General features: G+C 65.4%; 101 protein-coding genes and 2 pseudogenes (1 of these 103 cut by a window edge). 49 read left to right on the top strand and 54 right to left on the bottom strand.

The window, feature by feature from the left end:
• From VK92_RS36895 to VK92_RS36880, 4 genes are all read right to left on the bottom strand, one after another.
• On the bottom strand, nt 1-429 hold the 5' portion of the coding sequence (locus VK92_RS36895; protein WP_048028457.1) for an SMI1/KNR4 family protein. The gene continues 165 nt to the left of window position 1, outside the view; the window shows 429 of its 594 coding nt (coding positions 1-429); it begins with the start codon at nt 427-429; the stop codon falls past the left edge of the window.
• Nucleotides 430-500: 71 nt separating this feature from the next.
• Complete coding sequence (locus tag VK92_RS36890) at nt 501-1,421, bottom strand: bestrophin family protein (protein WP_048028456.1); 921 nt, start codon at nt 1,419-1,421, stop codon at nt 501-503.
• Nucleotides 1,422-1,584: 163 nt separating this feature from the next.
• Nucleotides 1,585-2,592 (bottom strand): cytochrome d ubiquinol oxidase subunit II, encoded by a 1,008-nt coding sequence (cydB, locus tag VK92_RS36885; protein WP_048028454.1) that lies wholly within the window; start codon nt 2,590-2,592, stop codon nt 1,585-1,587.
• A gap of 3 nt (nt 2,593-2,595) precedes the next feature.
• Nucleotides 2,596-3,996 carry a cytochrome ubiquinol oxidase subunit I gene (locus VK92_RS36880; RefSeq protein WP_021157919.1) on the bottom strand — a complete coding sequence of 467 codons (1,401 nt, stop codon included), beginning with the start codon at nt 3,994-3,996 and terminating at the stop codon, nt 2,596-2,598.
• A gap of 426 nt (nt 3,997-4,422) precedes the next feature.
• Here VK92_RS36880 and fdhD point away from each other — a divergent pair, with 426 nt between their 5' ends.
• The 5 genes from fdhD (at nt 4,423) to moaD (ending at nt 8,765) form a co-directional block, all read left to right on the top strand.
• Complete coding sequence (gene fdhD / locus VK92_RS36875) at nt 4,423-5,292, top strand: formate dehydrogenase accessory sulfurtransferase FdhD (RefSeq protein ID WP_027792470.1); 870 nt, start codon at nt 4,423-4,425, stop codon at nt 5,290-5,292.
• Nucleotides 5,292-6,506 carry a molybdopterin molybdotransferase MoeA gene (locus VK92_RS36870; RefSeq protein WP_048028452.1) on the top strand — a complete coding sequence of 405 codons (1,215 nt, stop codon included), beginning with the start codon at nt 5,292-5,294 and terminating at the stop codon, nt 6,504-6,506. Before fdhD ends, VK92_RS36870 begins: the two co-directional genes overlap by 1 nt.
• A 205-nt stretch (nt 6,507-6,711) precedes the next feature.
• Nucleotides 6,712-7,836: a GTP 3',8-cyclase MoaA gene (gene moaA / locus VK92_RS36865; RefSeq protein WP_048028484.1), complete on the top strand. Its 1,125-nt coding sequence runs from the start codon at nt 6,712-6,714 to the stop codon at nt 7,834-7,836.
• 46 nt (nt 7,837-7,882) lie between these two features.
• A complete protein-coding gene (locus VK92_RS36860; protein ID WP_048028451.1) occupies nt 7,883-8,455 on the top strand; it encodes a molybdenum cofactor biosynthesis protein MoaE in 573 nt (190 codons plus the stop codon).
• A gap of 52 nt (nt 8,456-8,507) precedes the next feature.
• Nucleotides 8,508-8,765: a molybdopterin converting factor subunit 1 gene (gene moaD / locus VK92_RS36855; protein ID WP_021157913.1), complete on the top strand. Its 258-nt coding sequence runs from the start codon at nt 8,508-8,510 to the stop codon at nt 8,763-8,765.
• A 1,077-nt stretch (nt 8,766-9,842) separates the two neighbouring features.
• On the opposite strand, the gene VK92_RS36845 is transcribed toward moaD, so the two are convergent.
• From VK92_RS36845 to VK92_RS36830, 4 genes are all read right to left on the bottom strand, one after another.
• Nucleotides 9,843-10,193: an H-NS histone family protein gene (locus VK92_RS36845; protein ID WP_048028450.1), complete on the bottom strand. Its 351-nt coding sequence runs from the start codon at nt 10,191-10,193 to the stop codon at nt 9,843-9,845.
• 370 nt (nt 10,194-10,563) lie between these two features.
• Nucleotides 10,564-11,595 (bottom strand): extracellular solute-binding protein, encoded by a 1,032-nt coding sequence (locus VK92_RS36840; protein ID WP_021157909.1) that lies wholly within the window; start codon nt 11,593-11,595, stop codon nt 10,564-10,566.
• Nucleotides 11,592-12,443: an ABC transporter permease gene (locus tag VK92_RS36835; protein ID WP_048028448.1), complete on the bottom strand. Its 852-nt coding sequence runs from the start codon at nt 12,441-12,443 to the stop codon at nt 11,592-11,594. Before VK92_RS36835 ends, VK92_RS36840 begins: the two co-directional genes overlap by 4 nt.
• Nucleotides 12,430-13,275 carry an ABC transporter permease gene (locus VK92_RS36830; protein ID WP_113046059.1) on the bottom strand — a complete coding sequence of 282 codons (846 nt, stop codon included), beginning with the start codon at nt 13,273-13,275 and terminating at the stop codon, nt 12,430-12,432. The genes VK92_RS36835 and VK92_RS36830 overlap by 14 nt, the downstream gene beginning before the upstream one ends.
• A gap of 662 nt (nt 13,276-13,937) precedes the next feature.
• Here VK92_RS36830 and VK92_RS36825 point away from each other — a divergent pair.
• Together VK92_RS36825 and VK92_RS36820 are read left to right on the top strand one after the other, a co-directional pair.
• Nucleotides 13,938-14,390: a GNAT family N-acetyltransferase gene (locus VK92_RS36825; protein ID WP_048028446.1), complete on the top strand. Its 453-nt coding sequence runs from the start codon at nt 13,938-13,940 to the stop codon at nt 14,388-14,390.
• 15 nt (nt 14,391-14,405) lie between these two features.
• Entirely contained in the window at nt 14,406-15,425 is a 1,020-nt protein-coding gene (locus VK92_RS36820) for an AraC family transcriptional regulator (RefSeq protein ID WP_021157905.1), read from the top strand.
• A 156-nt stretch (nt 15,426-15,581) separates the two neighbouring features.
• Here the strand turns inward: VK92_RS36820 and VK92_RS36815 are convergent, their stop codons facing one another.
• On the bottom strand, nt 15,582-15,983 hold the full coding sequence (locus VK92_RS36815) for a hypothetical protein (protein WP_021157904.1): 402 nt from the start codon (nt 15,981-15,983) through the stop codon (nt 15,582-15,584).
• Nucleotides 15,984-16,392: 409 nt separating this feature from the next.
• On the opposite strand from VK92_RS36815, the gene VK92_RS36810 reads away from it, so the two are divergent.
• A complete protein-coding gene (locus tag VK92_RS36810) occupies nt 16,393-17,316 on the top strand; it encodes a recombination-associated protein RdgC (protein WP_042973774.1) in 924 nt (307 codons plus the stop codon).
• 288 nt (nt 17,317-17,604) lie between these two features.
• Nucleotides 17,605-17,950: pseudogene (locus VK92_RS43220) on the top strand (IS6 family transposase); the annotation flags it as partial.
• A 151-nt stretch (nt 17,951-18,101) separates the two neighbouring features.
• Here the strand turns inward: VK92_RS43220 and VK92_RS36805 are convergent.
• Entirely contained in the window at nt 18,102-19,526 is a 1,425-nt protein-coding gene (locus VK92_RS36805; RefSeq protein WP_027792441.1) for an aminotransferase-like domain-containing protein, read from the bottom strand.
• 553 nt (nt 19,527-20,079) lie between these two features.
• On the opposite strand from VK92_RS36805, the gene VK92_RS36800 reads away from it, so the two are divergent.
• Nucleotides 20,080-22,257 (top strand): DUF4132 domain-containing protein, encoded by a 2,178-nt coding sequence (locus VK92_RS36800; protein WP_048028444.1) that lies wholly within the window; start codon nt 20,080-20,082, stop codon nt 22,255-22,257.
• Nucleotides 22,258-22,267: 10 nt separating this feature from the next.
• Here VK92_RS36800 and VK92_RS36795 read toward each other — a convergent pair whose 3' ends face one another.
• Nucleotides 22,268-23,680, bottom strand: a complete 1,413-nt coding sequence (locus tag VK92_RS36795; RefSeq protein ID WP_048028443.1) for an aminotransferase-like domain-containing protein — start codon at nt 23,678-23,680, stop codon at nt 22,268-22,270.
• Nucleotides 23,681-23,911: 231 nt separating this feature from the next.
• Here VK92_RS36795 and VK92_RS36790 point away from each other — a divergent pair, with 231 nt between their 5' ends.
• The gene (locus VK92_RS36790; protein WP_021157898.1) at nt 23,912-25,141 is read left to right on the top strand and encodes an NAD(P)/FAD-dependent oxidoreductase; all 1,230 of its coding nucleotides are present in this window, start codon (nt 23,912-23,914) and stop codon (nt 25,139-25,141) included.
• Between the two features lie 40 nt (nt 25,142-25,181).
• Nucleotides 25,182-26,333: a branched-chain amino acid ABC transporter substrate-binding protein gene (locus VK92_RS36785; protein ID WP_021157897.1), complete on the top strand. Its 1,152-nt coding sequence runs from the start codon at nt 25,182-25,184 to the stop codon at nt 26,331-26,333.
• 30 nt (nt 26,334-26,363) lie between these two features.
• On the opposite strand, the gene VK92_RS36780 is transcribed toward VK92_RS36785, so the two are convergent.
• From VK92_RS36780 to VK92_RS36770, 3 genes are all read right to left on the bottom strand, one after another.
• Nucleotides 26,364-27,272 carry a hypothetical protein gene (locus VK92_RS36780; RefSeq protein ID WP_048028442.1) on the bottom strand — a complete coding sequence of 303 codons (909 nt, stop codon included), beginning with the start codon at nt 27,270-27,272 and terminating at the stop codon, nt 26,364-26,366.
• Nucleotides 27,273-27,361: 89 nt separating this feature from the next.
• Nucleotides 27,362-27,685 carry a TfoX/Sxy family protein gene (locus VK92_RS36775; RefSeq protein ID WP_048028441.1) on the bottom strand — a complete coding sequence of 108 codons (324 nt, stop codon included), beginning with the start codon at nt 27,683-27,685 and terminating at the stop codon, nt 27,362-27,364.
• Nucleotides 27,686-27,939: 254 nt separating this feature from the next.
• Nucleotides 27,940-28,872 (bottom strand): GlxA family transcriptional regulator, encoded by a 933-nt coding sequence (locus VK92_RS36770; protein WP_048028439.1) that lies wholly within the window; start codon nt 28,870-28,872, stop codon nt 27,940-27,942.
• An 83-nt stretch (nt 28,873-28,955) separates the two neighbouring features.
• Here VK92_RS36770 and VK92_RS36765 point away from each other — a divergent pair, with 83 nt between their 5' ends.
• Nucleotides 28,956-29,672: a DJ-1/PfpI family protein gene (locus VK92_RS36765; RefSeq protein WP_048028438.1), complete on the top strand. Its 717-nt coding sequence runs from the start codon at nt 28,956-28,958 to the stop codon at nt 29,670-29,672.
• A 36-nt stretch (nt 29,673-29,708) separates the two neighbouring features.
• Here VK92_RS36765 and VK92_RS36760 read toward each other — a convergent pair whose 3' ends face one another.
• Nucleotides 29,709-31,445: a site-specific integrase gene (locus tag VK92_RS36760; RefSeq protein ID WP_021157892.1), complete on the bottom strand. Its 1,737-nt coding sequence runs from the start codon at nt 31,443-31,445 to the stop codon at nt 29,709-29,711.
• Between the two features lie 473 nt (nt 31,446-31,918).
• Between VK92_RS36760 and VK92_RS36755 the strand changes: the two genes are divergently transcribed.
• Nucleotides 31,919-33,121: a tetratricopeptide repeat protein gene (locus tag VK92_RS36755; protein WP_048028480.1), complete on the top strand. Its 1,203-nt coding sequence runs from the start codon at nt 31,919-31,921 to the stop codon at nt 33,119-33,121.
• A 56-nt stretch (nt 33,122-33,177) separates the two neighbouring features.
• Here VK92_RS36755 and VK92_RS36750 read toward each other — a convergent pair whose 3' ends face one another.
• Together VK92_RS36750 and VK92_RS36745 are read right to left on the bottom strand one after the other, a co-directional pair.
• Nucleotides 33,178-33,369, bottom strand: a complete 192-nt coding sequence (locus VK92_RS36750; RefSeq protein ID WP_021157890.1) for a DUF2964 family protein — start codon at nt 33,367-33,369, stop codon at nt 33,178-33,180.
• 15 nt (nt 33,370-33,384) lie between these two features.
• Complete coding sequence (locus tag VK92_RS36745; protein WP_021157889.1) at nt 33,385-33,858, bottom strand: universal stress protein; 474 nt, start codon at nt 33,856-33,858, stop codon at nt 33,385-33,387.
• 365 nt (nt 33,859-34,223) lie between these two features.
• Between VK92_RS36745 and VK92_RS36740 the strand changes: the two genes are divergently transcribed.
• Both VK92_RS36740 and VK92_RS36735 read left to right on the top strand, forming a co-directional pair.
• Nucleotides 34,224-34,985 (top strand): 2-keto-4-pentenoate hydratase, encoded by a 762-nt coding sequence (locus VK92_RS36740; protein ID WP_048028437.1) that lies wholly within the window; start codon nt 34,224-34,226, stop codon nt 34,983-34,985.
• A 382-nt stretch (nt 34,986-35,367) separates the two neighbouring features.
• A complete protein-coding gene (locus VK92_RS36735) occupies nt 35,368-36,780 on the top strand; it encodes a hypothetical protein (protein WP_048028478.1) in 1,413 nt (470 codons plus the stop codon).
• A 45-nt stretch (nt 36,781-36,825) separates the two neighbouring features.
• Here the strand turns inward: VK92_RS36735 and VK92_RS36730 are convergent, their stop codons facing one another.
• The 3 genes from VK92_RS36730 to VK92_RS36720 form a co-directional block, all read right to left on the bottom strand.
• The gene (locus VK92_RS36730; protein ID WP_048028436.1) at nt 36,826-37,878 is read right to left on the bottom strand and encodes an AraC family transcriptional regulator; all 1,053 of its coding nucleotides are present in this window, start codon (nt 37,876-37,878) and stop codon (nt 36,826-36,828) included.
• A 148-nt stretch (nt 37,879-38,026) separates the two neighbouring features.
• Nucleotides 38,027-38,359 (bottom strand): hypothetical protein, encoded by a 333-nt coding sequence (locus VK92_RS36725; RefSeq protein ID WP_034196211.1) that lies wholly within the window; start codon nt 38,357-38,359, stop codon nt 38,027-38,029.
• 32 nt (nt 38,360-38,391) lie between these two features.
• A complete protein-coding gene (locus tag VK92_RS36720; RefSeq protein WP_048028477.1) occupies nt 38,392-39,909 on the bottom strand; it encodes a hypothetical protein in 1,518 nt (505 codons plus the stop codon).
• Nucleotides 39,910-40,340: 431 nt separating this feature from the next.
• On the opposite strand from VK92_RS36720, the gene VK92_RS36715 reads away from it, so the two are divergent.
• The gene (locus VK92_RS36715; RefSeq protein WP_048028435.1) at nt 40,341-42,521 is read left to right on the top strand and encodes a hypothetical protein; all 2,181 of its coding nucleotides are present in this window, start codon (nt 40,341-40,343) and stop codon (nt 42,519-42,521) included.
• Between the two features lie 52 nt (nt 42,522-42,573).
• Nucleotides 42,574-43,263, top strand: a complete 690-nt coding sequence (locus VK92_RS36710) for a DUF3142 domain-containing protein (RefSeq protein ID WP_048028434.1) — start codon at nt 42,574-42,576, stop codon at nt 43,261-43,263.
• Between the two features lie 42 nt (nt 43,264-43,305).
• Here VK92_RS36710 and VK92_RS36705 read toward each other — a convergent pair whose 3' ends face one another.
• Entirely contained in the window at nt 43,306-43,680 is a 375-nt protein-coding gene (locus VK92_RS36705) for a gamma-glutamylcyclotransferase family protein (protein ID WP_021157883.1), read from the bottom strand.
• A 56-nt stretch (nt 43,681-43,736) separates the two neighbouring features.
• The gene (locus VK92_RS36700) at nt 43,737-44,387 is read right to left on the bottom strand and encodes a LysE family translocator (RefSeq protein ID WP_048028431.1); all 651 of its coding nucleotides are present in this window, start codon (nt 44,385-44,387) and stop codon (nt 43,737-43,739) included.
• Between the two features lie 165 nt (nt 44,388-44,552).
• On the opposite strand from VK92_RS36700, the gene VK92_RS36695 reads away from it, so the two are divergent.
• Nucleotides 44,553-45,473, top strand: coding sequence for a LysR substrate-binding domain-containing protein (locus VK92_RS36695; protein ID WP_048028430.1), 921 nt, complete (start codon nt 44,553-44,555; stop codon nt 45,471-45,473).
• Nucleotides 45,474-45,600: 127 nt separating this feature from the next.
• On the opposite strand, the gene VK92_RS36690 is transcribed toward VK92_RS36695, so the two are convergent.
• The 3 genes from VK92_RS36690 to VK92_RS36680 all read right to left on the bottom strand — a co-directional run bounded on the left by VK92_RS36690 (nt 45,601) and on the right by VK92_RS36680 (nt 48,344).
• Nucleotides 45,601-46,437, bottom strand: coding sequence for an alpha/beta fold hydrolase (locus VK92_RS36690; RefSeq protein WP_021157880.1), 837 nt, complete (start codon nt 46,435-46,437; stop codon nt 45,601-45,603).
• Between the two features lie 351 nt (nt 46,438-46,788).
• On the bottom strand, nt 46,789-47,496 hold the full coding sequence (locus VK92_RS36685) for a pirin family protein (RefSeq protein ID WP_048028429.1): 708 nt from the start codon (nt 47,494-47,496) through the stop codon (nt 46,789-46,791).
• Nucleotides 47,497-47,579: 83 nt separating this feature from the next.
• Nucleotides 47,580-48,344: an SDR family NAD(P)-dependent oxidoreductase gene (locus VK92_RS36680; RefSeq protein ID WP_021157878.1), complete on the bottom strand. Its 765-nt coding sequence runs from the start codon at nt 48,342-48,344 to the stop codon at nt 47,580-47,582.
• Between the two features lie 141 nt (nt 48,345-48,485).
• On the opposite strand from VK92_RS36680, the gene VK92_RS36675 reads away from it, so the two are divergent.
• The 3 genes from VK92_RS36675 (at nt 48,486) to VK92_RS36665 (ending at nt 50,500) form a co-directional block, all read left to right on the top strand.
• Complete coding sequence (locus tag VK92_RS36675) at nt 48,486-49,403, top strand: LysR family transcriptional regulator (RefSeq protein WP_021157877.1); 918 nt, start codon at nt 48,486-48,488, stop codon at nt 49,401-49,403.
• A 161-nt stretch (nt 49,404-49,564) separates the two neighbouring features.
• Nucleotides 49,565-50,062, top strand: a complete 498-nt coding sequence (locus VK92_RS36670) for an alpha/beta hydrolase fold domain-containing protein (protein WP_269434870.1) — start codon at nt 49,565-49,567, stop codon at nt 50,060-50,062.
• Nucleotides 50,063-50,095: 33 nt separating this feature from the next.
• The gene (locus tag VK92_RS36665) at nt 50,096-50,500 is read left to right on the top strand and encodes a nuclear transport factor 2 family protein (protein WP_048028428.1); all 405 of its coding nucleotides are present in this window, start codon (nt 50,096-50,098) and stop codon (nt 50,498-50,500) included.
• A 351-nt stretch (nt 50,501-50,851) separates the two neighbouring features.
• Here VK92_RS36665 and VK92_RS42255 read toward each other — a convergent pair whose 3' ends face one another.
• Both VK92_RS42255 and VK92_RS36650 read right to left on the bottom strand, forming a co-directional pair.
• Nucleotides 50,852-51,823 carry a hypothetical protein gene (locus VK92_RS42255; protein WP_131723299.1) on the bottom strand — a complete coding sequence of 324 codons (972 nt, stop codon included), beginning with the start codon at nt 51,821-51,823 and terminating at the stop codon, nt 50,852-50,854.
• A gap of 571 nt (nt 51,824-52,394) precedes the next feature.
• On the bottom strand, nt 52,395-53,171 hold the full coding sequence (locus VK92_RS36650; protein WP_048028423.1) for an FRG domain-containing protein: 777 nt from the start codon (nt 53,169-53,171) through the stop codon (nt 52,395-52,397).
• A 715-nt stretch (nt 53,172-53,886) separates the two neighbouring features.
• Here VK92_RS36650 and VK92_RS36645 point away from each other — a divergent pair.
• Nucleotides 53,887-55,986: an AAA family ATPase gene (locus VK92_RS36645; protein WP_048028422.1), complete on the top strand. Its 2,100-nt coding sequence runs from the start codon at nt 53,887-53,889 to the stop codon at nt 55,984-55,986.
• Between the two features lie 191 nt (nt 55,987-56,177).
• Here the strand turns inward: VK92_RS36645 and VK92_RS42250 are convergent, their stop codons facing one another.
• The 4 genes from VK92_RS42250 to VK92_RS36625 all read right to left on the bottom strand — a co-directional run bounded on the left by VK92_RS42250 (nt 56,178) and on the right by VK92_RS36625 (nt 60,022).
• A complete protein-coding gene (locus VK92_RS42250) occupies nt 56,178-57,170 on the bottom strand; it encodes a hypothetical protein (protein ID WP_131723298.1) in 993 nt (330 codons plus the stop codon).
• 354 nt (nt 57,171-57,524) lie between these two features.
• A complete protein-coding gene (locus VK92_RS42245) occupies nt 57,525-58,304 on the bottom strand; it encodes an AbiU2 domain-containing protein (protein ID WP_131723297.1) in 780 nt (259 codons plus the stop codon).
• A gap of 134 nt (nt 58,305-58,438) precedes the next feature.
• Nucleotides 58,439-59,014 (bottom strand): chloramphenicol phosphotransferase CPT family protein, encoded by a 576-nt coding sequence (locus VK92_RS36630; RefSeq protein WP_048028415.1) that lies wholly within the window; start codon nt 59,012-59,014, stop codon nt 58,439-58,441.
• Nucleotides 59,015-59,191: 177 nt separating this feature from the next.
• Complete coding sequence (locus VK92_RS36625) at nt 59,192-60,022, bottom strand: oxidoreductase (RefSeq protein WP_048028414.1); 831 nt, start codon at nt 60,020-60,022, stop codon at nt 59,192-59,194.
• Nucleotides 60,023-60,116: 94 nt separating this feature from the next.
• Between VK92_RS36625 and VK92_RS36620 the strand changes: the two genes are divergently transcribed.
• A complete protein-coding gene (locus tag VK92_RS36620; RefSeq protein ID WP_048028413.1) occupies nt 60,117-61,088 on the top strand; it encodes an AraC family transcriptional regulator in 972 nt (323 codons plus the stop codon).
• Here VK92_RS36620 and VK92_RS36615 read toward each other — a convergent pair.
• The 4 genes from VK92_RS36615 to VK92_RS36600 all read right to left on the bottom strand — a co-directional run bounded on the left by VK92_RS36615 (nt 61,057) and on the right by VK92_RS36600 (nt 63,874).
• A complete protein-coding gene (locus VK92_RS36615; RefSeq protein ID WP_048028411.1) occupies nt 61,057-61,299 on the bottom strand; it encodes a hypothetical protein in 243 nt (80 codons plus the stop codon). The genes VK92_RS36620 and VK92_RS36615 overlap by 32 nt on opposite strands.
• Before the next feature lie 36 nt (nt 61,300-61,335).
• Nucleotides 61,336-62,025, bottom strand: coding sequence for an NUDIX hydrolase (locus tag VK92_RS36610; RefSeq protein WP_048028409.1), 690 nt, complete (start codon nt 62,023-62,025; stop codon nt 61,336-61,338).
• Between the two features lie 281 nt (nt 62,026-62,306).
• A complete protein-coding gene (locus VK92_RS36605; RefSeq protein WP_048028408.1) occupies nt 62,307-63,512 on the bottom strand; it encodes an MFS transporter in 1,206 nt (401 codons plus the stop codon).
• Entirely contained in the window at nt 63,509-63,874 is a 366-nt protein-coding gene (locus tag VK92_RS36600) for a RidA family protein (RefSeq protein WP_048028406.1), read from the bottom strand. The genes VK92_RS36605 and VK92_RS36600 overlap by 4 nt, the downstream gene beginning before the upstream one ends.
• 139 nt (nt 63,875-64,013) lie before the next feature.
• Here VK92_RS36600 and VK92_RS36595 point away from each other — a divergent pair, with 139 nt between their 5' ends.
• The 6 genes from VK92_RS36595 to VK92_RS36570 all read left to right on the top strand — a co-directional run bounded on the left by VK92_RS36595 (nt 64,014) and on the right by VK92_RS36570 (nt 70,459).
• Complete coding sequence (locus tag VK92_RS36595; protein WP_048028403.1) at nt 64,014-64,832, top strand: TrmB family transcriptional regulator; 819 nt, start codon at nt 64,014-64,016, stop codon at nt 64,830-64,832.
• Between the two features lie 94 nt (nt 64,833-64,926).
• Nucleotides 64,927-65,784 (top strand): PhzF family phenazine biosynthesis protein, encoded by an 858-nt coding sequence (locus VK92_RS36590; RefSeq protein ID WP_048028401.1) that lies wholly within the window; start codon nt 64,927-64,929, stop codon nt 65,782-65,784.
• A 252-nt stretch (nt 65,785-66,036) separates the two neighbouring features.
• On the top strand, nt 66,037-66,714 hold the full coding sequence (locus tag VK92_RS36585) for a hypothetical protein (protein ID WP_048028400.1): 678 nt from the start codon (nt 66,037-66,039) through the stop codon (nt 66,712-66,714).
• A gap of 348 nt (nt 66,715-67,062) precedes the next feature.
• On the top strand, nt 67,063-67,989 hold the full coding sequence (rbsK, locus tag VK92_RS36580; protein ID WP_048028474.1) for a ribokinase: 927 nt from the start codon (nt 67,063-67,065) through the stop codon (nt 67,987-67,989).
• Between the two features lie 41 nt (nt 67,990-68,030).
• The gene (gene fucP / locus VK92_RS36575; RefSeq protein WP_048028399.1) at nt 68,031-69,404 is read left to right on the top strand and encodes an L-fucose:H+ symporter permease; all 1,374 of its coding nucleotides are present in this window, start codon (nt 68,031-68,033) and stop codon (nt 69,402-69,404) included.
• Between the two features lie 2 nt (nt 69,405-69,406).
• Entirely contained in the window at nt 69,407-70,459 is a 1,053-nt protein-coding gene (locus VK92_RS36570) for an aldose 1-epimerase family protein (RefSeq protein WP_048028472.1), read from the top strand.
• A 34-nt stretch (nt 70,460-70,493) separates the two neighbouring features.
• On the opposite strand, the gene deoR is transcribed toward VK92_RS36570, so the two are convergent.
• Nucleotides 70,494-71,264, bottom strand: coding sequence for a DNA-binding transcriptional repressor DeoR (deoR, locus tag VK92_RS36565; protein WP_021157862.1), 771 nt, complete (start codon nt 71,262-71,264; stop codon nt 70,494-70,496).
• 146 nt (nt 71,265-71,410) lie between these two features.
• Here deoR and deoC point away from each other — a divergent pair, with 146 nt between their 5' ends.
• A complete protein-coding gene (gene deoC, locus VK92_RS36560) occupies nt 71,411-72,091 on the top strand; it encodes a deoxyribose-phosphate aldolase (RefSeq protein WP_048028398.1) in 681 nt (226 codons plus the stop codon).
• 113 nt (nt 72,092-72,204) lie between these two features.
• Here deoC and VK92_RS36555 read toward each other — a convergent pair whose 3' ends face one another.
• A complete protein-coding gene (locus tag VK92_RS36555) occupies nt 72,205-73,203 on the bottom strand; it encodes an AraC family transcriptional regulator (RefSeq protein WP_048028396.1) in 999 nt (332 codons plus the stop codon).
• A 63-nt stretch (nt 73,204-73,266) separates the two neighbouring features.
• Between VK92_RS36555 and VK92_RS36550 the strand changes: the two genes are divergently transcribed.
• Nucleotides 73,267-74,502 (top strand): MFS transporter, encoded by a 1,236-nt coding sequence (locus VK92_RS36550; RefSeq protein ID WP_048028395.1) that lies wholly within the window; start codon nt 73,267-73,269, stop codon nt 74,500-74,502.
• A 44-nt stretch (nt 74,503-74,546) separates the two neighbouring features.
• On the opposite strand, the gene VK92_RS36545 is transcribed toward VK92_RS36550, so the two are convergent.
• Together VK92_RS36545 and VK92_RS36540 are read right to left on the bottom strand one after the other, a co-directional pair.
• Complete coding sequence (locus VK92_RS36545; RefSeq protein WP_048028393.1) at nt 74,547-75,161, bottom strand: NIPSNAP family protein; 615 nt, start codon at nt 75,159-75,161, stop codon at nt 74,547-74,549.
• Between the two features lie 367 nt (nt 75,162-75,528).
• The gene (locus tag VK92_RS36540; protein WP_048028392.1) at nt 75,529-75,915 is read right to left on the bottom strand and encodes a MerR family transcriptional regulator; all 387 of its coding nucleotides are present in this window, start codon (nt 75,913-75,915) and stop codon (nt 75,529-75,531) included.
• Between the two features lie 138 nt (nt 75,916-76,053).
• Here VK92_RS36540 and VK92_RS36535 point away from each other — a divergent pair, with 138 nt between their 5' ends.
• Nucleotides 76,054-76,911 carry an alpha/beta fold hydrolase gene (locus tag VK92_RS36535; RefSeq protein WP_048028391.1) on the top strand — a complete coding sequence of 286 codons (858 nt, stop codon included), beginning with the start codon at nt 76,054-76,056 and terminating at the stop codon, nt 76,909-76,911.
• Between the two features lie 25 nt (nt 76,912-76,936).
• Complete coding sequence (locus VK92_RS36530; RefSeq protein ID WP_048028471.1) at nt 76,937-77,848, top strand: alpha/beta fold hydrolase; 912 nt, start codon at nt 76,937-76,939, stop codon at nt 77,846-77,848.
• A gap of 203 nt (nt 77,849-78,051) precedes the next feature.
• Here VK92_RS36530 and VK92_RS36525 read toward each other — a convergent pair whose 3' ends face one another.
• From VK92_RS36525 to VK92_RS36505, 5 genes are all read right to left on the bottom strand, one after another.
• Complete coding sequence (locus VK92_RS36525; protein ID WP_048028389.1) at nt 78,052-80,349, bottom strand: xanthine dehydrogenase family protein molybdopterin-binding subunit; 2,298 nt, start codon at nt 80,347-80,349, stop codon at nt 78,052-78,054.
• Nucleotides 80,346-80,813, bottom strand: a complete 468-nt coding sequence (locus VK92_RS36520) for a (2Fe-2S)-binding protein (protein ID WP_048028387.1) — start codon at nt 80,811-80,813, stop codon at nt 80,346-80,348. The genes VK92_RS36525 and VK92_RS36520 overlap by 4 nt, the downstream gene beginning before the upstream one ends.
• A 213-nt stretch (nt 80,814-81,026) precedes the next feature.
• Complete coding sequence (locus tag VK92_RS36515; RefSeq protein ID WP_048028385.1) at nt 81,027-81,500, bottom strand: MerR family transcriptional regulator; 474 nt, start codon at nt 81,498-81,500, stop codon at nt 81,027-81,029.
• A complete protein-coding gene (locus VK92_RS36510; RefSeq protein ID WP_196491025.1) occupies nt 81,497-82,405 on the bottom strand; it encodes an acetoacetate decarboxylase family protein in 909 nt (302 codons plus the stop codon). Before VK92_RS36510 ends, VK92_RS36515 begins: the two co-directional genes overlap by 4 nt.
• A 315-nt stretch (nt 82,406-82,720) precedes the next feature.
• Nucleotides 82,721-83,170: a MerR family transcriptional regulator gene (locus tag VK92_RS36505; RefSeq protein ID WP_048028381.1), complete on the bottom strand. Its 450-nt coding sequence runs from the start codon at nt 83,168-83,170 to the stop codon at nt 82,721-82,723.
• 344 nt (nt 83,171-83,514) lie between these two features.
• Between VK92_RS36505 and VK92_RS36500 the strand changes: the two genes are divergently transcribed.
• Together VK92_RS36500 and katG are read left to right on the top strand one after the other, a co-directional pair.
• Nucleotides 83,515-84,345, top strand: a complete 831-nt coding sequence (locus tag VK92_RS36500; RefSeq protein ID WP_048028379.1) for an alpha/beta fold hydrolase — start codon at nt 83,515-83,517, stop codon at nt 84,343-84,345.
• Between the two features lie 194 nt (nt 84,346-84,539).
• Complete coding sequence (katG, locus tag VK92_RS36495; RefSeq protein WP_048028377.1) at nt 84,540-86,750, top strand: catalase/peroxidase HPI; 2,211 nt, start codon at nt 84,540-84,542, stop codon at nt 86,748-86,750.
• Between the two features lie 193 nt (nt 86,751-86,943).
• On the opposite strand, the gene VK92_RS36490 is transcribed toward katG, so the two are convergent.
• Entirely contained in the window at nt 86,944-87,942 is a 999-nt protein-coding gene (locus VK92_RS36490; protein ID WP_048028375.1) for an alpha/beta fold hydrolase, read from the bottom strand.
• A gap of 150 nt (nt 87,943-88,092) precedes the next feature.
• On the bottom strand, nt 88,093-88,899 hold the full coding sequence (locus tag VK92_RS36485) for a type 1 glutamine amidotransferase domain-containing protein (protein ID WP_048028373.1): 807 nt from the start codon (nt 88,897-88,899) through the stop codon (nt 88,093-88,095).
• Nucleotides 88,900-89,343: 444 nt separating this feature from the next.
• Here VK92_RS36485 and VK92_RS36480 point away from each other — a divergent pair, with 444 nt between their 5' ends.
• The 4 genes from VK92_RS36480 to VK92_RS36465 all read left to right on the top strand — a co-directional run bounded on the left by VK92_RS36480 (nt 89,344) and on the right by VK92_RS36465 (nt 93,801).
• Nucleotides 89,344-90,879, top strand: a complete 1,536-nt coding sequence (locus tag VK92_RS36480; RefSeq protein ID WP_048028372.1) for a catalase — start codon at nt 89,344-89,346, stop codon at nt 90,877-90,879.
• A gap of 89 nt (nt 90,880-90,968) precedes the next feature.
• On the top strand, nt 90,969-91,610 hold the full coding sequence (locus tag VK92_RS36475) for an ankyrin repeat domain-containing protein (protein ID WP_048028370.1): 642 nt from the start codon (nt 90,969-90,971) through the stop codon (nt 91,608-91,610).
• A gap of 78 nt (nt 91,611-91,688) precedes the next feature.
• Nucleotides 91,689-92,618, top strand: a complete 930-nt coding sequence (locus tag VK92_RS36470) for an SDR family oxidoreductase (RefSeq protein WP_048028368.1) — start codon at nt 91,689-91,691, stop codon at nt 92,616-92,618.
• Between the two features lie 316 nt (nt 92,619-92,934).
• Nucleotides 92,935-93,801 carry a DUF2071 domain-containing protein gene (locus VK92_RS36465; RefSeq protein WP_048028366.1) on the top strand — a complete coding sequence of 289 codons (867 nt, stop codon included), beginning with the start codon at nt 92,935-92,937 and terminating at the stop codon, nt 93,799-93,801.
• An 8-nt stretch (nt 93,802-93,809) separates the two neighbouring features.
• Here VK92_RS36465 and VK92_RS36460 read toward each other — a convergent pair whose 3' ends face one another.
• Together VK92_RS36460 and VK92_RS36455 are read right to left on the bottom strand one after the other, a co-directional pair.
• Nucleotides 93,810-94,757 (bottom strand): ATP-binding protein, encoded by a 948-nt coding sequence (locus VK92_RS36460; RefSeq protein ID WP_048028469.1) that lies wholly within the window; start codon nt 94,755-94,757, stop codon nt 93,810-93,812.
• Nucleotides 94,758-94,783: 26 nt separating this feature from the next.
• Entirely contained in the window at nt 94,784-95,692 is a 909-nt protein-coding gene (locus VK92_RS36455) for a DMT family transporter (RefSeq protein ID WP_048028365.1), read from the bottom strand.
• Nucleotides 95,693-95,782: 90 nt separating this feature from the next.
• Here VK92_RS36455 and VK92_RS36450 point away from each other — a divergent pair, with 90 nt between their 5' ends.
• Nucleotides 95,783-96,583, top strand: a complete 801-nt coding sequence (locus VK92_RS36450) for an AraC family transcriptional regulator (RefSeq protein ID WP_048028363.1) — start codon at nt 95,783-95,785, stop codon at nt 96,581-96,583.
• Between the two features lie 25 nt (nt 96,584-96,608).
• On the opposite strand, the gene VK92_RS36445 is transcribed toward VK92_RS36450, so the two are convergent.
• On the bottom strand, nt 96,609-97,094 hold the full coding sequence (locus tag VK92_RS36445; RefSeq protein WP_048028467.1) for an anthrone oxygenase family protein: 486 nt from the start codon (nt 97,092-97,094) through the stop codon (nt 96,609-96,611).
• Complete coding sequence (locus tag VK92_RS36440) at nt 97,091-97,921, bottom strand: NmrA family transcriptional regulator (protein ID WP_048028361.1); 831 nt, start codon at nt 97,919-97,921, stop codon at nt 97,091-97,093. Before VK92_RS36440 ends, VK92_RS36445 begins: the two co-directional genes overlap by 4 nt.
• 94 nt (nt 97,922-98,015) lie before the next feature.
• On the opposite strand from VK92_RS36440, the gene VK92_RS36435 reads away from it, so the two are divergent.
• The 8 genes from VK92_RS36435 to VK92_RS36400 all read left to right on the top strand — a co-directional run bounded on the left by VK92_RS36435 (nt 98,016) and on the right by VK92_RS36400 (nt 111,041).
• On the top strand, nt 98,016-98,681 hold the full coding sequence (locus tag VK92_RS36435) for a TetR/AcrR family transcriptional regulator (RefSeq protein ID WP_021157114.1): 666 nt from the start codon (nt 98,016-98,018) through the stop codon (nt 98,679-98,681).
• 726 nt (nt 98,682-99,407) lie between these two features.
• Nucleotides 99,408-101,072 carry an AMP-binding protein gene (locus VK92_RS36430; RefSeq protein WP_048028359.1) on the top strand — a complete coding sequence of 555 codons (1,665 nt, stop codon included), beginning with the start codon at nt 99,408-99,410 and terminating at the stop codon, nt 101,070-101,072.
• A complete protein-coding gene (locus VK92_RS36425) occupies nt 101,069-101,956 on the top strand; it encodes a hypothetical protein (protein ID WP_048028357.1) in 888 nt (295 codons plus the stop codon). Before VK92_RS36430 ends, VK92_RS36425 begins: the two co-directional genes overlap by 4 nt.
• On the top strand, nt 101,935-103,065 hold the full coding sequence (locus VK92_RS36420) for a 3-oxoacyl-ACP synthase III family protein (protein WP_165589134.1): 1,131 nt from the start codon (nt 101,935-101,937) through the stop codon (nt 103,063-103,065). Before VK92_RS36425 ends, VK92_RS36420 begins: the two co-directional genes overlap by 22 nt.
• Nucleotides 103,062-104,060: a ketoacyl-ACP synthase III gene (locus tag VK92_RS36415; RefSeq protein WP_048028353.1), complete on the top strand. Its 999-nt coding sequence runs from the start codon at nt 103,062-103,064 to the stop codon at nt 104,058-104,060. The genes VK92_RS36420 and VK92_RS36415 overlap by 4 nt, the downstream gene beginning before the upstream one ends.
• A gap of 5 nt (nt 104,061-104,065) precedes the next feature.
• Nucleotides 104,066-104,962 carry an MBL fold metallo-hydrolase gene (locus VK92_RS36410; protein ID WP_042973145.1) on the top strand — a complete coding sequence of 299 codons (897 nt, stop codon included), beginning with the start codon at nt 104,066-104,068 and terminating at the stop codon, nt 104,960-104,962.
• A gap of 89 nt (nt 104,963-105,051) precedes the next feature.
• On the top strand, nt 105,052-108,888 hold the full coding sequence (locus VK92_RS36405) for an AMP-binding protein (RefSeq protein WP_048028351.1): 3,837 nt from the start codon (nt 105,052-105,054) through the stop codon (nt 108,886-108,888).
• 11 nt (nt 108,889-108,899) lie between these two features.
• Nucleotides 108,900-111,041, top strand: coding sequence for an AprA-related methyltransferase (locus VK92_RS36400; protein ID WP_048028349.1), 2,142 nt, complete (start codon nt 108,900-108,902; stop codon nt 111,039-111,041).
• A gap of 180 nt (nt 111,042-111,221) precedes the next feature.
• Here the strand turns inward: VK92_RS36400 and VK92_RS41190 are convergent.
• The 4 genes and pseudogenes from VK92_RS41190 to bktB form a co-directional block, all read right to left on the bottom strand.
• Nucleotides 111,222-111,323: pseudogene (locus VK92_RS41190) on the bottom strand (3-hydroxyacyl-CoA dehydrogenase family protein); the annotation flags it as partial.
• A gap of 90 nt (nt 111,324-111,413) precedes the next feature.
• Entirely contained in the window at nt 111,414-112,229 is an 816-nt protein-coding gene (locus VK92_RS36395; protein ID WP_124546704.1) for a hypothetical protein, read from the bottom strand.
• A 505-nt stretch (nt 112,230-112,734) separates the two neighbouring features.
• Nucleotides 112,735-113,589: a 3-hydroxybutyryl-CoA dehydrogenase gene (locus tag VK92_RS36390; protein WP_048028345.1), complete on the bottom strand. Its 855-nt coding sequence runs from the start codon at nt 113,587-113,589 to the stop codon at nt 112,735-112,737.
• Between the two features lie 37 nt (nt 113,590-113,626).
• Entirely contained in the window at nt 113,627-114,820 is a 1,194-nt protein-coding gene (gene bktB / locus VK92_RS36385) for a beta-ketothiolase BktB (RefSeq protein WP_048028343.1), read from the bottom strand.
• Nucleotides 114,821-114,892 lie beyond the last annotated feature (72 nt).

Genomic DNA, 114,892 nt, shown 5'->3' with positions numbered 1-114,892 from the left:
CTGCGACGTGCCGCCGTTGTTCATGCAATGCGAGAAGCACAGCCGCCGGCCCATCGGCAGCGCGATGTCGATGCGCGGGTCGACGAGTTCGCCATCGTCGTTCGCGTCGTCGCCGTAGATCTCGGCGATGCTGTCGCGGTACTTCGCCCCTTCCTCGAGCATCTGCGCGGCCGACAGCAGGTAATACGGGTATTCGTGGACGTCGGAGCCCAGCACCAGCACGTTGACCGTCGTGCCGCCGTAGTCGCGCCAGTAGGTGCCGTCGAGCTTGCCGAGCAGTTCGAGCAGGCCGGCCGGGCACTGCGGATACGCGGCACGCAGCGCGTCGAGCTGCGCGGGCGTCGCGCCCGTGGCGGCGGCGAGCGCCGCGTTGTCGGTGTCGGGCAGCACGGCACGCAGGCCGGCGAGATAGGTGTCGACGAGGGTCATTGCGTCAGGTCCAAAGAACAGGCCAGCGCCATTCTAGCGCCCGACACGGCCCGCCCCTTCCGCGCACTCACCTACGTGATCTGATATGTCGACGCCGGCACGAATTCCTCCGGCAGCGGGCGATCGCCCAATTCGAGCACCGACCGTTCGATCGTGCGTGCCATCGCATCGAGCGCCAGCGCGTTCGGCGCGAGGCCGAACGGCTCGGCCACCTCGTTCGCGATCGCCTCGAGTGCGATCAGCGTGTACGCGATGAACACGCAGATCAGCGGCGTGAAGAATTCCGTCGAATCGACGAGGCCGAACGGCAGCAGCACGCAATACGCATACACGGTGCGATGCAGCAGCACGCTGTACGAGAACGGGATCGGCGTCGACAGGATGCGCTCGCAACCGCCGACCGATTTGCCGAGCTCGTCGAGTTGCGCCTCGAACATCCAGCAGGTCGCGTCGCTGCCGGGCGCGCGGCCCAGCGCGCGGACGATGCTGCCGCGCAACTCGTCGAGGATCGCCACGGGCTTGAAACACTTGCTCGCGAGCGCGGCGGTGCGTTCCGCGCCGAGGATCCGCTGCAGGTCCTGTGTCGGATCGGTATGACGCAGCTGATGCTTCAGCGCATAGGTGAACGCGATCAGCAGGTCGGCAAGCCGGTCGCGCTCGGCGTCGCCGACGCTGTCGGGCAGGTAGCGATTCAGTTGCGACGTCAGCGCGCGCGCCGCGATCAGCAGGTTGCCCCACAGATGCCGCGCCTCCTTGAACCGCTCGAAGCTCGCGTTGTTGCGAAACGCGAGGAAGATCGCGAGCGCCAGCCCGAACAGCGTGAACGGCGCGGTATTGAGGGGAATCTTCTCGCCGAAGATGCGCCCGTTCGTGAAGACCGCCAGCGTGCTGACGATCGCCATGAACACGAGCTGCGGAATGATCGATTGCAGCACGGAGCCGTTCCAGACGAACAGCATCCTGAGCCAGTTTTGTCGTGGTCGGACGATCATGGTGTTTTCTCGACTGCCAGGGAAATACGCGATACGGCACGCCGGCGCCCGATGCGCAGCGGCCCGCGCGTGGCGGGCCGCTGTCGGGTGGATGCCGGGCCGGGCGCCGTGCTGCGCGAGATGATACGCCCGCGCGCGCCGCGCCCGTCACATCATGCGGCGCTCAGTGATAACCGACGTCGCCCTCGCGCACCTTGCCGCGGAACACGCGGTACTGCATCGCGTTGTACACGAGGATGATCGGCAGCACGATCACGGTGCCGATCAGCGCGAACTTCTGGCTCGAATGGCTCGACGATGCATCCCAGATCGACAGCGACGGGGGCACGATGTTCGGCCAGATGCTGATCACGAGCCCCGTGTAACCGAGGAACACGAGCGCGAGCGTCAGCAGGAACGGCGTGGCCTCGTGCGTGCGCTTCACCGAGTGGAAGATGCCCCACACGCACGCGACGACGAGGATCGGCACCGGCAGGAACCAGCCCAGGTTGCCGCTGCCGAACCAGCGGTGCGCGACGGCCGGCAGCCCGATCACGGTCCACAGGCTCACCACGCCCATCACGGCGAGCAGCACACCCGTGAGCGGCTTCATCAGCAGCCGCATCTTGCGCTGCAGCTCGCCGTCGACCTTCAGGATCAGCCAGCCGCAGCCGAGCGTCGCATACGTGACGAGCACGCCGATCCCGCACATCAGGCTGAACGGCGACAGCCAGTCGAACGGCCCGCCCGCGAACTGGTTGTTCACGATCTTGATCCCCTGCAGCAGCGAACCGAGCACGATCCCCTGGCAGAACGCCGCGAGCGCGGAGCCGCCGATGAACGCGAGATCCCACATGTGTTGCGTGCGGGTGGCCTTCGCGCGCAGCTCGAACGCCGCGCCGCGAAAGATCAGCCCGACCAGCATCAGGACCAGCGGCAGGTAGTTCGCGGGCAGCAGCGTCGAATAGACGACCGGGAACGCGCCATAGAGCCCAGCGCCGCCGAGCACCAGGAACGTCTCGTTGCCGTCCCACACCGGCGCGACGGTGTCGAGCATCACCTGGCGCTCGGCCTTCGCATCGAAGAACGGAAACAGCAGGCCGATGCCGAGATCGAAGCCGTCCAGCATCACGTAGATGAATACACCGAGGCCGATGATCGCGGCCCACACGACAGGAAGATCGATTTGCATGGCTTACTCCGCTTCGGTCACGTTCAGCGGCGTGGACAGTGCGCTCTTGCGCAGCCCCGGATGCCGGTGCAGCTCGATATACCCGGCCTGGGCAGCCGGCCCGCGCTTCATCAGTTTCATCATGTAGTAGATACCTGTTCCGAATACCAGGAAATACACGACCACGAAGACCAGCAGCGACACGCCGACCTGCTGAGCGTTGAGCGGAGAGACGGAATCGACGGTGCGCAGCACGCCGTACACGGTCCACGGCTGCCGCCCGACCTCGGTCGTGATCCAGCCGGCCAGCAGCGCGACGATGCCGGAAGGCCCCATGCAGACCACGAACCACTGGAACCAGCGCGTTTCATAGAGGCGCCCGCCCTTTCTCAGCAGCAACCCGAGCAGCGCGGTGAGCAGCATCAGCATCCCGAGGCCGGCCATGATCCGGAACGTCCAGAAGATGATCGGCGAGTACGGGCGGTCCTGCGGCGGGAATTCCTTCAGCCCGCGAATCTCGCCGTCCCAGCTGTGCGTGAGGATCAGGCTGCCGAGGTGCGGCACCTGGATCGCATAGCGCGTGGTTTCGGCCTGCATGTCGGGCAGCCCGACGAGGTTCAGCGCCGTGCCGCCCTTCTCGGTTTCCCACAGCCCTTCGATCGCCGCGATCTTCGCCGGCTGGTATTCGCGCGTGTTCAGCCCGTGCGCGTCGCCGACGACGATCTGGATCGGCGCAAGCACCAGCAGCATCCACAGCGCCATCGAGAAGCTGCGCTTCACCGGCTCGTCGCGGCGCCCCTTCAGCAGGTGCCACGCGCCGCACGCGGCGACGATGAAGCCCGCGACGATGAACGCCGCAATCGTCATGTGCACGAGACGGTAAGGGAACGACGGGTTGAACACGACCTTGAACCAGTCGACCGGCACGACGAGGCCGTTCTCGATCTTGTAGCCCTGCGGCGTCTGCATGAAGCTGTTCGACGCGAGGATCCAGAACGTCGAGATCAGCGTGCCGACCGCGACCATCAGCGTCGCGAAGAAGTGGGCGCGCGGGCTCACGCGCTGCCAGCCGAACAGCATCACGCCGAGGAAGCCGGCTTCGAGGAAGAACGCCGTCAGCACTTCATAGGTGAGCAGCGGGCCCGTGATGTTGCCCGCGACGCGCGAGAAGCCGGCCCAGTTCGTGCCGAATTCGTACGCCATCACGACGCCGGAGACCACGCCCATCCCGAAGCCGATCGCGAAGATCTTCGACCAGAACTGGAACATGGATTTGTAGGCGGCGTCGCCGGTGACGAGATAGCGCCATTCCAGCACCGCCAGGAAGCTCGCCATACCGATGCTGATCGCGGGAAACACGATGTGGAACGACACCGTGAATGCGAATTGCAATCGTGCGAGATGGAACGCATCGAAGATTTCCATGACCGTAATTTGCTCGTGTTTGTGAGGACGTCCGCCCGAAGCAGGAAATCGCGCGACGGCTTGCCGAAGACACATGCGAATACAAGACGGTCACTCGCATGGCATCGGAGCGTGAATGACGATATCGCGTTTGCAACGATACTCGCAATCGTTCGAACGTGCGCTGAAACTGTGCTGCTTCCGTTGCCGAAGATGTGTGTACGGAAAACACATTTCGCGCCGGCGGGACGTTCAGCTGTACTGCTTTCCGCACTGCGGCGCTGTACATCGGGCGCACTGTTCATCCCCGTTAACATCCGATGCAACACCTGCCCGCGGCCACGGCGCGCCTCTCGGCCGCGCCCCGCCCGGCAGCCCCGATTCCCCTGGTCCGGCGCACGCGCCCGACCCGGCCGGCCCGCCGGCCGATCCGCCTGGAGAAACCGCATGGAGTCCTGCATCCGCCGCGACGAGCCGACCGGCAGCACCGCGTGTCATGTGACACGTCACCGTGCCGGCGAAGTGCGCGACACCGTCGATCGCGTCGTCGACGAAACGCCGGTTGCACTCGTGGTCAACGGTATTGCACACACGGTCATGATGGCGACCCCGATCGACCTCGACGCGTTCGGCCTCGGCTTCGTGCTCAGCGAAGGCATCGTCGAGCGTGCGTCGGACGTGTTCGACATCGAGAGCGAATGCCGGCCCGGCAGCGCCGAAGTGCGCCTGACCGTGTCGCAGCAGGCGTTCATGGCGCTGAAGGCGCACCGACGCGCGCTGGCCGGCCGCACGGGCTGCGGTGTCTGCGGGATCGAAAGCATCGCGCAGCTCGACCTGCACCCGCCGCGCATCGCCGCCGCCGGCGCGGCCGCCGGCATCGGCGCCGACGCGATCGCACGCGCCGCGCGCACGCTGCCGGCCCACCAGACGCTGATGCGCGAGACCGGCGGCATCCACGCGGCCGCGTGGTGCGACCGGGACGGCGCCGTGCTCGACGTGTTCGAGGACGTCGGCCGCCACAACGCGCTCGACAAGCTGATCGGCCGGCTCGCGCGGCGCCGCGCCGACCTGCACGACGGCTTCGTGTTCCTGTCGAGCCGCGCGAGCTACGAACTGGTGCGCAAGGCCGCGCGGGTCGGCATCCCGATGATCGCGACGATCTCGGCGCCGACGTCGCTCGCGATCGACGTCGCCCGCGAAGCCGGCGTGCGGCTGCTCGGCTTCTGCCGCAACGACGGCTTCGTCGAGTACGTGTCGCCCGACGCCGTTCACCCCGACCAACCGGCGCTTGCGCAAGCACACCCGGACTTCTCCTGATGAAACCACTGACCGATTTCGATACCGCGCAGCAGCATTTCGCGAGCGCGTTCGCGCCGCTCGGGGCCACCCTGTCCGTCCCGATCGCCGAAGCGGCAGGCCACGTGCTGGCCGCGCCGCTCGCCGCCGTGCTCGACCAGCCGCCGGCCGACCAGAGCGCGATGGACGGCTACGCCGTGCGTCACGCGGATCTCGCACTCGGTGAGCCGCTGCACGTCGCGCAGCGCTGTTTTGCGGGCGACATGCCGGCGCCGCTGGCCCCGCGCACGGCCGCGCGCCTCTTCACCGGCAGCCTGATTCCGCCCGGCGCGGACACCGTCGTGATGCAGGAGCATGCGCACGAGCAGGACGGCCGGGTCGCGTTCGACGCGCCGCAGCGCAGCGGCTCGCACATCCGCCGCCGGGGCGAGGAAGTGCGCGCCGGCGACCTGCTCGTGCCGGCCGGTGTGCGCATGGGCGCGATGCATGTCGGCGTGGCCGCCGCGCAAGGGTTCGCGCGTATCGACGTGCGTCCGGCGCTGCGCGTCGGCATCCTGACGACCGGCGACGAACTCGTCGCGTGCGGCCAGCCGCGCGCGCCGCAACAGATTTACAACAGCAATGCGCCGATGCTCGGCGCGCTGGTCTCGGGCACCGGCGCCGAGGTCGCGATGAGCCTGCATGCGGCCGACACCGCATCCGCCGTCGATCGCGCGCTACGCGATCTGCACGCGGGCTGCGACCTGGTGATCTGCGTCGGCGGCGCGTCGGTCGGCGACAAGGATCTGCTGCGCCCCACGCTGGACGCGCTCGGCGCATCGTTCATCGTCGCCGGCGTGCGCATGAAGCCGGGCAAGCCGGTTGCACTCGCGCGGCTCGACACGCGGCCGGTGGTGCTGCTGCCCGGCAACCCCGGCGCGGCGATGACCGCGTTCGCGCTGTTCGTCGCGCCGCTGATCCGCCGCCTGCAGGGGCGCGCCGCACGCCTGCCGATCGTGCCGTCGCTGCCGATCGACGGCGACTTCGAACCGGACGCGCAGCGCGAGCGCTTCGTGCGCGTGCACTGCACGGTCGGCCTCGACGGCATGCCCGTCCTCGATACGCTCCGCCAGCAAGGCGCCGGCACGCTGCAGTCGCTCGTGCAGGCGAGCGGGCTCGCCCGGCTGCCGGCCGGGCGACGCATCGCGAACGGCGACGCGGTACCGTATTACGAATTCGCGCCGTGGCTCGCATGAGCGCGATGCCCGACACGCGCCCGCTGCCGCTGCCGCGCATGCGCCGCGCGTCCCGCACCGCGAACTGTATTCCTGCAATTCGGGCGCGATTGTGTCCCTGCCGGAAAAACCCGGCGGACTATCCTCACGATGAGGCTCGTCACGCGCCGTGCGCCGCCATTTCGGCATGCGCACGGCCGACCGGCGCCGCCCCTTCGCTTACTTCATGCAGGCCGACGAACCGATCGTGAATGCCATCGTTTCCGCCGCGCCGGCCGCCGCCGCAGCTTCCGGCGGCGCATCGCCCGGCGCCTTCCCCCGCCCGCCCGACACGCTCGGCCGCCCGCTGCGCGACCTGCGCCTGTCCGTCATCGACCAGTGCAATTTCCGCTGCGGCTACTGCATGCCGCGCGAAAGCTTCGGCGCCGACTATGCGTTCATGCCGTCGTCCGAACGCCTGTCGTTCGCGCAACTGGAAAAGATCGCCCGCGCGTTCACGTCGCTCGGCGTCGAAAAAATCCGCATCACGGGCGGCGAGCCGCTGCTGCGCCGCAACCTCGAAGCGCTGATCGAACGCCTCGCCGCGCTGACGACCGTCGACGGCAAGCCCGTCGAAATCGCGCTGACGACCAATGGCTCGCTGCTGGCCGCGAAGGCGCGTTCGCTGCGCGACGCGGGCCTGTCGCGCGTGACCGTCAGCCTCGATGCGCTCGACGACGCGATGTTCCGCCGGATGAGCGACGCCGACGTGCCCGTGTCGCGCGTGCTGGCCGGCATCGAGGCCGCGCAGGCGGCCGGGCTCGCGCCGGTCAAGGTCAACGCGGTGATCGAGCGCGGTGTGAACGACGACCAGATCCTGCCGCTCGTGCGGCACTTCCGGCATACCGGCGTGGCCGTGCGTTTCATCGAATACATGGATGTCGGCGGCGCGAGCTTCTGGTCGGGCGACAAGGTCGTGCCGGCCGCGCAGATGCGCGCGCTGATCGATGCGCACTATCCGCTCGTGCTCGTCGGCGAACCGGCGCACGATGCGACCGCGATCCGTTGCGCGCACATCGACGGTGCAGGCGAGGTCGGCTTCATCGCGAGCGTGTCGCATCCGTTCTGCGGCACCTGTTCGCGCGCCCGCGTGTCGGCCGACGGCACACTCTATACGTGCCTGTTCGCCACGCAAGGCACCGACCTGCGGCCGTGGCTCGACGAAGCAGCGTCGAGCGCCGATCTGGCCGCCGCCGTGCGCGATCGCTGGACGCACCGCGACGACCGCTATTCCGAGCGCCGGGCCGCGCGGCCGGCCCGCGTGCCGGGCAAGACCTATCCGACCGTGCGCATGTCGCTCGTCGGCGGCTGAGGGCCGCCGCGCGACACCGCACGCGCCGCCAAATGGAGAACCAGTCATGACGACCTTCACCGAATCCCCTGCCGGGCTGCCGGACGATCCGTTGCGTGCCGACGGCCACCCGCCTCCCGTCGATGCGGCCGACCCGCACCACGAACCGCCGCCCGCGATTACCGCCGGCTTCGAAGTGCGCGTGCAGTACGCGCCGATCGACGCAGGCGCGGAGCTTGCGCCGATCGTTCGCAATCCGAATGTCGGCGCGGTCGTGAATTTTCTCGGGGTCGTGCGTAACGAAGGTGATGTCGACGATGTCGTCGCGCTCGAGGTCGAGCACTACCCGACGATGACCGAGCAGGCCCTGTGGAGCATCGTCGAGGAAGCCAGCGCGCGCTGGCAGCTCGAAGCGGTGAAGATCGTGCATCGCGTCGGGCGTATCCCGCTCGGCCAGGCCGTCGTGCTGGTCGTGGTGGCCGCCGCGCATCGCGCGTGTGCGTTCGATGCGTGCGAATTCCTGATGGACTTCCTGAAGACCCACGCGCCGTTCTGGAAGAAGGAGATCCGGCACGACGGCGAATCCGGCTGGGTCGAGGCGAAGGCGCACGACGACCAGGCGATGCGGCGCTGGGGCTGAGCCGGTCCGCCGCGCGTTTTCCGATTCCGCCGACTCCATTCAAGACATCGCAATGAAACTGACGATCAAATACTTCGCAAGCATTCGCGAACAACTCGAGCGCGACGAGGAAACCGTCGAGGTCGACGCACGCGAACTCACCGTCGACGCGCTGCGCAGCACGCTGGCCGCGCGCGACGCACGCAGCGCGGACGCGCTGCGGATGGACCGGCCCGTGCGCGCGGCCGTCAACCTCGAGATGGTGACGGGTGAATTCGTCGTGCGGGAGGACAGCGAGGTCGCGTTTTTTCCGCCGGTGACGGGCGGGTGACGTCGCGACGGGCGGGATCCCTCCGGTGCCGGATACGGGCCGGCGCGCGTCGGCTGCTTGCCCTTCGCGATACCGATCCCGATACCGGTTTCCGGCCACCCGCTCGTTTGCCGGCCCTCGATTCCCCCGCGCCATCGCCGCGGCGCACATTCTCCTTGAAGCGGTAGTAGACCATCCCGATCAGGGAATCCCTGTTCCGATCAGCCCGAGGATATTTGCTGAACGGGAACCCGGCGCTGTATCGAATTGAACAGGGCCGGCTGCCCATACCGGCCGGCAACGCGGCGCGCATCAATGCAGCCCCTTCATCACGATCGTCGCAAACACGACCATCGCGGCGCAGCGGATATTGCCGGCACCGTTGTCGGTCCGGGCCAAGCTCACAGGCGCTCCTTCGCGGGGTCGCTTCATGCAACGGAAAAGAACACGCTTACGCCCTTGACTCCGAGAGGCCGGACTTTGAAACGTGTCTTCATCGGCATCGCGGGGAACGAGATTTTTCCCTGCGCTCTAACGTGAGCGAAATTTCCAGGAGATCACTTGCGAGCACTTGCGCCTGTTTCGCTTGCTCCGCGTGGCGCTTGAGGTCTTCCAACGGCGGACCCAAGTGATCCTCCGTTCCACCCATGAAAATCAAAACCGCAGCGTTGGCGTGGGCGCGGGCGCGCGCGGCGTGGAACCGGGCTTTCCGGACACGTGAGCCGATCAGGTCTATGTGAGCGCGAGTGCTCGGAAAATGCGCGGTCGGCAGCCTCGAGTGCCGAACTTCGAGACTTTCGAGTTCGGAGACACTCGCTTCCGCTCTGACGGCAGAAATGGTAGCGGCGAGGACCACATCGGCCCCGCTCGGATCCTCGACAAGCACGCTCGACGATTGAGGGCCGATTGGCTTGCGATTCGCCGCGGGAATGCAACTCGAAACCCGAGCACGAATGCGTCCCGACGCAACGCGAATTCGGTCGAGCAACAAGGATATGGACATGGCTGGGCATAAGCCTATGCATGAACCGCACCGGCACTCAGTGGCCAACGACCGTATTCGGGATGATGCGTGACGACGGACGATGGCATGGCAAGTCAACTCAGTGCATCGGCTACCGATGATGCCGCCGGCTCCGCGATCCGATTCGACCGGTGGATCAGGAACTGTTCCCTTGCCCGGCCAGCGATCCACCGAGGCTCTCGTCCCCGCCCGCTCCATAAGGCGCCGGACTCCGGATCACGATACTTTACCGTGGCCGGGCCGCGACGCTTGCCGCGACGCAGCTTGAGCTTGCGTTCAGAGAACAAGTCCTCCGGCATCAGGTCGAATTCCTCGATCAATTTTTGTATTTCCTTGACCGCACTCGCCAATTCCTGAGTGCGAGCAAGCTCAGCCTGCTTCTGAAGTTCCTGAATCTGCTCTTTCAAATCACGGTAGCTTTGCATATCGTATTCTCGAAGAGAAGAGAGCCAAGCACTCGCCTTGGTTCTCGGATGTTGCGATCATTAAATATAGGTATGCGAATTATATGAATCAGACGCACCACACCCGTATGAAATCAAAAGCGCGATCGAGAGGAGGATCGCGAACCGCCTGCGCTGAGATCTCGCGAGTCGCCGAACACAGGCAGGGCCGGCGACAGATTACCGGCTCCGTGCCCCGGTGTTCGATCCCCGTTGGGAACGACGACCGCATTGGGTGATTCGGGCAGAGGCAGTGGCTGGCGCGCTTGCGCGGCGCGCCTCGTTCACGATCGACTCCGTATCTGCCAGAGCGGATCTGGTCATCCGGGACGCCATCGACGTTCAGCGCGCTTCATTGATTTCCCTTCAGCTTCAGCCACACCTTGTTACGCAGTTGAATCGCTGCAGGTGAACACATCTTGTAAGGCTTGAGTCGATCCTTATACTGCTCCGGCGTCTTGATCGCAGGATTGTCATGCAGTGCAGGATCGATGTAGCGCTCCGATCCGGTAATCTCGTTGCTGTACCGTAGCGCGTTCGTCACCAGCGCGATGTTCTCGGGTCGCATCATCCAGTCGATGAACTTGTAGGCCGAGTCGACATTTCGCGCTTTTGCCGGAATAAGCAGGCTGTCCATGAACAGTCGGACGCCCTCTTTCGGATACACGAATCGGATAGTCGGCAAGCGATCCTGGGCCCGCGCAGCCGCACCGTTCCAGACGTGCTGAACGATGATTTGCCTGGACGCGAGACGATCGACCGTTCCGTCGTTGCTATAGGTCTTCACGAATGGTTTCTGCTTCTGCAGCACGTCGAGGACGCGTTTTGCATCGTCGGGGCGCTCGGTGCATTCATCCTGTCCCAGATACCAGCTCGCTGCCATGTACAGTTCCTCCTCGACGTCCAGATCGCCGACCTCGCCGCGAAGTGCGACGGGGGGCTCGAAGAACGACTTCCAGCTATCGTCGAGGCGTCCGCCCGGCACACGCGCGCTGTCGTAAGCAAACCCGGTCAGGACGACCGTGAAGGGCATCGCGTAGTCCCGCTGGGGATCGAACGACGGATGACGGTACTCGGGCTTGATGTTTGCGACATTCGGCAACTTGCGCTTGTCGAGCTTGAGCAGAAGGCCCGACTTCACGAGCACCGGAACGTAGTAGTCTCCGGCGACCACAACGTCGTATCCCCCTCCTCCTGCCTGCAGTTTCTGGGTCAGCGCTGCATCGCTCGCATAGGTGTCGAGTGTCGTCTCGATGCCGGTATCAGCCTGGAACTTCTTGAGCAAATTGACAGGCAGGATGTTCGGCCAGCTTCCGATATGCAGCTCGGCGGCCTGGGTCGTGACAGCGGCAAGAAGCAACATCGCACCGATTGTTTTTTTCATGCTGTTCCTATTGCGTGGAGATTGGCGTGGTGTATTTCGGACTGCTCGGCTCGGGATCTCCTTTTACCTCGAGCACCGATGATCCAGACTACCGTCAGTTGTACTGTCGACAGGCCGATGACGACGGTTGACACGGCGCTGACCTTCGGTGTGATTCCGATCTTCAATGCACCGAAGATATACATCGGCAATGTGGTCATGCCGGCGCCGGCGAGAAAGTAGCTGGTGACGTAATCATTCATCGACGCGACGAACGACAGCAAAGCCCCTGCGATGATGCCGGGCAGAGCCAGAGGCGCGGTAATTTGCCGAAATGCAGCCCATGGCGTGGCCGACAGGTCCGCGGCCGCCTCGAGCAACGTGCGATCGATCGTCTTGAGTCTGGCTCTGATCGGCAGATAGGCAAGCGGCACACTGAACACCACATGAGCAAACAGAACGGCACCGAATCCAAGCTCTGACTCGAACATCGAGAACAGCATCATGGTCGCGATCGCCAGCACGATTTCAGGTATCGCGAGCGGAAGCGCAATGACGAGTCCGACCGAATCGAAACCACGCCGCTCACTTCTCGACCACCAGGCGACCGCCGCGCTCGTCGCAAGCGTGGTGGAGAGCACCGTCGACGCCAGCGCCAGCAACAGCGAATTCTTCGCAGCGCGGACCAGTGTCGGATCGGACCAGGCCTCAACGTAACCTCGAATGCCAAACCCGTCCCATATGAGGGCCGACGGGCCGACGTTGAAGCTCATCGCCATCACGGTCAGCATCGGCAGATAGAGGAACACCAGCACCGCGCACGCGATCGTTGCGGTCAGCGGAAACCGGCGCAGTTCAGGCGAAATCATGAATGCGCTCCTGCCGCTGGAACAGCGAACCGAGTCGAGACGCGAGCATCGCCAGAAGCACAGCGGCGAGCAACGCGAACGACATCGCGGCGCCCAAAGGCCAGTCCCGTCCGCCGGCAAACTGGAAGTCGATCAGATTGCCGATCATGAAAGCGTGGTTACCGCCGAGCAGACCCGGGATCGTATAGGAACCCAGCGCCGGAACGAAGACGAGCCCGATTCCTGCCATGATGCCCGGACGGCAACACGGTACGACGACATGGACCAGTACCGCCGGCTTGTGTGCCCCCAGATCGTAGGCCGCTTCGGCCAACCGCCAGTCGAAGTCATCAAGCGCAGCGAAGATCGGCAGGACCATGAACGGCGTGAACGCATAGACGAGACCGATCAGCGTCGCAAGATCGGTGTAGAGCAATCCGAGCGGGCCATGCATGAGGCCGGCTCGGGACAGCATCTGATTCAAGAGGCCGTCGTCCGCAATGACGATGATCAATCCGTACATCTGGACGACGACGCAGGTCCAAAACGGGATCGTGATCAGGATCAGCAACGCGGCCTTCCACTTCAGGGAGCGCGTCGCCATGAACAGCGCCGTCGGGAACCCGATCAGCAGACATCCCGCGGTGGTCAGTACGGCCATGGTCATCGACCTGATGAAAATGGCGAGATATCCCTGCTGAAGGACGCGTCCCCCATCCCAGTCCCGATCGAAGACAATCCGCTCGTATGCGCCGGCAGTGAAGTCGCCCCACGAGACGCCGCCGAAGTCGCGCGGTGCACTGAGCGAGACCACTGCCAGAACGATCATCGGAAGGACAACGCCCGCGATCATGACGAGCGCCGTCGGGCTGCCCATTGGCCGCCATGATTTCAGCAGATTGAGTATTCGGACTCGGCGCACTGCCAACTACCTCAAATCATTCAGTTCGATTGGCAAGAAGCGTACCAAATCGATGGCATCATTTATAGTCGGCATGTGTGCCGATCACGCCAATGTGTTATCCCTGTGTGCCATTTCCATTATAAATTTGAGGAAATGTATTTTATTGCGGATTATTGCATATATAGAAATTCCCGCGCTCGAGTCTTACTGAGGGCGCCATCCACAATATTCGGGGCTAACCGAATATTTCGTCTAAATATTCGGTCACGGTGCACAGCGCCATGCGCCGACGCCAAACCGGTAATTCGCGGGGTGTGCGACGACGTCGCCGGCAGAATCGCTTGACTCCAGCCTCCGGAGCGAACGCGTGGATGCCACGGCTTCCATGCAGCGCCAACTGCGCCATCGCGAACAACAAGCGACGCACTTCAACTGGATCAATAACACTCACAATAATTCTGTTGACGGATGTTCGTTATAGTGCTGCGTTGACCGGCACGGCTATCTGACACCCGCGATCACGTTCGTTGGAGAATTTGCAAAAATCGTGAGATAGTTATCCGAGTTTCGCCACGTAAATTTCACATAACGAGAAGAGAGACGGTAAAAACATGGCCACTGCTGAGCAGCTAGAATACCGACCGATGACTGAGCGCGACGTCGGCGCTTTTTATGATGTGCGATTCTCCGTGAGCGAGAATAGAATCCATCCCCACCAGGTTCATCTTCTGAACCGCAACCTCCTGATCGAGAAAATCAGGCAGGGAGGTGGCTGGATCTGTGAATGTGGCGACGAGGTCGCCGGGGTCTGTCTGCCGGTCATCACCGAGACGCCGTTCATCTCGGCCTTGTTTGTGGCACCGCGGTTCCATGGTGTCGGCATCGGCCGCGAGCTGCTTGCCCGTGCGCTTGCATGGCTGAAAGACAAGGGAGTGAATCATGTCACCCTTGTGACCGATCCAGGCTCGCGGGCCGATGGCTTTTACCAGCGTCTTGGGTGGAAGCGCGGCGAATTGGACGAGTACGGGTGTCAGGTCGTATTTACAAAGTTGCTTGTGGACTAGAATCCAAGGAGTCGAATGAAGCCGGTAGCCGACGCGATTCGCCGCACTGCTGCGCAATGTCCAGCGCCACTGCACACCATCTTCATCACGCTCGATTTGATGAAGCGCATGGGTGTTCCGGTCGACGTCCTGCTGAAAGGCACCGGCATTTCTCCTGCTGACATCGAGCGGCCCGGTGCAATGGTGACGCATGCACAGGAAATGGTCCTGTTTGCGAATGCGCTGGAAGCGACCGGCAACAGCGCGATCGGACTGCATATCGGATATGCGATCCCGGTGACGTCGTACGGCCTGCGCGGCCACGCAATGCTGGTGAGCCCAACGTTGGGCGATGCGCTGCGCATGGGCTTCGAGCACCCGTTGCTCGGGATCAGTTATTTCAGAATCCGGATAACCACAATAGGCGAGACCGCGAGAATTATAGTCGGCGGCTATACCTATCGCACCGACCTGCTTGTCGTAAATACCGACATGGTATTTACCGCTTTACGCCGACAGATACGCGATTTGATCGGACACAATCCCGTTTTTTCCAGAATAGGGTTTGTTTTTCCCGAGCCGCCACACGCGAGTTCTTACGCCGAATATTTTGACTGCCCCATCGAATTCGAGGCCGACGAAAATTACCTCGAATTCAGCTCATCGGTGCTGGAGACTGCCCTTCCGCTCGCCCATCCGATCGAATTCGAAGTCGCAAGGAAAGCATGCGCGAAGCGTGAATTTGAACTGGCGCACTGGGTTCCGTCCGACCTCATCGGGCGGCTGCTCGCTCTTATGTATGACGACCCTACGTGCCAGGATATCGCGGAACAATCCAGAAAGCTTGGAATGTCAATGCGAAGTTTGCAGCGGAAGCTTCAGGAAATGGGGACATCGTTTAGCGACCTGTATGATATTGTCCGACAAGATCTGACGTCGCGGTATCTCGCGGAAAAGGAATACACAATCAAGGAGATAGCAGCCAGATTGGGGTATAAGAATTCCTCCGCATTCAGTCGGGCAATGAAACGATGGTCAAGATTGTCACCAGAATGATCGCGACATTTCCGAAGAGGCGCCCGTCACGGGGGCCGTCTTCTTGCTGCTATCAAACATCGGATTTCTCACCGAGTTCTGACCTCGGCCCTTAGGCCGCGACACAGAGGGCATTCGTCGACGGATTTCCTGGCGTGCTCCGATGAAACGGACAAGCTATCCGAATACCCGCGCCCATACCGCCCGAAGGCGTCGTGCGCGGTCTTCGAGGAGATAGGAGGCCGCCAGCGTCAGGAGACCTGAAATTGCGCCCGTCACGATGTGCTCGAGATAGGGGATGCGGTAGTGGCTCGTGTGCGAGTAGGCGTCGCCCAACGTTGTCAGGCAACCGACGATCAGCGCATTGCCGTATCGATGCGCATAGAGTTTCGCCACGGGCGTGAACGTCAAAAGGACGGCCAGGAGTCCGGTAAGCAGACCTGTATGAAATGCGATAGTCCAGTGGGCAACGCTCATGATGTTGCCCCAGCTCCCCGGCATGCAGGTCATGCACGCACTAGTCGGCTGCCAGAAGCGCTGGATAAACAGTCTGACGCGATGTTTCCACTCGGTTGACATGATGCATTCCCGTCGATGCCGTTGTCATGGCCAACGCCGCCACACGTATCGTTGAAGCAGTTTCCGCACCCTTCAACGAGCTTGCTGCCCCCGCCATGGACGGGCCGGCCGTAGGCCAGAGAGGCAGAACAAAAACCCGGACATGGGGGGAATACTACTCCACGACCGGAGGGCCGCTGCTTCGACCGAGACCGGCATTCGACGCTCGCGTCTGTCGGTGCGATCCTGTCCATGACGGGCATCGGGCGTCGGGCGCTCGCGCGAAGTCGCCGTCCGGCGTCAACGGTAAATTCAGCCGGTCCATGCGACAGCGCGATGGAATCGTTCAGCCGGTGTATCGACGTTTGATGCCCTGCCTGGCCGGCGAACGTCCCCGTCATATAGAATGATGCGCTTTGCCCGTACGCCCATGTGGTTCAAGAATCTTCAGCTTCATCGTCTTCCGGCCCCCTGGGCCGTGACCCCCGACCAGATGGAAGCCTGGCTGGCGCCCTACGCGTTTCAGCCGTGCAACAGCATCGAGATGCAGCGCTTCGGATGGGCGTCGCCGCGTGACGACGGCGCGCTCGTGTATTCGAACAACCGGCAGATGCTGCTGGTGTTTCGTTCGGAAAAGAAGCTGCTCCCGGCGTCGGTCATCAATCAGGTGACCAAGGCCCGGGCGCTCGAGGTCGAGGAGCAACAGGGCTTCAAGGTCGGACGAAAGCAGCTGCGCGAACTCAAGGAGCAGGTCACCGACGAACTGCTGCCGCGCGCGTTCAGCATTCGCCGCGATACTCGCGTGTGGATCGATACGGTGAACGGCTGGCTCGTCATCGATGCGGCTTCACAGGCGCTCGCCGACGAGATCCGCGGCCTGCTCGTCAAATCGATCGACCAGTTGCCGCTCGCCGGCGTTCAAGTGGCGCATTCGCCGGTTGCCGCGATGACGGACTGGCTGCTGTCCGGCGAGGCGCCGGGCGGATTCACCGTGGACCAGGACGCCGAGCTGCGTTCGAGCGGCGAAGGCGGCGCCACGGTGCGATACGTCGGCCACGCGCTGGAAGCGAGCGACATGCGCCGGCACATCGAGGCCGGCAAGCAATGCATGCGCCTCGCGATGACCTGGAACGACCGGATCTCGTTCGTGCTGACGCCGTCGCTGACGATCAAGCGCGTGACGCCGCTCGACGTGATCAAGGAGGCGGCGGATCCCACCGCACAGAACGACGACGAACGCTTCGATTCGGACGTCACGCTGATGACGGGTGAATTGGCGCGGATGCTCGCCGATCTCGTCGACAGCCTCGGGGGTGAACAGCAGCACGACTCGATTCAAAAGGCCGCCGCCTGAACGCCGTCGGTTGTCGCGGATCATGGCTCGGTGACGACGAGGCTTCGCGCTGACGCGATGTTTCGAGAAGACCTGTCGCCGCGCCGGCGACGGGTCGCACCTCAATGACGATCGTCGGGATCAGTCGTCAACGACGACCGTTTCCGGTTCGACTTCCGACATTCATCAAGAGACCGAAGCAACATCTATCGCCGACTTGCGACAAGAGTCGCTGACGCGAGTTCTCCACGATTCGCGAGCAGATTCGGCAACAGACAGGACGGGCAAAGCGAGGCAACGCTCGACGCGAAGCGGTGTGACAAGGCCGTGGCCCAATGCTTCTTCCAGCGAGTGCTACGCACCGGACAAGATCGTCACCTATCCGGAGCTCGCACGAGTGAGCATATTTTCGTCAGAACGGCTGCGCGCATGAACAACCGCGCCGAGAACAGTCATCAGCCCAAGTACGAACTCAAGCGACGCGTGCGCGGCTTTCGACTGCCGGAGCGGACGCAGGCATTCCTGCCGTGCTTCGCTCCGATTCGCCAACACATCGCGTTCAGTCGTCATTTGCTGCGGGCTTCACGCCACCGCAAGCAACTTCGCGACGCGATTCGAAACCCGGCGCCCTTTCACCGGTATTACCCCGAATCCGTGCGGCGACGCCTGCATGGCAGCTTCAACAGTGTGGTGTTGTCCTGCCAACGCCAACGTGGCAAAGCTCATCGCACTCCCCCGCCAAACCAAAAACAAAGCCGGCCCCAAGCCGGCTTCGTCATGCGCCCTCGAGCAACAACACGCCCCCGTCACTTCATGCAAGCCGAGGCGAGCTTCCCCACCGCAATCACCGCCTGCTCGATCTCCGGCGACCAAGGGCTGCTGTAGTTCAGCCGGATGAAGTTCCGGTAGTTGTCCGTGATCGAGAACATGTAGCCGGGCCCGATCGTGATGCCCTGCTCCAGCGCGAGCTGGTACAGCCGCATCGCGTCGACCTGCGCGGGCAACTCGACCCACAGCACATAACCACCCGCCGGGCTCGAAATGCGCGTGCCTTCCGGGAAAAACCGCGACACCATCGCCCGCATCAGGTTCGCCTGCTGCGCATACGCCTTGCGCAAGCGCCGCAGGTGATGCTCGTAACCGTCGCGTTCGAGAAACTCCGCGATCGCGAGTTGCGGCAACGACGGCGTCGCAAGCGTGTTCAGGAATTTCAGCTTCTCGACCTGATCGCGATAACGGCCCGGCAGCGCCCAGCCGATCCGGTACGCGGCCGTCAGGCTCTTCGAGAACGACGAGCAATGCAGCACAATCCCGTTGCGGTCATACGACTTCAACGAACTCGGATGCGCATCGCCGAAATACAGTTCGTTATACACACCGTTCTCGATCAGCGGCATTCCGGCCTTCGTCGCGAACTCGACCAGTTCGCGCTTGCGTTCGTCGGGCATCTGGAAGCCGAGCGGGTTCTGGAAGTTCGGCATCACCATGCACGCGGCGATCGGTTGCGACTTCGCGATCGCGGCCAGCGCCGCGATGTCGATCCCGTATTCCGGATGCGTCGCCACCTCGATCGCCTTCATCCCCATCCGCTCGATCGCGTGCAGCATCGCGTAGAACGTCGGCGATTCCACCGCGATCGTGTCGCCCGGTTTCGCCACCGCCTGCAGGCACAGGTTGATCGCCTCGGTCGCGCCGACCGTCACGATGATCTCGTTTGGGTCCACCGACATCCCGTTTTCCAGGTAGCGCCGTGCGATCTGACGGATCAGCCGCGGATGCCCGGGCGGCAATCCGTCCGTCACGCCCCACAGCGACTTGTCGCGGCCGGCCGCGTACGCATAGCGGTTCAGCTTCTCGAACGGGAACAGGCTCGGGTCCGGGTACGGCGAGCCGAGCGGCACGGCGTCGTCGGTGCCGATCGAACGCAGCGTCGACAGCACGAGCCGGCTCACGTCGACCGACGACGAGATCGCGATCGGCTTCGACGGCCGCAGCTCGCGCACCGGCGCATGACCGTCGTCGCGCCGCAGGTTCACGAAATAGCCGGACTGCGGGCGGCTTTCGAGCAGCCCGCGGCTTTCCAGCAGCAGATACGCGTGCAGCACGGTCGTGATGCTGATCCGGTGCTGCTGGCTCGCCTGCCGCACCGACGGAATCCGGTCGCCGTGCCGGTACACGCCCTGGCGGATCAGGCGCTCGATGTCGTCCGCGAGCTTTTCATAGAGTTTCATCGGGTGCCTCCCGCCGGCCTGCGCAGCCGCCCCGTCCCGCTGCGCTCATCCGATACGCACGGGTTCCGCCCGTCGGCCGGGCCATCGTGATTCCTGATCTTTCCCTCCGGTTTTGCCTTTTCCATCGCACTGGCTCGCTCTTGAAGATGCGCCAGCAGGGTTCCGGTACGACTGGATCTGCGGCACTGTGCCCTTGATGCTGGAATCTTAAGAGCAGAACAGTTGGCGACGAGTACACACATCGTTCGCGCGAACAAGAGTACAGTTCGGCGCGAATCGCGCATCGTGGGCGAACTGTACGTCTTATGAAACGGCCGGGCCGCCGCAAGCGGCGCACAGCGTGGCCGGATCGGCCCGGAACGCCCGCCGCACGGCCTTCCGTCCGGCTGCATCAATTGGGGTGCAATACTGTGCGTCCGCTCGGTTTTCATTCCCGGAGTCAGACCATGCAGTACACGATCGAACAGGCACCCAACCTCGGCGGCGTGATCCGCGCTGCCCGGAACGTACGGAAATGGCGCAGGAACGATGCGGTCGGCACCGGGGCCCGCGGATGACTGATCGCGCCCTCGTCGACCAGCTCGTCGCGCGGCTGACCAGCCGTGCCGACCATCAGCGCTTCGCCGGCGCGCCGATCGACCTGTCGACGCTCGACGCGCACGCGCTCGGCGCGGTCTGGCCGGCCCTGCGCCGTGTCGAGTACGAGATCATGGTGCACGACCAGGCATTCGAGGATCCGCGCGCGGATTTCGCGCGCTGGCTGCACCGGCAGATCGATGCGCTCGGACTCGTGCCGCTCGTCGACGCCGACGCCGCGCTCGAACTGTTCCGCGACATCCCGGCCGGCGGCTGGAAACGCGCACTGGAGGAATTGCCCTGTCTCGACGCGCTGCCGTCGCCCGCGCTGCAGGCCGAACTCGCGCGCATCGCGGGCGAGCCGGAGGAAGGCGACGAGCGCACCGCGGCCAGCACGTATGGCGTGTATACGCTCGACCGGTTCGCCGGCCGCCGCGACTTCTCGGCGCGACGCGACGCGTATGCGCAGGCGCTGGCGGATTCGCCGTTTCGCGTGCGCGAACTCGACGTGCTGCCCGAACTCGGGCTGGCCGGGCTGCTCGCGCTGGCCGCGACGAACAACGGTTATTTCGCGCCGAGGCGGTTGTGGCTCGACTTGAGCGATCCGGCCGTCACGCTCGCGGAAGACGCCGCGTATGTCGCGTTTGCGCGCGATGCGCTGACGGAAGCCGCGCAACGACTGGCGGCGCTCCATGCGGGCGCCGTCCCATACGAGGCCGATCGGGCATTCACGACCGACGACGCGCAGGTCGTCGCCCGGGCCGCCCGCGTGGCCGCCTATCGCGACGAAGCATGGCTGCGCCCGCTGATCGGGCCGCTGCTGACCGGCGTGTGCGTCGCGCCGACGGCCGCGAAGACCGCGCCGTCCCAGTCGCTCGCGATCGCGCTCGGCCACGCGGTCGAGACGATCCCGACCCCCGAGGGCGTGCGCGCGCTGCGCGATGCACTCGCCATCGTGCGTCACGCCGGCGTGCAGAAGAAGCTGGCACGCAACCTGAAACCGGCCGAGCGCGCGCTCGGCGAGCGGCCGCACACCGCGCTGCGCATGACGCTCGACGCGAAACCCGACAAGAAACAGCTCGCGATGCTCGCGACCTGCATGGAAGCCGGCTTCTGGCAGTCGATGACGCTCGGCCACGCCGAATGGCGCGAACGCCTCGTCGATGCGCCGGCCGGCGCCGTGTTCGCGGCGCGCACGATCTGGCACGCGCGCGGCCGCGATGGGTCGACGCAGTCGTTCATGCCCGAGATCGCAAAGGGCAAGGTCGTGCTGCGCGACGCGGCCGGGCACGCGATCGACATCGCCGGCGACAGCGACATCCGGTTATGGCACCCGCTGCTGGCCGATGCGGACGAGCGGCTCGCGTGGCAACGCGCGATCGTCGGCCGCACGCTGCGGCAGCCGGTCAGGCAGGCCTTCCGCGAATACTACGTACCGGCCGACGGCGACGCGTCCGCCAGCGATTCCGCGATGTTCGAAGGCCACGTGCTGTCGAGCCGGCAGTTGATCGGCGTCGCGCGTCGCGAAGGCTGGTCGATCCGCGCGTACGACGACGGGCTCGTCCGAGAATTCGGCGACGTGCGCGCGACCTTCTTCGTCGATGCGCGGCTCTATCCGGGATCGGAAAGCCACGGCACGTCGCGCCGGCTGCACTTCGAACGCCGGCACGACCGGCACTGGATACCGCTGCCGATCGGCGAAATCGATCGTGTGGTGTTCTCGGAAGTGGCGCGCGCGGTCGATCTGCTCGTCAGCGTCGCCGCGTTCGCGCTCGACGACGACGCAACCCGCGCGGCAACAGCCGCGCTCACGGCCGACCCGGTGCGCCAGCGCGAGCGCGAAGCACAACGCTGGCAGCGTCTGAACCGGTTGTCCGACGTGCCGCTGGGCACGATGGCGCGGCATCGCCGGCACGTGCTGTCGCTTGTGTTCGCCGGGCCGGTGGCGCAAGGGAAGATGACGATCGATGAACGGCATGTGCGCGTCGGCGCGTGGTCGGTGCATTGCGCGACCGGGCGTGTGACGCGCGACGGCGAACCCGTCGATGCGGCGATCGAGCCGCCGCCGTCGCCGCTGCGCGCGGTGCCGTGGCTGCCTTACGACGAAGCGCTGCTGCAGCGGATCGTCGACGTCGTCGCGGGGTTGCTCGATTGAGCGGACGCCGTCAGATCGAACCGAACAGCGCGCGCGGCCGGTCCTTCAGCGTGCCGGCGAGAATCCGCAGCCCGTTGACGAGTTCGTCGCGCGAGGCCGGGCACGCGAGGTTGATGCGCACGCCGTGCTCGATCTCCGCGCGATCGACCGCGAACGTCGACGACGGCATCACGATCACGCCGCGCGCCTTCGCGTTCGCGGCGAAGTCGTCGGCGCGCCACGGCGGCGGCAGGCGCAACCACACGAACATGCACGCCGGATCGGATTTCAGCTGCCCGGCCGGCAACAGCTCCCGCGCGAGATCGACGCGCGCGCGGATCTCCGCGAGTTGTGCGCCCATGATCCGCTCGGCGGTGCCGTCCTCGATCCACACGGTCGCGATCAGCATCGACGTGGGGGCCGGCATCCACGCGGTCGTGCGCACCGCCTCCGCGCACAGTGCGACGCTGTCGCGCGGGCAGCTCAGGTAGCCGAGGCGCAGCCCCGGCGCGAGGATCTTCGACGTCGCGCCGATATGAAACGTCAGCTCGGGGCACAGCCCCGCGATCGCCGGCAGCCGGTCGCGCACGAGCGGGCCGTATACGTCGTCCTCGATGATCGTCACGTGATGGCGGCGCGCGATGTCGACGAGCGCCATCCGGCGCGCGAGGCTCATCGTCGTCACGGTCGGGTTCTGCAGGTTCGGCACGACGAAGATCGCCTTGACCGGCATGCGCTGGCAGATCCGCTCGATCTCGTCGGGCAGCAGGCCGTCGTCGTCGGCCGGCGCGCTGACGATCTCGAACTGGAATACCGGCGCGAGCGCCTTGAGCCCGTAATACGTGAGGCGGTCGGCCACGATCACGCCGTCGGTGCCGATCAGGCTGTTCAGTACCGCGTACAGCCCGTGCTGCGCGCCGCTCGTGACGACCACCTGGTCGCGCGACGGCGCGAAGCACGGCGCGGCGAGCCACTGCGCGCCGGCGGCGCGCGCCCAGTCGGGGCCCTGCGGCGGCTGGTATTCCTGGAGGGCGGCGAAACGCGGGTCGTTCGGCAGCGTGCCGAACGTCTGCGCGAGGCTCGCGAGAAACTCGCCGGTGGCCGGGCGGTTCACCGTCAGGTCGATCACGCCGTTGCCCGCCGCGAGCGACGCGCGGGCCGGCTCGATGCTCGGCATCGCGCCGCCGGTGACGAGCGAGCCGCGCCGTTTGCTGCCGATCACGAGGCCGCGCAGCTGCAATTCCTTGTACGCCCGGGACACGGTCGACACGTTGATGCCGAGCTCGGTCGCGAGCTGGCGCTGCGGCGGCAGGCGGCTGCCCGGCGGATACATGCCGCTGCGAATTTCCTCCTCGATCGAGCTCGATACCTCGACGTAGGTCGGCCGCTTCGCCTGCGCCGGCGCGCCGCCGTCGCGCTCGCCGGAAAGTTTGTCTGATGCCATTTATCGCCCGTGACCACACAAAAAGCGTTTGTCTGCCATTTTGACCTGCCCAGCGATTGTATCCGACATCCCCTCCCCGTCAAACGTCAGTTGAAAAGTCTGTCGAATCAGTCAGTTGGAATCGGGTAAACACTAGCGCCACACAATCTCATTTTGATTGCACACAAAAAATTACTGTGTGATTCTTGATCGCAACTTTGTGTGAATCATGTGGACCGGAGGGAACGCGTCATGGCGAATGTCGCCATCGTGGGTGCAGGCTTCATCGGGCTCGGCGCGGCTGCATGGCTGCAGCGCGACGGGCATCGCGTGACGCTGTTCGACCCGGCCGGCATCGGCCAGGGCGCGTCGTTCGGCAATGCCGCGACGTTCGCGCCGTACGGCTGCGTGCCGGTGAACGGCCCGTCGGTGTTCCGCGACATGCCGCACTTCCTGTTCGCCGCCGACAGCCCGCTGCGCATCCGCTGGCCGTACCTGCTGCACGGCGCGCCGTGGCTCGTGCGGTTCCTGCTCGCATCGACGCCCGCGCGCCACGCACACAGCGCGACCGCGCTGGCCGCGCTGCTGTCGCGCGCCGCCGACGGTTATGCGCCGCTGCTTGCACCGTCGCGGCTCGCCGCGTTCGTGCGGCCGCGCGAATGCCTGTACCTGTATGCGCGGCAGGCGTCGTTCGACGCCGCGCAGCCGTCGCTCGCGCTGCGGCGCCGGCTCGGCGTGCCGTTCGAGACGCTCGACGCGAGCGCAATCCGCCGGCTCGAGCCCGCACTCGCGCCGATCTTCACGCGCGGCGTGCTGTTCGTCGGAAGCTGGCACTTCTCCGATCCGTGCGGATTCCTCGGCGCCCTGTTCGCGCACCTCGCCACCGGCGGCGCCGCGCTCGAACGCACGCGCGTCGAACGGATCGAGCCCGCCGGCGACAGCGTGACCGTGCATGCGGGCGGCGCCGTGCGCACGTTCGATCACGTCGTCATTGCCGCCGGCGCCCGCTCGCGCGCACTCGCGGCCGCGTGCGGCGACACGGTGCCGCTCGATACCGAGCGCGGTTATCACGTGCAGTTCGGCGCGCACGAGCCGATCGTCTCGCGGCCGGTCGGCTGGGCCGAGCGCGGCTTCTACATGACACCGCTCGACGAAGGGCTGCGCGCGGCCGGCACCGTCGAACTCGGCGGCTTCGACGCGCCGATGAATCCGTCGCTCGTCGCGCTGCTCACGCGTTCCGCGCGCGAAGCCGTGCCGTCGCTCGGCGCACCGACGCGCAGCTGGCTCGGCTTCCGGCCGACGCTGCCGGACGGCGTGCCCGTGATCGGCCGCGCGCGGCGCAGCGCGCGCGTGATCCATGCATTCGGCCATCAGCATCTCGGCGTGACGCTCGCCGGCATCACCGGGCAAATCGTCGCCGACCTCGTCGCCCAGCGCGCACCGCCGCTGGACCTCGCACCGTACCGGGCCGCGCGATTCTGACGCGCGCCGCGATTTTCACCACTGCAAGGAGGCATCCATCATGAATCGTCGTAACTGGCTGGTTTGGCTGGCCGTCTGCTCGATCGGCACGGTCGGCGCATCCGCGCAGGCCGCGGACCCCGAAACCGTCAAGATCGGCTTCGCCGGCCCGCTGACGGGGCCCGTCGCGCGCGTCGGCAAGGATCTGCAATACGGCGCGCAACTCGCGCTCGACGAAGAGAACGCGAAACATCCGACCGTGGGCGGCAAGCCCGTGCGCTTCGTGCTCGACGTACAGGACGACCAGGCCGATCCGCGCATCGCGATCCAGGTCGCGCAGAAGCTCGTCGACGACGGCGTGGTCGGCGTGATCGGCCACTACAACTCGGGCTGCAGCATTCCCGCGTCGGCCGTCTACAAGCAGGCGAACGTCGCGATGATCACGCCCGGCTCGACCAATCCGCAACTGACGATGCAAGGTTTCAAGAACGTGTTCCGCACGATGGGGCACGACGGCGTCGGCGGCGTGGTGGCCGGCCGTTTCGCGGTCGAGCAGCTGAAGGCGAAACGGATCGGCATCATCGACGATCGCACCGCGTTCGGCCAAGGTCTCGCCGACGCGTTCGAGAAGGGCGTGAAGGACGCGCACGGCAGCATCGTGTCGCGCGAATACACGAACGACAAGGCCGTCGATTTCCGCGCGATCCTGACGACGATGAAGAGCAACAACGTCGACCTGCTGTTCTTCGGCGGCCTCGACGAACAGGGCGCGATGCTCGTCAAGCAGATGCGCTCGCTCGGCATCCGCGCGCAGCTGTTCGGCGCCGGTGCATTGAAAAGCAATGCATTCCTGAAGATCGCCGGCACCTCGGGCGAAGGCACGCAGGATCTCGAACCGGGGCCGGCGCTCGACAAGCTGCCTTCCGCCGTCGCGTTCGCGCAGCGCTACAAGGCACGCTTCAACCAGGATGTCGAGCTCTATGCACCGTTCTCGTACGACGCGGCGCTCGCGATGATCGCGGCGGTACGCAAGGCCGATTCGCTCGATCGCGGCAAGATCGTCGCGAGCCTGCCCGGCGTGTCGGTCACCGGCGTGACCGGAAAGATCTCGTTCGACGAGCGCGGCGACCTGATCAAGCCGCCGTACACGCTGTTCCGCGTCGAACAGGGGCAGTGGCACAGCATCCGCACGGTCGGCGGCGCGTCGAACTGACGCGCGGCGGCGCGACCGGGAACCACACCGTCATCGCGCCGCCTGCTGCCGCTGCACCTCCTGCGCTTTCATCTGCAGATACGCGCCGCGCTCGACCTCGTGCAGCTGCTGCGGATACTGCTCGGTCGCGTCGAACCAGCGCGCGAGGCGCTGGTCGAGCGGCTTGTCGAGCGTCGCGAGATACGCATCGATCGCGAGGTAGTAGCGCATCGTGTTGCGCTCCAGCAGCCCGCGCACGCCGCCGACGTACTGCGGCTGCGCGGCCGATCCGCCGACGTTCGTGAAGCCGACCTTGTCGCTGCCGACGGTCGCGAGGTAGGTCTTCATCGCCATGCGGCCGACCGTGCCGAAACCATACGAATACGTGAGATGCAGGAACGTGCGCGACGCGCCGACCGGCACAGCCTCCAGTGCGATCCGGTAATCCTTCGTGCCCATCGGGCCGCTGTCGGCGGTCAGGTCGACCTGGAAATAGTCGGGCGATGCGGCCGCCACGCGATAGCGGAACTGCACGCGATAGGTGTCGGACAGCTTCTGCTGGATCTTGCGGCCGAGGTTCACGTCGAGCACCGGGCCGTTGCCGCCGCCCGATGCATGACAGTACTTCGTGTTCAGGTGCAGGATCAGCACCGCGCACCAGTTCGCGGGGCCCTGCGCGGGATCGTCGAGCTGGCCGCTCACGACCGAGAACGGATAGTTGACCACCGCGTAGATGTCGCCCTTCAGCGACGACGATGCTTCCGCCGATTCGAGCACCAGCGGCCGATGAAACGCGTTGTCCTTCAGTTGCGCGCCGAGGCTGCGGTAACGGTCGAGCAACGCCGCCGCATCGTCCGCGCCGAACGACAGCGCGCTCCAGCCCGTACACAGGGCCGCGACGAGCGCGTACCGGGCGCAGCGAGCCAGCCACGTGCCGCGCGGATGTCCGGATGTCTTCATTCTTGTGCTCCCGCCTGGCGCGCGAGGGTCGCGCACCTGTGTCACAGAATACGCCTGGCCGCAGCGCAACATTGCATGCGAAAAGGCCGCTATCGACGCCGCTTCACCGGCACCGGCAACTGCGCGGCGGTGATCCGGATCAGCGTCGACAGCCATTCACGATCGTCCCAGCGCTCGCCCGAGATGACGAGGTGAGGCTTCGCGCCCGGATACGGCGAGCCTTCCTCGCACGTGCCGAGAAACGCTCGGCCTTCGGGCGTCGGCTTGACGAACAGCCGATCGTCGCAGACGAGCGCCGCCATCTTGCCGTCGCAATAGATACCGTACTCGCCGAACATCTTGCGCGCCGATACCGTGCCGGCCGCCGCCATCTGTTCGACGATGAAATCGACTGTGCCCTGGCTCGATGCCATCCCTGCTCCTTGCAAAAAGGTGTATGACCGCAGCGTGTGCCCGACCGTTCCACCTGATCGGCGGATGCGCTGCGGTGCGTCATCCATTCGCCGGCGGAACGCGCATTCGGGTGCATTCAGGCACATGCAGGCATTCCCGGCCCGCAACACGCTGCGTGCCATGCCGTGTCGTTCCGTGTCGCGACAGTCACATGACGGCGCGCGGCCGAGCGAGACGACCGCGATCGACGACGTAACAATGCGACAACGCCCGCCTACGAACGCAATGCCGACGGCGCGACGCCCAGCCAGCGATGAAAGCTGCGCCGCATGTTTTCGGTATCGCCGAAACCGCACTCGTTCGCCACGCGCTGCAGCGACGACGCCCCGCTTTCGAGCGCCGCGCGAGCGGCTTCCACGCGCAGTTTCTCGACGGCCTTGGCAGGCGTGAGGCCGGTTTCCGCCTGGAACGCCCGCGCGAACTGACGCGGGCTCATGCACGCCTGCTCGGCCAGGTCGCTCACGCGCAGGCGTGCGCCGAGATTGCGGCGAATGTGGTCGAGCAACGGCTTGAAGCGCCCTTGCGCGCTGTCGAGTTCGATCAGCGCCGAGAACTGCGACTGTCCGCCGGGGCGCCGGTAGTACACGACCAGCCGTTTCGCGACGGCGCGCGCGAGCCGTTCGCCGCGATCCTCGCCGATCAACGCGAGCGTCAGGTCGATGCCGGCCGTGATGCCGGCGCTCGTCCAGAACGGCCCGTCGTTCACATAGATGCGATCGAGCGCGAGCCGCACCTGCGGAAACGCCCGCGCAAACCGCTCGCCGCAGCCCCAGTGCGTGGTCGCCAGCCGCCCGTCCAGCACACCGGCGGCGGCCAGCAGCAGGCTCCCCGAACAGACACTCGCCACGCGGATGCCGCGCGCCGCGCAGCGCCGGACGAACGCGCACGTCGCCGCGTCGGCCATCGCGGCATCGACGCCATCGCCGCCCGCGACCAGCAACGTGTCGAGATCCGCCGCATCCGGCAACGATTCGGCGTGCCAGCTCACGCCCGACGAACTGCGCACCAACCCCGGCTGCGCCGCGACGATGCGAACCGCGTAATACGGCGTGCGCGCGTAGTCGGCCATCTCGAACGCGGAAACGGGCCCGGCGGCATCCAGCACCTGGAAACCGGGATATACGAGCATGGCGACGCGATGGGTCATGGCAGAAAGTGCGGGAGAAATGACATTGCGACGGACAGCGCGCGGCGCGATGCTACACGCCGCTCATACCTTGGGAGATCGTGATGGCCACCACGCCGTTCATCGTCGTATTCGCATTGTTCGATCATGTCACGCAGCTCGATTTCACCGGGCCGGACGAAGTGTTCTGGCGTCTGCCGGGCGCGCGAATCCGGCGGGCCTCGGTGCGCGGCGGATCGATTCGCGCGGACAGCGGCCTGACCGTTGCCGAGGTCGAGCGGCTCGCCGACATCGCGCACGCCGATCTCGTCTGCGTGCCGGGCGGGCTCGGCGTGATCGATGCGATCGCCGACGCTGCATTCGTCCGCGAGGTGCGCCGGCTCGCGCTCGGCGCCCGCTATGTTACCTCCGTGTGCAGCGGGTCGCTGGTGCTCGGCGCGGCCGGGTTGCTGCAAGGCCGGCGGGCCGCCTGCCACTGGGCGTGGCGCGACCTGCTGCCGCCGTTCGGTGCGATCGTCGACGAAGGCCGCGTGGTGCGCGACGGCCCGGTCGTCACGGGCGGCGGCGTCACCGCCGGCATCGACATGGCGCTCTCGGTGATGGCCGACCTGGCCGGCCCGGCCTACGCGCAAGCGGTGCAGCTCGGCATCGAATATGCGCCCGAGCCGCCGTTCGACTGCGGACGTCCCGAGCGGGCCGCGCCGGACATTCTCGCATCGGTGTCCGCGCTGTTCGAGCGCGTGCGGCCCGATCGTCATGCGGTCGTGGCGCGTGCGGCGCAGCGCCTCGCGCAACCCGACGCGAGCCGACAACCGGCATGACGCGCACGCGGGCCCTGCCGGATCGTCGCGACGCCGTTACTTGTCTGCCGCAAACGCGCTCGACATCTGCCGCGCCCGCTTCACGTCGTCGCCGTGCAGGTAGATCGACGTCGTCGAGATCGACGCATGCCGCAGGTTGTCGCGCACGGTCGTCAGCTCCGCGCCGCGCGCCAACGCATGCGTCGCATGCGTATGACGCATCCAGTGCGGGCTCGCCTGCCGCAGCTTCTGCGCGAGCGCGGGGTTGTCGGCCTCGACCTGATCGGCCGTCTGCGTGAAGAAACGCTGCATCACCTTCCACAGCCGCACGCTCGTGATCGCGGCCGCGCCGTCTTCCGCGAGGCTCGCGATCAGCGGCGTATCGGGCCGCCAGCGCACCGGCGTGACCGGCAGCCGGCGTGCGACCAGGTAACGGTCGAGCGCCGTGCGCGCGAGCGGCGGCAGCGCGACGCGCGCGGCCTTGCCGCCCTTGCCGACCACCTTCAGCCATGCGTCGCCGTGCGCATCCGTCTCGATGCCGCCGAGCGTCGCGCCGACCAGTTCGCTCGCGCGCAGCCCGGTCGCATAACCGAAATCGAGGATGAAGCGCAGCCGTTGCGCGGCGGCCGGCGTCCAGCCCGACTGCGGCGCACCGGCCGCCGTGCCGGTGCGGAACTCGAGCCCGTCGGCGATCGTGCGCACGAGCAGCCATTCGCCTTCGGTGAACGCGTGCGACGTGTCGAGTGCGTTCGCGCCGCGCGTGTCGCGCACCTTGACGCCCGCGAACGGATTCGCCAGCAGGTAGCGCTGTTCGATCAGCCAGCGAAACAGCGCGCCGAGCACCGACAGCGTGTACGCCGCCGAACGCGCGGACAGCGCGCCCGAGAACGGCCGCCAGTCGGGCGCGCCGCGCGGCCGCACGGGCCCGACCCAGCGTTCGTGCGGGCTCGGGCGCCGCACGAATGCGCGATACGCGACCGCGTCCTCGGTCGTCAGCGACGACAGCGCGCGGCCGCGCTCGACGATCGCCCACAGGATCAACCGCTCCGCCTCCTTCCGGTACGCACGCCGCGTCGCGGCCGATTCGTGCAGCGACAGCCACGCGTGCACGGCCGCGTAATCGTTGTCCGCATCGAGCGTGCTGGTCGCGCGCGGCGCGCGGAACGTGCCGGCCGAGCCGTCGACCTCGTGCGGCAGCTTCAACTGCTCCCACGGCACGATGCTGCCGCGCGGCGTCGCCGCGATCAGCGCGCGCGCCCGTTCGGTCAGGTCCGGATGCGCGGCGAAAAACGCCTCGATGTGCCGCGCACCGGCCACGCCGAGGCCCGCGATCGCACGCCACCACTGGCGCCGGCGCGGAATCCGCACCGTGAGATCGGCGAGCGTCGCGATCCCGTGCGCCCGCAGCGCGGCGACCGCACGCGCGGGCAGCCACAGGCCGACGTCGTCGCTGATCTGCGGGACCGGCGCGCGCGCATGACGCAGCAGGCCGATCGCTTCGGCGGCCGCCTTCGCCTCCCGAATACGCTCACCGTCGGGATGACCGAGACGCTCCGCGAGATCGGGCCGGCCGGCCTGTCGTGCGACGCGCACGAGGCGGCGGCGAATCCCGCCGATCACGCCGCGCGCCGAGCGCCCTTCGCCGAGACGATCGGGCAGGTAGCGTTCGACAGCCTGGCGCACGGTCATGCCGGCGTACCATGCGCGCAGCGCGGCCAGTTCGTCGGCGTCGGGATAACCTGCGGGCGCAGGCGCGGAATCGGAGGAAGGCGGTGAGGCGAGGCGCGGTTTCATGGGCGCCAGTTTGACAGAAGCGCGCGCGGCCGGATACGTCGCGCACGGCGCTCCGGGGGTGGCGGGCGCCGAGGCGCGCCGGAAAGATCGCAGCGGTGACGCGTAGCGCGAAAGGATGCGAGGATCGATCGAATTGCGGTCGTTTCACCCGTTTCATCGCTGTGGAATCGATTATCGTGCGGGTCGACATGTCACGACCCGACACGAGTCGCGACATCGTCGATCCACGTGCGACACCGAAACCAAACGGGAAACGAGCGCCCGGTACACGCCTGCTATGCTGCGCACTGCATTCGCGCGTCATGCGTCCGCCGCTTCCTTGCATGACGCTGCGGCGCGCGGGTTCCGCACTGAATTGCGCCGAGCGACCCTACGATCCGCCGCAGGCCGCCGACGATTGCGCAACAGCGTCAACGCATGTCGATTTCAGGCCGTCGAACAACAAGATCCATACCGACAAGCACGCCAATTTCATGACATTCCGACTTCTCGCCACGCTCGCTGCCGCGGCCTTGAGCTGCGCCGTGCTGCCCGCTGCCCACGCGCGCACCTATGTCCCGCCGACAGCGTCGTTCGGCAACGGGCCCTATGTGCATCGGTTCGTGCTGCGCGACCCCGTCACGCACCGGCCGCTGCCGAATGCGCGGTACCGGCTGCTGCTGCCCGGACACGCGATCGCGGGGCTGCCGCCCCATCAGGCAGGCGGCGACAGCGTCGTGTTCGGCACGACCGATGCCGCCGGACGCACCGTGCGGATCCGCCTGCCCGCGCGGTACCCCGAGAGCCAATGGGCGCTTCAGCCTGTCGTGGGCGAAGGCGACAGCGGCGGGACGTTTCAGGTGATCGACGAAGATACGGGGCGGCCCTACGGCCATTACCCGTACGTACTCGACGTGACGGGGGAATACCTCGTCTGCGGGCGCATCGATGCCAACGGCTACACCGTCTTCGTGCAGTCGAACGTGGACCGCAAGCTCAGGTTGCGTCGCACGGTATTGCGCGCGCCGGCGGACACCGACTGGTGTGCGGGGCCCGGCACGGACATCGCCAACCATGCCGGCGATCCGGGCACGCCCGATCTCTACACGCAGTATCTCGGCAGCCTGGTCGCCGACGGCCGGCACCTCGGCCGGGCACTCCGGGAACAGATCGCGGCCAAGATGATCGCGCTGGCGATTGCCGAGCGGGACGAAGGCCGCATCGACACCGCGCTCGACGCAGGCAATTTCTCGGGCGACCTGTTGAACGGCATCGGCTACGACCTCGTCAACGCCGGCCTGACGATCGATCGTGCGATGGCGATGATCGATGCGCGCCTCGCGCAGTCACCCGATGACCCGTATGCGCTCGACAGCAAGGGCTGGGCGCTCCATCGCCTCGGTCGCGACGACGAAGCGCTGACGTGGTTCGACCGGTCGATCGCGATCCTCGCGAAGGAAGGCGACGCGGACAAGGACGTACGCGAAGCTCATGCGACCGGGCTGACGCACAAGGGCGAAGTACTGTGGAAGCTGGGCCGCGCGGATGACGCGCGCGATGCGTTCGCGCAGGCGCGGAAGATTCAGCCGGACAACGCGGACCTGGAAGAAACACTGAAGCGGCTGAACGTGGGGGCGAGCCCGGACGGCGCGGCGTCGCCCGATATGAGCGGTACGAGCGGTACAAGCGGTACGTAAGCGCACGCACGCGCCGCGCGCCGTGATTTCAGGGAGCGACGCCGCGTAACGCGTCGTCACTCCTCGCCTTTCGCGCCCGGATTGAGCATCACGACGAAGCCTGCCACGCCGACGACCAGCGCGACCGCGCCGCCGCGCAGCGCCATCGCGTTGTCGAACAATAGCCCCGTCACGACGGCCATCATCCCCACGAGCGAGACGAACACGGCGATCGCCGCGACGACGATCCGGGATTGGCGGCGTATCATTGCGCCCCCTCCGGGTTACGCGGCCGCAGCCGCTACGTCGGCATCGTCGCCGCGAATCAGCAGCACCGGGCACTTCGAGCCGCGCACGAAGCGCTCGGCGACACTCCCGAGCAGCACGCGCCGGATGCCGCGCCGCCCGTGCGTGCCGACCACCGCGAGATCGATCCCGCCTTCCTTCACGTAGCGCTGCAGGCGTTCCGAGATGTCCTCGCCGATGCTCTCCGTCTCGACGAGTTCGGCCTCGCCTTTCGCACCGGCGAGCGCGATGACCTGTTCGGCTTCACGCAGCACCTTGCGCCCGTCGTCACGCATTTCCTCGACGAGCGCGTGCGGATCGAAACGGCCCGCGTAAGTGAACAGCACCGACTTGTCGACCACATACACGGCACTGACGTGCGCGTCGCCTGCCAGCGCGACCTTTACGGCCTCGGCAAGCGCCAGTTTCGACGAAGCGCTGCCGTCGACGGCCACCATGATCTTCTTGTACATGCAAACCTCGCTGGGGTGAATTGCCGCGCGGCTGGGTGCGCGCGGCCTGTCACCATCATCGGCGGACGGCGGGTTCGAATGTTGACGGCGATCAAGCGAGCGACCATGCCGGCTGCGACCGGCCGACGCAGGGCACGGCACACGCGCCGGAGCCCGCACCCTTGTGCGTCTTCGCGTATGCGGCGCGCGATACGCGTGCCTGTCGAACCCGCCGGCGCGCGACGGAATCCGCCGGGCCCGCGGCGGCCGCGCGCCGCCCGCGCGCACCGGAATCGAGCGGTCACCATGCCGAAGGCGCTATCATCGGATGTGCGACTTTCGTCCGGCCCTTATTTGCCGGCCCACTTTCAACTCGCTCAACCGACATGACAACGACTACCGAACGCGTGGACGGCGCCGCCCAGCATCTCGTCGCCGCCCGCCATGCCGGCTCGCCCGGCCCGCTGCTGCCCGATGCACTGCGCCCCGACGACATCGACACCGCGCTCGCGATCCAGCAGCGCGTGGCCGACCTGCTCGGCGAACCCGTCGGCGGATGGAAATGCGCGCTGCCGCCGCCCGACCGCGTGATCCTCGCACCGATCTTCGCGTCGACGATCCGCGAGGCCGATGCGCCGTACCGCGTCGTCGGCGGCCCGATCGTGCGGATCGAACCGGAAATCGCGTTCGTGCTCGATCGCGACCTGCCCGCGCGCGAACAGCCGTACGACGAACAGGACGTGCGCGACGCGATCCGCGAGGTGCGCATCGTGCTCGAGGTGCTCGGCTGCCGCTATGCGGAGCCCGCGCGCGCGTCGAAGTTCGAGCTGCTGGCCGACGGGCAATTCAACCAGGGGCTGTGCGTCGGCCCGGTCGTGCCCGACGGGCTGAACGTGCCGCTCGAGACGCTGGCGCTGTCGTTCGAAGGCGCGCTGAACCGCACGATCGACGGCCGCCATCCGGACGGCGATCCGCTGAAGCCGCTGGTGTGGCTCGTCAACTTCCTCGCATTGCGCGGCGACCCGGTGCGCGCCGGGCAGATCGTGACGACCGGATCGTACGCGGGCGCGATCGACGTGCCGCTCGGCGATGCGCTGACGGTTCGCTTCGGCGAGCTCGGCAGTTTGTCGGTGACGTTGACGGCCTGATGCACGCGGCGCGCGGGCCCGGCTGACCGGCCGGCCCCGGTCGCCAATCGCCGCCGTCCGGCCGTTCAACCATCCCTGGAAACCATCCCTGGACGACGTGACGTCCATGACAAACCGCAGCAACTCACACAGAGTGACTCCGATGGGTGAAACGACGGGCCCGTTCGACGCGGGTGTGGGCACACCGCGCGACCACACCCTGACCATCGAGACGCTGACGAAAGACATCGCGCGGGACTGACACCGCGAGCGCTCGCGTTCCGCGCCGGCGCGACTGCCCTGCCATCCGCTCTTTCGGCCACACCGTGATAACGTTGCACATCCCCGCGCGCACCGCGCCCCACCTCTTGGCATGCGCACCGCTTTCACGCCGATATCGAACATGTCGCTGACACCGCTTCCCGCCCTGCTCGACGAAACCCTGCGCACCGTCGTGCGCCGCTACCGGCTGCCGCCGCTCGACAGCGCGTCGTCGCCGGCCGACGCCGCGAACCCGGCCGCTACGCTCGCGATCGTGATCGAGGAAGCGCGCAGGATGCGAAGCGACGGGCACACACTCGACGCGGCGCTGCGGCAGCGCTTCATCGACGCCCTCGCGCGGATGATCCGCGATGCGATGGATACGCATTCCGGCGATCCCGCGTTTCAGGCCGCGGTGCTGCGGCACGATGCGCCGAGCGTGCGCGAATACGCGTCGTTGTCGGCACACGCGGAGCAGGACCGTCGCGCGCTGCATTCGGCCGTCAACGCGATCGCGCACCCCGCCAAGCTCGAGCGCAGCGCCCGGCCGTGGCAACGCGACGGGCTCGCGCGGCTGCATGCGGCCGCCACCGGCGCGTCGTGGGCCGATCTGCACGACACGCTGCGGCACCTGCTCGCACTGCCCGACATGAAGACCGACCCGGCCTTCGAACAGGACATCGTCAAGCTGAAAGACAGCCCCGCGCTCGAACGCCTGCTGCGTGTCGACGCCCTGGCATCGGACGAGCACGTGCGCCGCTACCGTGCGTTGTGGGTCCGCCAGGGCCCGCTCGAAGGCAGCTCGGTCGCCGTTGCACAGGGCGTCGCATCGCAGCAGCGCGGCGCAGCCGTCGAAGCGCTGGCCGCGCAGGCGCTCGACGCGCTGGCCCGCAGGCTCGACGCCGTCGACGCACGCCGCACGTACCGGGTGGTGACGTCGATGCGCGTGCCGTCGTCGATACCGGGCCGGCACGATCGCGCGAAAACCGAATGGGACGCGATCCTGCTCGAACGCCCTCGCGGCGACGACCCGGCGCCCGCGTGGAACGTGCGCTTCCTCGTCGAAGCGAAAGCGTCCGCGGATGCCGCGACGACCGACCTGCCGCGGCTGCTGCGCGGCCTGACCCTGCTCGCGCAGGCCGACCCGGACACGATCTATTCGTTCGAGACGCACCAGGGCACGGTGCGCGTGCACGGCGCGTCGCTGCGGGCGCTGACGACCGACGACGCCGCGCTGCAACGGGAAGTGCTCTATTGCTGCGATGCGTCCGCGGACGCGACGCCGCGCCTGCTGGGCGCCGCGAGCCGGATGCAGTTGCTGTCGGCGCAAGCCAGCCTCGAGTACGCGAGCGCGCTCGCGCAACAGCCGCATACCCCCCCTGACGGCCTCGGCGTCGTCTGGCACGCGCTGCTGACGATGCCGCAATGGCATGCGGTGTTGCACCAGTACCCGTCGTTGCGGCAGGTGCGCGAGCTGATGGTGGCGATCGACGACTTGCGGGCCGCGATCGACGAGGTCGATGAAGGCGGCGCGGCCAGCAGCGTGTACGCGTGACGCACGAAACGAGCCGCCGCGCGGCGTCCGGAACGCGCGGCCCGCTCAGTTGGTGAGCACACCGAACGGCAGCGTCCATCCTGCCAGCCGGCCGCCATCCCCCCATCGATCGCCGGCCGCATCGCACGGCAGCAGAATCGGCGCGGCCGCGCATTCGAGCGTTTCCTTCGGCGTATGGCCGAACTCCGCCTTGAACAGCCGGTGGAAATACTTCTCGTCGGGAAAACCGTGCGCCCACGCGATTTCCGCGATGCGCTGATGCCGGCGCTGCGGGTCGCCGAGCACGTGGTACGCGTGACGCAGCCGCCGCCGCGTGATCTGCCGCATCACGCCGCCGTCTTCCTTGAACAGCTGGTAGAGCCGCGCTCTCGACACGCCGATGTCGCGGCAGATCCGGTCGGGATCGAGGTCGGGCTCCAGCAGATGCATGTCGATGTAGCGGCGGACCCGCTCGGCCAGCGCCCCGTCGATCGGGCCGCGTGCGTCGTGCAGCGCCTGCGCGGTCGGGGCGACGGCCGCGGCGAGCAGCAGCAGCATCGACTGGACGATGCTCGGGATCTCGTGCGTGCGCAGATTCGGCAGATTGCGGAACAGCGACAGCATGTGGTCGCCGAGCAGCCGCCCGACGCCGCTCGTCAGCGTCTGCCCGTGCGCCTGCGCCGCATGGCTCGGCAGCAGGTACCTGGGCACGACCAGACTGATCACGTCGCCGGCCTCGACCCTGCAGTCGTTGATCTGCGCGACGTCGTACACGAACACGTCGCCGGCGCCTTTGATCAGTTCGGGCCCGCCGGTGTGGCTGGCCATCCGGCCACCGAGCAGCAGGGTGAAGCGGATCGAATCCTGTCCGTCGAGGCGGATCCGCCGCGTGGTCCGATGCACCCGGTAGGCCGGCGCGCGCGATCGCCAGTGGCGGCCCGACAGGATCAGCGGGCCGAGTGCCGCGCCGCTCGCTTCCGCGTCGAACGCGCCGTGGCCGCCGTCGTCTTCCAGGCGGCAGTCGCACAGCATGTCCTTGACCCAGACGTGGAACCTGTCCCGCTCGGGGTAGTCGATGGTGCGAAACTTGAAAACGGGGACGAATGCCGCTTGATCCATGACAGTGTTTTTATCGAGCCGACACGAGAGGATAGATCGGTTCGCAGATTATCGGACCAAACTGCGCCGGCGCAAGGCCGGCGCGGCACATCGTCCACCCATGCGGTCGACGGGCGCCTCGCGACGGGCGCCGTCGTTGCCGCGGCCATCAGCGTTGCGGATGGCATTCCCAGTTGTTGTACGTCGGCCGATCGATCGGCGTGAGCCCCGGAATCATGAACACCGTACAGCCGAAACGCCGCCCCTTGCCGGTCGTCGCGTCGTAACTCACCTTCTGGCCACCGAGCCCGTCCTTCTTCCCGTACTGCACGTTGGCGATCGTGATCTCGTCCGACGACGCGAGCCCGAGCGTCTTCGCGGTCGATGTCTGCACGTCGACCATGTTCATCTGCGTCGAACCGCACGCGGACAACACGAGGCCGGCCGCCGCCGCGCCCAGCGCCGTCCGCAAGGTGACGGCGCATTGCAGGATCTGCTTCATGGTTTCTCCTTCGAATTCCCGGTGGGGCACGATTACGAGCCCGGCGTAAAAAAGCTGGACTGGATCTGGCTGCCGACGTTCGCGACGAACGATTGCCAGACGAGCGCCATCGCCCCCGCGGCATTGACGGCCAGCGCCGGCCACGACCCGTCCTGCGGATCCAGCGTCGACGTGCTCCACGCCCCGTTCCGATAGCCGGCCACGAGGAGGAGCGACGCGTTCGGTGTGCCCGTGTCCTGCCAGGCGACGGTCACGTTACCGGCCGCGTCGATCACCAGCGGCGGGTACTGGAGCGCCGCCCCGTTCAGGTGTTCCGTCAACCGCTGCAGCGCCCCCCAGTTTCCGCCGGCATCGGACACGCTAGCCTGCAGGACCGCGCCCCCTTCCGCCCACATCGCCGCGGCCACGCCGTTTTCGTTGACGGCCAGCATCGGTGTCGCGATGAAACCCGTCGGCTCCGCGATCGCCGGCGCCACCGGCTGCGAGGGCTGCCATCCGGTTCCGGCGACGTAGCGCTGCGACATCGTGGCGGTGTAGATCTTCCCGCCCGTCACGTCGAGTTGCCCCCAGAGCAGCGTGATGTTGCCCTTCGCGTCCATGCCGGCGACCGGCGAGATGATCGTCGTGAACAGGCTCGTATTCGATACGGCCTGGTTGACGTTGGTCCAGCCGTTGGTCGCGTCGTAGGTGGCCGTCCACAACGCCGACTTCGTATGGTTGGTCTGCCGCCACGCGAGCACCGCGCGGCCGGACGACAGGACCGACAGCATCGGCCTCACGTTGTCCGTATCGCCGGTCACCGCGCCCGGCCCGGTCTGCACCGGCATCTGGACCAGCGCCGTCGGCGACCACTGTCCGGCCTGCGTATAGCGCGTCCACGCGATGCGCGTGTCGAGCAGGCTGATCGACTGTGTCCATGTGACGAGCGCGTTGCCCTGGCTGTCCATGCCGGCCGAATAGGACGAACCGGCCATGTCCGGCACCAGTGCGACCGGGGTGCCCCAACCGCCATTCGGGGTGTACGGGCGTGCCCACAGGGCATACGTGTTGGGGCCCGGCGTCCACTCGGTCCAGAAGGCGACCGCCTGCCCGCTCGCGTTGCCGACCAGTTGCGGTTGCACCCCGGTCAGCGAATTCATCGCATGCGAACCGTCGCTCGTGTCGAGCCGCGTCGCGCTTCCCCAGCCCGAGCCCGGCACATAGCGTGCGCCCCACATCTCGTTGCCGGTCGTGCCGGCCGTGCCGTTGGTCATCCAGGTGGCGAGCGCGTTGCCGCTCGCGTCGATGGTCACGCTCGGCTCGCCTTCCGGCCCCTTGCCGTCCACCGCGGCGGCCTTCGACCAGCCGGCCTGCGGCTGCGTGGTCCCGCCGCCCGTCGGCCCGCCGTTCGAGCCGCCGTTCGAACCGCCGCCGGGCGAGGTCGAACCGGACGGTGAACCGGGATTGTTCGGCGACGACAACGATGCGCCGCCGTTCGTGGCAACGTCGTCACCGCCGCATGCGGACAGCGCGAGCGCGGCTGCCATGACCATCCATGCAATGGGTTTCATCGGAATCCTCTTTTTCTCTTTCCGGCGTACTCTCGTCTGCCGTTCGCCGACACGCTGTGCCGCACCGATCGGCATATTGATAAGCAATGCTATTGAACAGGCACGAAAACCGGTGTCCGTTCGCCCCCCGTCATGATCGGCTCCGTCGTGCGGATCGATGCGAACACCGCCCTCGGCAGACCGCCCCCGTCCGGCAGCGAGGACGCCGACCGACGTCTGTCGTCGAAGGTCCGTCGCTGCCGGCTGCATCTTAATTCAGGCGGTCCGGATTCAAGGTGGCGATGCGTCCACACTGAGTGGACTTCCATTTCGCCGGCCCGCCTGCGCGCGCTCGCGGCCGGGGCCGCGGGTGCGGTACGATACGCGCCGGGGCAAAACGCCTCACCTGAGAGACCCGGCCGCTGCGGCCCCACACCCGGCACAAGAAAAAAATGCCCAGAAACCCATTTCTGTACCGACACCTGTTCGCCGCGCTGGCGGCCGGCCTGTTCTGGATTCCGGCTGCCCATGCCAGCGGCGACGATGGCTGCTACGCGCCCACCACGCTCCGGCAGACCGCCTACTCGTGCGCCAACCTGCCGATGCTGAGCCCCGCGAACGACACGCGCATCAACGCAATGCTGATGATGGTCGACAGCGCCAAGGTCGCGCAGGCGTTTCCGGACCCGAAGACGATCCCCGCGAAAGACCGGATCAACCAGATCATCGTGCCGTTTCCGATGGACTTCTCCGGGTGGATCTACATCGGGCAGAAGGAGCCTGACACGACCGCCAAGGCCGACAACACGGCGGATAGCGACGCGTCGTCGAACCGCTACGCCGACGGCGAAGGCAGCATCTGCCACAGCATGAACTCGGGCGCCGACGCGTTCAACGACGCACTGGGCGGTGCCGGCGGCCTCCCCGCAGACGAAGCCGCACGCCTGCGCGCGGCCCGCGCCGACATCGCGCAGAAGACCTGCAACGCCGGCGGCGCGAGCGCCGCGTGGACGAAACCGCCGGTCAAGTCGCCGCTCGGCCAGCAGTTCGCCGCGTACCTCGACGGCACGAACGCGTTCTACCGCGCCGATTTCCTTACCGCGACCCGGGCCTTCGCGAACGCGTCGCACAGCGCGAACCCGTGGCTGAAGGAAACCGGGCTCTACATGGCCGGGCGCGCGCAGCTGAACGCCGCGCAGGCCAACGTGTTCGACAACGACAACCCGACGCCGTCGCTCGGCCGCGTGACGAAGGTGTCGCTCGACGCCGCGAATACGGTGTTTCGCACCTACCTGAAGATCTATCCGCAGGGACGCTACGCGACCTCCGCGAACGGGCTGTTGCGGCGGGTCGCATGGCTCGGCGGCAACGTCACGCAGCAGGCCGACCTGTACGGCCACGCGCTCGCGCGCTGGTCGCCGGCGACGTCGAACGTGCCGCTGATCCAGCTGGCGAACGAACTCGACAGCAAGCTGCTGTTCGGCTCGGAATTCGACGCGCGCCAGATCCAGTCGCCGACCGTGCTCGCGACCGTCGACCTGCTGCGCATGCGCACGTCGGACAACAGCGATTCGAGCCGCAGCAAGCCGCTGACCCTGGACGAACTGCAGGCGCAGAAGCCGCGCTTCGCGAACGCGCCCGCGCTCTACGACTACCTGCTCGCGACCTGGTATGTCCAGATCGGCCACAAGCCGGACGCCGCGCTCGCGTTGCTGCCGCAGGCGCCCGCCGAGCCGCTCGACTACTTCGGCCTGAGCCAGCAGGCGCTGCGCGGGTTCGCGCTGGAGGATAGCGGCCAGGCCGACAAGGCGCGCCAGCTGTGGCGCGACCTGATCCCGCTCGCGAAATTCCGCTTCCAGCGCGAAGCGCTGGAACTCGCGCTCGCGATCAACCTGGAACAGGCCGGGCTCGTCAACGACGCGTTCGCCGACGATTCGCCCGTGCAGAACGCCGCGATCCGCGCCGTGCTGCTGCGGCGCGCCGCCAATGCGGACCTGCTGCGCGCGCAGGCACAAAACCCCGCGGCCGGCAGCGCGCTGCGCGACACCGCGCTGTACACGCTGTTGTACAAGGAACTCACGCGTTCGCACTACGCCGAGTTCATCGCCGACGCCGCGCTGGTGTCCGGCACGCCTGCCGATCCGTTGAAGCCGTTCGTCGCGCCCGGCGCGAAAAACGAAGACGGCTACACGTGCCCGTCCGCGCGCGACATCGCGGCGACGCTCCAGCAGAATCCGGCCGACGCGAAAGGGTTGAACTGCCTCGCCGATTTCGTGCGCGTCAACCCGCTCACGGCCAACCTCGAAGGCGATGCGGTGCCTCCGTGGATGCGCAACGCGTCGTCGGCGACCGCCGCGCGCGTACCGCCGACGCTCGGCGCGGCGCCGTCGCAGTTCGCGGGCAAGCCGTACGAGCGGATGTCGAGCTACGTGACGGTGATGGCCGATACGCAGGCGAACCCGAACGACCGCGCGTATGCGTACTACCGCGCGATCAGGTGCTATGCGCCGGCAGGCTCCAACGAATGCGGCGGCAAGGACGTGCCGAAGAACGTGCGCAAGCGCTGGTTCGATACGCTGAAGGCCAGCTACGCGGGCAGCCTGTGGGCGCAGAAACTCCGCTACTACTGGTAAGCGCCGCGTGAAGCGTGTCGCGAATGTCGCGATTGTCGCGTATGTCACGTGTATGGCGCTGCTGCTGGCCGGACGCGTCGCGCTGGCCGGCACCGTCGATGCCGCGCAGTACGACACGTTCTGGCTGTGGGCGGGCGTGAAGCCGCAGGCGGTCGTGCGCGGCGCCCGCGCCGTCTACGTGCTGCAAGGGCAGATCGAGGCCTCCCCGCGCGACGAGTCGCAAGTACGCGTGATCGCGCAGGGCGTCGCGCTGCCACCCGCGCCGCATGCGCGCGTGTGGCTCGTCTATCGCGCGCATACGCTGCGCTGGACGCCGCGCGTCACGCAGATCATGCTCGCGCAACTCGAACGCTGGCGGGCGTCGGGTCGCACGATCACCGGTATCCAGATCGACTTCGATGCACGCACGCGCCACCTGCAGGACTACCTCGAATTCCTGCGGACGCTGCGCGAGACGCTGCCCGCCGATTGCCGGCTGAGCATCACGGGGCTGCTCGACTGGAGCAGCCGCATCGATACCGACCAGGTCAACCAGCTCAGGGGGATCGTCGACGAAGTCGTCGTGCAGACCTACCAGGGCCGCCGCACGATCCCCGACTATGCGGACTACCTGCCGCGCGTCGCGCGGCTGCAATTGCCGTTTCGCATCGGCATCATCCAGGGCGGCGAATGGGATGCGCCGCCCTACCTCGCGGCAAACCCGTGGTTCCGCGGTTATGTCGTGTTCCTGCGCAACGGGTAGCGGGAAACACGCGACGACGTCGATCGTTCCCGTGCCCCGGATTCATTCCGGGCGCGGCGAGCCCGCATCCACGTACACCCACGCGCTGACGCCCGATTCCAGCAACACGCGATCGCGGCGATACGCGTCGACTTCGTAGTCGTCCGCGTGCTGCAGTTCCTCGCGCGTGATCGCGAACACGGTGCCCGTGACGCGGTCGCCCGGTCGGCCGGTATAAGCCACCACCGGATGATGCGTCTTCCCGCTCGTCGCGACCACCTCCGGATCGTCGATCTTCAGCATCGTCATCGCGTAACCGGGCATCGCATCCTCGCGACCGTCGAGCCTGCGGCCGAAGGTGGCGAGCTGCACCGGTTCGAGTTGCAGCGTGCCATAGGAAAAGAGGTGCTCGGAGAAAGTCGGAGCGGCGCTGGACATGATTGAACTCGACAAAAAACAGGACAAACGAAACGTCACGCAGATCGTCCGCTGGCTTACGCACCACCCGCGATCGCGCCGCCGAGCCCGGCAAGCGCAATCACGAGCAGCGCACCCGCCGACGAGGCCGTGATCCATCGTTGCTTGCGGTGAATCAGCGGATGGTTGATCGCGGCCATGTAGCCGGTCATGATCGTGAAATCGACCGCGATCCACAGCACGGCCAGGATGGCCAGGCTCACGCGGGAATCCGGCGTGATGCCGACGAACTGCGGAAAGAACGCGACGAAGAACAGCAGGTCCTTCGGGTTCGCGATGCCGACGAGAAAACCACGCACCACCCCCGGCAAGCGCCACGCCTGCGACGCCGGTTCGCCTGGCGCGGCACCGTTGGCGCCGCGCGTACGGCCGGCGCGCCATTCGCCGAGCAGCGTCCGGACGGCCAGCACCGCGATGAAGACGCAACCCGCCACGTGCAACCCCGTGAGCAGGCGATCGCTGACGAGCACGACGCCGAACACCATCAGCATCGCCCCCGCGATCATCACGAGGCTCGCGGCATTCGCGCCCACCGCGGTCAGCATGCCCTGGCGGAACCCGCGCCGCGCGACGGTGCCGACCACGAGCATGACGACGGGGCCGGGCGTCGCGATGAGCAGCACGATCGCGGCGAGATAGGCGAACAGCAGCGGGTAATGGAGTGCCATGACAAAAAGTTGTTGGATGGATCGACGCGCATGCGCGCTACGATGGCATCATCGGGATTCAGCGCGGCGGATTGCACGGTTTTTTGCAGTATCGCGTGCCCGGCCCGCTGCTGAAAAACGGAAAATCCTGTCGAATGACATGAGTTTTATTCATATTCAAGCCCCGTGAAGGCCAAACCGCTCCCCCCTGTCTACGCGTTGCGCGCATTCGAAAGCGCCGCGCGCACCGGCTCGTTTACGCTTGCCGCCGAAGAACTGAGCCTCACACAGAGCGCGGTGAGCAAGCACGTCAGGACGCTCGAGGCCTACTTCGGCCGGAAACTGTTCGTCCGGCGCGGCCCCAGGATGACCGTCACGGCGGAAGCGCAGATTTTCGCGTCGGGCCTGCGGCGCGGCTTCCGGCAGATCGAGGAAGCCTGCATGCTGTTCCAGTCGCAACGCGACGTGCTGCGGCTCAAGGCGCCGTCCACGCTCACGATGCGCTGGCTGCTCGACGCGCTGGCCGCCTTTCGCGACACGCGGCCCACATTCGAGGTGCAGATCGCGAGCGTGTGGATGGATGTCGACACCGTCGATTTCTTCAGCGAATCCTACGATTGCGCGATCCTGCTCGGCACAGGCAAGTTCGGCGAGGCCACGCAGTGCGTGAAGCTGTTCGACGAATGGCTGATTCCGGTGTGCTCGCGTGCGACCGCGACGGTCGCACGCACGAATCCGGCGGCGTGCGAGCTGATCCACCCGTCGCCCGACCGGCGCGACTGGCGCCGCTGGCTCAAGGGCAGCGGCCACGACCTGGACGTGGACATCACGCGCGGGCAGGTGTTCGACATGCTCGAACAAGGCATCGCGGCGGCCATCGCCGGCCACGGCATCTCGATCGGCGATCTCGCGCTGTGCGCGACGGCAATCGACGAGAAGCAACTCGTGCTGCCGTTCAAGACGGCCGTCAATACCGGCGACGCGTACTACCTCGTCTGGCCGGACGACTCCGGCAAAGCCGCGCAGGTGCGCGAACTCCTCGCGTTCCTGGAAGGCCGGATGCCGCGCCTGACGTTTCCGGGCATCCGCTTCAACGGGCCGGGCTGAATCCTGCGGCCGCCTGGGCGACGGTGCAACAGGCGCTGACGGGCGCTACCGGCCACGGTTACCGGGTGCCGCCAGCCGTCCAAAAACGACGCAGCCCGCCGAAGCGGGCCTGCGCCGAGCGTCACCGTTACGCCTGCACGAAAGCCAGCAGGTCGGCGTTGAGGACGTCCGCGTTGACCGTCAGCATCCCGTGCGAATAGCCCGGATAGGTTTTCAGCGTGCCGTTCTTCAGCAGCTTGATCGACTTCAGCGCGGCATCCGCGATCGGCACGATCTGGTCGTCCTCGCCATGCAGCACGAGCGTCGGGACGGAGATCGACTTCAGGTCTTCGGTCTGGTCCGTTTCCGAAAACGCCTTGATGCCTTCGTAATGCGCTTTGGCGCTGCCTTCCATCCCCTGCCGCCACCAGTTCCGGATGACGCCCTGATGCACGGTTGCACCTTCGCGGTTGAACCCGTAGAACGGGCCGCTCGGGACATCGAGGAAGAACTGCGCGCGATTGTCGGCGAGCGCCTTCCGGAAACCGTCGAACACCTCGAGCGGCAAGCCTTCGGGGTTCGAATCGGTTTTCAGCATCAGCGGCGGCACCGCGCTGACCAGCACCGCCTTCGCGACGCGGCCGGCCGGTTCGCCGTGCTTCGCGACGTAGCGCGCCACTTCGCCGCCGCCGGTCGAGTGGCCGATATGCACCGCATTGCGCAGGTCGAGCGCTTCGACGACCGCGAACGCATCGGCCGCATAGTGATCCATGTCGTGGCCGTCCGACACCTGCGCCGACCGGCCGTGGCCGCGCCGGTCGTGCGCGATCACGCGGTAGCCCTTCTGGACGAAGAAGAGCATCTGCGCATCCCAGTCGTCGCTCGACAGCGGCCAGCCATGGTGGAACATGATGGGCTGCGCGTCCTTCGGGCCCCAGTCCTTGTAGAAAATCTCGACGTGATCCTTCGTTGTGACGTATGGCATCGCGATGCTCCTGTGACGTGGATGAACATGGCACTCTGGCCGGGAGCCATTATCGGACAGTATTGTTAAACGATGACGCCACGATGCAAGCGAGCGTCGGCAATCCGGTCAACGTGAGCGCTACCCCGAAACGCGAACGACGGCGCTGCGTCAACTGTACAAGGCTGGATTGGGCCAAATAGACAGCGTTAGATCGGCTGACTCGGTTCGGCCCATCTCCGCCACAGGCAACGTCAGTATCAACGTCTGCAGTTCACCCCAAAACAGCCACCCAACGCTCACAGGCGCGTTTTCCCGAATGCAGAAACAGCAATGAATGGGGCTGCGGCACGCCCTGATGGAGCCGTTGTCCTAGCGTAAGAGCTCGACAATCACGACATCGGTGTCGTCTCGCGCCCTCAACACGAGCCGCGTTTCATTGCGAACGGCAATGCCATCGCGTTGCGCCAGCCTGATCGGCCCTACGTCCAGTCGCCCATGATCCGCAACCAGGTAAGCCGAACCGGGCATCGGCAAAACGTGCTGCATTGCCGTGCCTTCGCGCAGCGTCGCGATACGCAAACGTGCGTCGGCGTGAATGGGCAATGCGCCGGCGCGGACATCCTCCGGATCGCCGCTCGCCAGCGTAACGAATCGGCCCTCGCGACATCCGGGCGAACAGACGCGCGTCGAGCAGCGCGGTGTACCGGCAGGTGTGTGCGGACGGAGCCAGATCTGGAACTGCCGCGCGGGTATGTTTTCCTCGTTGCGCTCGGCATGATGGATCGCCGTGCCGGCACTCATCACGTGGACGCAGTTGGCAACCAGGCGCGCGCGATTGCCCGCATCGTCTTCGTGCGTGATGGCCCCCGAACGTACCCACGTGACGATCTCGACGTCGCGGTGAGCACGAAGCCCGAGTCCCGCGTGCTGCGCGAATTCGATGTCGTTCCACATATGGAGCGGACCGAGCGGCGCATGGTCGGCGTGCCCGACGTCGCCCGCGCGGAAATGCTGGCGGACATCGACGCCGTCGCGCCGGATTGCGTCAAGCGAAGGAAAAGGCCGATGTTCAATCATGACGATGCTCGATTCCAGTGCGCCGGGCGTGGATCGCGATCGTCGAAGACCGCGTCCACCACACCCCGCGTGCTCAGCCTGGCTCAGATCTGCTGCTGGCCGCCGTCGACGAACAATTCGATGCCGTTCACGAAGCTCGCGTCGTCCGAGGCCAGGAACAGCGCCGCGCCGGCGATCTCTTCCGGTTCACCGAGGCGCCCCATCGGAATCAGGGAAGCCAGGTAATCGGCAAGCCCTTGCCGTTGCGCGGCGTCGTCACCGGCGAGGTCGAGCAGGCCGGGCGTGCGAGTCGCGCCCGGGCTGATCGTGTTCACACGGACGCGGCGCTCCTTGAGGTCGAGAATCCAGCTGCGTGCAAAGGCACGCACCGCCGCTTTCGAAGCCGAATACACGCTGAACGCCGCGGTGCCTGCGCTACCCGCCGTCGAGCCGGTGAGAATCACCGATGCGCCCTCGGCAAGCAGCGGCAGCGCCTTTTGCACCGTGAACAGCACGCCCTTCACGTTTCGGTCGAAGGTGTCGTCGTAGTGCGCTTCGGTGATGCTGCCGAGCGGCAGCATCGAGCCGCCGCCGGCGTTCACGAACAGCACGTCGAGGTGCCCCTGTTCTTCCTTGATTTGCGCATACAGCGCGTCCAGCTCATCCAGCCTGGTGGAATCCGAACGTACGCCGGTCGCCTTGCCGCCGGCTTCGCGAATGCCCTGCACGGCGGCATCGAGTTCGGCCTGGCGGCGGCCCGTGAGATAGACGTGAGCGCCTTCCGCCGCGAAGCGTTGAGCGGTGGCGAGACCGATACCGCTGGTTGCGCCGGTGACGAGTGCGATCTTGTTGTCGAGTTTGCGTGCCATGGTGATTCTCCTTGCGGTTGGTAAGTGGGTCACTGCGTTCGGTGTTGCGTACTGCGATGTGTGGAGAATATCGACGGCCCGATCTTTTCGAAATAGAATTAATCGCAATCAAACGTTGCATAAATGAAATGATGAGGGGAAATGGCTCAACTACCTGATTTCGAGGGGCTGGCGATGTTCGCGAAGGTGGCCGAGCACGGGTCGTTTGCGGCTGCCGCGCGTGCGACGGGGGTGTCGGTCGCCACGGTCTCGCGCGGTGTCGCCCGCCTGGAGGAGCGGTTGGGCGCACGGCTGTTCAATCGCACGTCGCGCCAGCTCTCGCTCACCGAGTTCGGCCGGACAATCAGCGAGAAAGCGGGCGAGATCTATCGACAGGCCGAGGAAGCGGAAAGCTCGGCGCGCGAAATGTCGGTGCAGCCGCGCGGGCTGGTGCGTCTGGCCGTGCCGATGTCGTACGGGCTGCGCTGGGTTGCGCCGCTGCTGCCGGGCTTTTTTCGCGCTTATCCGGAGGTCTCGATCGACCTGCATCTGTCGGATGCGTCGGTCGATCTGGTCGCCGATGGATTCGACGCCGCGCTGCGTATCGCCGCGCTTCCGGATTCATCCCTGGTCGCGCGGCGGTTGTGCGCAGTGACGCAATTCGTGGTGGCGTCGCCGGAATATCTGAGGCGTGAAGGACGGCCCACGCATCCGCGCGAACTGGCGGATCGTCCTTGTCTCTCGTACGCGTACCGCGCGCGTAGCGCTGTATGGCGCTTCACGAACGACCGAGGCGAAGAGGAACCGGTGATGCCGACGGGCCCGCTGCGCGTGACCAATTCCGATGCGCTGCTGCCGACGCTGCTCGATGGCCTGGCGATCGCCGAGCTGCCTGAATTCATCGCGGGCGAATACCTGGCCGATGGCCGCCTCGAGGCGATCCTGACCGACTGGTCGCTGACGAAGGGCGGTCTTTATTTCGTTACGCCGTCGGCGCGCGCGCGGCCCGCGAAAGTCGCGGCGCTGTCGGATTATTTTGCCGAGCACCTTTCCGAGCCAACATGGCGGTGGCCGAAATGATCCATCGGCGCAGTTGATCAGCCGGCGTCCATCGTTGCATTCATGCAATGATGGATTTCAAACGATTCTATTTCGACAATAACGTCCGATCCGTATTCTCCTTTCCACCGGCTGCACGACATTACGTCGCAAGCCACTCGACCAGGCAAAGGAGAATCACGATGAACACGCAAGTCACACCGAACACGCCCGATACCGCGACGGTTGCCTTCCTCGACGCGCTGAACAGCGCCACCGGCCCGGCAATCCGCTTCCAGGGCCTCATGTGGCCGGTGGCCGACCACGCATTCGACAATGCCTCGTACGACGCCTTCGCCAATGGCTACTTCCTGAGCCGCGACATGACGAAGTGGTTCTGGAATGCGTACACGATCGACGAAGCCGAGCGCAACGAACGCTATGCGTCGCCGCTGCGCGCGTCGCTCGACGAATTGAAGGGCTTGCCGCCCGCGGTCATCCAGACGGCGCAGTTCGCCGTGCTGCGCGACGAAGGCGAGGCATATGGGTATCGGCTCGACCAGGCGGGCAACGACGTGACGACGACCCGGTACAAAGGCACGATCCACGACTTCGGCCTGCTCAACGTGCTTTCTGCCGACGCACCGACGCGCACTGCCGTGCAGCAGATGGCGACTGCGTTGAAGACGCGTCTGCAATGAATCGCATCCTTTCACGCCTTTATCGAGCCGATCATGAACAACGCCAAACAACTGCTTTTCGCTTACCTCGAATCGATTCGCGACCCACGCGCAGCCGGCGCACTGTTTGCCGACGACGGTGTGCTGGAACTCCCTTATCTGAAGTCGCTTGGCATTGACGAGCGAGCACAGGGGCCAAAAGCGATCGAAGGCTTCATCGCCTCGCTGCTCGCGAAAGTGCCGGATTTTGCGTTCCGACACGTGCAGCTGCTGATCGAAACGCCTGAGCAGGTATTCGCCGAATATGAAGTCGAAGCGCTCGTTCCATCGACGGGGAAAATCTATCGCCAGTTGTACGCAGGGCGGCTGGTGGCACGCGACGGCAAAATCCTGCTGTTGCGCGAAGCACTGGATACGATGGCTGCGGCACACGCATTCTCGACGGCGCAGCCCAATTGAAGAGATGACGATGAAAGGCCGCTCGATCAATCGAAGCGGCCTGCCGATGTTTCATCCCGGCTGGTCGAACGCGGCTGGCGGCCGCACTACAACGCGCGAGCGGCGCAGTTCGGCCCCGCCCAGCCGTTCGAGGCCTCGGCAACAGGATGCCCGAAGTCAACGCACAACGGCCGACCGTCCCAAGATATAGGGCGCGTCGCGGGATCGCGGAGAGGTTGCGCGATGCCGCTGCGACGTGCTCTTCGCCATGTGGCGCGACGGCGTCCTTTTCCGACTAAAACGCGCCCCTAATGCTGGACGACCACACCCCGCCGCGGCTCACGGATCATCGTGATCTCTTACAGCCTTGGATCATCGGCGAGCGGGTTTTGTCTGCAGGACCGTGAGTCGTTCCTCGTTATCTTTCATTCGAGAATGTACCTCGGCGGCCTGACTACCGAGCCTCAACCTGAGTTCATCGCGCAGCTTGTCAAACTTGACCCAGTCCTTTTTGCCGTTGACCCACCAGTCGATGATTTTCGCCTCGTCGGTCAGTCCCCAGTCCTTCTTTTCCGCTTGCGGAGCGTTTTTCTTGCGTTCCCGGTATGTCTCAATCCCCTTGACGATCTCAACGGTGGGCACAGAGCGAAACTCCCAACATCTGCCGTCCAACATGGCCACTACTGGATTAACGCCATGCGCGACTTTAAGCCGGCAAAAGATGTAGGCGTCGGCCCAAAGGCGCTTTTCGACCACGATGGGTTCGCTTCCCCCATTTCGATCCCAACCTTGGTGCGTTTCAACGCCGAAGCTTGACGACTCGACGATCGTTCCGGAGGAGTCCAGCAGCGCTTCTTGGGACTTCACTTCAAGCCAGTACGTCGTGCGGAGTTCGGCAAAGTTGTCTGGGTCCCAACTGTCATCAGGACACCACTCGAAATCGACGTGATCCATGACTCTGCGTGTCTTGACGTTTTCATCGTCGCGTGCAAACAGTGCCGATTTAACGAGGAATTCAGCGAAGTCGCCTCTTATCGTTGCTGCATGAATATCGGAGTACGCCCATTTCCAGAAGTCCCCGATTGTTAGGTCCCCTGTGCTGGAGGTCGAACCACTAACGCTCGAACTGTTGAGCTGTTCAGCGCCCAAACTAGGATCGCCCGAGCGCAAATTGGTGATAGGCGTGGCGATGTCTAACTCGGTAGCGAGGACACCACCGTGAGATCCCTTCTTACGCGTCGCTGGTACATCCTTTGCCTTCGCCTCGGGACCTGATGCATCTGTCGAAAGGGGCCCTGCTTCTGAAAGTTTTGCCATGTTTTGGGAATCTGTCTGTCGTTGCATTGCATTTACCTTCCCGCCTGCGGCTCGGCCTGGTCGAGCAAACTTCCGAACTCGGCAATGCGCATCCCAGTCGCCAGGCCAGCATCGCTTTCGGACCACAATGTCGTCTCGGTAATCCTATTGAACTGCGGTGACATTTCTGCAATGTCGGCTCTGACGCATGAGGAAACCAAGATGCCGTCGCACCGTCCAACCATTACAGCCTTCTGAAAGCGAAGCTGGTGACGCCCGATTCATCGTATCAAGGCCTGACGAAGCCTCGGCTCTTGTGGCTGCGACCGCGTTGACAGACGCATGTCGCTTTTTGGTGATCCGTCGAATCGCTTTTGAGGCCTCGGGGTCGGTGACGGTGGGCAAAACAGCCTCCACAATCCAGGCGGCTTCGTCTGCCTCGATCAATGTGCGAACCGCGTCTTTGTCGGCCTGAGCTATCCACGATCAATTCAGCTTATCCGCCTTGTAGAAGAGTCTCTTGTCCAAAGTACGGCAGTTGCCCCCTCTTTTGCTGTTGCCGAGGATCAGTTTCATCATTCCGGCCGAATTCTGATGCAGAGCACTGACGCTCGGGCTGTCAGAGGAGTGGTTGCACGCGCGTTTGAAGTTCGTCCTGCGGGTACTGATGGCTCCACTTTACGAAATCTGCAACGCCGCCCAAGTCAGGAAACAACACTGAGGGATTCACGCCTGCCTTTGCAAGTTGCACCCGGATCTCACCGAAAGCACTCGCTGGGATCGTGACGTAGTAAAGCCGATTCTTATAGTCACGATTGGTCTCCAATGATACAAACGCAGGCGACTCCCTGTTTCCGCCGTGGTTACGGTGAAGGGTGAACCATCCGTCCTGCGCAGTAATGCGCCGGGTGATGTGTCGCGGGCGAATAACGACGGTACGGTTTATCGCCAGCGGTGGTGAGTTGCGCTCCGCGTCGCGCATCAGATTCTCTGGTTCATAGGTCAGAATCCATACGGCTGCCGCCGTCTGCGTTTTCGCAGGCTGCTTAATGGCGAACCAGAGCGCTATTAGCGCGCTGCCCGACCAGTCGAGCATACGAGTGGGCATGCCATGATGCTGTGCAATCGCCAACCAATCTGCGTCGCCCAGGTCACTGGGCGGCGAATCCAGGTATGGGATCGCCCGGCGTTTGAATTCTTCCAGCATGCTCGTCTCTTCGCGCAGCGAAACGGAACGTCCGAGGCGCGCGATCGCGGGCTTCAGCGGCCAACTGGAATCACTTTGGCCGCGGTAAAGCGTGCAAACTTCGCCGTTGAGCTTGCCATCGATCGCCGCGAGGAACTCGGCGAGGTTACGGGCATCGCCGAGGTGCTTCGCATAGCACTTCTTGTCCATGTTCTGCACTTTCCATTGAGAAGGTTGCTTGCCTGACTCTAGGCTGGCTACGGCGCACCGAGGGCGGAATTCATTATCGCGGATTTCATCGATGAGCACCCTGCGTCCGCCTGGCTAACGCGCCTTGAGCACGGGTACGGGATTACGGAATGGCAGGTTCGTCAGTCCCATATATCCGGCAAACAGATCAAGAAAGTGGAGAGTACTCTCGAATGCACGTGCGACGAAGCCATGCGCGAGCATGCGATAAGGGAACTCCGGCTGGACAGACATATCCGGCGCAACCAAATCTGCCCTAGAGTGTAATTTTTCGCGGAGGCCAGCCGGCAAACCCGAAATTCATACGCGCCCAGACGCTCGAAGGTCGGTCTTCTGGGAAGCATTCCGGACGACCGTTCCTGGCCGGAACCCAGCCGGTTGCCGTCCCAACGACCCGCGACGGGCTCAATCCGACCCTGAGCGGTCGCTCGCATCGTAGGCTAGGATAACCGCTTCGGTAGTGGAAACAGTTAATCACAGTCGATACCCAAACGAATGCCGTGATGAATCTGCAACCGATTACAATGCACCGCTATTCCGCAAAGTTTCGCCACTGCAAGAAAATGGTGCGGGCCAACGCCACCGCAAGCACTCTGTCCATACGCCCTATTATCATCTTCAACTAGGGCGCAGGACTCGATTGCGCGTACAAATCAGCAACCTCAACGGGGGTAGGATGAAGTTGATCAAGTACCGGGTAACGAATTTCCGTTCCGTGAAGGACAGCGGTGATATTGACGCCGGCGATGTTGCCGCGCTGATCGGCGTCAACGAATCAGGAAAAACGAACCTATTGCTTCCGCTCTGGAAGCTCAATCCTGCCCGCGAAGGCGAGATTCAACCAACATCGGACTATCCGAAGACGATGTTCGCAGACGTGCGTTCCAAACCGGGAGACTATCAGTTCATCAGTGCCGACTTTGATGCCAGCTCTCTCAAAGATAAGCTGGTAGCGCTCACGAAACTGGATGCTGAACAACTGAAGGTTGTGCGTATTGGCAGATACTTCGATGGGGAATATACAATCTCGTTTCCGCAATATGTGCCTAAGACAACGGTCGTCACCTCGGAGATCAAAAGCGAGTTGATGGGTTTAGCCACGGCCGTCGAGCGAACAGACCCGCTCAAGAGCGAAGAGCATCTGAAGTCGACGATCGTTGGCGCTGTTCACGCTTTGGCCGAGTCCATCAGTCAAGACTGGACGGCTCACGACCTCGATGCCGCGATCGTATCACTGACGAAGTTGCTACCAGACCAACCAGCCAAGACGTCGACGATCGTTCCTCGCATACAGCAGACGATCGACGTCTTAACCGCATGGTTGTCCCAAATCAGGTCGTCTGCCCCCGAAGACATTGAAGGAGTTTCAGATCTTGTCTTGGCAGCGCTCCCAAAGTTTGTTTACTACTCCAACTATGGGAACCTGGACTCGGAGATTTATCTCCCGCATGTGGTTCAGAATCTCGAGAGAAAGGATCTGGGCGCCAAGGAGGCCGCGAAGGCCCGAACCCTCCGCGTGCTGTTCAGCTTTGTTCGCCTCCAACCCAAGGAGATACTGGAGCTTGGCCGCGACTTCAAAGACCCGAGCAATCAAGGTCGGCAGCCTAGTCAAGACGAGATTGCGGCGATCGCTGAGCGCAAGCGAGAGCGCTCCATCCTGCTACAGTCTGCGGGCACGACATTAACCAAGGAGTTCAAGTCGTGGTGGAAACAGGGCGACTACCGCTTCCGATTCGAAGCGGACGGTGATCACTTCCGCATCTGGGTGTCGGATGACCGGCGCCCAGAAGAAGTCGAGCTTGAGAATCGCAGTACAGGGCTGCAATGGTTCCTGAGCTTCTACCTCGTGTTCTTGGTCGAGAGCCAAGGCGACCACGAAGACGCCATTCTACTGCTTGATGAGCCAGGCCTATCCCTTCATCCCCTCGCCCAGCGTGATCTATCAGCCTTTTTCGATGGATTGACCAAGACCAACCAGATCATCTATACGACGCACTCACCTTTCCTCATCGATCCCGATCGGTTGGATCGAGTGCGGAAGGTCTATATTGCTTCGGACGGCTCGACCGAGTCCTCGCCAAATCTGCGTCAGTCGGGTGCAGACGCGGCACAGGCTGGGGCGGCATATGCCGTGTACTCAGCACTTAATCTGAACGTCGCTGAGAGCCTGTTGCTGGGCTGCCGCCCAATCGTTGTGGAGGGGGCATCCGATCAGCACTATCTGACGATGATCAAGGCGCTCCTTATTGGCGCGGGGAAGATCAAACCTAGCCGCGAGCTAGTTTTCCCGCCCGCAGGTGGGACCAAGACGCTGAGGATCACTGCTGGAATATTGACTGGACGTGACGAGACTCTTCCGGTCGTTCTGTTGGATGGTGATCAGATGGGCACCAGAATGGCGGCAGAGCTGAGGAGCGGCCTCTATAGCGGTGAAGAGAAGAAGGTGCTATTGACTGATGACTTCGCTGGCTTCAAAGGATCGGAGCTAGAGGATTTGATTCCTCAGCAGCGATTCGCGGAAGCCGTGGATCGCGTTTTTCGCAGTTCGGAACAGGCGTTTTCGGAAGTCGCGTCGATGGGCAAGCCCATCGTGCCGCAGGTCGAGGCTTGGGCTACGCGTGAAGGCATCGAACTCTCGCCTGGTTGGAAGGTAGAAGTTGCTAAGCGCGTGAAAACTGTCTTGCTGTCCAAGGGGATCGGTGATATCGAGGGCGATCTGATTGAGCGATGGGTACAACTCTTTGCGGAGTTTGAGCCTTCTGTACTGACCAATTGAGGTTCATTTCGCTTGGTGCCTCTAGGCTGATACTTCAGTCGCACAGGGGCAAGGTTGCTCTCCCATCTAGCGCATCCCGTAGTTCCACCGGATAAACTACCCGCCCATAGCCGGCAGTCGTCCGGTGCATCGACGGGTTGAATCCGCAAGGTGCAACGGCCATTCGCCTAACGCTTCGTCAGTGACGCGTTCTATTTGCTCTCTAACTTCAGTAGGCCTAGCGTCGTTATGTCGAAAAAGGCTTTCAAGGCAGCAGCCAATGCGACATGCTGCTGAAACCATGGAGTCTCTATATCGAACGTCTGCGACGCCAACTGCCGGCCCCGAAGCTCCGCACCGGCACGACTAAGTCCGAAGCTCAGGAACGACTCGAGAAAATCGTTGTCGTTATCGTCGAGACCGAGCAGGGTCCTGACGTGAGACACGCTCATTCTACTTTCGCTGGGGCGGCTGTCTGCACGATCTTGCCTGATCGACTCGCGTGCAAATGTCTGAAGCTTCTCAGTGAGCGTAGCTCCGCCATCGACGCTTTCTGGATTGCTATGAAAAGTAATATCGGACTGGGTAGTAAAACAATAACTGTGCTTGAGATCCTTGACCTGAATATGAGGCGGGATCGAAAGCAACCCGCTGAAAATTGGTAGCCGGCATCGCTCCTGCCCATTGACGTCCGCCACTCGCACGGAGATCATTGACGACGCAGAATAGTTATCGCACCCCATAAGCGTGCACGCAAGCGCGCAGCATTGACGTCGAGTAAGCGGTTCGTGGAGATCAAGTTCCATTCGAGTATGGAACGTCGGCGCTACGTAAGCAACGGCGCTCGGATTCAGCTTCCACATGTGATGCAGCACGTTGTGTTGCCATGCTTTAGAATTCTTTTTTTCGGTGGAATCAGATGGCACTCTCAAACTGAAGCTGTAAAAAGGCGCCAATGGCCATTTTTTGCCCGCCGCGAAATTCTGTCGCCTTTTATACAGTGGACCTTTGGTCAGAAAATCACTCGTCTTAAACTGGCAATAGAACGGAGTGAGCCCAATAATTTTTGCGTCGTAGCCTTTTAACCTTTCTTCGCTCGGTGAAATTTTGAGCATCCTGTACAAATTCCCAGTCGCATAGGATTCGTGAACGAGGAGGCGTTGCACATACAATTCAAGTTCGCTTTCGAGAAATTCACTTTTCATGGGTTTTTATTAGTTCAGTCCAGAAGCGCAGACTTTACACCTTACCGGATAGAAAGAAAAGACATTCCTAGATCTGCACCCAGCCTTATTGAACAACAGTTATAAATTTAAAAAACGACATAATCGTGCCGGCACCCAATGTCCGATAAGGCCGATGGATCCGCTATCGGTGTTGGCAGGTCTAGTGACCACTTCCGATGTGCTCCCGAAGCTCGAATGTTCAACCGAGTCATCGAGTGACCGTCGCTTTCGGGCCGAACCTAGCCGATTGCCGTCCCAACGACCCGCGATGGGCTCAATCCGACCCATAGGGGTCGTTACGGGTTCCCGGAAGCGAACATCCATCGTGCGAATTCACCGGCCTTGGCTGCGTTTCGCGCGGGGCGGGTTCCCGCCTACGGCTGCACTGGCAAGTTGACGCAACATATGTTCGGCTTCATGCACCATGCGCTCTTGAACGGCGGCTCGATGCCCTGCCGCTGACGGGATGACTCGAATACGGGCGACGGAGAAGCGTCGAGGACGAAGCGTGGGTTTTTCCCCATTAAAAAAGAGCTGCCAGAGCGACTCATAAAACGAGCTAATGAAAACAAACAACTGCTGAAGCTCGCGAATGTTTGTCTTCGCAAACAACGCGTCGACCTTGGAACGCTCGGCAATCTCCATGTGAGCGAATACTTTATGACGCAAGTCTCGGTAGTTTGAATCGTAAATTTTTCGCCTCTTCTTTACGTGAGCACGAAGCCGGCGGAAATCTTCGGGAGTGGGCTCATAGGCGGCCGCGACATACTCTGCAAGCCATTTCGGAGGATTGAGTGCCGCGCCTTGCTTCCGAGCCGCAAGAGATTGCTTGGAAAACAGCTGTGGATTATTTTCGGCATGCCGTAGCACGCGGTCGATGTTGTGTGGACTATTCTGATCAAATACGCGGCCGAGAGCAATAATGGCGGCCGATTGAAGTCCGGCGAGAGTCGCATTCCAGAAGAGCGGCGTGCTATTAAGGGCACAGTAGACCGACGGATCCTCGCTCGCTACAGCGTGCAGTGTTAGATATGCATAGAAAAACTGAGCGCCGGCTTCCGCTTCACGGCGGAAGATTTCCAACTCACACTCAAATTCGCTTTCTATGCTCATATATAGGTAGCACAACATCCGAGCAGAGGCCACGCTTGATGTGATGGCCTCGGCCAGAGGTTCGTCCGTCGATTATCAACGATCTAGGCGATGGCGTCGAACGTCTCAAACTGGCCGAAACCTATCCATCCGGGCTACTGGAAAAACCGCTGGTGCATCTTCGCGAATGCAACAGGTGTCGGTCGGGTTTGCAACCACTCCAGGACCTGCTGACCACATTCGACACCGTTCGAAGATGATGTGTCGACAACGTAATCATAGTGCCGGTTAGCGTGAATCGAGTGAAACTGAGACTCGGCCAGTCCGATCTTACGATCGCCACGGGCCTGTTCGCGCTCGATTAGAACTTTAAGCGTACAAGAAACGCCAATAATAAGTACCGGTAGCTCGACCAGATCTTCAAGCATGTAGCGCCACGCATCGGACGAGAGAACATGATCAACGATCACCGCCTGACCGTGTCTGGAAAAAGTGGCGGCCGTGGCATTGATCGCCCGACACAGGGCTGCTACGCGAATCTCTACCAACGGTTTCTCGACGTCCCAATAGTTGGCAGGCTCCATGCTCCGGAATACATCAAGCTCAACGTGCAAAGGACGCTCGTCCAGGTTCTCGCATAGATATCTGGACAATGTGCTTTTGCCCGAGCTGCTCGGACCGTTAAGTACGACGATGCCACCCGGGGGGCGCAGCGTTTCTCTAATTTGCATTTAGGAACCTGTCGACGGCATGCGAACGCACGAAGCCAGTCAATTGTCGTCCAAGTGACGCACGGTGTCGAACGTTCGCTTCTGGCCGATCCCGCCCCCTGACGAAGCAACAACGAAGCAATCCCAGACCCGACCTGACGCCGACTGCCTGACAGCTCACATCTCGACTTACGCCCTTCAACCATCCGTCGATACCGTCACCGCCTCCCACGCCCGGATTTCCTCGTCCAGCGCCGCGAGTTTGCCGCGCACGAGCCGCAGCGCATCGCTGCCGAGCAGCAGATGGGCCGGCGGATGTTGTGCCGCAACGACGGCGAGTATCGCCCGCGCCGCTTTCACCGGATCACCCGGTTGCTTGCCGCTCTTCTCCTCGCGCGCCTGGCGAATCGGGTCGAAGATCGCGTCGTAATCGGCGATCGAGCGCGGCGTGCGCACCATCGATCGGCCGGCCCAGTCGGTGCGGAACGAACCCGGCGCCACGGCCGTCACCGCGATGCCGAACGGCTCGAGTTCCTTGCCGGCGGCTTCGGAAATGCCTTCCAGCGCGAACTTGCTGCCGCAGTAGTAAGCGATGCCCGGCATCGTGATGTGGCCGCCCATCGACGTGATGTTGAGGATGCGCCCGCGCCGCCGCTCGCGCATGAACGGGACGACCGCCTTCATCATCGCCACCGCGCCGAATACGTTCACGTCGAACTGCCGGCGCATCTCCGCGAGCGGCGCTTCTTCCATGATCCCTTCGTGCCCGTAGCCGGCGTTGTTCACCAGCACGTCGACGGGCCCGACGTTCGCCTCGATTTCGGCCACGACACCGTCGATGCGATCGAAATCGGTCACGTCGAGCACGCGCGCGAATGCCCGCGCGGACAGCGCTTCGAAAGCCTGCGCCGCCTGCGCGCTTCTCACGGTGCCGACCACCGTGTGACCTGCGGCAAGCGCCTCCTGCGCGAGCGCGCGGCCGAAGCCGCTGCTGACGCCGGTAATGAGCATGAGGTTTGCGGATGCCATGTGAGCTTCTCCCGAATGTCGATTGGAGCGTGCATACTAGTCTGACGAACCCCGTCGAATAAGCCAGATTCCGCTGATTTTCTTGCACAAAACTATGAGCCTCGAGCCAGCCTCTGCCCAATCCCTGTCGCTGCCGCCGCGCGACCGGAAGCGCCTGGTGACGCTGCTGCGCGCGCTGGCGCCCGACGAAGGCTACAACCTGACGGCACTGCCGAGCGTGCGCATCCTGCGTTCGAACCGCGCGCTGTCGCGCACGCCGGTACTGTACGACCCGGGCATCGTGATCGTGTGCCAGGGCTGCAAGCGCGGCTACTTCGGCGGCGAGCGCTATCTGTACGACGAGCATCACTACCTGGCGGTGTCCGTGCCCGTGCCGTTCAGCATGGAAACCGACGCCACGCCCGAGCGCCCGCTGCTCGCGCTGTATCTGCACCTCGATTTCACGATGGCCGCCGAACTCGCGGCACAGATCGACCGCGAAGGGATCGCGGAGCCCGTGCAGGCGCCCAGGAGCATGATGTCGACGCCGATGGATGCAACGATGCACGCGTCGGTGCTGCGTTTCGTCGAGGCGATGGGCCGGCCGCTCGATGCCGCGGTGCTCGGCCCGGCGCTGCTGCGCGAGTTGTATTTCCGCGTGCTCACCGGTGCGCAGGGCAGCGCGATGCGCAGCGCGCTGGCGATGCGCGGGCAGTTCGGCCGGATCGGCCGATCGCTGCGCGTGATTCACGCCGATTACGCGCAACCGCTCGACGTGCCGCAACTGGCCGACGCTGCCGGCATGAGCGTGCCGAGCTTTCACAGCCACTTCAAGGCAATCACGCAGGTATCGCCGATGCAGTACCTGAAGTCGACACGCCTGCATCAGGCGCGGTTGCTGATGGTGCGCGAGGACCTGACGGCGGAGGCGGCCGGCTACGCGGTCGGTTATACGAGCCCGTCGCAGTTCAGCCGCGAATTCAAACGCCTGTTCGGCCTGACGCCGGCGAAGGAAACGCAGCGCATGCGCGAGAGCTTCGCCATTCCGGCGGCATTCAACGATGCGGTGTTCGTGTCGTCGCATTGAATCGGGTACCGCGCCAGGCCCGCGCGCCGCATGTCGTCGGCCACATCCGGCCCCGCTGCCGATAGATGCGCGCGACGCTCCCGAAAAACGACAGCGCGGCGATCGCGCTGTCGAGTGCGGACATGAATACGCCGACCAGAATCGCAACGGCCGCAAAATAGCGGCGAGGGATGTCGAATCCGTCGTCGCCGAACGTTTCCGCGATCTCCATGAATCACCCTTGCCGGACGCAGGCCCGGTGCATGCACTAGTCGCGACGCGCCGGCTCGCCGTGCGCGGCATCGCGTGCCAGGCCCGCGAGCGAATTCAGGATGAAGGCCGTCACGCCCCAGATGTCCTGCGTCTGCTCCGCCCAATACCACGCGCCCATGCGTTCGCCGTCCGTGTATTGGCGCGGCAGATCCGGATTCAGCAGCGCGGCGAACGGAAACTCGAAGATTTCCGCGACTTCCGCGGGCGCCGCCTCCCATGTCGCCGTTTCCGGCACGATGCCGATCACGGGAAAGATCGCGTGGTGGCGCTTTCTGGTTTTATGGATCGGCAAGCTGCCGACCACTCGGACCGCGCCGGGCGCCAGGCGGATCTCTTCGAACGCCTCGCGCAACGCGGTCGCGCCGATATCGCGGTCGGCCTCCGCCGGGCGTCCACCCGGAAAGCTCACGTGCGACGAGTATTCGCTGAGAGTCGACGCGCGCCGGGTCAACAGGATCGTCGGTTCGCGCCGCGCGACGATCGCGACCAGCACCGCCGAGAATTTCCACTGCCCGTCGTTGTCCGCGAGGAATTGCTTCGCCGTCGCCCAGTCGGTGCCGGCAGGAATGCCGTGACCTTCGACGCCACGGACGATCGCTTCCAGCGCGGCCTGCGGCGAGCCGGCTTCCGCGTGCGCGCCTGCCAACCCGGCGCCGATATTCACGACGCCTCTGTCTGGTTCCATGTCTGCCTCCTGCGTGCGGCACCTGCACACGCTGCACGACACTGAACCCGACACGTGTTGCATGGGCACGGCGTCGTTGCGGTCGATCCGGTGAACCGGTGTTCGCATGCGATCGCAAATGACACGCGCGGGTGCGCGACTGTCTGCTCCGGCTTAAAGACATCCGCCAGCGTTGCGGATGATTGAATGCCGAAACCCGATCGCCGTCGATCAACGGAGAAACCGATCATGCACGAAAAAGCGGGATTCCGTTCGACCTCGCGCACACGTCGCGTCCTCGCTCAGGCGACGGATGTCGGCTCGCTCCGCGCATCGATGCGCGCCGATGCGGTTCCGATCCACCCGGCCGCCGCGATGGCCGCTGCCGCCACGATCATCATCGCGCCCCACCCGACCCGCGCGTTGAGCAGCCCGGCCGCGACGGCACCGCCGGCACCGGCCGCGTAGTACAGCGTCAGGTACGCTGCGCTCAAGGCCCCGGCCCGGGCCGGCTGAATCGCGACGACACGCGTCTGGTTCGCGACCTGCGCGGCAAAGCAACCGGCATCGAACAACGCCAGCCCGGCAGCCAGCCATCCGGGACGTCCGAGCGCAACGGCAAGGAGCAAGGTCGACACGGCCGCCACGACAAGCCCGCCCCGGATGACCGCGCGATCGCCGAATCGATCGGCGAGTTTTCCGGCAACGCGCGTCACGCCGAGGCCCAGCACGCCCGCGAGACTGTATGCACCGATCGCGGCGGCACCCAGGTTATACGGCGGCTCGGCCAGACGAAGCGCGAGCCCCACCCAGACCAGGTTGAACGCGAAGAACCAGAGCATGCCGGCGCAGGTACGACGCCTCAACGGCGCACTGTCGCGCAGCAACCGCGGAATCGCACCGATCGCGTTCGCACGGCCGGGCAGCCCTTCCGGCCGGCCGCCCGGCAACAGCACCGCAGCGCCGACGGCGGCCAGCGCAACGCATCCGGCCAGCACGAGCAACGCGCCGCGCCATCCGCACCATTGCGACAACACGCCGCCCGCGAAACGGCTCAGCAGGATTCCCGCGGAAATGCCCGCCGACACGGCCCCCATCGCCACACCGCGCCGTTGCGGATCCGCGTGTTTTCCGGCGACGGCGCTGCATTGGGCCGCCACCGTGGTTGCCGCGCCCACCAGGAAAAACGCGGCGTCGAGCACGAACGGCCCGGGCGACAACGACGCGCACGCGAGCAACAACGCGAGCGCGCCCATCTGCATCGAGACGAGCACGCGCGGGCTGAAGCGGTCGACCAGCGGCACCAGCACGGCGAGGCCGACCAGATAACCGAGCATCGTCACGGACGCGAGCGCCGCCATGCGCGACGCCGCCACCCCGAACTCGCTCGCGATCGCCGACAGCGACGGCTGCAACGCATAGCCGTTGGCGATCGCCACGCCGGCCGCCAGCGCAAGCACGGCCGTCGCGGTGCGGGACAGCGGCCCGCGGTTGCCGGCGACGGTCATGCCGCGGGCCTGACCGCGATCGCCTCGACTTCGACCAGGATCTCCGGATCGACGAACGGAAGCGCATGCACCAGCGAAAACGCCGGCCGGATTTCGCCGTAGATCTCCCCGTGCGCGCGTGCGGCGGCTTCCCAGTTGTCGAAGTCCGCGACCACCAGGCGGCTCTGGACGACGTCGGACAACGAGAACCCGCTGTCCGCCAGCACCCGGTCGATCGTCGCCAGCGCATCGCGTGTCTGCGCGTACACGTCCGCGCCTTTGCCGGCCGTCCCCGAAATGTAGATGGTGTTGTCGACGACCACCGCGCGCGAGTAGCCGACCTTGGGCTCCCACGGGGAGCCGGTGCTGATCCGTTTTCGCATGTTGAAGATCTCTCCAGTCAGGTTGAGAAGCGTCGCCTACTACTTGGGTAGTAAGTCCGAGCGATTGTATACTACTCCAGTAGTTAATCAAGCAGGCCCATGCAAGTCGCCGTGGGCGCAAGAGCCGGAGCCGATACACATGAGCGAAAACACGGAGCTGATCACGTCGTTGATCCGGCTTGGATTCACCCAGTACGAAGCGCAGGCCTACGCGGCCCTCGTCGGGCAGGCCGCGCTGACGGGGGCGGAAGTCGGCCGGCGCGCCGGCATGCCGCCTTCGAAGATCTATGAAACGCTGGGTCGCCTGGAGGCGCGCGGTGCGGTGCTCGTCAACCGTTCCGAGCCCGTCCGCTACGCGGCCGTGCCCCACCGGTCGTTGCTCGAGGATTTGCGCAAACGCTTCAATGCGGATCTCGAAACGGCCGCGGGCGCGCTCGACCGGCTGCCGGTTCAACAGGAGCCGGGGCTCGTCTGGTCGCTGAGCGGGCGGGAAGCGATCGCCAGCGCCTTCGCGCGCGTCATCGTCAATGCGAAAACGCAGATCTTCGCGGGCGTCTGGGACGAGGAGATCGACGCCCTCGGGCCGCTGCTCGAGGCCGCCGCGGCACGCGGCATCGACACGCACGTGGCGATTTACGGCAATCGCACGCTCAATGGGCCGCGCCACTACGACATGGCCAAATGCGGTGCCAGCGCGCGGCTCAGGCTGTCCGGCCGCCGGCTCGCCGTCGCCGTGGCGGACACCACCGAGGCCGTGGTGGCGGAATTCGGCGATCATTCGCCCGATCACGCCACCTTGACGACCAACCCGGTCATTGCGCTGCTCGCGGTCGAGTACATCAAGGCGGACGTGAGCGGGCGCGTGTTGATCGACGCGATGAGCCCGGCGGAGTACCGGAAAGTCCTGAAGCATCCCGACATGCAGGCGATGCTTGCACCGCTCGACAACGCGAGCTGACCCATGCGACCCTGCACGGCTGCCCGCGCGGAGTGCATCGCGCGGCGCGCACTCCACCCCGGTACGTGAATCACCACACTGACGCGAGCGTCCAATGACCGCCTATGCCTTCCGCCTGCTGAACGTATTCGCCGAATCGACGTTCGGCGGCAACCCGCTTTGCGTATTCGAGGATGCACGCGGCATGGACGACGCGACCATGCGGGCGCTCGCCGTGCAGTTCAACCTGTCCGAAACGACCTTCGTGCTGCCGTCGGAGCGCGCGCATGCGCGGGTTCGCATCTTCACGCCGGGCTACGAGATGGCCTTTGCCGGCCATCCGACGCTCGGCACCGCGCATGTCGTGCGCGACCTTCTGGGCGCGGGCTACGAACTCGCGCTCGAATTCAAGGCCGGCGTGGTCGACGTCGGCGCGCGCGACGATGTGTGGACGTTTACCGCGCCGCATGCCGGCATGCCGAAGACGGCGGCTTGCGAGTTGTCCGATGCCCGGACGGCGGCCCTGCTGGGGCTGACGGAAGACGACCTGCTCGCCCCGCCAATCTGGGTCGATACCGGCGCCGACCAGTTGCTCGTCGCGCTGAAAGACCCCGCCGCCGTGCGCCGCGCGCAGCCCGACAGCGCGGGCGTCGGCATCTGGCCGACCAGCAGCCTCGGCCGCAAGACCGCGTATGTATTCGCGTTCGATGCCGAGCGCCCGGGCACGGTGGTGTCGCGTTACTTCTTCGTGAAGCAAGGCAGCGTGTCGGAAGACCCGGGGACGGGATCGGCCTGCGCGAACCTGGGCGGGTGGCTGCTTGCGATGAACCACGACCTGCCCGCCGCGTTTCAGGTCGAGCAAGGCGAAGCCGTCGGTCGGCCTTGCCTGCTGCGATTGTCGGTCAGTACAAACGGCAAGATCGGTGTCGGCGGGCGCGTGATCGAACTCGGGCGCGGCGTCGTCGACGTGTAGGGGCGCCGGGCGGAAATATCGTCGCGATCTTCAGCATCGCGCTGCGCGCGGGCAACCCGCTGCGATGACGAACCGGCCGCTACCGTCCGGCCACCGCCGGATCGGAAATGCGGTGCGGCCGCCCCGCCCGCCACGCCGCGATAAGCCGACGATAAGGTCGCGGCTATCGCCGGATCGAAACGCGGCATGCACGGCACACGCCGCCGCGTTTGTTATGCTGCGCGCATCGCCCGCCCGAGCCGATCGCCGCTCATGAACGCCCTCGCCCCCGACCTCGCCCGCACGCTGCACGCCTCCTGCGATACCTGCTTCGGCACGGCCGCCGTCTGGCCGCTCGTCGAGCACGCGTATGGCGAACCGCAACGCCACTACCACACGCTCGCGCACCTGGCCGAGCTGTTCGCGCATCTCGCACCATATCGCGCGGAACCGCTGTGGCCGGCGATCGAGCTTGCGGTATGGGCGCACGACTTCGTGTACGCGACGACGCTGCCGGATCATGCGGACAACGAAGCACGCAGCGCGCAATGGCTCGTGCAGGTCACGAACGCACACTGCAGCGCATCCTGGTTGCGTGCGCACGCATCGCATGTGTCCGTTGCGCACGATCTCGTACTCGCGACGAAGTCGCACCGGCTGCCCGATGCGTTCGCGTCCGCCCCGGACGTGCAGCGTGCCGGGCGGATTTTTCTCGACGCGGATCTCGCGATCCTCGCGGCCGCGCCCGATCGACTGCGCGAATACGATCGCGCAATCGCATGCGAGTGGGCACAGGACCCCGATGCGCCGTCGGCTGCATTCCGCAAGGGCCGCAAGCAGGCGCTTGAACATCTGCGCGCGCAGGCCCCGCTGTTTCAATCGGCGGAATTCGCGCCGCTCACACCGCTCGCGCAGCGCAATCTCGATACGCTGATCGCCGAGTACGCGTAAGCGCCGGGCAAGAACACGCGAAAGCGACCGCATCGCCGCCGCCGGATCGGTCGAGCCGGCCCGTCACGTCACGCCCGGCGACTCTCCCCACACCCGAACGGCATTCCTGCCGCGGCGCTCCGCAGCGCCGGGGCCCTTGCCGCATCGAATTCATCCGACATCTGACGGCAAAACCGGCCAACACGTCGATTTCCCCGAGAAGCCGCCCCATCCGCATCGCGCCCCGATGCGTAACCCTTCAAACATCATGTGATTGCAATTTCACATCCAATGTGATTTTATTATCACATCGTGCATGCCGCCGCCCACCGCCCGCGCGGCGCACCCCATACCAAGGAAGAGACGCAGATGGAGACAATCGCCGTCATCGGCAGCAACATGGTCGACCTCGTGACCTACGTCGCACGCATGCCCACCCGGGGCGAAACGCTCGAGGCGCCGAATTTCGAACTGGGCTGCGGCGGCAAGGGCGCGAACCAGGCGGTCGCGGCCGCCCGCCTCGGCGCGCGCGTCGTGATGGTCACGAAGGTCGGCGACGACGTGTTCGCCGACAACACGATCCGCAACTTCGCGCGCGAAGGCATCGACACCACGCACGTGCGCAAGGTCGCCGGCGTACCGAGCGGCGTCGCGCCGATCTTCGTCGAGCCCGATTCGAGCAACAGCATCCTGATCGTCAAGGGCGCCAACCGCCACCTGACGCCGGCCGACATCGACGCGGCCGCGCCGCAGCTCGCCGAATGCGCACTGATCGTGCTGCAACTCGAGATCGAGCTCGACACCGTCTATCACGCGATCGAATTCGGCGCACGCCACGGCATCCCGGTGCTGCTGAACCCCGCGCCCGCGGTCGCCGATCTCGATTTCGAGCGGATCCGCACCGTCGAATTCTTCGTGCCGAACGAAACCGAGCTCGCGATCGTGTCGGGCATGCCGGTCGATTCGCGCGACACCGCGGCACGCGCCGCCGAAGCGCTGGTCGCGCGCGGGCTGAAGCACGTGCTCGTCACGCTCGGCAGCGACGGTTCGCTGCTGGTCTCGCGCGACGGCGTGCGGCACGTGCCCGGCGTGCCGGTCGACGCGCGCGACACGACGGGCGCCGGCGACGCCTATATCGGCTGCTTCGCGCGCTGCTACGCCGCATCGCGCAACGCGCTCGACGCGATGCGTTACGCGTCCGCGTATGCCGCGCATTCGGTCACGGGCCTCGGCACGCAGAAGTCGTACGCCGACACCGCGACGTTCGAACGCTTCCTCCGCGACGCCGGCATCTGAACGGCGCCTTCATCGACGAGACAACCAGGAAGGAGACACCCATGGGCCGAGCCAGAATCGAACACACACCCGACGGCTATTACCTGAACCGCACGCCGCTCTTCGCCTTCACGCTGCTGTGCTGCCTGTTCGCGCTGTGGGGCACCGCCGCGAACCTGAACGACGTGCTGATCGCTCAGTTCAAGAAATCGTTCTTCCTGTCCGACTTCGAATCGGCGTTCGTGCAGTCCGCGTTCTATCTCGGCTACTTCTTCTTCGCGATTCCCGCCGCGACCGTCGTGAAGAAGTTCAGCTACAAGACGACGATCCTGGTCGGCCTGCTGCTCTACACGACCGGCTGCCTGCTGTTCTTCCCCGCCGCGTCGATGGCGAAGTACGGGATGTTCCTCGTCGCGCTGTTCGTGATCGCGGCGGGCCTGTCGTTCCTCGAAACCGCGTCGAACTCGTATTCGACGCTGATGGGCCCGCGCGAAACCAGCACGCGGCGGCTGAACATCTCGCAGACGTTCTATCCGTTCGGCGCGATGGCCGGCGTCTACATGGGCAGCTTCCTGATCTTCAAGGAAGGCGATGCGTCGCACGCGCAGCTTGCCGCGATGTCCGCGGCCGAAGCCCACGTGCACCAGCTCGCGATGATCCAGGCCACGCTCGAGCCTTACAAGTGGCTGATCGTCGTGCTCGTCGCCGTGTTCATCGTGTTCGCGCTCACGCCCTACCCGGCCTGCAAGGGCAACGGCCCCGGCACGGCCACGCACCGGATCGACGCGCGCGGCACGCTCGCGCGCCTGTTCGGCAACCGGCGCTTCGTCGCGGGCGTCGTCGCGCAGTTCCTTTACGTCGGCGCGCAGGTCGGCGTGTGGAGCTTCACGATCCGGCTCGCGATGCAGATCGGCGGCCTCACCGAGCGCGGCGCGTCGCACTACCTGCTCGCGACGTTCTTCGCGTTCTTCGTCGGCAAGCTGGTCGCCACGCTCGTGATGAAGCGTGTCGGCCCGGCCAAGGTGCTGATCGTCTACGGCATCCTGTGCATCGCGCTGCTCGCGTACACGATCAGCGTGCACAACATCACGGCCGTCTATGCGGCCGTGGGCGTGAGCGTGTTCCTCGGCCCGTGCTGGCCGACCATCTACGGCCTCACGATCGACGGGCTCGGCAAGGACACCGAATACGGCGGCTCGATCCTCGTGATGAGCATCGTCGGCGGCGCGGTCGTGCCGCTGATCCAGGGGCTGATCTCCGACCACACCGGCGGCAACATGCAGCTCGCGTTCGTCGTGCCGCTCGCCTGCTTCGTCGTGATCGTCTACTACGGCTTCTACTGCCTGCGCCACCTGCCGGCCGCAACGCCCGACGCAACCGCCGACGGCCACGCATCCGCGCGCTACGCCGCCACGCGCAACACGTCGGGAGCATGAGCATGCGAGGCGAAATCGAACTGCGGCGCGACGACTTCCGCGACACGCCGCGCACGCTGTACCGCACCGACGGCCTGACCGTCACCGCGTTCGCGTATCCGTCCGGCGTCGAGGCGCTGAAGCTCGAGAACCGGCGCGGCCATCTCGTCGTGCTGCCGTATCTCGGCCAGATGATCTGGGCCGCCGCGTTCGACGGCCGCGACCTGACGATGAAGCACATGTTCCGGCAACCGAAACGCGCGGCTTCGATCATCGATACCTACGGCTGCTTCATGTTCCACAGCGGGCTGCTGCGCAACGGCTGCCCGGGGCCCGACGACACGCACGCGCTGCACGGCGAGATGCCGTGCGCGCCGATGGACCGCGCGAGCCTGGTCATCGGCGCGGATGCGGGCGGTGCGTTCGTCGAAGTGACCGGCGAGTACGAATACGTGCAGGGTTTCGGCAGCCACTACATGGCGCGTCCGTCGGTTCGGCTTGCGGAGCACGACGCGCAGATGACGATCTCGATGGACGTGACGAATCTCGGCGGCACGCCGATGGACCTGATGTACATGGCGCACCTGAACTACGCGTACGTGCCCGGCGGCCGTTTCGTGCAGTCGCTGCCGCACAACGGGCTGCGGCTGCGCGACAGCGTGCCCGCGCACGTGAAGCCGACCGCCGCGTGGCGCGACTACACGGCCACGCTCGCGCGCGACCCGCAACGGCTTCACACGCTCGATGCGCCCGCGCTGTACGACCCGGAGATCGTGTTCTTCATGAACGATGCGGAAACGGATGCCAGCGGCGTCGCGCATTTCCGGCTCGAGCATCCGGACGGCGGCGCATTTCACACCGCGTACCGCCCCGAGCAATTCCCGCACGCGACGCGGTGGATCCTGCACAACACGGACCAGCAGGTCGCCGCGTTCGCGCTGCCGTCGACCTGCGAGCCGGAGGGTTATCAGGCCGAACGCCGCAAGGGCCATGTCGCGACCCTCGCGCCGGGCGCTGCGCGCCGCTTCGAAGTCGTCACCGGCTACCTGAGCGCGGCGGAAGCCCGCCATGCCTGAGGCGATGCGAAGCGCGATGCCCGCCCGCGCGGCGTCAGGTCACGAGCGCGATTCCGTGTTCGCGGATCGCCGTTTCGTAGCGGCTGCTCAGTTGCCCGTCGGAAATCACGTAATTGAAGTCGGTCAGCTCGGCGAAATAGGCCGCGCGCACTTCGTCGAACTTCGTATGGTCGACCAGCAGGAAGCGGTTCTGCGCGCGTTCCATCACCTTCTTCTTCGCGTCGACTTCGTGGAAGTTGAAACACGTGACGCCGCAGCGGTCGCTCACGCCGGCCGCGGAGATGAACGCCTTCGACACGCGCACCGTGTCGAGGATGCCCGTCTCGGCCACCGACTCGAACACCATGTTCTTGCGATGGTACGCACCGCCGCACAGGATCACGCTGCAATGCGGCTTCTGCTGCAGCTTCGCGAACACGTTCAGCGAATTGCAGACGGCGGTGAATTCGAGGTCGTCCGGAATGAAGTCGACGACGAACGGCGTGGTCGAGCCGCAGTCGACGAAAATCGTGTCGCCGGTCGTCACGAACTGCGCGGCCAGCTTGCCGATGCGGCGCTTCTCCTCAGTCTGCCGGTTGTTCTCGGCGCTGACCACGTACTCGCCGATGTCGCTGCGCTGCGCGGCGAAGTGGCGGGTCACGTAGCCGCCGATCAGGCTGAGGCCGTGCGGGTTGTCCGCGAGATCGCGGCGGATCGTCATTTCCGATACGCCGAACAGCTCGGCGACTTCCTTCAGATGAATCGCGTTCTGCCCTTGCAGCACGTTCATCAGCGTCTTGATTCGTTCGCCCTTCTTCGTTTCCATGCCAGTATCCTGCGTGCGCGCCGCGTCCGTCGCTTGTCGTGCCGGGCGCGCGGGCCCGGCCGGAATGTCGTATTTGTAACAAACCGATGTGAAAACATCAACTTTCCGTGTGCCCTTCCGGCACACGATCCGTGGAGTCCTGAAACATGCCGCTTTCCAACGCCCAACTCGCTCAAACCATCGATCACACGCTGCTCGCGCCCGACGCGAGCGACGCGCAGATCCGCGACCTCTGCCGCCAGGCGGCCGAGCATCGCTTTTACTCGGTCTGCGTGAATTCGGCGAACGTGCCGCTCGCCGCGCGCGAGCTCGCCGATACCGGCGTGCTCGTCTGCGCCGTGGTGGGTTTTCCGCTCGGCGCGGGGCTGTCGGCCGCCAAGGCATTCGAAGCCACCGCCGCGATCGCGGCGGGCGCCGGCGAGATCGACATGGTGATCAACATCGGTGCGCTGAAGAGCGGCCGCGCCGACGACGTGAAGGCCGACATCGAAGCCGTGCACCGCGCCTGCGGTCCGGTGCCGCTCAAGGTGATCCTCGAAACGGGGCTGCTGACCGACGACGAGAAGATGCGCGTGTGCGAGATGTGCCGCGATCTCGGCGTCGCGTTCGTGAAGACGTCGACCGGGTTCGGCCACGGCGGCGCGACGCTCGCGGATGTCGCGCTGATGCGCCGCACGGTCGGCCCCGTGCTCGGCGTGAAGGCATCGGGCGGCGTGCGCGACCGCGCGGCCGCGCTGGCGATGATCGAGGCCGGTGCGACGCGGCTCGGCACGAGCTCGGGGGTGGCGATCGTCACCGATCAGGGGGGGAGCGAGTCGGCGTATTGACGACGCGGGGCGCTGACGGCTGCGGCGGTGCGCGTGGTGCTCGCGCGCGCCGGTTCGCGTGCGATGCACGGCGAAGCATGCAGGTCTTGCGCCCGAATCCCGCCCCGGGTTCTCTACGAAGCGACTTGCCGACTGGCTCCGGGTGACGTGCCGATCACACGCTTGAATGCGCGACTGAACGCGGCCTGCGACGCATAACCCAGCCGCAGCGCCACGGTTTCGATCGGCAGCCTGTCGTGGGACAGCCACTGGCTGGCCAGCCGCATCCGCAGTTCGGTCGCATAACGCAGCGGCGGTACGCCGATGGTGGCCTGGAAGCGCTCCGCGAAAACGGAGCGCGAGATATGGCATTCCGCCGCCAGCTCCGACACGCTCCAGTCGCGACAGGGCTGCCGATGCAGCGCGAGAATGGCCCGCGCGAGCCGAGGGTCACGCAACGCGGCCACCAGGCCGGACGCGTTGTCACAACCGCATTCAACCCAGCCGCGCACGAGCATCGCGGCGACCACGTCGGCGAGACGGGCGAGAATGCCCGCGAAGCCGATGCGTCCGGAACAGATTTCGCCCTTCATCGAAGCGAGGATCGGCATGAGCCCCGGGTAGCGCTTGCCCATCGCATCGACCACCATCACGCCCGGCATCAACCGGCCCAGGCCGTGCATGCCGCCGAGATCGAACTCCATGCATCCGGAAAAGAGAATGGTGCCGGGCGTCATGCGCTTGCTCGGGCACGCGTTCACCGCGCTGACCGTATCGCCGAGCGGAGCCGCGTCGAATGTGTCGATATCACGAACAGGATGGCCGGCGCTGGACAGCAGTTGATGGGCTTCGCCCCTCGGCATGAACACGGCGTTGCCGGCCGACAGCTCGTGCAACGTGCCGTCGTCGGTGCGCAGCACCGCGGAGCCGACCGCAAGGAAGTGAAAGTACGCGTGCCCGGGCCGCGCATCGAAGCCCAGGCCGAACGCGGGCCCGGCTTCGATGCGCCGGTACTGGACACCGCGCAGGCGCATGCCGGTCAGCAATTCGCTGATGAGATCGGACGACAGCGCGAAAGGATCGGGCGAAGCCATCTTCGGAGTTTCGGGTAAAAATTCAAGGCTTTCTATCATAGATCATCCTGCCATTCGCTCCTAGACTCGGGCTGGATTCCATTTCCCGAAGGATGATTTGTCATGAGCGATTGTGTGAGCAACGTTGTGCCCGACGCTGGCCGTGTCGGCGAAACAAAAACAGAGCCCGCCTGGACGGCCGTGTTCTCGCTGGCGATGGGCGTGTTCGGGTTGTTGACGGCCGAGTACCTGCCGGCCAGCCTGCTGACGCCGATGGCCACCGGATTGCACGTATCGGAAGCGCTGGCCGGCCAGGCGGTGACGGTAACGGCTGTCGTCGCGCTGTTTGCCGGGTTGCTGGTGCCGGGCCTCACGCGCGGCTTCGACCGGCGGACGGTGCTGCTCGGTTTCAGCACGCTGATGATTGCGTCGAACCTGCTGGTGGCGCTCTCGTCGAACCTGGCGATGCTGCTGGCGATGCGGATCCTGCTGGGCATCGCGCTGGGCGGCTTCTGGAGCATGGCTGCGGCCGTGGCGATGCGCCTCGTGCCGCCGCCGCTGCTGCCGCGCGCGCTGTCGATCATCTTCAGCGGCATTGCGGTCGGCACGGTCGTCGCCGTGCCGCTCGGCAGCTATCTGGGCGGCTTGTACGGGTGGCGCAGCGCGTTCATCGCAGCGGCGGCGGTCGGCGCGATAACGCTGCTGTTCCAGTGGTTCACGCTGCCGCGGATGGCGCCGCGCGCAACCGTGCGGCTGCAAACGGTACTGCAAGTATTGCTGAGTCCGGGAGTCGCCATCGGCATGCTCGGTTGCGTACTCGCGCACACCGGTCATTTCGCGCTGTTCACCTATATCCGCCCGTTTCTGGAAAGCACGGCAGGCGTCGGCCCGGATGGACTCGCGCTCATGTTGCTCGGGTTCGGCATCGCGAACTTCGCCGGCACGTTGCTCACCGGATTCCTGATGGAGCGCAGCCTGCGCGCGACGTTGGCGCTGATGCCCTGCCTCGTCGGCATCGCGGCGTTCGCGCTGGTGTTGCTGCCGGCATCCGTCGCCGGGCAAGCCGTGCTGGTCGCGTTCTGGGGGATGGCGTTCGGCGGCGTGCCGGTGGCGTGGTCGAACTGGGTGACACGCGCGGTGCCCGACCAGGCGGAAAGTGCCGGCGGCATGGTCGTCGCGTCGGTGCAGTCCTCCATTGCGGCAGGCGCCGCCGCGGGCGGTACGATGTTCAGCTTCTGCGGCATTGCCGGCGTCTTCGTCGCGGGCGGAGCCGTGATGCTGCTCGCCGCATTGCTGATCGCGCTATGCGTCAGGGTCCCGTCTGCGCCATCCGGTGCCGGGCCGGCGCTGCACATCTGAGACCACCGGTCGCCCTCGCGTTGCCGGACAACGCCCGGCGCTTTTCAGCACAGCGGCGACCACGCTTCCGGCAGGCAAATCGTCGAAGTCGCTCGCTCGATCTGCTGGGGGCCGCCCTTGGGCGGCCACAGTCCTTCGGCGTAATGACGCGCCCTCAACGCCATGCGTTCCTCGAGGCTCGCGAATCCCCAGATATGCGTGATTCGCGGCGGACCGTCGATCGCATACATGTTGGCGACGAGGTGGGATGTATAGGCTTCGGCGGGTCCGACCGCTTGCTCCCACGCAGCGATCGTCGGCGCCACCCCTGCCGGTTTGAGCCAGTAGCGGCGAATCTCGTAGAAGCGGCCCAGCTTCATTGGCTCGATCTCGGGCAGGAACGGAAACAGCGCATGGCTTTCCATCGTGATGCCGACGTCGTAACCGACGAGATTGAACGGCCCGTCGCTCATCAACGCGCGACGGCGTTCCTGCTGCAGCGCGCCGGTATCCTCGAAACCGCGCAGCACGACGATCCGCCCCAGTTCGCCGATCTCCGAGCGCCATGCACCCAGGAGGCGGCCCGTGGCGCCTGCATCCGATACCCATCGATGCGCACCGGCCGAGACGGCGTCTTGCTCCAGCAGCGGGCATGACAAGGTCGTCAGCTCATATTCCATATCGATACTCCTTCGTCCCGTGAATGACATCCAGCCGCTTCAACGCAACGCGTCCGGCGGCGTGTCGGAATCGGATTCGGAGAATGCGCCGCCGCTGCGCCAATCCCGTAGGAACCTGCACGACGCTGGATGCTTTCCCGATGCCGCGACCGGCAGTCGGTTGCTGGAACGATCATGCCGATCGCTCGTACCGTCGGTACGTGAGCGCATGGACTGCTCGTGAAACCTATCGATATTGGGTCGAAGCGCTCGGCAAGTCGTCGACAACACCCTGCGCGTTGGCTTCGTCAAGGAGAAGCCCGCGTCAAATATACCTGCCTGGGAATGGATTCGTACTCGAAGGTGCGGCGCATCGAACGCCGCCCCCTTACTCGACCGGCGGAATCACGCCTTCCGACAAGGTTTTCATGAGCCTAGTGCGACGCCGTTCGAGATCCGCGATCTGGCGATCGATCGCGTCAAGGCGTTGCCGCTGGACCTCGCTTATCTGGTCGCACGAACGGGCGCCTTCGATCAGCAACATGCAGTCCGGGAAGCGGCGAATGTCGTCAATGGTGAAACCAGTCGCGATCATGCGCTGAATCTGCCTGACCTGCGTGACCGCCTTGTCGGGGAACATCCGGTAGCCGTTGCATGCGCGTACCGACGCGAGCAGGCCGTGTTCGTCGTAATGCCGGATCGAACGCACGCTTGTACCGGTGCGTCGCGAGACTTCGCCGATCGTCAGCAGTTCCTGTGCAGGTGTCTTGTTCATGAAAAGCAGGCTAGCACAAATCGCTTGACCCTGACATCAGTGTCAGGGTTGACGCTTGGCGGACTGCCCACTTCGAGGAGTTCCGGATGCCCCGCACGAAAACCCGGTTACCTGCTGACCGCCCTGGCCTCGGCCGCAATGCTATGGGTGTCGCCCCCCGCCGCGAGCGCGTCCCCGATAAGCTACAGCGTGACGTCGAAGGATGGCGTCACGCTGGCGGTACAGGAAAGCGGCAACCCCAACGGCCCGCCGATCATTTTCATTCACGGCCTGCTGGGTAGCCGGCTCAGTTGGGACGCGCAAGTGGGAAGCCCCGAGCTGCGCCAATACCGGATCATCACGTACGATCTGCGCGGCCACGGCCTGTCGGACAAGCCGTCCGATGCCATGTCATATCACGATGGGCGCCGCTGGGCCGACGATCTTGCAGCGGTCATCGCCGGGTCGCATGCGAACCACGCAGTCGTGGTCGGCTGGTCGCTTGGCGGTGTGGTCATCTCGAACTATCTCGCCACGTATGGCGATCACGACATTGCCGGCGCCATGTTCGTCGGCGGCGTGATCGAACTCGCCCAAGGTCAGATCGTCGATCATCCGGAGGTCTATCGCGACATGAATTCGCCGGACCTGAAGACGCATCTCGATGGCGCACGCAAGTTCGTCGAGCTGTGTTTCAACCATCGTCCGGATGGCGACACCTTCAGCCGGTTGCTTGCCAATGCCGCGATGGCATCGTGGGAGATGCAGAAGGAAATCCCGACGATGACGGTGTTCGCGGCCGAGGGGCTCGGCATGGCGCACGTGCCGCTGCTGTTCATCTACGGCACCCACGACGCGCTGGTCGACACACGCACGACGCTGGCCCGCGCGGCCGCGCTCAACCCGCACATCCGGATCAAGGAATACGCCGACGCAGGCCATGCGCCGTTCATCGAAGAGGCCGATCGTTTCAATGGCGATCTGGCGGAATTCGTCCGATTGGCGTCCGGGAAATGAAGTGGAATCTTTCAAGGAGGCAACCATGCCATCCGAAGTCGAACGCACTGCAGCTGAGGGCTTCTTTCCAGGCTTTTCGAGACTCGACATCGATACTGGCGATGTGTCGTTTCGGGGCGTCGTCGGGGGACGCGGATCACCGGTGCTGCTGCTCCATGGATATCCGCAGACCCACGTTGCCTGGCGATTGATTGCGCCCGCGCTCGCGAAGTCGCACACCGTCATCGTGCCGGACCTCCCGGGATACGGCGAGAGCCGGACCCACGACGATCAACCGCGCTGGACCAAACGCCGCGTGGCCAGCGCGCTCGTCACGTTGATGGATGTGCTCGGCTACGAACGGTTTGCCGTGGTCGGGCATGATCGGGGCGCTCGGGCGGGATACCGGCTTGCGCTCGATCATCGCGAGCGTGTTGCCGCGTATGTCTCGCTCACCGTCATACCCACGCTCGATGCGCTCAAGGGTGTCGACAAGGCATTCGCGCTCAACGCCTGGCACTGGTTTTTTCTCGCGCAACCGGCCGGCCTTCCCGAGCGCTTGCTCTCGGCCGACCCCGACGCCTACCTCGACGCCGCACTCGCGAGGATGGCCGGAGGACTTGGGCGAGTCGATCCCGCGGCACTCGACGCGTATCGAGCGGCTTTCCGGAATCCGGACGTGCGTCATGCGATCTGCGAGGACTATCGCGCCGCCATGTCCGAGGATCTCGACCACGACGCGAGCGACTCGGCGGCAGGCCGGAAACTCGCCTGTCCGGTTCTGGTGCTATGGAGCAATCGAGATCAAAAGACAGCGAATGTCTCGCCCGTCGACACATGGTCCAAATGGGCAGACAACGTGACGGGCAACGGACTGCCCGCTGGCCATCTGCTGCCCGAGGACGCGCCGGAGGAGGTGTTGTCCGCTCTGGTGCCGTTCCTGACCGAATGGCTGTGACGTCGTCGAGCGGATCCGATTTCGAAGACGGACACGGCCGTCAGCCCGCGTCACAGTGCAGGCCGTACCGGAAGCAAGCATCGGGGCGAACCAGGCTGAACATTCGATTTTTACAACCGCTGCTTGCTGATCGATCAGCCAACCTGAGGATTCCTTGAGCCTGACCAAGCCCCGCACTGTGCGTTGCCCTCCGAACTTGCGCCCTACACCATCGGTAGCTGCCGCACCGGCTTGCCGGTGAGTTGAGCGACCGCGTGTGCCACAGCCGGCGCGATCGGAGGCACGGCAATTTCACCGACTCCGGTCGGTTCGGCCGTGCTCGGCACGACGTGGGTTTCGATCATGGGCGCCTCTGCCATCTTCAGCACCGGATAGTCGGGGAAGTTGGATTGAACGACCCTTCCGTCCTTGATCTGAATCTGGCTGTACAACGCTGCGCTCAGCCCGAAGATGATCCCGCTTTCCAGCTGCTGCGCGACGATACCGGGGTTGACGACCGTTCCGCAGTCCGCCGCGCAGACGACTCGATGCACGCGTGGCTTGCCGTCCTGGAGCGACACCTCCACCACCTGTGCCACCACCGAACCGAACGAATTGTGCAGCGCCAGCCCGCGCGCACGCGGTGCGCCATCGGCGGCGGGCGCGAGCGGCTGGCCCCAGCCTGCCGCCTGCGCCGCGATGTCGAGCACCTTCAGCTCACGCGGATGCGCTTTGAGCAGGTCGCGCCGCATCGCCAGCGGATCGAGCTTGGCAGCAGCAGCCACATCGTTCAGGAATCCTTCCAGGAAGAACCCCGTGTAGGAATGGCCGACGCTGCGCCAGAATCCGATCGGCACCGGCAAATCGACCACCAGATGTGCAATGTGTTCGTGCTCGATCTCGTATGGCAGGTCGAACAAGCCCTCGGCCGTATAGCGATCAATGCCAAGCGACGGCGCACCGAACAGGCGCTCCAGTTCGCCGGCCAGGATCGACTGGCCCGCACTGCGCGAGGCGATGGCCGTCACCTTGCCGTTCTCGACACGGGCCTTCAGCCGCGCGATGGCCTGGGGACGGTAGAAGTCGTGCCTGATGTCGTCTTCGCGCGCCCAGATCACCTGCACCGGATGCCCCTCGGTCTTGGTGGCGATCGTCACCGCCTGGCCGACAAAGTCCGATTCCAGCCGCCGCCCGAAGCCGCCACCGATGAGCGGGATGTCGATGTGCACCTGGTCCCGGCTCACGCCTGCCGCGCGGGCCGCGACCAATTGGGCCAGTGTGGCGACCTGCGTGGGCGCCCAAAGCTGCACGCGATCCTTGGTCACCTGCGCCGTGCAGTTGATCGGCTCCATGGCGGCATGCGCAAGATACGGCGCACCGTATTCGGCCTCGACGATGGTTGCACCCTGTGCATTCTCGAAGGCCTTCAGTCCATCACCCGTCGAACGGTAGGTAAAACCCCCCTTGTCGCTGTCCAGCGCGCCGACGAGCTGCTGGTGGATGCCGGCCGAATCGAGGGTGGCATGCGGCCCGTTGTCCCACTCGGGTTCGAGCGTCGCCAGGGCTTGACGCGCCTGCCAGTAATGGTCGGCCACCACGGCGACGCCCGGCGCGCCGCCTGTCGAGCCATCGAACGGCACGACATGCCGCACGCCGGGCATGACAAGGGCCGCTTTCGACTGGAAGGCCTTGAGCTTGCCGCCCAATACCGGACACATGACGACGGCCGCATACAGCATGCCGGGCGGCCTCGCGTCGATGGCAAAGCGGGCGCTGCCATCCGTCTTGCCGGCGATGTCGTTGCGCGGCGCGGGCTTGCCCACCAACTGGTATTGCGAAGCCGGCTTGAGCGTGACACTGGACGGCGGAGCAATGTTGCGCGCCTTCTGCGCGACCGCGCTGAAAGGCATCTGCTGGCCGTCCGGGCCGATGAGCTGGCCTTCCCGCACCATCACCCGCGTTGGCTGCACGCCCCATTCGCGCGCCGCCGCTTCCACCAGCGTCGCGCGCGCGGTTGCGGCGGCCTCGCGCACGGGTTGCCAGCCATCGGCCACGCTGCTGCTGCCGCCGGTAATGATGAGGCCGATCTCGCGCGCGCTCTTGGCCATGATCCAATGCAATGCGCGCGCCCAGGTCTTGTCTGCGTCGTCCTGATGCAACGGCAGCGAGCTATCTCCCATCGCGACGACATTGCCGTAGATGCGTTCGATGGGCGACGACTCGATGCTCACCCGTGCCAACGGAATATCAAGCTCCTCGGCAGCCAACATCGACAGCGCCGTGTGGATACCCTGCCCCATCTCGACACGCGGCATCGCAAGGATCACATTGCCTTCGGGCGTGATCTTGATCCAGCCATTCAGCGCAATCTGACCGGACGTTTCGGGAAACGCCGCGGGATCGCCAAGCCGGCTGCGCGGAGGCATCACGCCCCAGCCCACCACCAGCGCACCGCCAAGGCCAAGCGCCCCCAGCAGGAATCGGCGCCGCCCGCGGCGCGGAGTCGTCACGTCGGCACTCATGCGTGGCCCTCCCGCAGCGCTTTCGCCGCACGCTTGATGGCGATGCGCACGCGCGGATACGTCCCGCAGCGGCACAGGTTGGTGATGGCTGTGTCGATATCGGCATCACTCGGGTCAGGTTGCCTCGTCAACAGATCTGCCGCCGCCATCAGCATGCCCGACTGGCAATAGCCGCACTGCGGTACCTGTTCGTCAATCCAGGCCTGCTGCAACGCATGGCGCTTGCCCGAGGATTCGGCCAGCCCTTCGATCGTGGTGATGTGCTTGCCGGCGACCGCTGCCACGGGCAGGACACACGATCGCGCCGCCGCACCGTCCAGATGCACGGTACACGCGCCGCAAGCAGCGACGCCGCAGCCGAACTTCGTGCCCGTCAGGTTCAGGTGGTCCCGCAGCACCCACAGCAAGGGGGTGGCCGGGTCGCAATCGATGTTGACCCGTTGGTGGTTGACGTCAAGATCCATGTATTGTCTCCTCGCCTCATATCGTAATGACCCAGCTGACTACCGGCACCTGTAGTCAAACCAAACTTTACTGTCAAGCACCCGGATGCGAATCCTTCTGGTTGGCCGTCTGGTGACCACCCGGAATACGCAATCCTCCAACGTAACGGTCGAGCAGGTTGAGGCTCTCCCGTAGCAGCAAGCAGGTTCGGAACGCCGTCACGCGCACCTCGCCTAGCCTTTCCCGGCCGACCGGCGTCGTCCGGTCCTGTCGGCGCCCTTCGTTCGGGCCGCACTGTCCGGTTCCCTCGACTGCATCTGCGACAGCAGGCGCGTTGCGTTGGCGCTGCAATCCATCTCGTCGGGCTTGGCCGCGATCTCGGCCATCAACGATACGAGATGCACCTTGTTCTGCGCCAGCTTGACCTGCATGGCCTCGATGTCCCGCACCTTGTGGCGCAGCGCGTCGAGCAGCGCGCCACGCTGCCACTGCGCAAGGTCGGGCGGCAGCAACATGCGGATCTCGTCCAGGCTGAAGCCGGCCTTTTGCGCCGTCGAGACCAGGCCGAGCACCAGCACGGCATCCGGCGAATAGATCCGATAGCCGTTGGGTTGCCGCTCGACGGCCGTCAACAGGCCGATGCGTTCGTAGAAGCGGATGCGTGACGGCGTCAGGCCGGTGCGCTCCGCCAGATCCCCGATCTTCATGTCGTGGGTGCAAAAGCGTCCAGCCGGGTGGGCATGTTCAGGACCAGTTGCGCGTCCTTGATGACGTCCATGCGAAGCACGGTGGACGCCCCGAGTCCGTCAAGCAGCTGACTCAACGGCCCGCCGTGCCGCGACAGTTCGACGTCCCGCGGAAAGAGGCGCTGCGCGAACGACAGCATGTTGGTCTGCACCAGGGTCCGGTGCCACTCGCCGTCGATCCGGTTGATCATGGTTGCCGTCGACATGTGCGACTGGGACGGGACATTGCGCAACACGGGCAGCGGCGCGCGCAGGGTCAGGTCCGGCTGGCCGCCGGGGCCGGCGATGCTGGCCTTCACGTCGGCGCCGATGTTCACGCCGATCTCCGCGCGCCATTTCGGCAGCTGATATCCATACAGGCCGCGCACGCGCGCGATTTCCGTGGTCACCGGCAGCGCAAGCACATGGGCGTGGAAGCTGCGGCGTCGCATGGAATCGAGCAGCTCCGCCGCGTGGGGCCCCCGCGCCCCCGGCCGGCGAATCACCACCGCGACGGAAACCTCGTCATAGGGGTCGTTATCGCAAACGGAATACGAGAAGAAGGTCAACGCCACCAGTCCGTGGCCCGGATACGCGCGCAGCGGCTCGAGCGGCGTCGGCAACATTGCCCGCAACCGGTCGACAGGCGCCAGGAACAGCAGCTGAACGTTACTGGAACGGTAGTAGAAGTTTGGCGCCCAGGTCGGACCGACCGTGGACGTGACGAGCCGCTTCGGAATCCTTCTAAAAAAATCGATGTTCCCTGCGGCAGGATCTCGCGCCACCTCGTCGAGGTTCGGGTTCATCCGGTAACGGTCGTAATAACCGCCGGCAGGCACTTCGACCTTGTGCTCCCCAAACTCGACCTGTGTGAACCGCTTATCCATATTCATTGACCTTTCTCGGTGATTGAACCGGCAGGTGGGCCTCGAGAGGCGCACCGACCAACAGCCGGCAACAATCACTCTAAGATTGAATATGACTTTAAGGTCAAGCGCTTCGCAACGAATCGGAATGAATCGACACGGTTGGTCCATGTTGCAGCCGCAGACTCATGCGAATCCCGAACCGAATCGGACGACAGGGGCGACGGGTACGGCGTTTGGTCAAATCATTGACGGATCTGGAACGCATATCCCCGTCGACGCACTGAAAAGCGAGCACGCTTCCCGCATGGCGCGCTTTCTCGACAGGCGCGAGGATCAGCCGGCGCTGGAGCCGTCGAGTTTGCCCAGATCCGGCGTAATTCCTGCTTCACGAAGACGATCGAGCACGCGTTTCTTATTGTCGACACATTCAATTCCGTCCGGCCTGTCCTCGATACTCTCTATCGCGACGACAAGTTGGGCCCGGGTGTGGTCGAGGCGCTTGCGAATGCCATCGATCTCATCCACCTTCTGCTTGAGTGCGTCCAGCAATGCGCCATGATCCCATGCGCCCGGGCCGACCGGCAGCAGTTGCCGAATCTGCTCGAGCGTAAAACCGGCCTGCTGCGCGAGCGAGATCAACCCCAGGAGAATTTCCGTCTCCGGGGGATACTCCCGATAGCCGTTCGCCTGGCGCTCCACCACCCTGATCAATCCCTCTGCCTCATAGAAACGAATACGTGAGGCCGTCAGACCACTGCGCTTCGCCAACTCTCCGATTTTCACGCGACACCCCAAAAAACTATTGACATTAACGTTGACTTTAATCCTAAAGTTGACCCGCGACTACAGAGCGCAGCACGACGGACTTCCAGGCAAGCGACAGCACAATGCGCCGACCGCGCATTTCGAATCGTCGCAACAAAAGGAGAGCTTTGTCTCGCCGAGGCCTGAGCGAATGGTGTCGCCGGGTTGCGCGTCGCCGGCAAGGTGGCTGAATGCCTGCTCCGTAGTCACGTTGCCGTCTCACGATTGTCACCATCACGAAAGGAGTCGCCCGTTACCGAGCAGCAACGATCGCCGTACACGTCACTGGTTGTCAACTTGAATATTGAAAAGGAGTGCTGATCATGGGATACGTCACAACGAAGGATGACGTTCAGATCTTCTACAAGGACTGGGGGCCGCGCGACGCGCAGGTCATCTTCTTCCATCACGGTTGGCCGCTCAGCGCGGACGACTGGGACGCCCAGATGCTCTTTTTCCTGTCGCACGGGTACCGGGTCATCGCGCATGACCGCCGTGGTCACGGACGCTCCAGCCAGGTATGGGACGGTCATGACATGGATCACTATGCCGATGACGTGGCGGCGGTGGTCAACCACCTCGGCGTGCAAGGCGCGGTTCATGTCGGCCACTCCACCGGCGGCGGCGAAGTCATCCACTACGTCGCCCGTCATGGCGAAGACCGCGTATCGAAGGCCGTGCTGATCAGCGCCGTGCCGCCGCTGATGGTCAAGACCGACAAAAACCCCGGCGGCCTGCCAAAGTCCGTGTTCGACGACCTCCAGGCGCAGCTCGCGGCGAACCGCGCGCAGTTCTACTATGACGTGCCGGCCGGCCCGTTCTACGGCTACAACCGTGAAGGCGCGAAGCCGTCGCAAGGCGTGATCTGGAACTGGTGGCGGCAAGGCATGATGGGCAGCGCGAAGGCGCATTACGACGGCATCGTCGCCTTCTCCCAGACCGACTTCACCGACGATCTGAAAAGCACGACGATTCCGGTACTCGTGATGCACGGCGACGATGACCAGATCGTTCCTTATGAGGACGCTGGCGTCCTGTCGGCGAAGCTGGCCAGGAACAGCACGCTGAAGCTCTACAAGGGCTTCCCGCACGGCATGCCGACGTCCAACGCCGACACGATCAACGCCGATCTGCTCGCGTTCCTGCGAGGGTAATCGCGACGAGTGCCGGGAGAGACAGACTCCCGGCACCTGCCCGCCCCCTTCCGGGGAGGCACGCTGCCTCCCCGAGCAACACCCACACATTGTTCAAGCGTCCGTTTGCACGGGTCGCCGCACGCGGGAGGGTTGTCCCCGGCGAGTCGTCCGTGCACGGCGTTACATCGTCACGTCCTCACACAGAGGTGCTTATGTCGAACGAAGGGCAGTGCCCGTTCAACCATGCTGCCGGCGGCGGCACGACCAATCTCGACTGGTGGCCGAAGGAATTGCGGCTGGATCTGCTCGGCCAGCACTCGAGCAAGACCAACCCGCTCGACCCTGGCTTCAACTATGCCGAAGCCTTCAACAGCCTTGACCTCGCCTCGCTCAGGAAGGATCTGACCGCCCTGATGACCGACTCGCAGGACTGGTGGCCGGCGGACTTCGGCCACTACGGCCCGTTGTTCGTGCGAATGGCCTGGCACAGTGCCGGCACCTATCGCATGGGCGACGGCCGCGGCGGTGCCGGGCGCGGCCAGCAGCGCTTCGCGCCGCTCAACAGCTGGCCGGACAACGTGAGTCTCGACAAGGCCCGGCGCCTGCTGTGGCCGATCAAGCAGAAGTACGGCCAGAAGATCTCGTGGGCCGATCTGCTGATTCTCACCGGCGACGTTGCGCTCACCACGATGGGCTTCAAGACCTTCGGCTACGCCGGTGGCCGCGAAGATACGTGGGAGCCGGATCGCGACGTGTACTGGGGCAGCGAGAAGACCTGGCTCGGCGGCGACCTGCGCTATGGCAAAGGTGGTACCTGCGAACCGCAACACGGCGGCGACTCCGGGCGCAACCTCGAGAATCCGCTGGGTGCGGTGCAGATGGGCCTCATTTACGTGAATCCTGAAGGTCCGGACGGCAATCCCGATCCTGTCGCCGCGGCATACGACATCCGCGAGGTTTTCGGACGCATGGCGATGAACGACGAAGAAACCGTGGCGCTGATTGCCGGCGGTCATGCGTTCGGCAAGACGCACGGCGCCGGCCCGGCCGACAACGTCGGTCCCGAACCCGAGGCTGCCGGTCTCGAGCAGCAGGGGCTCGGCTGGAAGAACAGCTTCGGCACCGGCAAAGGCGTGGATACGATCACGAGCGGCCTCGAAGTCACGTGGAGCGACACACCCACGCAGTGGGGCATGGGCTTTTTCAAGAACCTGTTCGGCTACGAATGGGAACTGACGAAAAGCCCCGCAGGCGCTCACCAGTGGGTAGCGAAAAATGCGCAACCGACGATCCCGCACGCACACGATCCGTCGAAAAAGCTGCTGCCCACGATGCTGACCACGGATCTATCGCTGCGCTTCGACCCCGCGTACGAGAAGATCTCGCGTCACTTCATGGACAACCCCGACGTATTCGCCGACGCGTTCGCGCGCGCATGGTTCAAGCTCACGCATCGCGACATGGGGCCGCGCGCCCGCTACCTCGGGCCTGACGTACCGACCGAGGAACTGATCTGGCAGGACCCGATTCCCGCAGTCGATCATGCGCTCGTCGACGACGCGGACGCTACCGCGCTCAAGGCGAAGATCCTGGCCTCGGGGCTGTCGGTGGCCGAGCTCGTCTCCACGGCATGGGCCTCGGCGTCGACATTCCGCGGCTCCGACAAGCGCGGCGGCGCCAACGGCGCACGCATCCGCCTCGCTCCGCAGAAGGACTGGACCGCCAATGAGCCCGCACAACTGGCCAAGGTTCTAAAGGTTCTCGAGCGCATCCAGGGCGAGTTCAACAGCACGCAGCCTGGCGGCAAGAAGATCTCGCTGGCCGACCTGATTGTGCTGGCCGGCAGTGCCGGTATCGAGCAGGCGGCGAAGCGCGCTGGCCACGACGTGAGCGTGCCGTTCGCGCCAGGCCGCATGGACGCGTCGCAGGAACAGACTGACGCGCATTCGTTCGCGGTGCTCGAGCCGGTTGCGGACGGTTTCCGTAACTTCGTCAAAGGCACATTCGCGGTGCCGGCCGAAGCGCTGCTGATCGACAAGGCGCAATTGCTGACGCTGACCGCCCCCGAGATGACGGCGCTCGTCGGCGGGCTGCGTGTCTTGAACGTCCATACCGGCAACGAGAAGCACGGTGTGTTCACCGATCACCCCGAAACGCTGACCGTCGATTTCTTCCGCAACCTGCTCGACATGGGCACCGAATGGAAGCCGGTTGCCGGCGACGACACATTCGAAGGTCGTGATCGTCGAACCGGTGAACTGAAGTGGACCGGCACGCGCGTCGATCTGGTGTTTGGTTCGAATGCCGTACTGCGGGCGTTGTCCGAGGTTTATGCGAGCGCAGACGGCGAGGCGAAGTTCATTCGTGACTTCGTTGCGGCCTGGGTCAAGGTGATGAATCTCGACCGATTCGATCTCGCCTGACAAATCGCGGTGGTACATCGATGCGGGCGGACAGCCGGGGCAACCAGCCTGCCCGCTCGCATCGGGATGCGGTGACCATCGTTACTCGGCCCGACATGGCGAGTGCCGGTCTGATCCGCCGAATGGAACACTTCACCCGCGACGCACGACATCAGCGAACGGCGGCCACTCGGAAGAACGGCCGCCTCGATCGTCAGCTCTTGATGAACTTCAGGATGTCCGCGTTGATGACGTCGGCATTGGTCGTCAGCATCCCGTGCGGATAGCCCGGGTAGATCTTCAGCGTCGCGTTCCTGAGCAGCTTCGCGGACAGCACGCCGGCGTCCTTGTAGGGCACCACCTGATCATCGTCGCCATGCAGGACCAGCGCCGGTTGCGTGATCTTTTTCAAGTCCTCGGTGAAATCCGTTTCCGAGAAGGCCTTGATGCAGTCGTACTGAGCCTTGATGCCGCCCATCATGCCCTGACGCCACCAATTGCGGATGACGCCTTCCGACACCTTCGCGCCCGTCCGGTTGAACCCGTAAAACGGCCCCGCCGGAATATCCAGGTAGAACTGCGCCCGGTTGGCGGCAAGCTGCCGCCTGAAGCCGTCGAAGACTTCGATCGGCGTTCCGCCGGGATTGCGCTCGCTCCTCACCATGACCGGTGGCACTGCGCTGACCAGAACGATCTTTGCAGTCCGCTTCATCCCATGACGCTCTACGTAGGCTGCGACTTCGCCGCCCCCGGTCGAGTGTCCGATGTGGATGGCATTTCTGATATCGAGCGCCTCGGTCAGGGCTGCAAGATCGGCGGCGTAATGATTCATGTCATTGCCGTCGGCGGTTTGCGTGGATCGCCCGTGCCCGCGACGATCATGGGCAATCACGCGATAACCATGCTCGACGAAGAACAGCATTTGAGCGTCCCAGTCATCCGCGGACAGCGGCCAACCGTGACTGAAGATGATCGGCTGGCCTTTGCCCCAATCCTTGTAGAAGATCTCGACACCGTCCTTCGTAACAACCTTGTTACCCCGGTCCGCATCTGCTGTCGGCGGATAGATCGGATGCTTGGTTGTTGCGGCACCGGCCGTGCCGCTCAAGGAAAATAGTGGCAGCGCCATCGAGGCGGCCGCTACCGCACCGGCTCCGATCATCAGTTCGCGACGAGATTTGCTGACGACGTCGACTTCATCCTTCCCGCTCATGACAGCCTCCTTTGGTAATCGAAAAGCGGTGACACCTGACCACCTGACACTCGGACCGCGTACGACCACGCTCCCGGTACCCCCGTTGCGCAGACTCAGTAATAGCGCGCCCCGTTTCCTCCTGCCTGCCCTGCCCGCATCGGCACTCGATCAATTCATTTCGCTGAGCCGCTTGACGACCGCTTCGGCAATTTCCTTGCTCGATTGCGGGTTTTGCCCGGTAATGATCCGGTCGTGACTGACGACATAGGATGTAAAGGGAAGCAACGCCTTCTTGTAGTGAGCGCCACGGCTCACGAGTGAATCCTGCAGGAAGAGCGGAACCTGGGACTTCATGCCGGACAACGTCTCCTCCATATCGGAGAAGCCCGTCACCGGCACGCCAGTGAGGAGAGACTTGCCTTCGGCATCCTGAAGCGGCAACAGCGCTGATACGCCGTGGCAAACCGCCGAGACAATGCCTCCCTGACGATAAATCTGTTCACTGACGGCCTTCAGGGCCGCGTTGTCGGGAAAGTCCCACAACGTACCGTGCCCGCCAGTGAAGTAGATCGCCTTGTAGTCCGCGGGATTGACGGAAGCAGCCGGCAACGTTGCCTTCAATCGCGCCATGAAAGCGGGATCGGCCAAATGCGCGCGCGCCGAATCGTCCAGGTAGAACGACTTCAGGCTGCGCTGGTCGATCGGCACTTCACCGCCCGCCGGACTCGCAAAATCCATTTGCAGTCCAGTTGCCTGCGCAGCGTCGTAGAAATGCGTCAGCTCGGTGAACCAAAGGCCGGTCGTATCCGATCGGGACGGATACTTCGCGTGATTGGTCATCACGACCAGAATCTTGCCGCTCAGTTGCGGCACATCTTCTTTCTGTGCAACATCGGCGGCATAGGCGTATCCGCCCGTCAACAAGGAGGCAACGACGGCCAGGAGCCAGTGCCTCAAAAACCAACGCTTGAACATTCTCGATTCCTCATATGACTCTGAAGCAACGACGTGAAAGGACGCAGGAGAAATCCTAGGATTGAAGTTAAGTTGAATGTCAAGCGATTGGAGCGCGACATCGCACAAAGTCACGCGTAGAGATGCCATGTCGCTCCGCCGCGCCGGGTTCGAGCATCGGCATCACCCCCGATCAACACGACGTCGTCATGCTGCCGATCCGGTTACATGCACGTACCGCCCGGCTTCAGACCGACCGGGCACCCATGGCCCGTATCGCGTCAGCCCGCAGTCCACCGGCGTTTCGCAAAGCAGCCTTTAAATAATTTAGCTTACCGAAATATCTATAAGAATCAACAACCACCTATCACTCAATTAGAGAGATTCAATTGGCGCATCGCATATCGAGAAGATTAAATTTCGCCGGGGTCTTCCCCCGAATTTCATCCAAGGAACCTCATCGATATGTCAAACACCGCGAATCGCTTTTTCCAGAGCGTAATTGCCGCGGCCTGCGTCGCACTGGCCTCCTCTTCACACGCTGCCGAACTGACGCGCGACAACGGCTCGCCCGTCGGCGACAACCAGAATTCGCAGACAGCCGGGCCGAACGGGCCGGTGCTGCTGCAAGACTCGCATCTCATCGAAAAACTCCAGCGCTTCGATCGCGAACGCATCCCCGAGCGTGTCGTGCATGCCCGCGGCACCGGCGCGTTCGGTGAATTCGTGCCGAGTGCCGACCTCAGCGACCTGACGACGGCCAAGGTCTTCACGCCCGGCACGAAAACGCCCGTGTTCGTCCGCTTCTCGACCGTGATGGGTTATCGCGGCTCGCCCGAGCAGGCACGCGATCCGCGCGGTTTCGCCGTGAAGTTCTATACGGAACAAGGCAACTGGGATCTGGTCGGGATCAACCTGCCGATCTTCTTTATCCGCGACGCGATCAAGTTCCCGGACTTCGTCCACGCGAACAAGCCGAGCGCGGTCACCGGCGTGCAGGATGCGAACCTCGCGTTCGACTTCTTCGCGCACGCGCCCGAAGCAACCAGCATGCTGACCCGGCTGTATTCGATCGAGGGCATGCCCGATTCGTACCGGAACATGGACGGCTACGGCGTGCACGCATTCAAGTTCGTCAACGCCGACGGCAAGTACACGTACGTGAAGTTCCACTGGAAGAGCGCGCAAGGAATGCACGGGCTGCGACCGAAGGACATCCCGGGTTCGATCGGCGCCGACTGGAACCTGATGACGAACGATCTGTACGGCGCACTGAAGGCGGGCAATGCGCCGAAGTGGGATCTCTACATTCAGGTGCTGAAGCCGTCCGAGCTCGACGCGTTCGACTTCAACCCGCTCGACGACACCAAGGTATGGACCGGCGTGCCGGAGCGAAAGGTCGGCACGCTGACGCTGAACCGCGTGCCGGACAACTACTTCGAGTCGACCGAGGAATCCGCCTTTGCCCCGTCGCGGATGGTGCCGGGCATCGAGCCGTCGGAAGACCGGATGCTGCAGGGCCGGATGTTCTCGTACGCCGATACGCAGATGTATCGCCTCGGCGCGAACTTCAACCAGTTGCCGATCAACCGTCCGCGCGTGAGCGTCACGAACAACAACCAGGACGGCGCGATGAACTTCGGCGACCGCAAGGGCGAAGTGAACTACGAGCCGTCGGCGCTGAACGAACTCGCGCAGAACCCGCGTTACAAGTCGGTCCAGACGCCGCTTGCCGGCACGACGCAACAGGCGGCGATCCGCAAGACGCTGAACTTCCGGCAGGCAGGCGAGTACTACCGCATGCTGCCCGCGCAGGAACGGCAGGATCTCGTGGTCGCCTTGTCGGGTGACCTGAACCACGTGACCAACGACGCGAACAAGTACGCGATGCTGTCGTACTTCTACAAGGCCGATTCGGACTACGGCACGCGCCTGGCGCGTGCCACGCACGCCGACCTTGCCCGCGTGAAATCGCTCGCCGACAAGCTCGTCGAGAACTGATCGGGCACGCTCGCGAAGGCTGCAGGCGCGGCCTTCGCGTCCCATCCAATCCGATTGCGCCGCGCGGCCACGCGCGGCGCGTATTGCTGATGAAAAATCGACTCCGAACCGCCCTCTCCCGCACGCTCGCGATCGCGGGAGCCGTCGTGCTCACGGCCTGCGCACAAGTCGCACCGCCCGCGGCGGTGCCGCACCCCGACGCGCATGCCGACCTGCGCCGCTACGACGACGCGTGGTTTGCCGCCGCACGCCTCGGCCGCATCGACATCCTGCAGTCGCTCGTCGACGCGCATTACCCGATCGACGCAACGACACGCGAAGGCTATACCGCGCTCATCCTCGCCGCCTATCGCGATCAGCCTGCAACGCTCGACTATCTACTGCGCAGCGGCGCGGACCCATGTATCGGCGAACGTCACGGCAACACGGCACTGATGGGCGCACTGTTCAAGGGCGAGACCGCGATCGCGAAGCGACTGGCCGACACGCACTGCCCGATCGACCAGACCAATCACGCCGGCGAAACGGCGCTGTCGTTCGCCGCGCTGTTCGGCCGCCTCGACATGCTGCCGGTGCTCGTCGCCCATGGCGCGAACCCGGATCACGTCGATGCGCTCGGCCGCACCGCACTGCAAAACGCGATCCTGCAAGGCAACGACGCCGCGGTTGCCGCACTGGAAAAAGTTGGCGCGACACCGAATGCCGACGTAACGTTGCGGGCGAGGCCGTAACCGCTTGACCTTGAACATTCCTTCAAGGTTAGCCTTCTGTCCATCGTCATTCGACACAAGGTCACGAAGGGACTCGACATGCAAACGATATTGGGGGCGAACGGTCAGATCGCCACGGAACTGGCGCGCGAACTGCGCCGCCTCGACACGGGCGACATCCGCCTCGTGAGTCGCAATCCGCGCAAGGTCAACGACACCGACAACCTGGTGTCGGCCAACCTGCTCGACGCGAACCAGACCGCCCGGGCCGTGAAAGGCAGCAGCATCGTCTACTTCACCGCCGGCCTGCCACCGGACACGCAACTGTGGGAAACGCAGTTTCCGGTGATGCTGAAGAACGCGCTGGATGCCTGTCGCGCGGAAGGGGCCCGGTTCGCCTATTTCGACAACACCTACATGTATCCGCAGGACAACCGGCTGCAGACGGAGTCGACGGCATTCGCGCCGGTCGGTCGCAAGGGCAAGGTGCGCGCGGCCATGGCGTCGATGGTGCTCGACGAGATGGCACGGGGCGACATTCCGGTCCTGATCGGCCGTGCGCCCGAATTCTATGGCGCCGGCAAGACGCAGAGCTTCACGAATGCGCTGGTCATCGACAAGCTCAAGGCCGGCAAAACACCCAAGGTGCCTTTGCGGGACGATACGCGACGCACGCTCATCTGGACGCCCGACGCGAGCCGTGCGCTCGCGACGCTGGGCAACGCGCCGGATGCGTTCGGGCAGACCTGGCATCTGCCGTGCTGCGACGACCGGCCGACCTACCGGGAGTTTGTCGCGATGGCCAGCGAAGCCTTTGGCCGGAAACCAGCCTATACGGTGGTCGGGAAATGGGCCTTTGCAGCCGCCGGGATTTTCTCGAAGCCCGTGCGCGAGCTCAAGGAACTCCTGCCCCGCTACGAGCAGGACAATCTCTTCGATTCCACGAAGTTCAAGCACCGATTCCCCGAGTTTCAGGTGACATCCTATCGGGACGGCCTTGAGCTGATTCGACGGGAGTGGGCGGAGTAAACCGCCACGGGAATCGTGGAAGCCGGCTGGCTCGAATGGATGCGGGCACGTCGTCGGAAGGGTTGCGACAACGCGGAGCGGATGCTGCCCGACACCACCGTGCTCGATCCGGCAGACTGCCCGACCATCGAGCGCCTCCCGAATGACGATCGGTGTCTTGAAGGATGCGGCAGATGCGGCGCGCCCGTGCTTCGCCCCCGCCGGCATCCTCGCGACGTTGCCTGGCTGCATGCGCCCTGACCGGCAAAGGCAGGCACTGACAGATTCGACAGGGGCGCCGCGATACCGCTTCCGCCCGCCCCGCGACATCGGCACAATGCCGGTCATGCGCCAAGACAACGCCTTCGTCTACCCGTCCGCCGGCCCCGTCGGCCGCCTCGCCAACCGGCTCGTCGCGAGCCGCCCGCTGCTGCGCGCACGCCGCGCGCTGCTGTCGCGGCTGCCGTTCCTGCAACTCGCGAGCGAAGTCGAGAACGTCGTGTACTGCACGTGGCTGGTCGATGTCGCCGCCGTCGCGCACCTGGTGCCGCGCGGCGTCACGCTCGCGAGCCGCGACGGCCGCACGCCGTTCACGATCCTCACCTACGCGCACCGCCATTTCGGCCCGCGTATCGCGGGCCCGCTGCGACGCGTGTTCCCGTCGCCGCTGCAAAGCAACTGGCGGCTCTACGTCGATGCGCTGCCGGGTGGCGTACCGGCCGACCGTACGGTACTGTTCGTGAAGAACGTGTTCGATCATCCGCTCTATGCGCTCGGCAGCCGGCTCTTCAGCGACGCGTTGCCATCGCATCTTGCTGCGCGCTTTACGCATGCCGTCCAGGATGGGCAGTATCGAACGCGGCTATCCGGCGGCACCGGAAGCGCACCCGATTTCCACTGCTCGGCGGCCGTGTCGGACGACTACACACTCCCCGCGGCGTTCGCGCCGTTCTTCGGAAGCTGGCGCGACGCCGTCGCTTACCTGTCGCTGCAACACGCGGCCGTCGCGCATGTCGCGGACTGCGACCGCCTCGCCCACGCGTCGATCGACCTGCCGATCGACATCGATGCCGTCCGGCCGCTGCAACCGGTCGAACCGGTCGGCAGCGGCGCGTTCCTCGCACGCATCGGCGCGACCGGCGAACCGCTGTGCTTCGTCGTGCCGGATGTCGCGTTTCGCGTGTTGTCGGAGCGGGTGTTGTAACGCGCGGCTCAACCCGCGCGCCACGCGCGTGCGGGTTCATCCGCGCCACTTTCGTCCGCAATCCGCCCGATGTAATCCCGCACGAACTGCGCGGCGATCCGCCCCGACCGCGCACCGCGTTCCAGCGCCCACTGCAGCGCCGGTTCGCGCGCCGCGCGGATCTGCTCCGCATCGAACCCGGCTTCGACGAGCCGGCTTTCTACGACCGCCAGATACGCATCCTGCGTGAACCCGTAGAACGTCACCCAGATCCCGAAGCGTTCGGACAACGAGATCTTCTCCTCCACCGCGTCGCCCGGATGCAGCTCGCCGTTTTCCGCGCGCGACACGTTCGCGTTGTCGCTCGCCTGCTCGGGCATCAGGTGGCGACGATTCGACGTCGCGTACACGAGCACGTTCGACAGGTCGCTCGCGACGGAGCCGTCGAGCACCGTCTTCAGTTCCTTGTACCCGGTCTCGCCGGCCTCGAACGACAGGTCGTCGCAGAACACGATGTACCGCTCGGGCCGCGCACGCACCAGCTCGACGATCGCCGGCAGATCGCTCAGCCGTTCCTTGCCGACCTCGATCAGCCGCAGCCCGTGCGGCGCGAACGCGTGCAGGCACGCCTTCACAATCGACGACTTCCCGGTGCCGCGCGCGCCGGTCAACAGCACGTGATTGGCCGCGAACCCGCGCACGAACTGCCGCGTGTTACGTTCGACGATCGCCACCTGTCGCTCGACGTTACGCAGCGCATCGAACGCGATGAGCGCGGGTGCCGCAACCGGTTCGAGCAGCGCCGCTCGCGACCCGCCGTCGAATCCGCGCCAGCGGAATGCAACCGCCGCGTCGAAATCGACGGGCGCCGGCCGGCCAGTGCCCGCCAGCGCTTCGAGCGCGGTTGCGATCCGCTCGAGCTGATGCGCGAGCGTCGGGCCCTCCACGGATGCGTGAGCGGCCGGCAGTGCGGCCATCAGGTTCTGCATGTCTCGATCGCCACTCATTGCCGCACTCCTTGCGAAGCACTCGCCTGAAACGGAAACCGCTGCGCGATCGCCACGCCGACGAGCGCGACGCCGCCGCCGATCAGGTGATACAGCCGCAGCGATTCGCCGAGCAGCACGATCGCGCCGCCGGCCGTCATCACCGGCAGCAGGTTCATGAACATCGCGCAGCGGCTCGGGCCGAGCAGCCGCACGCCCTGCATCCACAGGTACGGCAGCACGACCGACGCCAGCACGCCGGCATACAGGATCAGCGGCACGCTCGCGCGGGTCGGCCACGCCGCCTGCGCGGGCAGGCGCAGCAGCATCGGCACCATGAAGACGAGCGCGGCGAGCGCCTGCACGTAGGTCGACTGCCACGCCGGCAGCGCGCCGATGCGCCAGCGCTTGAGCAGCACGCCGTACAGCGCATACGCGGCCGACGCGGCCAGCATCAGCAGGTCGCCCGCATGCACGCCGCGCGCGGCGATCGTCGTCGGGTGCCCCTCGGCGATCAGGTAGACGACGCCCGCGAGCGACAGCACCCCGCCGCCGATCATGCCGGCTCCCGGCGGATCGCCGAGCAGCAGCGAGCTGAGCGCCATCGTCATCAGCGGCACGAGCGCCGTGATGATCGCCATGTTGGTCGCGCTCGTCGTTTTCGCGGCCTCGTAGGACAGGCTCTGGAACAGCGCCATCGCGAGAAAACCGAGCACCGCGAGCTTCGGCAGGTGCGCGACGAGCGCCGCGCGGTTGCGCCACGCGGGGCGCAGCGTGAACACGCTCATCAGCGCGACGGCGAGCAGCAGCCGGTAGAACGTGATCGCCGACGGGTCGATCGTCGATGCCGACAGCTTCGACACGACCACGTTGCCGGCCCACAGCGCGATCGCGCAGAAGGGAAACAGAAAAGGAGGCTTGTTCATCGCGTTTGACGGATTAATATCGTGGCAGGGTGCGGGCGTGAATCGGAACGCCATCGTGCCCGCCCGCCCAACTGCCTGTCTCACGCCAAAATGTCAGGACTTGTCGCCAATCGGACACTCGAGCCCACCCCGCCGCTTGCGCACCTGCGCTATGAATCGACGCCGATGCCCGTGTCGGCGATGGCGGCGGCGTACCCGCACGGCACGTCGATCCCGACGCACAGCCATCGCCGCGCGCAACTGCTCTATGCGATCGAGGGCGTGATGCACGTGCAGTCCGAAGGCGCGTCGTGGGTCGTGCCGCCCACGCGCGGCGTGTGGCTCGAAGCCGGCCTCGACCACACGGTGCAGATGAGCGGCGACGTGCAGATGCGCACCGTGTTCGTCGAACCGGGCACGGTCGAGCACCTGCCCGCGCGCAGTTGCGTGGTGGAAGTGCATCCGCTGCTGCGCGAGCTGATCCTCGCCGCGGTCGACGTGCCGCTCGACTACGCACCGGGCTCACGCCACGACCACCTGATGCACCTGCTGCTCGCCGAGGTGACGGTCGCGCCGCTGCTGCCGCTGTACCTGCCGTGGCCGCACGACGCACGGCTGCGGACGATCTGCGACTCGCTCGTCGCCGCGCCCGACGATCCGCGCACGATCGCCGAATGGGCCGACCGGCTCGGCCTGTCGGTCCGTACGCTGCATCGCGCGTTCCGGCGCGAGACGGGGCTCAGCTTCCGCCGCTGGCGGGAGCAGGCGCGGCTGCTGCTCGCGCTCAAGCGCCTCGCGCACGGCGAGAAGGTGCTGACCGTCGCGATGGATCACGGCTACAGCAGCCAGAGCGCGTTCTCGGCGATGTTCAAGCGGCATTTCGGCGTGTCGCCGTCGGCGTTTTACGCGTAGCGCGCGGCCGTGCGCGGCGGGGGCGCTACCGCGCCGCGATCCCCGCGATGAAGAACACGCACGCGGCGGCCGAGGCGACCGTGCGCACGTGATTCCACCTCGTCCAGTCGTGCACGTAGCGCGTCCACAGCGCGGCGCCGGGCGCGGTCGACGGATCGGCCGCGGCGAGCGCATCGTTGAGCGGCACGTTGACGGCCATCGTCACCGCGAACATGCCGAACACGTACAGCACGCCGCCCGCGAGCGCGGCCATCGCCCCCGGCTGGCCGCGATCGAGCAGCGCGATCACGACCAGTGCCAGCGCCATCAGCGTCGTGACGAGGAACAGCGGCATGAACGGCGAACGCACGATGTCGACGTTGATCGCGTTCATCGCGGCCACGCCGGCATGCGGCGCGATCCGTCCGAGCGACGTCATCACGAACGCCGAAAACGCGAAGTACACGCCGGCCATCAGCCCGCAGCCGATGGCCGAGCCCCACAGCAGGACGGGCGTCACGAACGCGATCATGATCGTGCGCTCCACACGCCGGTCGCGGCCGTCGCGCGCGCATAGTCGGCGAAGTCGCGTGCCGGCCGCCCGAGCGTCGCTTCGATGCCGTGCGTCACCGCGCTGTTGCGCCCGTCGAGCACCACGCCGAACAGATCGTCGAGCAGCGCGGCGACCGGCTCCGGTACGCCGGCCTCGCGCAATCCGGCCACGAATGCATCGGCCGGAATCTCGCGATAGACGACCGGCCGGCCGGCGGCCCGCGCGATTTCGCCGACCGCTTCGGCGAACGTCAGCGCGCGCGGGCCCGTGACCTCGATCACGCGGTTCGCGACGCGCGCATCGGTGAGTGCGGCCACCGCAACGTCCGCGATGTCGTCCGCATCGACGAACGGTTCGCGCACCGCACCGGCCGGCAGCGCGACTTCGCCGGCCAGCACGCCGTCGATCAGGTAGCCCTCGGAGAAGTTCTGGTTGAACCAGCTCGCGCGCACCACGCCCCAGCCCACGCCCGACGCCTGCAGCGCGGCCTCCGCGGCCTGCGCGCGCGGCTCGCCGCGCCCGGACAGCAGCACGACGCGCTCGACGCCGCTTTCCCGCGCCAGCCGCGCGAACGCGGCGATCGCGTCCACCGCGCCCACGACCGCCAGATCGGGCTGGTAGGTCACGTACGCGGCCGACACGCCCGCGAGCGCGGCGGGCCACGTCTCGGGCGCCGTCCAGTCGAAGCGGACGGCCGACGTGCGCGACACGGGCCGGGTCGCGATGCCGCGCGCGCGCAGCCGTGCATCGACGCGGGCGCCTGTCTTGCCCGAACCGCCGACGATGAGGGTAGGAAGTGCCGACATGACCGTCTCCTTTGACCAAAATGCGAGAATGTCTCGCGTTTCGAAAACACGATAGACTCTCGCATTAGCAACGTCAAGTTTTTCCGGAGGCGGCATGGGCCGACAAAAATCGGGGCAAAACGACCAGCCCGAGGCGGCGGCAGCGGATGCGCCGGCGCGCGCGCGGCTGGTACCGACGCAGCAGCGCAGCCGCGAGCGGTTCGAGCGCATTCTCGCGAGCGCGTCGGAGGTGATGATCGAGAAAGGCTGCGACGCGTTCCGGATGAGCGACATCGTCGAGCGCACGGGCATCTCGTTCGGTTCGCTGTACCAGTACTTCCCGGACAAGGCGGCCGTGATCGGCACGCTCGCGGAGCGCTACAACGAAGCCGGGCACGACTGCGTGCGGCGCGATCTCGCCGCGATGAAGTCGCTCGACGACCTGCACGCCACGCTCGCCCGCATCACGGACAGCTATTACCGGATGTTCGTCGACGAGCCGCTGATGCGCGACATCTGGCGGGCCACGCAGGCCGACCGCGCACTGCAGGCGCTCGACCGGGCGGACGGTGAGTTTCTGGCGGGGTTGTTGGCGGATGCGCTGCGGGAACTCGCACCGGCGGTGCCCGACGTGCAATTGGCGGCGTTCTCGGAATTGACGATGGTGTTGATCGCCGCGGCGGTGCGACATGCGATCGAGTTGCCGCCGAAGGCGGCGCGCAGGATTCTCGCGATGTTCAAGCAAACATTGCCGGAAAATCTTTCCGTGCTCGACAGCTAGGCCGCGCACGAATTTCATAACCGGGAAATTCCCATTCCCCGCTCGTTATTGAATATTCGCCAATATAATTACAAGAATCCCCAAGGGTGCAGCGCGAGACCGCGGCGCCTGCATTCCTGATTCCCCATTCAAACTGCCTCAAAGCTCCGCTACGCTCGAAAGCGCGGGGCATTCTTTTTTGCGCAGCGCAATCCGCTTCATGACGCGACGTACGTTTCGCGCCGATGAACTCCGCGGCGCTTTATTCAGCATTGCGGCAGCCAGGCTCCGTCCGAGTCAACAAATCGCCAGATGATTTACTGGAACAGATTAATTAAAAAATGACGATGATCAATGGAATCGATTTCAATCGATAACCACAATCACCCTTCTATTCTTCCATTTACTTTTCAATATTTATTCCGTTAAGCTTGCGCCAATATTTTTTTGACACCGACCAGATTGATCGATGAATTTCAAATCCGGGCGCATTTGAATTAAACCGATCGATTATTGTTTATTTTGAAAATCAAATGAGACGATATCACTCCACCGAAACCGGCCAGCCTTCATCCGGTTGACCCGGCGCGCCGTGCGTCGCTCGGCGGCAGATGCCTGCCGCCCCGACCACATCTCTTTGGCATCGCGGCTCAGGCTGCGCGGGCCGCGCCCGGTCATGGCGCACGGCCCGCGCGGCACCGCACTGCTATCACGAACTTCGAACTCACACTCTTGCGAGCGCTGACGATGGACGACTTTTGCCGCGCGAATTTGCCCCCTGCCGAGGATTGGCCGACGTTCGTCTTGGAATTGCCGGGGCTGCAGTTTCCGCCGTTTCTCAATTGCGCCGCCGCGCTGCTGGATACCGCCGTCGACGAGCGCGGCTGGGGCGATCGGGTGGCGATCACGACCGGGTCGGGCATCACATGGTCGTATCGCGAATTGCGCGATGCCGCCAACCGGATCGCCAACCTGCTCGTCCATGACGGCGGCCTCGTGGCCGGCAATCGGGTGCTGCTGCACGGCGCGAATCACCCGATGCTGGCCGCCGCGTGGTTCGGCGTGGTCAAGGCCGGCGGCGTCGCCGTCACAACGATGCCGAAGCTGCGCGCGGGAGAACTGTCGACCATCATCGGGCGGGCCCGGGTCACGCACGTGATCTGCGAAGCCGGGTTGTCCGCCGAACTCGACGCGGCGATGGCGAGCCTGCAGTGGCGCGGCGACGTTCGACGCTACGACACGGACGACACGCATCCGCACGCGCGCTGGCTCGACGGCCATTCGGCGGCATTCGCGGCCGCCGAAACACGCGCGGACGATCCCTGCCTGATCGCGTTCACGTCGGGAACGACCGGCGAACCGAAGGCAACCGTCCATTTTCATCGCGATGTGATGGCGGCCTGCCACTGCTTTCCGCAGCACGTGCTCCGGCCCACGGCCGATGACGTCTTCTGCGGATCGCCGCCGCTCGCGTTCACGTTCGGCCTCGGCGCGCTGCTGCTGTTTCCGGTCAGCGTCGGCGCAAGCGTCGTGCTGTTGCCGAAAGCGGGCCCGGAACAGCTGCTGGCCGCCGTCGAACGGCATCGGGTCAGCATCCTGTTTACGGCGCCGGCGGCCTATCGGGCCATGCTCGATCATCTCGACCAGCGCGGCCCGTGCGACATCTCGTCCCTGCGCAAATGCGTGTCGGCGGGCGAGGCGCTGCCGCCATGGACGCGCGATGCGTGGCAGATCCGCACCGGCCTGCACCTGATCGACGGCATCGGATCGACCGAGATGCTGCACATCTTCGCGTCGACCGGCGATACCGGCACGAAGGACGGCGCGATCGGCAAGGCGGTGCCCGGTTACCGCGTTGCCGTCGTGGACGAGCACGGCCAGTGCCTGCCGCCCTACGAGATCGGCTACCTGGCCGTGCAGGGGCCGACCGGATGCCGCTACCTGAACGACACGCGACAACGCGACTACGTCAAGCACGGCTGGAACCTGACGGGCGACAGCGCCTACCTGGACGAGGACGGCTACCTGTTCTACCAGGCACGCGCGGACGACATGATCATCACCTCCGGCTACACGGTGTCGCCCGGCGAAGTGGAGCAGGCGCTGCTGCGCCATCCGGATATCGCCGAATGCGGCGTCGTCGGGCACGTCGACGAACGGGGCGGCACGCTCATCTGCGCGCACGTGGTGCTGCGCCCGGGCGTCGACGGCTCGGATGCGTTGACGACGCAGCTTCAGCAGCACGTGAAAAGCGTGATTGCGCCATACAAGTGCCCGCATCGCGTGGCCTATCACGCCGCCGGTTTGCCGCGCAACGAGTCGGGCAAATTGCGACGTGCCGTGCTCCGGCAGGCCGGTCATGGCACGGCGCGTTCCCTGAATCAAGCAGTCCAAAGCGAAGAAATCCTATGAAAATTCTCGGCGCCGCGGCGGCCATTCCGGCCCCCGCGACCACCGCGCAATCCTGCGCGAACGACTACGCGATCAAGGCGGCCAGGCAGGCACTGCAACAAGCCGGTTGCCTGCCGTCGGAACTGGATCTGATCGTCAGCCTGTCGATCTCCCCCAGCCGGATGGCGGACGCGCCGTCGATCGCGGGCCCGCGGCTGGCGCACCCCGTACAGCGCGACCTGCGTGCGCGACATGCGGCCGTGTTCGACCTGCTCGATGCGGACTGGACGCTCGCACTCGATCTCGCGCAAAGCCATTGCCGGCAGCTCGGCTATCGGCGCGCGCTCGTCGTTCGCGCGGAAGCGCTCGCGGACGTCGAGCAGGTGGCCGAGAGCGGCTTCGCCGACGGCGCGGGCGCGATCGTGCTGACGCCGTCCGGCCATGACCGCGCTTATGCGAGCCGCTACGCGGATCTCGATTCCCCGCCGTTCGCGACGCTCGACGCGCTCGCGCCCCGGCGCGTGAACGGCAGGCTGTCGCTGGCCCGCTTCGAAAGCCGGTTCGATCGCGCCACCGGCCGCTTCGACGCCGAACCGGCCAATGCGGGCGCCGCGGTCAACGCAATGCTCGACGCGGCGCAAAGCCGCATCGACCGGCGTGCCGCCACGCTGTTCTGCGAATCGTGGCTGGGCGGATGGCCGTCGATCACCACCGGCGCGCGGGATGCTTTCCGCGTCGACGTCGTCACCGGTGCGGCGGAGATTCCGAACCCGTTCCAACTGCCCGCGTGGCTCGCGTCGCGCGTCGCAGATTCGATTTCGTTGCGTGACGATGAACGGACGGTGATCGCCATGACACTGGATCCGTTCCGGCCGCGCATCGCTTGCAGCACGATGGAGGTCTGACGGTGCACAACGTCCGAATCGCAAGTCTCGCCTGCCGCCTGCCGGCCCGCCAGGTACCCAACGACGATCCCGTCTTCGCGGGCGTCGAGCCCATTCCGGCGGAATGGTGGCAATTCTGGGGCATCGAATCGCGCCACATGATCGACCCCGATGCCGGCGAATCCGAACTCGCGCTGGCCGAGCGCACGGCCCGCGACGCCCTCGCGCGTGCCGGCGTGGAACCCGCCGAACTCGACCTGGTGCTGTTCAACATGACGTCGCCGTTCGTGTCGCTCGCCGACGGCCGGCGCCGGTTCGCGCCGCGGCTCTCGCGCGCGCTGCGCGACCGGCTCGGCGCCACGCGCGCGCTCGATGCCGATATCGAGATGGAATGCGCGAGCTTCGTGCTGCAACTGCAGCTCGCCGCCAACCTCATCAAGCAGGGGCGCGTGAAACGGGCGCTGGTGTGCTCGTCGGAGCGCATGTCGGCGGTGGTCGACTACACGAGCAAGTCGTCGACGAACTTCGGCGACGGCGCGGCCGCGGCCGTGCTCGTCGCGGAGCCGGCCGACCCCGACGGCGCCGACTGGCTGGATGCCGCGTATCACAGCGACGCCACCCGCTACGACCTCGTGACGATGCAGTGGCGCAATGCGCAGGCCGCGGCCGACGACGACGCGGAAACCGGCGCCGACAACCCGTTCGGCGTGTATTTCACGCTCAAGCCCGAAGCGCAGGAGGCGATCTCGCGCTTCATGCCGGTGGCGATTCCCGACATCGTCGAGCGCCTGCTGCACCGGAGCGGCACCGGCATCGCCGACGTCGATGCGATGGTGTTCCACCAGCCGTCGGCGCTGCTCGTGCGCTCATGGGCGCAGCGGCTCGGGCTCAGGCCCGATCAGTACGTGATTCGCGTGGCCGATTGCGCGTGCCTCGTGTCGGCCGCGGTGCCGTTCGCGCTGGCCGAGTCGATCCGGCAGGGCGTGATCCGGCCGGGATCCAAGGTCGTGATTGCCGGCGCGGGCGCGGGCTGGGGCTTCGGCGCGCAATTGTGGCGCTGGGGCGAAACCGTCGTGTCCGATGCGGGCGGCGCCGTCGCCGTCGTGACGGAACAGGAGGGTCACGCATGAGCGCCCGTCTCGTCATCGCCGGGTTCGGCCATGCGCTGCCCGAGCGAATCGTCGGCAACGACGAAGTCGCCGGCATGATCGACACCAGCGACGCGTTCATTCGCGAACGCACCGGTGTCGTCGCGCGACGTTATCTCGCCCCCGATCAGCATCTGGCGGACCTCGCCTGCCCGGCCGCGGAACGCGCAATGGCCAACGCGGGCGTCACGGCGCACGACGTCGACCTGCTGATCGTCAACACGCTGTCGCCCGATCATCACGACCCGTCGCAGGCGTGCTACATCCAGCCCCGGCTCGGCTTGCGGGAAGTGCCGTGCTTCGACATCCGCGCGCAATGCAGCGGCGGGCTCTACGGGCTCGAGATCGCGCGCCACTTCCTCGCGAGCGGCCTGTATCGCAACGTGCTGCTGGTCTGCGCCGAGGCGCTGTCGCGGCGCATCGACACGAGCAACGCCGGGCGCAACCTGTCGATCCTGCTGAGCGACGGCGCCGCCGCGCTGCTGCTGCAGGCGACGGACGAGCCGGCGCGCGGGCTGATCGACCTGACGCTCGGCGCCGACGGCACCCAGTTCGACCTGCTCGCCACCGAGGCGCCCGGCGCGCGACGCCCGCGCTTCATCGACGCGGACGACATCGCGGCCGGCCGCCACCACTTCCGGATGAAAGGCGCGCCGATGTTCGAGGACGCGACGCGCCGCATCGTCGACGCGTGCCGCCAGATGCTCGACAAGCACCGGCTGACGATCGGCGATATCGGCCTGGTCGTGCCGCACCAGCCGAACCTGCGCATCCTCGACGCGGTCATCGAGCGGCTCGGGCTGCCCCGCGAGCGCTGCATGATCTCCGTCGACCAACTGGGCAACATGGCGAGCGCGGCGTTTCCGGTCGCGCTCTCCCTCGCCCACGAGCAAGGCCGCATGCCGGCCGGCCAGCTCAATCTCCTCGTGACCTACGGCGCGGGCGCGACATGGGCCTGTGCGCTCTATCGGAGCTGAACGACATGCTGAACGCTTCCCCCGGGTGGATCGAGCCGCGGCTGGCGCTGATCGGCACCGCCGACGTGCCGCTGTACGTGATCGTCAACGACGAGGCCGCGACGCTGATCGAGGGCGGCCTGAGCGGCATGACGGCGCTCGTATGGCAGCAGCTTCATGATCTGCTGCGCGACTTCGGCGGCATCCGGCATTTGCGCTACTGGCTGATCACCCACTCGCACTATGACCATTGCAGCCTGCTGATGACGCTCAAGTCGCGCATGCCGTGGCTCCATGTATCCGGTTCGCCCGACGCGTTCGATGCGTTCCAGAGCCCGTCGGCCTGCCGCACCATCCGCCAGCTCGACGAGCACGCGTCTCGGTCGTGGGAACCCGCTGCCGGCGCCGATTTCACCGAGTTGGCCGACTTGCCGTTCTACCCGGTCAACCCGGGCGCGCAACTCGATATCGGCGACGGGATGCAGATTCGCACGATCGCGCTGCCGGGCCACAGCCGCTGCCAGTTCGGCTACTACTGCCCGCAGCTGGACATCGGTTTCGTGTCGGATGCGCTCGGCGAGTTTCAGGACGCCACCCACTGGCTGCCGCTGGTCTTTCAGGACCTGTTTGCGTACCGGCACTCGCTGGACGTCATCGAACAGCTGCATGCACCGCGGCTCGCCCTGGGGCACCACGGCATCCTCACCGGCGAGCTCGCCCGGTCGGCCGCACGGCATGCGCGCGCGTGCCTCGATGCACGCGAGGCCGACGCACGCGCGGTTCGCGGCAACGCCGCCGCCACGCAGGCACTGGCCCACCAGTGGACGGCCCGTTACGCGGCAAGAAGCGAAAAGGTCGTGCCGCGTTTCCTGCATCTCAAAAGCATGACGCACATGATCGACCTGTTCCATCGCGCCGAATAGCCGTATCCGGATGTCCGCCGCGGCAACGCACGGGCGCCGGCCGGTGCGAGGCCCCTGCTCGCTGTTTTCATTCCTCTTCCGACGACATCATGACCACTGCGACCTTGCCGACTACGCTTGGCGAATTGCTTCAGAACCGCGCCGCCACACGCGGCGACCACACCGCCTACGTGTTCCTGAGCGGGCCGCCCGAGCAGGAACGGGCCGAATCGATGACCTTCTCCGAGCTCGACGTGCGCGCCCGCCGGGTCGCCGCGCTGCTGCGGCAGAACGCGGTCGAAGTCGGCGACCGCGTGCTGCTGCTGTGCCGGCCGGGCCTCGATTACGTCGGCGCCTTCATGGGGTGCCTGTATGCGGGCGCGATCGCGGTGCCGGCCTACCCGCCGCGCAACAGGCAGCATATGGTGCGGATCGCCGGCATCGTCGACAACGCGGGCGCCGACACGATCCTGTGCTCGGCCGAGGACCACGCGCGCTGCTCGACCTGGCTCGCCGATACCGACGCGTCCGGCAGCACGCTGCTCGACGTCGGCGGCGCGCAGGCGCTGGCTCCGGTGGATTCGCCCGCCGGCGTGCAGCCGTCCCACATCGCGTTTCTGCAATACACGTCGGGAACGACGGGCACACCGAAAGGTGTGATGGTGAGTCACGCAAACCTGATCCACAACCTGGGGCTGATACGCGAATGGCTTGCGTATGACGAGTCGAGCACGATCGTCAGCTGGCTGCCGCCGTATCACGACATGGGCCTGATCGGGGTGATCCTGACGTCGCTGTACGGCGGCTTCCGCGGCGTGCTGATGGCCCCGGAACGGTTCATCCAGCATCCGTACCTGTGGCTGCGCGCGATCAGCCAGTACCGCGCGGACCTGACGGGCGCGCCCGATTTCGCGTACCGGATGTGCGGCCGGCGAATCTCCGACGAACAGCTGGCGACGCTCGACCTGTCGTGCCTGCGGGCCGCGTACAACGGCGCCGAGTCGGTGCGTGCCAGCACGCTGACGGATTTCTCGCAGCGCTTCGCGGCAGCGGGCTTCGCCGCCGACGGGTTCCTGCCGTGCTACGGGCTCGCGGAGGGCACGCTGTACGTCGCCGGCCGCACGGGACAGCACCCGGTCCGCACGCTGTGCGTCGACCAGGCCGCGCTCCAGCGGCAATCGGTGGTGTTGCGCAACGAGACCCTCGGCGTGTCGCCGCAGCCGCTGGACCGCCCGGGCGAGCGGGTTCTGGTCGGCGTGGGCCGCACCGACGGCGAACAGCAGGTGATCGTGCGCGACCTGGAGACCAACGCGCGATGCGACGACCGGACCATCGGCGAAATCTGCGTGGCCGGCCCGAGCGTCGCCGCCGGCTACTGGCGGCTGGACGAGCAGACGCATTCGACCTTCCGGCACACGCTGGCCGGCGACCGGGACCAGGCATTCATGCGCACCGGCGATCTCGGCTTCATTCTGGATGACGAACTGTACGTGACCGGCCGGCTCAAGGACATGGTGATCCTCGCCGGCCGCAACTACTACTCGGAAGACATCGAATACGCGCTGATCGTCGGCGTGCCGGAACTGGTGCCGAACGGCTGCGCGGCCTTCATGGACGACCAGGCCGACGCGGAGCGCCTGATCGTCGTGGCCGAAGTCGAGCGCACGCAACGCAAGGGCAATCTCGACAGCTTCATCGAAGCGATTCGCCAGGCGATCTGGAACCGCCTCGACATCGGGCCGAGCAGGATCGTGCTGGTGTCGCCCGGCAGCGTGCCGAAGACGTCGAGCGGCAAGGTGCGCCGCAGCACGTGCCGCACGCAGTTGCACGACGGCGCGCTGACGATCCTCGCACAGTGGGACGTCGACGCCGGCACGCAAACGCCGGCGCCCGATCGCGGGCAGCCCGCGCGCCCGGCCGCCGGTGTCGACCAGCCGGCGGCCAACGATCGCCGGCGCGACGACGGCGCCACCGTCGACGAACTGAACGACTGGCTCAGGCACTACGCCCGCACGCGGATCGATTCGCGCACCATCGACGAGCGACGCACCATACCGCCGCACGTCGTGCTCGATTTCGGCAACCGGGGCCTGCTCGGCATGCCGATCGACCGTTCGCATGGCGGGCTCGGGCTCGGCCACCGCGACATGGCGCGCGTGTTTGCGCAACTGGCCGCGATCGATTCGACGCTGGCTTTTTTCGTCGCCCTGAACAATACGCTCGGCATAGTGCCGATCATGCAGCACGCGCAACCAACGTTGCGCGACGAATTGCTACCGAGCCTCGCGAGCGGCCGGATGCTCGCCGCATTCGCGATCACGGAGCCGGCCGCGGGCTCGCATGTCCGCGCGATCGCGTCCCGCGCGCAGCGCACCGCGTCCGGCGACTGGCTGGTCAGCGGCACCAAGCGCTGGAGCGGCTCGTCCGCGTGGGCGGGGATCATCAACGTGTTCGCGAAGCAGGCCGACGGCACGGGAATGGTCGGCCTGGCGGTGCGACCCGGCACGCCGGGCGTGCGGATCGGCGCCGAGGAGCTGACGATGGGCGTGCGCGGCATGATCCAGAATTCGCTCCATCTGGATCGGGCACGGATCGGCGACGCATGCCGGCTCGGCGACATCGGCCAGGGCCTGTCCGTGGCGCAGCACGCGATGAACATCGCGCGCCTCGGCATCGCCGCCGTCAGCGTGGGCGGAATGAAGCGCTGTGCGCAGCTGATGCATCGCTACGGGGCGCGGCGCGAGGTCGCCACCGGGCTCCTGCTGGACAATCCGCTGAGCCGCCTGCGCCTGGGCGAGCTGCGGGACCGCATCGACGGGCTCGACGCGCTGGTCGAGCACCTGGCCACCGAGCTGGACCTCGGCGTCGCGCTGCCTGAAGACTGCCTGCTGATCGCGAAGATTCTCGGCTCCGAGCTGCTGTCGCAATCCGCCGACGAGCTGATGCAGTTCCTGGGCGGCCGCGGTTACATCGAAACTAACTTCGCGCCGCAGATCTTCCGCGACGCGCGCCTGACCCGCATCTTCGAGGGGCCGACCGAAACGCTGCTGGTTCACCTCGGCAGCCGTCTGCTGAACGGAAGCGACGAGCTTCCGCGTTATCTGGAAAGCGCGCTGGGCGCCGGCGTGCTGGCCACGGAGCTGCGCGAGCTCGGCGCCCGGCTGTCGCAGGACGGGCTCGCGAATGCGGCGAAACTCGGCGGCGCCGCGCATGCCGCCGTCTGGGTCAATTACTGGCTCGGCACGGTCGCGCAATGGGGACTGCTGCTCGCGGTGACCGAACGTGCGGCTGCGCAGCAGCGCGTCGGTGACGGCGCGCTGCGCTGGGCGCAGCGCCGGTACGAACTCGCGATCGAGGCGGCGCAGCGGCAGGTCGGCCTGCGATCCGCGCTGACCACGTCGGCGCAATTGAACGACTGGGCCGCGCAGATCGGGCTCGAGATCGGCGCGATCGAGCAAACGGTCCCTGGCGCAAGCCAGCTCGTCGATCCGTTGCTGGACGCCAATCCCGGCGAGCACGCGGCCGCCGGCATGCCCGACACCCCCGACGCGCCCGACACGCCGGCGGGCGAAGACGCCGGTCCGGCGCCGGCCCCGATCGCGGGCGAGCCGACGAGCCTGCTCGATCGCCAGCAGGTTCATGCCGTCGAACAATGGCTCATCGCGTGGCTGGGCGAGCGCCTCAAGCACCGCAAGCTTCGCTTGACGCGCGAGTCGACGTTCGCCGAGATCGGCTTCGACTCGATCCTCGCCGTCGAAATGACGATCGTATTCAGCGAGGCGTTCAGCGTGAGCGTCGATCCGTCCGCGGTCTGGGACTACCCGTCCATTCGCGCGCTGGCCGCCCATCTCGCGCCCCGTACTCGCGGCACCACGCCGGCGCCGGTCGTGGCGCACGCCGATCCGGATGCCCCTTCATCCGATGCAGCCCAACCTTCGATCCTGTGAGACCGTCCAACATGCACGCCCGATACGCCCGATACGACCTTGGTGATTCCACCACCGCGCTGGCCCGGCAGCTCGAACACTATCTCGACGCCTATCCCGACGAAACGCGCACGTTGCTCGGCCTGCCGGCCGGCGCCGCGATCGGCGTCGAGGTGCTCGACGAGGAACTGCCCGTCAGGCTCGAACAACACACGCATGCGGCCACGCTGCGCATCGGCCGGCACGACGCACAGCGCGTGATGGCCTACACGCGCAGTTGCAACTGGGCCAACGGCATCGTGCTGGTGCCGACGCTGGCGCGCCTGGTGTTTGCCGGCGCGTTCGACGGCCTGCGGGCCGGAGCGCCCCGCGCGATGCGCGCGTTCGCGGCGTCCCGCCAGCCCGACCCGACCCGTAACCTCGGGATTCTGTGGGGCGCGTTCAACCTGCTGAGCCTGGCCGGCTGGCTGACCCTCGATCGCGGCGACGAAGACGCCGACTATGCGCTCACGCCCGCCGGCGAATATGTCGTCGCGTGCGTCGAGCACGCCCGGCCGCTGTTCGGGCAACTGGCCGATGCAACGTCGGTGCTCCAGCATCTGCACGCACTGTGTCATCGAACGCGCGTGGCGGCCGAGGACAGCCTGCTGTATGCGCGGCTCGTGCGGGCGTGCGTAGCGGGCTGGCCGGAGCTTGCGCCTCCGGCCACCGACCTGGAGCGCCAGGCGAACGGACAGCTGCGCACGGCGATGGACGGCCTGCTGCTGGGCCCGACCTGGGTCGCGCTCGACATGCCGGTGTTCGACAGGCAGCCGGATGGCCAGTACGCGCAGTCGGCGCCCGGCATCCTCGGCAAGATCGTCGAGCAGCCCGGCGGGGTCGCGGTGGGCGCCTGGACACAGGCGGACCCTGTCGTCCTGGACGCGGCATGGGCGCTGATGGGCAAGTTCGGCATGGTGGAAATCGACCAGGGAAAGGTGCGGCTCACCGAGTCGGGCCGGATTCACCGTCCGATCGCCGCGCCTTATGCGGGGCTGCCCGCGTCGTATCTGCGTTCGTATGCGCTGCTCGACGAGCTCCTGTTCGGCAACCCCGATCCGCTCGATATCGACAGCGACGGCCACATCGATCGCGTGATGAACGTGTATGCGTCGAGCGGCGCCGGGTCGGGGCCGGCGTCGCAGGAAATCACGACGAAGATCCTGCGCGAGCTGTTCGACGACACGCCGCTGGATCGCCAGCCCGCCGGCATCGCCGACATGGGCTGCGGTGACGGCAGCGCGGTGAAGCGCCTGGCGGAATACGTCATCACGTCGACGCGGCGCGGCCGGCACCTCGCGGACTATCCGCTGCTCGTGATCGGCGCCGACTACAACGAATCCGCGCGCGGCCGCGCCGCCGCGACGCTATCCGCGCTGAAGGACATCCCCGGCGTGCAGGTACGCGTGATCGCCGCCGACATCTCCCAGCCCGACCGCTACGACGAAGCCGTGGCCGACAGCGGCCTGACCGTCACGCAGCCGGACGGCAGCGTGCGCCCGGCGCGACTCAGCGACCTGCTGCACACCTTCATGTTCCTGGTCCACAACCGTCGGCTGGGCGTCCGGCGCAAGGACGCCGCCGAAGCGATCCTCGAGCGCCATCTTCGCACCGTCGATCGGGCACGCCTGCGCGCGGTGATCGACCAGCACTATGCGGGGGCCCTGACGGTATCGGATCAGGAAGCGTTGCCGATCGGGCTCGAACAGATCAAGCGCGCGTTCAAGGTCGCGTACAGCGACGCGGAAGGGCTCGTTCCCGGTTACGTGGCGGCTGCGGACCTGATCGATTTCCTGACCCGCTGGAAGCCCCACGCGAAGCATGGCTTTCTCATCGTGGAAGGACATAGCCCGTGGGCGGAGAACCTGTGCGCGCGGGCGCCGGGCGGCCCGGACACGTGGTTGCGCACCGAGCAGCTTCCGTCGGTGTTCAACTGGGGCATGCATTTCGTGTCGCGCCAGTTCATGGCGCCGTTCAACGAATTCACGCTCGCGCTGACCCTGGCCGGCCTGCGCCCCGACAGCCCGATTTACGGGCGGATTCATCCGGAAGGGTTCCCGGCGCCGGACCTGCTGAGCGACTATCGGTTCTTCAGTATCGCGAACTACGTTGCCGATACCGCTGTTGCCGATTGACGGTCCGTTCGGCGCCATGCGGTACGCAGCGACGGCCGTGAATCGCATCGAGAAAACACCCCGGAGGCTGGATCAGTGCCCAGTCTCCGGGGTGCGGGTGCGCGCCGTACTGCTCGCCGGTTTCATGTATGCCCCGGATTCACACAGGGGCCTCCACGCAACCGGCGCCCGGCTCGCGCGTCAGGCGCTGTAGTCGTACACCCCGCGCCCCGTCTTGCGCCCAAGCCGCCCGGCGGTCACCATCTCGCGCAGCAGCGGGCACGCGCGATACTTCGGGTCGCCGCCATTCGGACGCGACGGACACGCCCCCGGTTGCGCCGCGCGGCCGTCATGTTGGAGACAGGGCCCCCACGGCCCCGGCCCCGACCATCCTTAACGCACCACGTTGATCCGGCCGCGCGAGTCGTCGAAGCAACCGATGCCGGGCCCGCAAGCGCGCGCGTTGATCGCGAACTCGCCGAGCTTGACGGCGCGAACCGAAAAGACCGGCTGGAACAGCACGACCCCGCCGTTCGTATAGCCCGTGAAGTTGACGACACCGAACGGCTCGGAGTAGAGCGACATGGGCACGTTCCCGATCTGCGCCGTCGATACCCACAGGTGGACCGGCAAGTCGGTGAATTGGAAGACATGGGCCAGGATCCCCGGCACGATGATCGTGATGCCCTGGTCGTTGGCGATCGCCTTCGCGGGCGCGGTCCCGCCGGCCTTCGCGGCGCGGGCGACCTCGGCCGGCATCGGGGCGGTGCTGCGGCACAGCGCGAAATCGAGAACCCGCTCGTCGATCGTCACGTCCGACTCGTCGGTCACATCGACCGCGCCGCGTTGCGCGCATTGCTGCTGCCGATGCCGCGTCGCCTCGGCCGGCTGCTCGCCGCGCACGAAGCTCACGCGGCCCGGCGCGATCTGCTTCAGCACCTGTTCGACGACGACCGTCCTGCGCGCATCGGTGGGATCCGTGGTGCGGATCGAACGATAGATCTTGGTCACGCCGGCGGCATTGCCGACCGCTTGGTAATTGACGATCTCGTCCTGAGCCGTGGCAGGCGCGACGCCGTCCGCCTGCTGTGCATGAGCGGAAAGCGCGGCAACGGCCGTCGCCACTGCGATAACCCAAGCTTTAGGTTGCATGTATCCATCCTGAAGTGAGAGAGGAAACCACGCGCCCCTCGTTGCCGACGGGCGCACACCATGGCGCCGTGGTCCGGACGAACGGACGACCGCGCCCCGCCGATTCGCGCCGGCTTTTCACGTCCTTGAAAGCGAATAGGCGAACGACATCCGCACGATCAGAAATCGTGTTTTAGTAAGTGCGATGGCAATGGATCCATTTTCAGAAAACCAGCGCGAATCTACGCAGGAACCCGAACCGCTGTTGTGCGTAAATGTCAGCCGCCCACGCGCGCCCGATTTATGCAACAACCTATTGCCGCTTTATTTTCTCTCGATTGCATTTGTGCAACCAAGATATAACATTACACACTGAAACGTCAATTTAATCGATATGAAAATATCCACGCTAATTGATTTAACTATTTGACGATTAAAATCGATTTTCGAAATAATTCAACCGGCGGACAGGATTCGGCGAGCCACTTCCATAAATGAAAAACGCGGGTGGCGAACCGCACCGGATGAACGACACCATCCGACACGACTCGCCACCCGCGTTGAAGACTTTCCAGCCTTCTGCTTACTTGCTGTAGTCGTACACCCCACGCCCCGTCTTGCGCCCCAGCCGGCCGGCCGTCACCATCTCGCGCAGCAGCGGGCACGCGCGATACTTCGGATCGCCGAAGTCCTTCACGAACACGTCCATCACCGCGAGGCACACGTCGAGGCCGACGAGGTCGGCCAGCGCGAGCGGCCCGATCGGGTGGTTCGCGCCGAGCTTCATCCCCGCGTCGATCTCCTCGGCCGACGCGATGCCTTCAGCCAGCACGAAAAACGCCTCGTTGATCATCGGCACGAGAATCCGGTTCACGACGAAGCCCGGCGAGTTACGCACGCCGATCGGCGACTTGTCGAAACGCTCGGTCAGCTCGCGCACCGCCGACGCGGTCGCTTCGCTCGTCTGCAGCCCGCGGATGATCTCGACGAGCGGCATCAGCGGCACCGGGTTGAAGAAGTGCATGCCGACGAAGCGCGCCGGATCGGCGAGCGGCGCCGCGAGCGCGGTGATCGAGATCGACGACGTGTTGGTCGCGATGATCGCGTCGGGCCGTGCGACGGCCTCGATCTGCTTCAGGATGCGCCCCTTCAGCTCGACGTTCTCGGTCGCGGCTTCGATCACGATATCGACCGACGCGAGCTGCGCGTAGTCGGTCGACGTCGTGATGCGCGCCAGCGCCGCATCGCGCACGGCTGCGTCGAGCTTCCCCTTCGACACGAGCCGCTCGAGGCTGCCCTTCAGCGTCGCGACGCCCTTCTCGAGCGCGGCGTCGCTGACGTCGATCATCACGACGTTGAGTCCCGCAACGGCGGCGGTCTGCGCAATGCCGTTGCCCATGGTTCCGGCGCCCACGACGCCGACAATTTCGATGGCCATGTAGTTCCTGTGTGTTCGGGTGCTGAGCGGTCGATTATCAGATGTTCTCGAAGATGGCCGCAATCCCCTGGCCGCCGCCGATACACATCGTCACGAGCGCGTAACGCCCGCCGATGCGCTTCAGTTCGTACAGCGCCTTGACCGTGATCAGCGCACCGGTCGCGCCGATCGGGTGACCGAGCGAGATGCCCGACCCGTTCGGGTTGACCTTCGCCGGATCGAGGCCGAGCTCCTGCGTGACCGCGCATGCCTGGGCGGCGAACGCCTCGTTCGCCTCGATCACGTCGAGATCGGTGATCTTCAGGCCCGCGCGTTCGAGCGCCTTCTGCGTGGCCGGCACGGGGCCGATGCCCATGTATGCCGGATCGACACCCGCGTGCGCATACGCGACGAGCCGGGCGAGCGGCTTCACGCCCTGCGCGCGCGCGGCGTCCGCGCTCATCATCAGCACGGCCGCGGCCGCATCGTTGATGCCCGATGCGTTGCCGGCCGTCACCGTGCCGTCCTCCTTCTTGAACACCGGGCGCAGCTTCGTGAAATCGTCCGCGCTCGCGTCGTGACGCACGTGCTCGTCGGTGTCGAACGCGACCTCGCCCTTCTTCGTGCGGATCGAGATCGGCAGGATCTGGTCCTTGAAGCGCCCTTCCGCGATCGCGCGCGCCGCGCGACGATGCGATTCGAGCGCCAGCGCGTCCTGCGCGTCGCGCGAGATGCCGTACTTCGCCGCGACGTTCTCGGCGGTCACGCCCATGTGGATCGTCTGGAACGGGTCGTGCAGTGCGCCGAGCATCATGTCGACGAGCTTGCCGTCACCCATGCGCTGGCCGAAACGCGCGGCCGGCACCGTGTACGGCGCGCGGCTCATGTTTTCCGAGCCGCCGCCGATCGCGACGTCGGCGTCGCCGAGCATGATCGTCTGCGCGGCCGACACGATCGCCTGCAGGCCCGAACCGCACAGGCGGTTCACGGTCAGCGCGGGTGTGTGCTGCGCGACGCCGCCGTCGATCGCCGCGACGCGCGCGATATACATGTCCTTCGGTTCGGTGTTCACGACGTGGCCGAACACGACATGCCCGACCGCATCGCCCGACACGTTCGCGCGCGACAGCACTTCGCGCACGACTTTCGCCCCGAGGTCGGTCGGCGAGAAATCCTTCAGGCTGCCGCCGAAATCACCGATCGCGGTACGGACACCGCTCACCACCACGACTTCTTTCGCTGCATTGCTCATCGTCTCACTCCGGTTCGTTCGCGCCCGCAGGCGCGGGGATACGTTGCGTTACATGTTCGGGTAATTCGGCCC

The sequence above is a fragment of the Burkholderia sp. LK4 genome (genome assembly GCF_001043615.1).
Classification (GTDB): domain Bacteria; phylum Pseudomonadota; class Gammaproteobacteria; order Burkholderiales; family Burkholderiaceae; genus Burkholderia; species Burkholderia cepacia.
The sequence above is the reverse complement of the archived record's forward strand: the minus strand, read 5'-3'. Positions and strand labels throughout refer to the sequence as shown.

Bases quoted from the DNA above. Each gene is read 5' to 3' on its own strand.
- VK92_RS36890 (WP_048028456.1), bottom strand. From the start codon at position 1,421: ATGATCGTCCGACCACGACAAAACTGGCTCAGGATGCTGTTCGTCTGG.
- cydB (WP_048028454.1), bottom strand. From the start codon at position 2,592: ATGCAAATCGATCTTCCTGTCGTGTGGGCCGCGATCATCGGCCTCGGT.
- VK92_RS36880 (WP_021157919.1), bottom strand. From the start codon at position 3,996: ATGGAAATCTTCGATGCGTTCCATCTCGCACGATTGCAATTCGCATTC.
- fdhD (WP_027792470.1), top strand. From the start codon at position 4,423: ATGGAGTCCTGCATCCGCCGCGACGAGCCGACCGGCAGCACCGCGTGT.
- VK92_RS36870 (WP_048028452.1), top strand. From the start codon at position 5,292: ATGAAACCACTGACCGATTTCGATACCGCGCAGCAGCATTTCGCGAGC.
- moaA (WP_048028484.1), top strand. From the start codon at position 6,712: ATGCAGGCCGACGAACCGATCGTGAATGCCATCGTTTCCGCCGCGCCG.
- VK92_RS36860 (WP_048028451.1), top strand. From the start codon at position 7,883: ATGACGACCTTCACCGAATCCCCTGCCGGGCTGCCGGACGATCCGTTG.
- moaD (WP_021157913.1), top strand. From the start codon at position 8,508: ATGAAACTGACGATCAAATACTTCGCAAGCATTCGCGAACAACTCGAG.
- VK92_RS36845 (WP_048028450.1), bottom strand. From the start codon at position 10,193: ATGCAAAGCTACCGTGATTTGAAAGAGCAGATTCAGGAACTTCAGAAG.
- VK92_RS36840 (WP_021157909.1), bottom strand. From the start codon at position 11,595: ATGAAAAAAACAATCGGTGCGATGTTGCTTCTTGCCGCTGTCACGACC.
- VK92_RS36835 (WP_048028448.1), bottom strand. From the start codon at position 12,443: ATGATTTCGCCTGAACTGCGCCGGTTTCCGCTGACCGCAACGATCGCG.
- VK92_RS36830 (WP_113046059.1), bottom strand. From the start codon at position 13,275: ATGATCGCGGGCGTTGTCCTTCCGATGATCGTTCTGGCAGTGGTCTCG.
- VK92_RS36825 (WP_048028446.1), top strand. From the start codon at position 13,938: ATGGCCACTGCTGAGCAGCTAGAATACCGACCGATGACTGAGCGCGAC.
- VK92_RS36820 (WP_021157905.1), top strand. From the start codon at position 14,406: ATGAAGCCGGTAGCCGACGCGATTCGCCGCACTGCTGCGCAATGTCCA.
- VK92_RS36815 (WP_021157904.1), bottom strand. From the start codon at position 15,983: ATGTCAACCGAGTGGAAACATCGCGTCAGACTGTTTATCCAGCGCTTC.
- VK92_RS36810 (WP_042973774.1), top strand. From the start codon at position 16,393: ATGTGGTTCAAGAATCTTCAGCTTCATCGTCTTCCGGCCCCCTGGGCC.
- VK92_RS36805 (WP_027792441.1), bottom strand. From the start codon at position 19,526: ATGAAACTCTATGAAAAGCTCGCGGACGACATCGAGCGCCTGATCCGC.
- VK92_RS36800 (WP_048028444.1), top strand. From the start codon at position 20,080: ATGACTGATCGCGCCCTCGTCGACCAGCTCGTCGCGCGGCTGACCAGC.
- VK92_RS36795 (WP_048028443.1), bottom strand. From the start codon at position 23,680: ATGGCATCAGACAAACTTTCCGGCGAGCGCGACGGCGGCGCGCCGGCG.
- VK92_RS36790 (WP_021157898.1), top strand. From the start codon at position 23,912: ATGGCGAATGTCGCCATCGTGGGTGCAGGCTTCATCGGGCTCGGCGCG.
- VK92_RS36785 (WP_021157897.1), top strand. From the start codon at position 25,182: ATGAATCGTCGTAACTGGCTGGTTTGGCTGGCCGTCTGCTCGATCGGC.
- VK92_RS36780 (WP_048028442.1), bottom strand. From the start codon at position 27,272: ATGAAGACATCCGGACATCCGCGCGGCACGTGGCTGGCTCGCTGCGCC.
- VK92_RS36775 (WP_048028441.1), bottom strand. From the start codon at position 27,685: ATGGCATCGAGCCAGGGCACAGTCGATTTCATCGTCGAACAGATGGCG.
- VK92_RS36770 (WP_048028439.1), bottom strand. From the start codon at position 28,872: ATGACCCATCGCGTCGCCATGCTCGTATATCCCGGTTTCCAGGTGCTG.
- VK92_RS36765 (WP_048028438.1), top strand. From the start codon at position 28,956: ATGGCCACCACGCCGTTCATCGTCGTATTCGCATTGTTCGATCATGTC.
- VK92_RS36760 (WP_021157892.1), bottom strand. From the start codon at position 31,445: ATGAAACCGCGCCTCGCCTCACCGCCTTCCTCCGATTCCGCGCCTGCG.
- VK92_RS36755 (WP_048028480.1), top strand. From the start codon at position 31,919: ATGACATTCCGACTTCTCGCCACGCTCGCTGCCGCGGCCTTGAGCTGC.
- VK92_RS36750 (WP_021157890.1), bottom strand. From the start codon at position 33,369: ATGATACGCCGCCAATCCCGGATCGTCGTCGCGGCGATCGCCGTGTTC.
- VK92_RS36745 (WP_021157889.1), bottom strand. From the start codon at position 33,858: ATGTACAAGAAGATCATGGTGGCCGTCGACGGCAGCGCTTCGTCGAAA.
- VK92_RS36740 (WP_048028437.1), top strand. From the start codon at position 34,224: ATGACAACGACTACCGAACGCGTGGACGGCGCCGCCCAGCATCTCGTC.
- VK92_RS36735 (WP_048028478.1), top strand. From the start codon at position 35,368: ATGTCGCTGACACCGCTTCCCGCCCTGCTCGACGAAACCCTGCGCACC.
- VK92_RS36730 (WP_048028436.1), bottom strand. From the start codon at position 37,878: ATGGATCAAGCGGCATTCGTCCCCGTTTTCAAGTTTCGCACCATCGAC.
- VK92_RS36725 (WP_034196211.1), bottom strand. From the start codon at position 38,359: ATGAAGCAGATCCTGCAATGCGCCGTCACCTTGCGGACGGCGCTGGGC.
- VK92_RS36720 (WP_048028477.1), bottom strand. From the start codon at position 39,909: ATGAAACCCATTGCATGGATGGTCATGGCAGCCGCGCTCGCGCTGTCC.
- VK92_RS36715 (WP_048028435.1), top strand. From the start codon at position 40,341: ATGCCCAGAAACCCATTTCTGTACCGACACCTGTTCGCCGCGCTGGCG.
- VK92_RS36710 (WP_048028434.1), top strand. From the start codon at position 42,574: ATGGCGCTGCTGCTGGCCGGACGCGTCGCGCTGGCCGGCACCGTCGAT.
- VK92_RS36705 (WP_021157883.1), bottom strand. From the start codon at position 43,680: ATGTCCAGCGCCGCTCCGACTTTCTCCGAGCACCTCTTTTCCTATGGC.
- VK92_RS36700 (WP_048028431.1), bottom strand. From the start codon at position 44,387: ATGGCACTCCATTACCCGCTGCTGTTCGCCTATCTCGCCGCGATCGTG.
- VK92_RS36690 (WP_021157880.1), bottom strand. From the start codon at position 46,437: ATGCCATACGTCACAACGAAGGATCACGTCGAGATTTTCTACAAGGAC.
- VK92_RS36685 (WP_048028429.1), bottom strand. From the start codon at position 47,496: ATGATTGAACATCGGCCTTTTCCTTCGCTTGACGCAATCCGGCGCGAC.
- VK92_RS36680 (WP_021157878.1), bottom strand. From the start codon at position 48,344: ATGGCACGCAAACTCGACAACAAGATCGCACTCGTCACCGGCGCAACC.
- VK92_RS36675 (WP_021157877.1), top strand. From the start codon at position 48,486: ATGGCTCAACTACCTGATTTCGAGGGGCTGGCGATGTTCGCGAAGGTG.
- VK92_RS36670 (WP_269434870.1), top strand. From the start codon at position 49,565: ATGAACACGCAAGTCACACCGAACACGCCCGATACCGCGACGGTTGCC.
- VK92_RS36665 (WP_048028428.1), top strand. From the start codon at position 50,096: ATGAACAACGCCAAACAACTGCTTTTCGCTTACCTCGAATCGATTCGC.
- VK92_RS42255 (WP_131723299.1), bottom strand. From the start codon at position 51,823: ATGCAACGACAGACAGATTCCCAAAACATGGCAAAACTTTCAGAAGCA.
- VK92_RS36650 (WP_048028423.1), bottom strand. From the start codon at position 53,171: ATGGACAAGAAGTGCTATGCGAAGCACCTCGGCGATGCCCGTAACCTC.
- VK92_RS36645 (WP_048028422.1), top strand. From the start codon at position 53,887: ATGAAGTTGATCAAGTACCGGGTAACGAATTTCCGTTCCGTGAAGGAC.
- VK92_RS42250 (WP_131723298.1), bottom strand. From the start codon at position 57,170: ATGAAAAGTGAATTTCTCGAAAGCGAACTTGAATTGTATGTGCAACGC.
- VK92_RS42245 (WP_131723297.1), bottom strand. From the start codon at position 58,304: ATGAGCATAGAAAGCGAATTTGAGTGTGAGTTGGAAATCTTCCGCCGT.
- VK92_RS36630 (WP_048028415.1), bottom strand. From the start codon at position 59,014: ATGCAAATTAGAGAAACGCTGCGCCCCCCGGGTGGCATCGTCGTACTT.
- VK92_RS36625 (WP_048028414.1), bottom strand. From the start codon at position 60,022: ATGGCATCCGCAAACCTCATGCTCATTACCGGCGTCAGCAGCGGCTTC.
- VK92_RS36620 (WP_048028413.1), top strand. From the start codon at position 60,117: ATGAGCCTCGAGCCAGCCTCTGCCCAATCCCTGTCGCTGCCGCCGCGC.
- VK92_RS36615 (WP_048028411.1), bottom strand. From the start codon at position 61,299: ATGGAGATCGCGGAAACGTTCGGCGACGACGGATTCGACATCCCTCGC.
- VK92_RS36610 (WP_048028409.1), bottom strand. From the start codon at position 62,025: ATGGAACCAGACAGAGGCGTCGTGAATATCGGCGCCGGGTTGGCAGGC.
- VK92_RS36605 (WP_048028408.1), bottom strand. From the start codon at position 63,512: ATGACCGTCGCCGGCAACCGCGGGCCGCTGTCCCGCACCGCGACGGCC.
- VK92_RS36600 (WP_048028406.1), bottom strand. From the start codon at position 63,874: ATGCGAAAACGGATCAGCACCGGCTCCCCGTGGGAGCCCAAGGTCGGC.
- VK92_RS36595 (WP_048028403.1), top strand. From the start codon at position 64,014: ATGAGCGAAAACACGGAGCTGATCACGTCGTTGATCCGGCTTGGATTC.
- VK92_RS36590 (WP_048028401.1), top strand. From the start codon at position 64,927: ATGACCGCCTATGCCTTCCGCCTGCTGAACGTATTCGCCGAATCGACG.
- VK92_RS36585 (WP_048028400.1), top strand. From the start codon at position 66,037: ATGAACGCCCTCGCCCCCGACCTCGCCCGCACGCTGCACGCCTCCTGC.
- rbsK (WP_048028474.1), top strand. From the start codon at position 67,063: ATGGAGACAATCGCCGTCATCGGCAGCAACATGGTCGACCTCGTGACC.
- fucP (WP_048028399.1), top strand. From the start codon at position 68,031: ATGGGCCGAGCCAGAATCGAACACACACCCGACGGCTATTACCTGAAC.
- VK92_RS36570 (WP_048028472.1), top strand. From the start codon at position 69,407: ATGCGAGGCGAAATCGAACTGCGGCGCGACGACTTCCGCGACACGCCG.
- deoR (WP_021157862.1), bottom strand. From the start codon at position 71,264: ATGGAAACGAAGAAGGGCGAACGAATCAAGACGCTGATGAACGTGCTG.
- deoC (WP_048028398.1), top strand. From the start codon at position 71,411: ATGCCGCTTTCCAACGCCCAACTCGCTCAAACCATCGATCACACGCTG.
- VK92_RS36555 (WP_048028396.1), bottom strand. From the start codon at position 73,203: ATGATAGAAAGCCTTGAATTTTTACCCGAAACTCCGAAGATGGCTTCG.
- VK92_RS36550 (WP_048028395.1), top strand. From the start codon at position 73,267: ATGAGCGATTGTGTGAGCAACGTTGTGCCCGACGCTGGCCGTGTCGGC.
- VK92_RS36545 (WP_048028393.1), bottom strand. From the start codon at position 75,161: ATGGAATATGAGCTGACGACCTTGTCATGCCCGCTGCTGGAGCAAGAC.
- VK92_RS36540 (WP_048028392.1), bottom strand. From the start codon at position 75,915: ATGAACAAGACACCTGCACAGGAACTGCTGACGATCGGCGAAGTCTCG.
- VK92_RS36535 (WP_048028391.1), top strand. From the start codon at position 76,054: ATGCTATGGGTGTCGCCCCCCGCCGCGAGCGCGTCCCCGATAAGCTAC.
- VK92_RS36530 (WP_048028471.1), top strand. From the start codon at position 76,937: ATGCCATCCGAAGTCGAACGCACTGCAGCTGAGGGCTTCTTTCCAGGC.
- VK92_RS36525 (WP_048028389.1), bottom strand. From the start codon at position 80,349: ATGAGTGCCGACGTGACGACTCCGCGCCGCGGGCGGCGCCGATTCCTG.
- VK92_RS36520 (WP_048028387.1), bottom strand. From the start codon at position 80,813: ATGGATCTTGACGTCAACCACCAACGGGTCAACATCGATTGCGACCCG.
- VK92_RS36515 (WP_048028385.1), bottom strand. From the start codon at position 81,500: ATGAAGATCGGGGATCTGGCGGAGCGCACCGGCCTGACGCCGTCACGC.
- VK92_RS36510 (WP_196491025.1), bottom strand. From the start codon at position 82,405: ATGGATAAGCGGTTCACACAGGTCGAGTTTGGGGAGCACAAGGTCGAA.
- VK92_RS36500 (WP_048028379.1), top strand. From the start codon at position 83,515: ATGGGATACGTCACAACGAAGGATGACGTTCAGATCTTCTACAAGGAC.
- katG (WP_048028377.1), top strand. From the start codon at position 84,540: ATGTCGAACGAAGGGCAGTGCCCGTTCAACCATGCTGCCGGCGGCGGC.
- VK92_RS36490 (WP_048028375.1), bottom strand. From the start codon at position 87,942: ATGAGCGGGAAGGATGAAGTCGACGTCGTCAGCAAATCTCGTCGCGAA.
- VK92_RS36485 (WP_048028373.1), bottom strand. From the start codon at position 88,899: ATGTTCAAGCGTTGGTTTTTGAGGCACTGGCTCCTGGCCGTCGTTGCC.
- VK92_RS36480 (WP_048028372.1), top strand. From the start codon at position 89,344: ATGTCAAACACCGCGAATCGCTTTTTCCAGAGCGTAATTGCCGCGGCC.
- VK92_RS36475 (WP_048028370.1), top strand. From the start codon at position 90,969: ATGAAAAATCGACTCCGAACCGCCCTCTCCCGCACGCTCGCGATCGCG.
- VK92_RS36470 (WP_048028368.1), top strand. From the start codon at position 91,689: ATGCAAACGATATTGGGGGCGAACGGTCAGATCGCCACGGAACTGGCG.
- VK92_RS36465 (WP_048028366.1), top strand. From the start codon at position 92,935: ATGCCGGTCATGCGCCAAGACAACGCCTTCGTCTACCCGTCCGCCGGC.
- VK92_RS36460 (WP_048028469.1), bottom strand. From the start codon at position 94,757: ATGGCCGCACTGCCGGCCGCTCACGCATCCGTGGAGGGCCCGACGCTC.
- VK92_RS36455 (WP_048028365.1), bottom strand. From the start codon at position 95,692: ATGAACAAGCCTCCTTTTCTGTTTCCCTTCTGCGCGATCGCGCTGTGG.
- VK92_RS36450 (WP_048028363.1), top strand. From the start codon at position 95,783: ATGTCAGGACTTGTCGCCAATCGGACACTCGAGCCCACCCCGCCGCTT.
- VK92_RS36445 (WP_048028467.1), bottom strand. From the start codon at position 97,094: ATGATCGCGTTCGTGACGCCCGTCCTGCTGTGGGGCTCGGCCATCGGC.
- VK92_RS36440 (WP_048028361.1), bottom strand. From the start codon at position 97,921: ATGTCGGCACTTCCTACCCTCATCGTCGGCGGTTCGGGCAAGACAGGC.
- VK92_RS36435 (WP_021157114.1), top strand. From the start codon at position 98,016: ATGGGCCGACAAAAATCGGGGCAAAACGACCAGCCCGAGGCGGCGGCA.
- VK92_RS36430 (WP_048028359.1), top strand. From the start codon at position 99,408: ATGGACGACTTTTGCCGCGCGAATTTGCCCCCTGCCGAGGATTGGCCG.
- VK92_RS36425 (WP_048028357.1), top strand. From the start codon at position 101,069: ATGAAAATTCTCGGCGCCGCGGCGGCCATTCCGGCCCCCGCGACCACC.
- VK92_RS36415 (WP_048028353.1), top strand. From the start codon at position 103,062: ATGAGCGCCCGTCTCGTCATCGCCGGGTTCGGCCATGCGCTGCCCGAG.
- VK92_RS36410 (WP_042973145.1), top strand. From the start codon at position 104,066: ATGCTGAACGCTTCCCCCGGGTGGATCGAGCCGCGGCTGGCGCTGATC.
- VK92_RS36405 (WP_048028351.1), top strand. From the start codon at position 105,052: ATGACCACTGCGACCTTGCCGACTACGCTTGGCGAATTGCTTCAGAAC.
- VK92_RS36400 (WP_048028349.1), top strand. From the start codon at position 108,900: ATGCACGCCCGATACGCCCGATACGACCTTGGTGATTCCACCACCGCG.
- VK92_RS36390 (WP_048028345.1), bottom strand. From the start codon at position 113,589: ATGGCCATCGAAATTGTCGGCGTCGTGGGCGCCGGAACCATGGGCAAC.
- bktB (WP_048028343.1), bottom strand. From the start codon at position 114,820: ATGAGCAATGCAGCGAAAGAAGTCGTGGTGGTGAGCGGTGTCCGTACC.